81 protein-coding genes, 3 tRNA genes and 1 rRNA gene (1 of these 85 running past the window's edge) are annotated in these 115,343 nt (G+C 69.3%); 51 read left to right on the forward strand and 34 right to left on the reverse strand.

Annotated features, from left to right (window positions below):
• Together rrf and ACS5RC_RS21465 are read left to right on the forward strand one after the other, a co-directional pair.
• Positions 1 to 107, forward strand: a 5S ribosomal RNA gene (gene rrf / locus ACS5RC_RS21460); the annotation flags it as partial.
• A 68-nt stretch (positions 108 to 175) separates the two neighbouring features.
• A tRNA-Met gene (locus tag ACS5RC_RS21465) sits at positions 176 to 252 on the forward strand.
• Between the two features lie 260 nt (positions 253 to 512).
• Here ACS5RC_RS21465 and ACS5RC_RS21470 read toward each other — a convergent pair.
• From ACS5RC_RS21470 to ACS5RC_RS21485, 4 genes are all read right to left on the reverse strand, one after another.
• On the reverse strand, positions 513 to 926 hold the full coding sequence (locus ACS5RC_RS21470) for a porin (protein WP_478345954.1): 414 nt from the start codon (positions 924 to 926) through the stop codon (positions 513 to 515).
• 110 nt (positions 927 to 1,036) lie between these two features.
• Positions 1,037 to 2,878, reverse strand: coding sequence for a hypothetical protein (locus tag ACS5RC_RS21475; RefSeq protein ID WP_478345955.1), 1,842 nt, complete (start codon positions 2,876 to 2,878; stop codon positions 1,037 to 1,039).
• Between the two features lie 3 nt (positions 2,879 to 2,881).
• Complete coding sequence (gene flgK / locus ACS5RC_RS21480) at positions 2,882 to 4,768, reverse strand: flagellar hook-associated protein FlgK (RefSeq protein WP_478345956.1); 1,887 nt, start codon at positions 4,766 to 4,768, stop codon at positions 2,882 to 2,884.
• Between the two features lie 76 nt (positions 4,769 to 4,844).
• Entirely contained in the window at positions 4,845 to 6,227 is a 1,383-nt protein-coding gene (locus tag ACS5RC_RS21485; protein ID WP_478345957.1) for a flagellar hook protein FlgE, read from the reverse strand.
• Positions 6,228 to 6,515: 288 nt separating this feature from the next.
• Here ACS5RC_RS21485 and ACS5RC_RS21490 point away from each other — a divergent pair, with 288 nt between their 5' ends.
• Positions 6,516 to 6,983, forward strand: coding sequence for a BLUF domain-containing protein (locus ACS5RC_RS21490; protein ID WP_478345958.1), 468 nt, complete (start codon positions 6,516 to 6,518; stop codon positions 6,981 to 6,983).
• A gap of 152 nt (positions 6,984 to 7,135) precedes the next feature.
• The gene (locus ACS5RC_RS21495) at positions 7,136 to 7,588 is read left to right on the forward strand and encodes a response regulator (RefSeq protein ID WP_478345959.1); all 453 of its coding nucleotides are present in this window, start codon (positions 7,136 to 7,138) and stop codon (positions 7,586 to 7,588) included.
• An 8-nt stretch (positions 7,589 to 7,596) separates the two neighbouring features.
• Here ACS5RC_RS21495 and ACS5RC_RS21500 read toward each other — a convergent pair whose 3' ends face one another.
• Together ACS5RC_RS21500 and ACS5RC_RS21505 are read right to left on the reverse strand one after the other, a co-directional pair.
• The gene (locus ACS5RC_RS21500) at positions 7,597 to 9,216 is read right to left on the reverse strand and encodes a peptide chain release factor 3 (protein ID WP_478346130.1); all 1,620 of its coding nucleotides are present in this window, start codon (positions 9,214 to 9,216) and stop codon (positions 7,597 to 7,599) included.
• Positions 9,217 to 9,370: 154 nt separating this feature from the next.
• The gene (locus ACS5RC_RS21505) at positions 9,371 to 10,114 is read right to left on the reverse strand and encodes an SDR family oxidoreductase (RefSeq protein ID WP_478345960.1); all 744 of its coding nucleotides are present in this window, start codon (positions 10,112 to 10,114) and stop codon (positions 9,371 to 9,373) included.
• A gap of 82 nt (positions 10,115 to 10,196) precedes the next feature.
• Here ACS5RC_RS21505 and ACS5RC_RS21510 point away from each other — a divergent pair.
• A tRNA-Gln gene (locus ACS5RC_RS21510) sits at positions 10,197 to 10,271 on the forward strand.
• Positions 10,272 to 10,402: 131 nt separating this feature from the next.
• Here the strand turns inward: ACS5RC_RS21510 and ACS5RC_RS21515 are convergent.
• Both ACS5RC_RS21515 and ACS5RC_RS21520 read right to left on the reverse strand, forming a co-directional pair.
• Positions 10,403 to 12,199, reverse strand: a complete 1,797-nt coding sequence (locus tag ACS5RC_RS21515) for a gp53-like domain-containing protein (RefSeq protein WP_478345961.1) — start codon at positions 12,197 to 12,199, stop codon at positions 10,403 to 10,405.
• Between the two features lie 11 nt (positions 12,200 to 12,210).
• Positions 12,211 to 12,534, reverse strand: coding sequence for a hypothetical protein (locus ACS5RC_RS21520; protein ID WP_478345962.1), 324 nt, complete (start codon positions 12,532 to 12,534; stop codon positions 12,211 to 12,213).
• 204 nt (positions 12,535 to 12,738) lie between these two features.
• On the opposite strand from ACS5RC_RS21520, the gene ACS5RC_RS21525 reads away from it, so the two are divergent.
• The 3 genes from ACS5RC_RS21525 to ACS5RC_RS21535 all read left to right on the forward strand — a co-directional run bounded on the left by ACS5RC_RS21525 (position 12,739) and on the right by ACS5RC_RS21535 (position 16,869).
• Positions 12,739 to 14,103 carry an FG-GAP-like repeat-containing protein gene (locus ACS5RC_RS21525; RefSeq protein ID WP_478345963.1) on the forward strand — a complete coding sequence of 455 codons (1,365 nt, stop codon included), beginning with the start codon at positions 12,739 to 12,741 and terminating at the stop codon, positions 14,101 to 14,103.
• Positions 14,104 to 14,297: 194 nt separating this feature from the next.
• Complete coding sequence (locus ACS5RC_RS21530; protein ID WP_478345964.1) at positions 14,298 to 14,540, forward strand: DUF2171 domain-containing protein; 243 nt, start codon at positions 14,298 to 14,300, stop codon at positions 14,538 to 14,540.
• 355 nt (positions 14,541 to 14,895) lie between these two features.
• A complete protein-coding gene (locus ACS5RC_RS21535; protein WP_478345965.1) occupies positions 14,896 to 16,869 on the forward strand; it encodes an aconitate hydratase in 1,974 nt (657 codons plus the stop codon).
• Between the two features lie 429 nt (positions 16,870 to 17,298).
• On the opposite strand, the gene ACS5RC_RS21540 is transcribed toward ACS5RC_RS21535, so the two are convergent.
• The gene (locus tag ACS5RC_RS21540; RefSeq protein WP_478345966.1) at positions 17,299 to 17,739 is read right to left on the reverse strand and encodes a MarR family winged helix-turn-helix transcriptional regulator; all 441 of its coding nucleotides are present in this window, start codon (positions 17,737 to 17,739) and stop codon (positions 17,299 to 17,301) included.
• Positions 17,740 to 17,818: 79 nt separating this feature from the next.
• On the opposite strand from ACS5RC_RS21540, the gene ACS5RC_RS21545 reads away from it, so the two are divergent.
• Both ACS5RC_RS21545 and ACS5RC_RS21550 read left to right on the forward strand, forming a co-directional pair.
• A complete protein-coding gene (locus ACS5RC_RS21545; protein ID WP_478345967.1) occupies positions 17,819 to 19,609 on the forward strand; it encodes a chloride channel protein in 1,791 nt (596 codons plus the stop codon).
• A gap of 311 nt (positions 19,610 to 19,920) precedes the next feature.
• On the forward strand, positions 19,921 to 20,823 hold the full coding sequence (locus ACS5RC_RS21550) for a hypothetical protein (protein WP_478345968.1): 903 nt from the start codon (positions 19,921 to 19,923) through the stop codon (positions 20,821 to 20,823).
• A 124-nt stretch (positions 20,824 to 20,947) separates the two neighbouring features.
• Here the strand turns inward: ACS5RC_RS21550 and ACS5RC_RS21555 are convergent, their stop codons facing one another.
• The 3 genes from ACS5RC_RS21555 to ACS5RC_RS21565 are packed head-to-tail and all read right to left on the reverse strand — an operon-like array spanning position 20,948 to position 22,951.
• Positions 20,948 to 21,421 (reverse strand): hypothetical protein, encoded by a 474-nt coding sequence (locus ACS5RC_RS21555; RefSeq protein WP_478345969.1) that lies wholly within the window; start codon positions 21,419 to 21,421, stop codon positions 20,948 to 20,950.
• Complete coding sequence (locus tag ACS5RC_RS21560) at positions 21,414 to 21,788, reverse strand: rod-binding protein (protein WP_478345970.1); 375 nt, start codon at positions 21,786 to 21,788, stop codon at positions 21,414 to 21,416. Before ACS5RC_RS21560 ends, ACS5RC_RS21555 begins: the two co-directional genes overlap by 8 nt.
• Before the next feature lie 32 nt (positions 21,789 to 21,820).
• Positions 21,821 to 22,951 carry a flagellar basal body P-ring protein FlgI gene (locus tag ACS5RC_RS21565; RefSeq protein ID WP_478345971.1) on the reverse strand — a complete coding sequence of 377 codons (1,131 nt, stop codon included), beginning with the start codon at positions 22,949 to 22,951 and terminating at the stop codon, positions 21,821 to 21,823.
• Positions 22,952 to 23,216: 265 nt separating this feature from the next.
• Between ACS5RC_RS21565 and ACS5RC_RS21570 the strand changes: the two genes are divergently transcribed.
• The 9 genes from ACS5RC_RS21570 (at position 23,217) to ACS5RC_RS21610 (ending at position 33,728) form a co-directional block, all read left to right on the forward strand.
• Positions 23,217 to 23,651, forward strand: a complete 435-nt coding sequence (locus ACS5RC_RS21570; RefSeq protein ID WP_478345972.1) for a flagellar assembly protein FliX — start codon at positions 23,217 to 23,219, stop codon at positions 23,649 to 23,651.
• 105 nt (positions 23,652 to 23,756) lie between these two features.
• Positions 23,757 to 25,130: an MBOAT family O-acyltransferase gene (locus ACS5RC_RS21575; protein WP_478345973.1), complete on the forward strand. Its 1,374-nt coding sequence runs from the start codon at positions 23,757 to 23,759 to the stop codon at positions 25,128 to 25,130.
• Positions 25,130 to 26,143 carry a hypothetical protein gene (locus ACS5RC_RS21580; protein ID WP_478345974.1) on the forward strand — a complete coding sequence of 338 codons (1,014 nt, stop codon included), beginning with the start codon at positions 25,130 to 25,132 and terminating at the stop codon, positions 26,141 to 26,143. The genes ACS5RC_RS21575 and ACS5RC_RS21580 overlap by 1 nt, the downstream gene beginning before the upstream one ends.
• A 153-nt stretch (positions 26,144 to 26,296) precedes the next feature.
• Entirely contained in the window at positions 26,297 to 26,716 is a 420-nt protein-coding gene (gene dksA, locus ACS5RC_RS21585) for an RNA polymerase-binding protein DksA (protein WP_478345975.1), read from the forward strand.
• A gap of 74 nt (positions 26,717 to 26,790) precedes the next feature.
• A complete protein-coding gene (locus tag ACS5RC_RS21590; protein WP_478345976.1) occupies positions 26,791 to 26,970 on the forward strand; it encodes a hypothetical protein in 180 nt (59 codons plus the stop codon).
• Between the two features lie 232 nt (positions 26,971 to 27,202).
• Positions 27,203 to 28,204 carry an ArsR/SmtB family transcription factor gene (locus ACS5RC_RS21595; RefSeq protein WP_478345977.1) on the forward strand — a complete coding sequence of 334 codons (1,002 nt, stop codon included), beginning with the start codon at positions 27,203 to 27,205 and terminating at the stop codon, positions 28,202 to 28,204.
• Between the two features lie 56 nt (positions 28,205 to 28,260).
• Positions 28,261 to 29,181, forward strand: a complete 921-nt coding sequence (gene metF, locus ACS5RC_RS21600; RefSeq protein WP_478345978.1) for a methylenetetrahydrofolate reductase [NAD(P)H] — start codon at positions 28,261 to 28,263, stop codon at positions 29,179 to 29,181.
• A gap of 202 nt (positions 29,182 to 29,383) precedes the next feature.
• Positions 29,384 to 33,136, forward strand: a complete 3,753-nt coding sequence (gene metH / locus ACS5RC_RS21605) for a methionine synthase (protein WP_478345979.1) — start codon at positions 29,384 to 29,386, stop codon at positions 33,134 to 33,136.
• A gap of 121 nt (positions 33,137 to 33,257) precedes the next feature.
• Positions 33,258 to 33,728: a hypothetical protein gene (locus ACS5RC_RS21610; RefSeq protein WP_478345980.1), complete on the forward strand. Its 471-nt coding sequence runs from the start codon at positions 33,258 to 33,260 to the stop codon at positions 33,726 to 33,728.
• A gap of 18 nt (positions 33,729 to 33,746) precedes the next feature.
• Here ACS5RC_RS21610 and ACS5RC_RS21615 read toward each other — a convergent pair whose 3' ends face one another.
• Positions 33,747 to 33,971 (reverse strand): hypothetical protein, encoded by a 225-nt coding sequence (locus tag ACS5RC_RS21615; protein ID WP_478345981.1) that lies wholly within the window; start codon positions 33,969 to 33,971, stop codon positions 33,747 to 33,749.
• Between the two features lie 174 nt (positions 33,972 to 34,145).
• Here ACS5RC_RS21615 and fae point away from each other — a divergent pair, with 174 nt between their 5' ends.
• Entirely contained in the window at positions 34,146 to 34,685 is a 540-nt protein-coding gene (gene fae / locus ACS5RC_RS21620) for a formaldehyde-activating enzyme (protein ID WP_478345982.1), read from the forward strand.
• 50 nt (positions 34,686 to 34,735) lie between these two features.
• Here fae and ACS5RC_RS21625 read toward each other — a convergent pair whose 3' ends face one another.
• Positions 34,736 to 35,176: a hypothetical protein gene (locus ACS5RC_RS21625; protein ID WP_478345983.1), complete on the reverse strand. Its 441-nt coding sequence runs from the start codon at positions 35,174 to 35,176 to the stop codon at positions 34,736 to 34,738.
• Positions 35,177 to 35,275: 99 nt separating this feature from the next.
• On the opposite strand from ACS5RC_RS21625, the gene ACS5RC_RS21630 reads away from it, so the two are divergent.
• On the forward strand, positions 35,276 to 35,653 hold the full coding sequence (locus ACS5RC_RS21630; protein ID WP_478345984.1) for a cupin domain-containing protein: 378 nt from the start codon (positions 35,276 to 35,278) through the stop codon (positions 35,651 to 35,653).
• A gap of 7 nt (positions 35,654 to 35,660) precedes the next feature.
• Here ACS5RC_RS21630 and ACS5RC_RS21635 read toward each other — a convergent pair whose 3' ends face one another.
• From ACS5RC_RS21635 to ACS5RC_RS21645, 3 genes are read right to left on the reverse strand one after another with little or no spacing between them, the layout of a single operon-like run.
• The gene (locus ACS5RC_RS21635; RefSeq protein ID WP_478345985.1) at positions 35,661 to 38,981 is read right to left on the reverse strand and encodes an error-prone DNA polymerase; all 3,321 of its coding nucleotides are present in this window, start codon (positions 38,979 to 38,981) and stop codon (positions 35,661 to 35,663) included.
• On the reverse strand, positions 38,978 to 40,540 hold the full coding sequence (locus tag ACS5RC_RS21640; protein WP_478345986.1) for a DUF6504 family protein: 1,563 nt from the start codon (positions 40,538 to 40,540) through the stop codon (positions 38,978 to 38,980). Before ACS5RC_RS21640 ends, ACS5RC_RS21635 begins: the two co-directional genes overlap by 4 nt.
• Positions 40,467 to 41,228: an ImuA protein gene (locus ACS5RC_RS21645; RefSeq protein ID WP_478345987.1), complete on the reverse strand. Its 762-nt coding sequence runs from the start codon at positions 41,226 to 41,228 to the stop codon at positions 40,467 to 40,469. Before ACS5RC_RS21645 ends, ACS5RC_RS21640 begins: the two co-directional genes overlap by 74 nt.
• A gap of 271 nt (positions 41,229 to 41,499) precedes the next feature.
• Here ACS5RC_RS21645 and ACS5RC_RS21650 point away from each other — a divergent pair, with 271 nt between their 5' ends.
• The 8 genes from ACS5RC_RS21650 to ACS5RC_RS21685 all read left to right on the forward strand — a co-directional run bounded on the left by ACS5RC_RS21650 (position 41,500) and on the right by ACS5RC_RS21685 (position 51,759).
• Positions 41,500 to 42,390: a collagen-like protein gene (locus ACS5RC_RS21650; protein ID WP_478345988.1), complete on the forward strand. Its 891-nt coding sequence runs from the start codon at positions 41,500 to 41,502 to the stop codon at positions 42,388 to 42,390.
• Between the two features lie 95 nt (positions 42,391 to 42,485).
• Positions 42,486 to 42,929 carry a response regulator gene (locus tag ACS5RC_RS21655; RefSeq protein WP_478346131.1) on the forward strand — a complete coding sequence of 148 codons (444 nt, stop codon included), beginning with the start codon at positions 42,486 to 42,488 and terminating at the stop codon, positions 42,927 to 42,929.
• A gap of 247 nt (positions 42,930 to 43,176) precedes the next feature.
• Positions 43,177 to 43,782 (forward strand): MarR family winged helix-turn-helix transcriptional regulator, encoded by a 606-nt coding sequence (locus ACS5RC_RS21660; RefSeq protein ID WP_478346132.1) that lies wholly within the window; start codon positions 43,177 to 43,179, stop codon positions 43,780 to 43,782.
• A 101-nt stretch (positions 43,783 to 43,883) separates the two neighbouring features.
• Entirely contained in the window at positions 43,884 to 44,165 is a 282-nt protein-coding gene (locus tag ACS5RC_RS21665) for a DUF6894 family protein (RefSeq protein ID WP_478345989.1), read from the forward strand.
• 142 nt (positions 44,166 to 44,307) lie between these two features.
• Entirely contained in the window at positions 44,308 to 46,455 is a 2,148-nt protein-coding gene (locus ACS5RC_RS21670; RefSeq protein WP_478346133.1) for a TonB-dependent receptor, read from the forward strand.
• Positions 46,456 to 46,552: 97 nt separating this feature from the next.
• Positions 46,553 to 48,835, forward strand: coding sequence for an FdhF/YdeP family oxidoreductase (locus ACS5RC_RS21675; RefSeq protein WP_478345990.1), 2,283 nt, complete (start codon positions 46,553 to 46,555; stop codon positions 48,833 to 48,835).
• A 123-nt stretch (positions 48,836 to 48,958) separates the two neighbouring features.
• Positions 48,959 to 50,353, forward strand: coding sequence for a pentapeptide repeat-containing protein (locus tag ACS5RC_RS21680; protein ID WP_478345991.1), 1,395 nt, complete (start codon positions 48,959 to 48,961; stop codon positions 50,351 to 50,353).
• Between the two features lie 77 nt (positions 50,354 to 50,430).
• Positions 50,431 to 51,759 carry an alpha-amylase family glycosyl hydrolase gene (locus ACS5RC_RS21685; RefSeq protein WP_478345992.1) on the forward strand — a complete coding sequence of 443 codons (1,329 nt, stop codon included), beginning with the start codon at positions 50,431 to 50,433 and terminating at the stop codon, positions 51,757 to 51,759.
• A gap of 70 nt (positions 51,760 to 51,829) precedes the next feature.
• On the opposite strand, the gene ACS5RC_RS21690 is transcribed toward ACS5RC_RS21685, so the two are convergent.
• Complete coding sequence (locus ACS5RC_RS21690) at positions 51,830 to 52,306, reverse strand: MarR family winged helix-turn-helix transcriptional regulator (protein WP_478345993.1); 477 nt, start codon at positions 52,304 to 52,306, stop codon at positions 51,830 to 51,832.
• 134 nt (positions 52,307 to 52,440) lie between these two features.
• Complete coding sequence (selA, locus tag ACS5RC_RS21695) at positions 52,441 to 53,838, reverse strand: L-seryl-tRNA(Sec) selenium transferase (protein WP_478345994.1); 1,398 nt, start codon at positions 53,836 to 53,838, stop codon at positions 52,441 to 52,443.
• Between the two features lie 186 nt (positions 53,839 to 54,024).
• Here selA and ACS5RC_RS21700 point away from each other — a divergent pair.
• Positions 54,025 to 54,101, forward strand: a tRNA-Arg gene (locus ACS5RC_RS21700).
• Positions 54,102 to 55,002: 901 nt separating this feature from the next.
• Here the strand turns inward: ACS5RC_RS21700 and ACS5RC_RS21705 are convergent.
• Positions 55,003 to 56,421 carry a Hint domain-containing protein gene (locus ACS5RC_RS21705; protein ID WP_478345995.1) on the reverse strand — a complete coding sequence of 473 codons (1,419 nt, stop codon included), beginning with the start codon at positions 56,419 to 56,421 and terminating at the stop codon, positions 55,003 to 55,005.
• Positions 56,422 to 56,666: 245 nt separating this feature from the next.
• A complete protein-coding gene (locus tag ACS5RC_RS21710; RefSeq protein ID WP_478345996.1) occupies positions 56,667 to 58,496 on the reverse strand; it encodes a tetratricopeptide repeat-containing sulfotransferase family protein in 1,830 nt (609 codons plus the stop codon).
• 937 nt (positions 58,497 to 59,433) lie between these two features.
• Between ACS5RC_RS21710 and ACS5RC_RS21715 the strand changes: the two genes are divergently transcribed.
• The 3 genes from ACS5RC_RS21715 (at position 59,434) to ACS5RC_RS21725 (ending at position 66,012) form a co-directional block, all read left to right on the forward strand.
• Positions 59,434 to 61,017, forward strand: a complete 1,584-nt coding sequence (locus ACS5RC_RS21715; RefSeq protein ID WP_478345997.1) for an FG-GAP-like repeat-containing protein — start codon at positions 59,434 to 59,436, stop codon at positions 61,015 to 61,017.
• A gap of 495 nt (positions 61,018 to 61,512) precedes the next feature.
• The gene (locus ACS5RC_RS21720; RefSeq protein WP_478345998.1) at positions 61,513 to 63,303 is read left to right on the forward strand and encodes a cellulase family glycosylhydrolase; all 1,791 of its coding nucleotides are present in this window, start codon (positions 61,513 to 61,515) and stop codon (positions 63,301 to 63,303) included.
• Positions 63,304 to 63,870: 567 nt separating this feature from the next.
• On the forward strand, positions 63,871 to 66,012 hold the full coding sequence (locus ACS5RC_RS21725; RefSeq protein WP_478345999.1) for an ELWxxDGT repeat protein: 2,142 nt from the start codon (positions 63,871 to 63,873) through the stop codon (positions 66,010 to 66,012).
• 117 nt (positions 66,013 to 66,129) lie between these two features.
• Here the strand turns inward: ACS5RC_RS21725 and ACS5RC_RS21730 are convergent, their stop codons facing one another.
• On the reverse strand, positions 66,130 to 67,482 hold the full coding sequence (locus tag ACS5RC_RS21730; protein WP_478346000.1) for a class I SAM-dependent methyltransferase: 1,353 nt from the start codon (positions 67,480 to 67,482) through the stop codon (positions 66,130 to 66,132).
• Between the two features lie 310 nt (positions 67,483 to 67,792).
• On the opposite strand from ACS5RC_RS21730, the gene ACS5RC_RS21735 reads away from it, so the two are divergent.
• Both ACS5RC_RS21735 and ACS5RC_RS21740 read left to right on the forward strand, forming a co-directional pair.
• Complete coding sequence (locus tag ACS5RC_RS21735; protein WP_478346001.1) at positions 67,793 to 68,881, forward strand: hypothetical protein; 1,089 nt, start codon at positions 67,793 to 67,795, stop codon at positions 68,879 to 68,881.
• 355 nt (positions 68,882 to 69,236) lie between these two features.
• Positions 69,237 to 70,277, forward strand: coding sequence for an FkbM family methyltransferase (locus ACS5RC_RS21740; protein ID WP_478346002.1), 1,041 nt, complete (start codon positions 69,237 to 69,239; stop codon positions 70,275 to 70,277).
• A gap of 157 nt (positions 70,278 to 70,434) precedes the next feature.
• Here the strand turns inward: ACS5RC_RS21740 and ACS5RC_RS21745 are convergent, their stop codons facing one another.
• On the reverse strand, positions 70,435 to 73,335 hold the full coding sequence (locus ACS5RC_RS21745; protein ID WP_478346003.1) for a glycosyltransferase: 2,901 nt from the start codon (positions 73,333 to 73,335) through the stop codon (positions 70,435 to 70,437).
• A gap of 1,077 nt (positions 73,336 to 74,412) precedes the next feature.
• Between ACS5RC_RS21745 and ACS5RC_RS21750 the strand changes: the two genes are divergently transcribed.
• Entirely contained in the window at positions 74,413 to 76,011 is a 1,599-nt protein-coding gene (locus ACS5RC_RS21750) for an NF038122 family metalloprotease (protein ID WP_478346004.1), read from the forward strand.
• Between the two features lie 727 nt (positions 76,012 to 76,738).
• A complete protein-coding gene (locus tag ACS5RC_RS21755) occupies positions 76,739 to 77,683 on the forward strand; it encodes an adenylate/guanylate cyclase domain-containing protein (protein WP_478346005.1) in 945 nt (314 codons plus the stop codon).
• 154 nt (positions 77,684 to 77,837) lie between these two features.
• On the opposite strand, the gene ACS5RC_RS21760 is transcribed toward ACS5RC_RS21755, so the two are convergent.
• The gene (locus tag ACS5RC_RS21760; RefSeq protein WP_478346006.1) at positions 77,838 to 79,016 is read right to left on the reverse strand and encodes a M23 family metallopeptidase; all 1,179 of its coding nucleotides are present in this window, start codon (positions 79,014 to 79,016) and stop codon (positions 77,838 to 77,840) included.
• Between the two features lie 381 nt (positions 79,017 to 79,397).
• On the opposite strand from ACS5RC_RS21760, the gene ACS5RC_RS21765 reads away from it, so the two are divergent.
• Together ACS5RC_RS21765 and ACS5RC_RS21770 are read left to right on the forward strand one after the other, a co-directional pair.
• Positions 79,398 to 80,729, forward strand: coding sequence for a tetratricopeptide repeat protein (locus tag ACS5RC_RS21765; RefSeq protein WP_478346007.1), 1,332 nt, complete (start codon positions 79,398 to 79,400; stop codon positions 80,727 to 80,729).
• A gap of 34 nt (positions 80,730 to 80,763) precedes the next feature.
• Positions 80,764 to 81,057 carry a PAAR domain-containing protein gene (locus tag ACS5RC_RS21770; protein WP_478346008.1) on the forward strand — a complete coding sequence of 98 codons (294 nt, stop codon included), beginning with the start codon at positions 80,764 to 80,766 and terminating at the stop codon, positions 81,055 to 81,057.
• Positions 81,058 to 81,221: 164 nt separating this feature from the next.
• Here the strand turns inward: ACS5RC_RS21770 and ACS5RC_RS21775 are convergent, their stop codons facing one another.
• The 10 genes from ACS5RC_RS21775 to ACS5RC_RS21820 form a co-directional block, all read right to left on the reverse strand.
• Positions 81,222 to 82,865, reverse strand: a complete 1,644-nt coding sequence (locus tag ACS5RC_RS21775) for a transglycosylase SLT domain-containing protein (protein WP_478346009.1) — start codon at positions 82,863 to 82,865, stop codon at positions 81,222 to 81,224.
• Between the two features lie 3 nt (positions 82,866 to 82,868).
• Complete coding sequence (locus ACS5RC_RS21780; RefSeq protein WP_478346010.1) at positions 82,869 to 85,031, reverse strand: serine/threonine-protein kinase; 2,163 nt, start codon at positions 85,029 to 85,031, stop codon at positions 82,869 to 82,871.
• Positions 85,028 to 85,879, reverse strand: a complete 852-nt coding sequence (locus ACS5RC_RS21785) for a PP2C family protein-serine/threonine phosphatase (protein ID WP_478346011.1) — start codon at positions 85,877 to 85,879, stop codon at positions 85,028 to 85,030. Before ACS5RC_RS21785 ends, ACS5RC_RS21780 begins: the two co-directional genes overlap by 4 nt.
• A complete protein-coding gene (gene tagF / locus ACS5RC_RS21790; protein ID WP_478346012.1) occupies positions 85,863 to 86,552 on the reverse strand; it encodes a type VI secretion system-associated protein TagF in 690 nt (229 codons plus the stop codon). Before tagF ends, ACS5RC_RS21785 begins: the two co-directional genes overlap by 17 nt.
• 1 nt (position 86,553) lies before the next feature.
• Positions 86,554 to 90,177 carry a type VI secretion system membrane subunit TssM gene (gene tssM, locus ACS5RC_RS21795; protein ID WP_478346013.1) on the reverse strand — a complete coding sequence of 1,208 codons (3,624 nt, stop codon included), beginning with the start codon at positions 90,175 to 90,177 and terminating at the stop codon, positions 86,554 to 86,556.
• Between the two features lie 93 nt (positions 90,178 to 90,270).
• On the reverse strand, positions 90,271 to 91,710 hold the full coding sequence (icmH, locus tag ACS5RC_RS21800) for a type IVB secretion system protein IcmH/DotU (protein WP_478346014.1): 1,440 nt from the start codon (positions 91,708 to 91,710) through the stop codon (positions 90,271 to 90,273).
• Positions 91,711 to 91,744: 34 nt separating this feature from the next.
• Entirely contained in the window at positions 91,745 to 93,082 is a 1,338-nt protein-coding gene (tssK, locus tag ACS5RC_RS21805) for a type VI secretion system baseplate subunit TssK (protein ID WP_478346015.1), read from the reverse strand.
• Positions 93,083 to 93,468: 386 nt separating this feature from the next.
• A complete protein-coding gene (tagH, locus tag ACS5RC_RS21810; RefSeq protein ID WP_478346016.1) occupies positions 93,469 to 94,911 on the reverse strand; it encodes a type VI secretion system-associated FHA domain protein TagH in 1,443 nt (480 codons plus the stop codon).
• Between the two features lie 327 nt (positions 94,912 to 95,238).
• Entirely contained in the window at positions 95,239 to 95,793 is a 555-nt protein-coding gene (locus ACS5RC_RS21815; protein ID WP_478346017.1) for a DUF6931 family protein, read from the reverse strand.
• Positions 95,794 to 95,803: 10 nt separating this feature from the next.
• Positions 95,804 to 97,645, reverse strand: coding sequence for a type VI secretion system Vgr family protein (locus ACS5RC_RS21820; RefSeq protein ID WP_478346018.1), 1,842 nt, complete (start codon positions 97,643 to 97,645; stop codon positions 95,804 to 95,806).
• A 101-nt stretch (positions 97,646 to 97,746) separates the two neighbouring features.
• Here ACS5RC_RS21820 and ACS5RC_RS21825 point away from each other — a divergent pair, with 101 nt between their 5' ends.
• The 12 genes from ACS5RC_RS21825 to ACS5RC_RS21880 all read left to right on the forward strand — a co-directional run.
• Complete coding sequence (locus tag ACS5RC_RS21825) at positions 97,747 to 98,289, forward strand: OmpA family protein (RefSeq protein ID WP_478346019.1); 543 nt, start codon at positions 97,747 to 97,749, stop codon at positions 98,287 to 98,289.
• A gap of 13 nt (positions 98,290 to 98,302) precedes the next feature.
• Positions 98,303 to 99,640, forward strand: coding sequence for a type VI secretion system protein TssA (locus tag ACS5RC_RS21830; RefSeq protein ID WP_478346020.1), 1,338 nt, complete (start codon positions 98,303 to 98,305; stop codon positions 99,638 to 99,640).
• Positions 99,641 to 99,934: 294 nt separating this feature from the next.
• Entirely contained in the window at positions 99,935 to 100,462 is a 528-nt protein-coding gene (tssB, locus tag ACS5RC_RS21835; protein WP_478346021.1) for a type VI secretion system contractile sheath small subunit, read from the forward strand.
• A gap of 49 nt (positions 100,463 to 100,511) precedes the next feature.
• Positions 100,512 to 102,023 (forward strand): type VI secretion system contractile sheath large subunit, encoded by a 1,512-nt coding sequence (gene tssC / locus ACS5RC_RS21840; RefSeq protein ID WP_478346022.1) that lies wholly within the window; start codon positions 100,512 to 100,514, stop codon positions 102,021 to 102,023.
• Positions 102,024 to 102,274: 251 nt separating this feature from the next.
• Positions 102,275 to 102,757, forward strand: a complete 483-nt coding sequence (locus tag ACS5RC_RS21845; RefSeq protein WP_478346023.1) for an Hcp family type VI secretion system effector — start codon at positions 102,275 to 102,277, stop codon at positions 102,755 to 102,757.
• A 104-nt stretch (positions 102,758 to 102,861) separates the two neighbouring features.
• Positions 102,862 to 103,410 (forward strand): type VI secretion system baseplate subunit TssE, encoded by a 549-nt coding sequence (gene tssE, locus ACS5RC_RS21850; RefSeq protein WP_478346024.1) that lies wholly within the window; start codon positions 102,862 to 102,864, stop codon positions 103,408 to 103,410.
• Between the two features lie 34 nt (positions 103,411 to 103,444).
• Positions 103,445 to 105,391 (forward strand): type VI secretion system baseplate subunit TssF, encoded by a 1,947-nt coding sequence (gene tssF / locus ACS5RC_RS21855; protein WP_478346134.1) that lies wholly within the window; start codon positions 103,445 to 103,447, stop codon positions 105,389 to 105,391.
• Positions 105,388 to 106,413 carry a type VI secretion system baseplate subunit TssG gene (gene tssG / locus ACS5RC_RS21860; RefSeq protein ID WP_478346025.1) on the forward strand — a complete coding sequence of 342 codons (1,026 nt, stop codon included), beginning with the start codon at positions 105,388 to 105,390 and terminating at the stop codon, positions 106,411 to 106,413. The genes tssF and tssG overlap by 4 nt, the downstream gene beginning before the upstream one ends.
• Positions 106,410 to 109,148, forward strand: a complete 2,739-nt coding sequence (tssH, locus tag ACS5RC_RS21865; protein WP_478346026.1) for a type VI secretion system ATPase TssH — start codon at positions 106,410 to 106,412, stop codon at positions 109,146 to 109,148. The genes tssG and tssH overlap by 4 nt, the downstream gene beginning before the upstream one ends.
• Positions 109,149 to 109,290: 142 nt before the next feature.
• Positions 109,291 to 109,599: a hypothetical protein gene (locus ACS5RC_RS21870; RefSeq protein WP_478346027.1), complete on the forward strand. Its 309-nt coding sequence runs from the start codon at positions 109,291 to 109,293 to the stop codon at positions 109,597 to 109,599.
• A 604-nt stretch (positions 109,600 to 110,203) separates the two neighbouring features.
• Positions 110,204 to 111,925 carry a ShlB/FhaC/HecB family hemolysin secretion/activation protein gene (locus ACS5RC_RS21875; protein WP_478346028.1) on the forward strand — a complete coding sequence of 574 codons (1,722 nt, stop codon included), beginning with the start codon at positions 110,204 to 110,206 and terminating at the stop codon, positions 111,923 to 111,925.
• 40 nt (positions 111,926 to 111,965) lie between these two features.
• Positions 111,966 to 115,343 carry the 5' portion of a beta strand repeat-containing protein gene (locus ACS5RC_RS21880; protein WP_478346029.1) on the forward strand. The gene runs 1,338 nt beyond the window's last position, so the window shows 3,378 of its 4,716 coding nt (coding positions 1-3,378); the start codon lies at positions 111,966 to 111,968; its stop codon lies off the right edge, out of view.

Here is a 115,343-nt window from a genome sequence, read left to right on the forward strand (position 1 = left end):
CTGAGCGGTGTGCCCAGAACCCGATCCCATCTCGAACTCGGCCGTTAAACGCACCAGCGCCCATGGTACTGTGTCTCAAGACACGGGAGAGTCGGTCGCCGCCAGACCCGCACAGCGCAGGCATGCATCCCCAGGATGCCAATCCATTCCCTCGACACGATGCTCACAACCCTGGCGCGGGGTGGAGCAGCCCGGTAGCTCGTCAGGCTCATAACCTGAAGGTCACAGGTTCAAATCCTGTCCCCGCAACCAACCTTACAAGCCCGCCCCGGATCACACCGGGGCGGGCTTTTGGCTGTCCACACTACGCCCTGCCGGGATAGATCGACCGGCAGGCTCGTCTGATGGCTCTGCCCGCGTCGGGCGCGATCCGAGAGGGGAGGGGGCTCGGTTTGCACGTCGCGTTGCCGATATCCCGTGTCGCGATCGCACGCGGCGCGGTCCCATAGATCACAAGGCCCGAACGGTCTCTCTCGTCCCGTCACGCCGCATCTTCGGCTTGCCCGGCTGCGTCAGCGACGGCCTGCACCGACCCGAACGAACGTACGGACCGGTCCGAGGTCCGTGTCGGTGCGCGCGTCGATCGCGAAGCGTCCGGCGGCTTCGGGCCTCGTTGCGGTCCCGTCCCGTCCGGCGCTCGCGGCTATACCCGCCGCGGCGCGTCCAGACAGCCGCACGCAGGTCGACGCGCCCGGCAGGCGCACGAAGCCCGGTCCATGGCTCGGGCAGGGCTCGGTGCGCCGGTTGACGGCCGTGCGCCTCGCAGCCGCGGGCGAGAGCGTGCTGCCCTCGGGGGAAACAGTGGCGAGGCTCTGCGCTGCCGGATCAAGACGCGGCAGGTCGAGCCCGTCCAGCGCGAGGGCAGGGCCGATGCAGAAGGCGCTGATCAGAGCGATCGCGAGGCGGTTCGAGCTGGTTGCGCGCATCAAGGGGCTCGACCATCGCAGGATTGCCCGGCGGGCCTGAAAGTCAGGACCGCCGGAGACGGCGAGGGTCACGAGTCGCATTCCGGAGCCGATCAGTCCAGAGCGAAACGTCAGCTCATGTAGTTGACTAGGGATAGCTTCGAGAGCGACGCCGTAATCTGGTAGCTCGCTTGCAGCCGGTTCTGGACCGCGAGGAGCTTGGTCGCGACCTCCTCGGTCGAGACAGTCTCGACGCCGTCCACGGTGTCCTGGAGAGCACCGCGAGTCGTCGTGTTCGACGCCTTGGCGTTGCTCAGCGCGTTGGATGCGAGGCTGAGATCGCTGACGATCTCCTGCACGCTCGGACTGGTGTTGCCGGCCGCCTGAAGCAACGTGCCGGAGCGATCGGCCAGAGCCTGGCGCTTGGCCTGCGCGGTCGAATCGGTGCCGGTGGGCGAGCCGATCGCGACCGCGGCCATGCCCGCGAGCACGGATTGCAGCGGTTCCTCGTTGGCCTGTGTGCCGAGTTGCACCGTGTTCGAGGATCCGACACGGGCGGTGAAGGTGCCGCGCGGGTCGCGACCCGAATCGTCTCCTTGGTACCAGATCACCGTGTTGGTCTGCGGACTCTCGGAATAGCCTGTGGCGTTGCCCGTGGCGTCGAACGCGATGCGGCGCGGCGCGAGGCCGGGGGCCGGTGAGCCGGCGAAGAGATCGGAGGCCGCGCGGATGGTGGAACTCGCCGCGAGCGTTGTCGAGGCCGCAGCGCCGATGGCGTTGCCGAGCGCCGCCGACAGGTTGGCGGCCGTCTTGGCCGGGTCGGTCGGGTCGATGGCGAAGGCGGTGGCCGAGCCCGACGCGGCCTGGGCCTGCGCCGTCAGGGTGATCGTCGTGGTCGTGCCGTCGTGCAGGCCGAGCACGAGCGTGACGCTGTCGCCGATCGCTGGCTGCTTCGCGGGGCTGCCGAGGCCGATCGCGAGCGAGGCCGGTGCACCGCCCGAGAAGGCGAGGCCGAGCCCGGGTCCCGGCGGCGTGTCGCCGGGCGATGCGCTCTGTACGCTCGCGAGTGTTCCGGGCGCGATCAGGGTGCCGAGCGCCGCCGCTGCCGCTGCCGGGTCGGCCACGATCGGGAACGTGTTCGTGTCGGAGGCGGAGGGGTTCGCCCGCGCCGTGAAGGCGATGGCGGTCTGGCTTCCGTCCGGCTGGTTCACGACGACGCGGAAGCGCTGGCCCTCCGTCGGCGCCGCCTGGAAGCTTGCCACGGCGCTTGCCGGGCTCGCCGCGGTGTAGGCGACGGTGAGCGCCGAGCCCGTCGCGGTCGGCGCCTTCGGCAGGGTGAAGCCGAAATTCGCCCGCACCTCGGCGTTCGCGTCCTCACTCAGGCCGACCGACGTCGTGCTCGGCAGGCTTGCCAACAACCGGCCCTGCCCGTCGCTGCCCAGGTCCGCTTTGGTCTGCTCGGCCACGAGGGTCTTGAGCCCGTCCTGGCCGCGGACCGGATCCCCGGTCATGATCGTGTCGTAGGTCGCCACCGGCGCCTGCGATCCGTCGCGGCCGCCGAACACATAGGTCTCGCCGGTCGACTGGTTGAGCGCGTCGATCGCGGAGGCGAGGCTGGTCTGCGCAAGGGTGCCGCTGCTGACGATCCCGGTGGGACTGCCCACGAGTCCGCTCCGCAGGTCCTTGCTGACGCTGCCCGCGAGGCTGATGACTTGGCTGAGGCTTGCCGAAGCGAGGTTCACGCGCGTCTGCGCGCCGGTGATCGCGCCGTCATACCCGTCCAGCGCGCTGAGAGCGGCATGGGCCGAGAGGCTCGAGGTCCGCCCGACGCCGAGCCCCGCATAGGTTTCGGCAGTCCGCCCGCTCGCGAGCTGCGTGCCGAGCGTGTCGAGCTGGGATTTCAGGTCGAGGATCTGCCGGGTGCTGCGCGTGGTGGCGTAGCTGCCGGCGGCGAAGGGGCTGATCACGCTCATGGCTTAGATCCGCAGCAGGGTGTCGAGCATGTCGCGAGCCGCCGTCAGCACCCGCGCGTTGGCGCCATAGGCCGATTGCAAAGCGATCAGGTTCGACATCTCCTCGTCGACGCTGACGCCGGCGCTGGTGGCGAACCGGCTCTGCGCGGTCGACAGGGCGACGCTCTGGCCGTCATCGATGCTCTTGGCCTGGGCCGCGGCCGCCCCCTGGGCGGCGATCAGGTCCTGCGCGAAGCCGGTGACGCTCTGTGTGTAGGGCGCTGCGATACCGCCGATGCCGCTCGACGACGAGAAGGTCCGCTGCGCGCTCGTCAACGCATCGTAGATAAAGTTCGCCCGCGTGGCGTCGGCACCGCTCGCCGTGGCGCTCGGTGCGGTCAGGACAGCGGTCTTGGCGGCGACGACCGGGTTGATCGTCAGACGCTGGGCGAGTCCGGTCTGTTGCGAGCCGGAATCGAGGGAGCCGGTGATGAGGCCGCCGGTGCCCCCATCGACGAAGAGGGCGATCTGCGGATAGGCGGTCGAGAGGTCGGTCGCCGAGGTCGGCACGGTGATCGCAGCGCTCGCCCCCGTCACCTTGGTGCCCGCGAGCCCCGTCACGGTGACGGCGGCGCTGCTGCCCGACGCGGTCAGGATCGGGATGCTGCCGGCGGGATACCCGGACGCCGTCGCGCGGGCCGATGCCGCCGCCACCGCTTCCTGGATCTTCGCCGCGTAGGTCGCCGGACCGCCGGAGATGTCGAAGGTCTGCGCGAAGGCGGTCCCGTCGTTCGTCTGGGCGGGGTCGACCGACTTCGTCGCGGCCTTCGAGGCGACGAGGATGACGTTGCGGACCGAGCCGTCCGGCGCGCTAACCGGTACCGTCAGCGCGTTGCCGGCCTGGATGCCCGTGAGATCGATGGTCGCGGAGGTGCCGCTGACGCTGCCGGTGATGGTCGTGTCCGTCAGCGCAGCCGACAGACCCGAGGCGAGGTCGTCGAGCTGGCGCTGGGCCTGCGGCAGGACCGTGTCCCGCAGTTCCAGCTCGGCGGCGATGCTGCCCGAGCGCAGCGTTCCCGGAGCGCCGAGATCGATCGTGCCGCCTCCGGCCAGCGTTGCCGTGATGGTCCCGACGTTGCGCTTGGCCGGATCGGTCGCGTAGGCGGAACTGGGACCGAGCGGCGCGCGGCCGTCGAAGCTGAGCGTTGCCGCCGTGCCGCGCTCGACGAGCGTGACGCCCGAGCCCGTCAGGATCGAGGTGCTGCCGTCGCGCTGGGCCACCGTCTGGATGTCGAAATACCCGGACAGCTGTGTGATCTGCTGATCGCGCTGATCCTCGAGATCCGCCCGGACCGAATCATCGGCGGTATTCTGGATCTTGAGGTTGAGGCCGGCGATCCCCGAGAGCAGGGCGTTCGCGTTGCCGGTCTCCGTCCCGAGCTGCGTCTCGATCCCACTGCGCAGGTTCTGCACGCCCTCCGCAATGCTGCCGATGCCGCTGGCCAGCGTGCTCGCCTGATCGACGACCCCTGTTCGTGCCGCGGCGGAAGCTGGGTTGGCCGCAAGGGTCTGGAGCGACTGGGTGAAGCCGTTGACCAGGCCGTCCAGGGCCGTGGCACTTCCGGGCGTGCCGAACAGCTTGTCGATCTGACTGGCGATGTCGGCGCGGGTGGCGGTATAGGCCGAGCCCGAGGTCTCGAGGCGCAACTGCCTCAGCGCCGCGTCGTCGAAGCTGCGGGTGATCGTTCCGACCGCGACGCCGCTGTTGCCGGGACCGCTCGTGACGTTGTTGAGCGTGCGCCTGACATAGCCCGCGGTGCCCGCGTTGGCGACGTTCTGCGAGACCAGCGCGATCGCCGCCTGGGTCGCCTTCAGGCCGGCTGTCGCCGTCGACAATGCGTTGAGGGACATCCCGTTCTCTCCGGCGCCGCACGCCGAACCCGTTCACGGTCGGGTTCGGCGCGACTCCTCTCCGATCCGCCGAACCTCAGCGGATCACGTTCATCAGGTCGGACATCATCTGCTGGGCCGTCGACATCACGCGGGTGTTGGCCGAGTAGGCCTGCTGCGTGACGATCATCTTCGAGAACTCGTCGGCGATGTCGGTGTTCGATTGCTCGACGTTGCCGCCGACGATCGTCCCGCCGCCGAGCCCGGCGAGCGGCGACCCGGAATCCGCGGTCTGCAGGTAGTTGGCGCCGGAATCGGGCTTGAGCCCGTCGGGGTTGGCGAAGCGCGCGATCCCGACGGTCGCGAGGGTCACCACGGATCCGTTCGAGTAGGTTCCCTGGACCTGTCCGGTATCGGAGACCGAGAGGTCGTTCAGCGATCCCGCGGCGTAACCGTCCTGGCTCAGCGCGTTCGTCGTCGCGGCGCCGGACGAGGTGGCGTACTGGGTCAGCGTCGTCTTGTCGAAGGCGATCCCGATCGTGCCGAGGTCGGTGCCGTTGACGGTGAGGTCGCCGACCGACAGCTTGCCGGTGGCGGGCTGCTGCAACTGGCCGGTGGCATCGAAGGTCACCGCGGTGCCGGCGTTCGTCCAGGCGGTCTGGGTGTTGGAGACCGTGCTGTCCGAGGCGTAGAACAGGTTCCAGACCGCGGGCGTGGTTCCGCTCGCGTCCTGGATCTTGGCCCAGCGTGTGTTCAGGTTCACAGGCGCGCCGCTGTCCGAGTACAGGGTCATCTGCGGACCCGCGATGCTGTTGTCGACGAAGGTCGCGGCGTCCGCCGCGCTGACCGCCTTTCCGCTCACCGACGAGCCGTCCGTCGCCGTCACCAGCGCCGACGGGTCGGTCGGCGTGTAGAGCGAGGATTTCGAGGTGGTCGAGGCGGTCGTCTTCGGGCTGACCGGCAGGTTGGCGCTGTAGCTGATCGTCGTGGTCTTCCGAGCCGGCAGAGCCGTATCGGTGATGCGGATCGGCCCCGTGCCCGTCGACTGACCGGTGGTCGGGTCGACGTTCTGGCCCTGCAGGTAGCTGTTGGCGCCGTTGACGAGGTAACCGTCCTTGTTCATCGCGAAGTCGCCGCGGCGGGTATACAGGTTCGTCCCGGTGAAGGCGGTCTGCCCGTTCGCGTCTCCGGTGCGCTGCTGCACGACGAAGAAGCCGTCGCCGCGGACCGCCATGTTGGTCGGCACGTTCGTGGCGGTGATGTTTCCCTGGAGCGTGTTGGTGAGCTGCGCCGTCGCCGCGACGGTGCCGGCGACCTCGCGGTTCGGCGTCTGCTCGGCGATGAGATCGGTGAAGCTGGTGTCGATCCGCCGGTAACCCACCGTCTGTGAGTTGGCGATGTTCCCGGAGATGTTGCCGATCGCGTAGGATTGCGCCTTCAGGCCCGAGACGGAGGTCTGAAGCGCGGAGAAGATATCCATGGCAGCGCGTTCCCAGTAGGGCGCCGGACCACAGGGCCGACACGCTCTCATCCCGCAACCCGCGTGCCACGGACAAGCCCTTGATCCGGTTCGCATAAATCGGACATGACCGGGCAGAAACGGCCCGGCTCGCCACACAGGCCCGGCAAATCCTGCCGGCTGGCTGTCCCGACGCGGCGGCGTTTACGGGCCGTTATCCGCGCGCGTCTAGGGTCGTCGCCCAGGCCGCGCGCGCCGCAACGGGCGGAACGCGAGAGTGGGCCCCGGGCCGGGGCCGAGGAGGCGGGCATGCGGGCCAAGCGGACGAGCCTCGTCCACCTGATCTACTTCTCGCGGTTGAATCTCTCGTCCGATCCCCAGTTGCGCGCCGGGCAGATCGGCGACATCACGCGCCAGGCCCAGAAGAAGAACGAATTTTCGGTGATCACGAGCTATCTGATCATCGAGCAGAACTTCGCGATGCAGATCGTCGAGGGCGAGCGGACCTCGGTGCACGAGACCTTCAACCGGATCGCGGAGGACCAGCGCCACCGCGACGTCCAGATCTGCGAATGGCGCGAGATCCCAAAACGCGAATTCGTGAATTCGTTCAAGGTCAGTGTCCGGACAAATGCGACGGAATCCCTGTTCGCGAAGGCAAACCTCCTGCCGATGCTGCAACGCGGCACACCCAAGGCGACGTCGATCCATGCTCTCGCCACAGCACTCCAGGCAGAAGCGATGACGAAGCAGGGAATCGATCACCTGTTCATCTGACACCCGACCTCTGTGTGTCCGGTGGGTATCGCCCGTTCGGCGCCGGATTGGTGAAATATTTACGCCGAGCGGTGACCACTTGATCCCTGACTATCCCGGCAGACCCCGGACGTTCCGAAGGTCCGGCCTTTCATCCCCGCGGTGACGCCCCGATGACCGATACGCCCCCGATCCTCGTGGTCGACGACCAGGAAAAGCTCCTGCGTCTCGTCGTCATGCTGATGAACCGCATCGGCTTCCCCGACGTGGAGGGTGTCACCAATGGGGCCGAGGCGCTGGAGCGCATGCGGGAGCGCCGATACGCCTTGGTGATCTCCGATCTCGACATGGAGCCGATGGACGGGATCGCGCTGCTGCGCGAGATCCGGGCGGACGATGCGTTGATGAACACGCCCTTCATCCTGACGGAATCCTCCTTCGACTTCGAGGACATCAACGTGGCGCACCAAGCGGGTGCGGACGCCTTCATCCTGAAACCGTTCGACATGGCCGTGCTCAAGTCGAAGCTGAAGCAGGTTCTCAACGGCAAGCCGCGCAAGCGCGAGGCGCCGGTCGCGCTCGAATCCACGCTGAGCACCGAATTCCCGATGCTCGGCAAGTTCTGAGCCCCCGCTCAGGCCGCCCGCTTCTGGTAATCCTTGATGTCGGTGAAGCGGATCGCCGGATAGCGCTCCTCCTCGTAGCGGAGGGAGAACGCGGTGGTCGCCATGAAGACCGGCGCCCCGTCGAGATCGCGGGCCATGCTCGAGCCGTGGCTGTCGACGAACTTGTCGAGCTCGGCTTCCGAATCGGACGAGACCCAGCGGCAGACGGTGAAGCGGGTGGCGTCATAGTCGATCGGCAGCCCGTACTCGGCGGAGAGGCGTTCCTTCAGAACGTCGAGCTGAAGCGCCCCCACCACGCCGACGATCGCTTGGGACCCGTCCTGCGGGACGAAGACCTGAACCACGCCCTCCTCGCCCATCTGCTGAAGCGCCTCGCGCAGTTTCTTGGCCTTCATCGCGTCCGTCAGCTTGATCCGACGCAGGATCTCGGGCGCGAAGCTCGGAACGCCGCGGAAGAGCAGGTCTTCGCCCTCGGTGAGCGTGTCGCCGATCCGAAGCGTGCCGTGGTTCGGAATGCCGACCACGTCTCCCGCGAAGGCTTCGTCGGCGATCGCCCGATCCTGCGCGAAGAAGAATTGCGGCGCCGAGAGCGAGATCGGCTTGCCGGTGCGCACCAGACGCGCCTTCATCCCGCGGTTCAGCCGTCCCGAGCAGACCCGCATGAAGGCGATGCGGTCCCGGTGGTTCGGATCCATGTTCGCCTGGATCTTGAAGACGAAGCCCGTCATGCGCGGCTCGGTCGGCTCGACCGTGCGCTTGTCCGCATCCTGACCGCGCGGCGGCGGCGCGAATCGGCTGAGCCCGTCGATCAGGTCGCGCACGCCGAAATTGCGCAGCGCCGAGCCGAAGAAAACCGGCGTCAGATGGCCCTCGCGGAAGGCTGCGAGATCGAAGGTCTTGAGGCCGCCCTCGGCGAGTTCCACCTCGTCGCGCCAGGCCTGCGCGGCGCCGTTCTCGGTGAGCAGGCTGTCGAACAGCGGATCGTCCGGGCCGGAGACCGCGATGGTCCCGGCATCGTCCGCCGCGTCGAGACGGCGGACGCGGTTCCCGCCGAGCTCGTAGGTGCCCGCGAAGTTGCGCCCGAGCCCGATCGGCCAGGTGACGGGGGCGACGTCGAGGGCCAGCGTCTTCTCGATCTCGTCGAGAAGGTCGAACGGGTCGCGCGCCTCACGGTCGAGCTTGTTCACGAAGGTGACGATCGGGATGTCGCGCAGTCGGCAGACCTCGAAGAGCTTGCGCGTGCGCGCCTCGATGCCCTTGGCGGCATCGATCACCATCACGGCCGAATCCACCGCCGTCAGCGTCCGGTAGGTGTCCTCCGAGAAGTCCTCGTGGCCCGGCGTATCGAGCAGGTTGAAGACGCAGTCGCCGTATTCGAAGGTCATCACCGAGGTGACGACCGAGATCCCGCGCTCCTTCTCGATGCCCATCCAGTCCGAACGCGTGGAGACGCGGTTGCGCTTGGCCTTGACCTCGCCGGCGAGCTGGATCGCGCCGCCGAACAGCAGCAGCTTCTCGGTGAGCGTCGTCTTGCCGGCGTCGGGGTGGGAGATGATCGCGAAGGTGCGCCGCCGCGCCACCGGATCGGCGCCAGGAGCCTCGGTCTTCGTCTCGGTCTGCATCAGCATGGCGGGTTCACGGGGCACGCGCAGCACCCGGGAACCGGGCGAGGACAGGGCTTGGCGGATCTGCGCGGGGCCCGGGCACGGGCCCCGGGGGCACGCTCGAGCATGTAGGCGGTTCACCGCCTCTTGGCAAAAGGCGGGTCCGTCCGGCTCCCGCTCAGCCGCGCCCGATATAGGGCATCCGTGTCGCCGCCAGCGTCATGAACTGGACATTGGCCGACAGGGGGAGGTTGGCCATGTAGACGACCGCGTCGGCGACGTGGCGCGCCTCCATCACGGGCTCCGCCCGAAGCGAGCCGTCCGCCTGCCGGACAGCCTGCGCGAAGCCGCGGGTCATCTCGGTCTCGGCGTTGCCGATGTCGATCTGCCCGCAGGCGATGTCGTGATCGCGCCCGTCCAGGGCGGTCGCCTTGGTGAGGCCCGTGATGGCGTGCTTGGTGGCGGCGTAGGGCGCCGAATGCGGGCGGGGCACCTGGGCCGACACCGACCCATTGTTGATGATGCGCCCGCCGCGCGGATCCTGCGTCTTCATCTGGCGAAACGCGGCTTGGGTGCAGAGGAAGGCCCCCGTCAGGTTGGTGGCCACGCTGGCGTTCCAGTCCGCGATGGCGATCTCGTCGATTGGTGCGGCCCGCGGGAAGATGCCGGCGTTGTTGAACAGCACGTCGAGCCGGCCGAAGGCCGCGGCAATGCGGGCGAACAGGGCCTCGACGTCGGCCGGTACGGTCACATCCGCCGCGACCGCGAGCGCCCCGCCGCCGATCTCCGCCGCGACCGCGTCGAGCGGCTCGCGGCGCCGACCGGACAGGACCACCCGGTAGCCGGCGCTCGCCAACCCCTGCGCCACCACCCGTCCGATCCCGGACCCCGCCCCAGTCACCAGCGCCACTCGCTCGGCCATGACCGCACCCCGCCTCCGCTATCAGAGGCCGCATAGCTGTTGCCAGCCGGCGGATCCAGAGCTAGACACCCCTCGCCTTCGTTGGGGCGTCGCCAAGTGGTAAGGCAGCGGTTTTTGGTACCGCCATTCCCAGGTTCGAATCCTGGCGCCCCAGCCAAGTTGTTCAAGACAATCAAGGTCTTGACCGGCAGACCGACTCGGACAGAACGGACCGGACGGTGTGGCCGGGCCGTCCAAGGTTCGGCACGCTCACCCGCATGGCCGAAAGGCGCAGTGCAGGAAAGGGCGTCAGCGGCAGAGAGCCTGCCAGTAGAAATTGGCGGTCGAGGGCGACACGCCGCTGGTGGCGATTGAGCGCGAGTAGGCGGAAAAGCCCCGCTTGCTGGCTGCGCCGATCGTCACGGTCTCGGTGTTGCCACCGCCGGGAGGCGACGCGCTGATCGGCGTCGCCGTGACCGAGACGAGCGCGTTCGGGCATGCGAAGGGCAATGCCACCGTCGCATTGGCGGAATTGGTGCCCCATTGGATGAAGATGCCGTTGGTCAACTCGGTCCAGCCGGCATCGAGCGGTACGCCGAAGCCGTGGAGCACGACCTTGCCGACCGGCCCATCGGGATTGCCGAATGCCTGGCTGGGCGAAACGGCTTGGTCGAAGGTCACGTTCGAGCGGTAGACGGTGGTGTACGGCCCGATCACGAAGGCCGGCCGCGGGCCGAGGTTGGTGTTGAAGGTGTGGACCTTGACGTTGCTCAGGTTGACCGAGGCCGGCTTGGTCACGGACCCGGCCTTGAGCCGCATGGTCTCCTGTCCTGAGCCCTCGACAGAGAAGTTGCTGATCTGGACGCGGGGCGCCTCGAAGCCCTCGGTCGAAACCTCGCGGTCGAGGTCCACGCAGATGCTCTTCCGATCACCGGTCGTGGCGAAGCAGTAGCCGTTCGACAGATCGACCGACACGCCGTCCCGCAGGTGGAGACAGGTCTGCACGTTGTCACAGCCGAGATTGGTGATCTCGACCTTGTTGCACTGGCCCGGGTTGTAGCTGTCGGTCCGCTGGGTGCAGCTCAGCGCGCGCCAAGCATTGTAGACAAAGATGTTGGATAGCATCGGATTGTCGACGCGCTTGAACTCGAACGCGGTCAAATGCGCCCGCGCCCATCCAAGAAGATCGGTCCCACCCGACGCGCTGTAGTCGCCGCCCCAATACGTCCAGCCGATGCGGACGTGATCGAAGTGCGGCTCGTCGCCGTTCTGCTCGACATGGAAGCCGACCAGCAGCGGTTGGCCGAGGATGTTGATGAAGGTGCCCCCGGACTGCTCCACGCCTTGGTAGATCCCGCGCGTCACGTTGCGCAGCATGACGTCGGCCACGTAAGGGCGCGTGCCAGCCCCCGCCTGATAGGGCTGGCCGTTGGCATAGATTGTCCATGGCCCATCGAAGGGCACGAATCGCGATGTGGGCGTGGTGCGCGGATCCATCTGCGGATTGCGGAACTCGATGCCGGTGATCCGCGGCGCCGACCCGTTCAGCTTGAACCCGGCGATATCGACGCTCTGGGTGTAGCTGAACTGGACCACCGTGCCGTGGTTCTTGGCGGTCGGCGTGTCGAGGAAGGGCAATTCCGACCAACCTTCGCCCGCGAGCCATGAATTCTGATGGAGGTTGATCCGGCCGCTTTTCACATTCCAGAGACCGCCGTCGACCACGAGCTTCTTCTGCTTGGCGAAGGCATCGTCGGCAGCCGTCTGAAGGCAGTCGTGGGCGTCGAGCGCGCCCGTATAGGAGGTGATGTCCATGCGCTCGGCAGCGGTGCAATAATCCAGTGCGTGTAGCTGCCGACCGAGCAGATCGGACAATGTGCGGGGGCCGCCACGCAGGACTCCGGAGATCTTACCCGTGAATTGCGAAAGATCGCCGCTCGACCCCTGATCGTTGTCCTGCAGGGCGAGGCGGCGCGAGCTGCCGTTGTTCCGACCCGCGCTCGGATCCTCGACAGTCGAGGGCTGCTCGCTGCTGTTGAGCGCGAATGCGGAGGCCGGAAGCAGCACGAGATAGAGAGCGGCAAGGGAGCGAAGGCGAGACAGCATCGCGGATGTCCTCAGCATTGCGGGACGAAGGCGATCATGCCGCCTTTGAGCCGGGGGGTGCCCGAGTCGAGGCCCTCCGGCAAGGCTGACGGCTCGCCCTTGATGAGCCGAAGCATCGTGCGCCGACCCTCCGGGCCGTCGATCGCGAAGGACGGATGGGAGGCGTCGGTCCAGCGGATCAAGTCGTCGTGCCACGGCGTGTTCGGCCCCAACCCGCTCGGATGGATCGATACGGCCTCTGCGGATGTGACGGATTCGGAGTGCCGGCCGGCACGGGGCTCTTCAGATGAAAGGCGCCGGGACCCGGGCACATTGACCCCGGGCGTCGATGTCAAGGGTGCCGTGTCCCTGTCCGTCCGTGCGGCCCAGGCCATCGTCATGCGACCGACGGTGCATTACCGTCGTACTTCGGCCACCGGATGGGGGCACGCCATGCAGCCGCCGTCTCGAGCACCGCTTGGCGCATCCAGAGGCTGTCGCCGCAACGCCGTATTCACTTCGTGCAGATATGCTGACGCAACAAAGCAAAGGGCACACCCATGGTTGACTATGTCCTCGAGGGCCCACGTTGGGGCGCAGGCTCCACGAGCGTCACAGTCTCGTGGTTCGCGGACAGCACCGTCCCAACGAGTTTCCTCTCAGTACTGACGTCGGCCTTTTCGGATTGGAGCGCGCACGCCAATATTGCCTTTGCACAAACCTCATCGGCCGCATCGGCCAAGATCACTTTCAACACCGCCCCGATCGACGGCCTGAACAACGTTTTAGGAAGGACAAATTATTCGTATTCGGGTCAAAGTTTCATCTCTGCGGCTATCGTATTCGACACCGACGAAGGGTGGCATTCTGTCAACGGGCGCATGGTCAGCAACGACGGCATTGCCTTGTTCAATGTCGTGCTACACGAAATCGGTCATGCGATCGGCCTGGGGCATTATGAGGCCACGCTGGCCATCATGAACGCGAACGCCAATCGCACCCTCACGGATCTGACGACTTCGGACATCGATGGCGCGCAAGCGCTCTACGGAAAGCCCACTCAAATCGCGCTGTCGGGATCCCGGAGTCGCGACCTCAACGGCGACGGCACCTCCGACATCCTGCTGCAGTCCGGCGGCTCTGTCGTCGACTGGACGATGCAGAACGGACATCTGGCGGCCGGCGCACTGCTCGGCGGCAGCGGCAGCTACGTCGCCCGAGCCACCGGCGACGTGAACGGCGACGGCACCGCCGACATCCTGTTCCAGGACCCGAGCAACGGCTACGTCGCCAGCTGGCGGATGCAGAACGGACAGGTCGCGGCCGGCGCGCTCATCGGCGCGGCCAACGGCTACAGCCTCGTCGGCGCGGGCGACTTCAACGGCGACGGCACCGCGGACGTCCTGCTGCAGGACGCGTCGGGCAACCTCGTCGACTGGACGATGCAGAACGGCCAACTCGCAGCCGGCGCGCTGATCGGCAACAGCGGCAGCTACAAGGTGGTGGGCACCGGCGACGTCAATGGCGACGGCACCGCCGACATCCTGCTGCAGAGCGGCTCGAGCGTCGTCGCCTGGCTGATGAAGGCGGGCGGCCTGTCCCAGGGCCGGCTGCTGGGCGATGCCGGCGGCTACGGCGTGGCGGGGGTGGGCGACCTCAACGGGGACGGCACGGCTGACCTCGTGCTGCAGAGCGGGTCGAGCGTGGTGGCGTGGGTGCTGGGCTCGGGCGCGGTGACGAGCGGATCGATCCTGGGCGATGCGGGCGGCTACAAGGTGGCGGCGGTGGGCGACTACAACGGCGACGGCACGGCGGATCTGGCGCTGCAGAGCGGGTCGACGCTGGTGGACTGGACGGTCCAGAACGCTCGCGTCACTGCCGGTGCCTTCATCGGCGATGCCGGCAGCTACAGAATCGTCGCCTGAGCGATCCGTCCGAGGGGCGGGCGTATGCAATCGGCGGGGGCTGGCTGCGCGACCCCGCTGAGGCGGTCGGGGCGGATGAGCCGCCTCGGATGGAGCCGGTGAAGTCGTGATGGCGGGCGGTTCTGTCAGCCGGCCGGACCTAGGAACATCGCCTCTTGCGTGCGGTTGAGTCCGTTCACGCAGGGAGGCCCTCTATGGTGGACGTCAGTCAGATCCAAGAGCACGCGACCGTCGTCGGCTCCGATGGGGCCCATGTCGGCACCGTCGACCATGTCGACAAGGGCGAGATCAAGCTCACGAAGACAGATGCCGATGCCGGCGGTCTGCACCACTATATTCCCCTCGACTTCGTGCAATCCGTCGAGGGTGATCAGGTCCGACTCGATCGGCCGGCCGACGAAGTGAAGCGGGAATGGAGCACCTCGGGAGCGGCCTAGATCGGTCTACGCCCGGCAAGCCCCGCCGCTCTCCAGATGGGGCGAGCATCTGCGTGTGAACGCTCCGCAATCAAGATCTGCCGGCCAGTCACCCCGTGATGATGCGCGCGAGGCGATTGTCCGGTGTGGACGGCTCAGTCCGGCAGGATGAGGAGCACTGTCGCGGAACTGTTGATCGGCGGGAGCAAAAGACAGTCCCTCTAAGATTGCGAAACGCCGCGCGCCAGACCACCGATCATCCATCCGGGCGCCTGATTGCGTCCTGCGGCTGCCGGCCAACACTGGTCCCAACGAGAGAGAAGCGCGGTTCGCCCCGGCAGCGACTGGTGTGGCACGCCGACAGGGAGGCGACACGGTGGCGTTGAACCTGACGCAGAAGCTCGTCCAGTCGCACCTCGCGGAGGGTGATCTTACGCCCGGCGGCGAGATCGCGATCCGGATCGATCAGACCCTTCTGCAGGACGTGCTCGGCGGCTTGGTCATGCTGGAGCTGGAGGCGATGGGCGTCGAGCGCGTGAAGGTCGGGCTCGCGGCGCAGTACATCGACCACAACCTCGTCCAGAACGACCAGCTCAACGCCGACGAGCACCTGTTCCTGCGCTCGGCCTGCCGTCGGTTCGGCGTCTGGTACTCGCGGCCCGGCAACGGCATCAGTCATCCCGTCCACATGCAGAGCTTCGGCAAGCCGGGGCAGACCCTGGTGGGCTCCGACAGCCACACGCCCGCGGCCGGATCACTGGGCATGCTCGCGTTCGGGGCGGGCGGCGTCGAGGTGGCGCTCGCCATGGCGGGCGAGCCGCTGCAGCTGCGCATGCCCCGGGTCTGGGGGGTGAGACTGACCGGGACGCTGCCTGATTGGGTGAGCGCCAAGGATGTGATCCTGACGCTGCTCGGCCGCTACGGGGTCGAAGGCGGGTTCGGCCGGATCATCGAGTATTACGGGCCGGGCCTGGAATGCCTGACTGCCATGGATCGGCACGTCATCGCCAATATGGGCGCCGAGATGGGGGCCACGACGAGCGTGTTCCCCTCGGATGCCGCGACGAAGGCCTTCCTCGACGGCGTCGGGCGCGGCGGCGACTGGTCGCCGCTCGGGCCGGACGACGGCTGCACCTACGACGACCACGTGGAGATCGATCTGTCGTCCCTCGTGCCGATGATCGCGAAGCCCTCAAGCCCCGGCAACGTCGTGCCCGTCTCCGAGGTCGCCGGCACCGAAATCTACCAAGCCTATATCGGCTCGTCCGCGAATCCGGGTTTTCGCGACTTCGCCGTGGCCGCGGCCATCGTGAAGGGTCGCACCGCCCACGACCGGGTGTCCTTCGATATCAATCCGTCGACCCGGGTCGTGCTGGAGACCCTGATCCGGGACGGCCAGCTCTCCGACCTGATCCATGCCGGCGCGCGGGTCCATCAGGCCGGGTGCAACGGCTGCATCGGCATGGGCCAAGCTCCGGCCTCGGGGCGGAACTCCCTGCGCACCGTGCCGCGCAACTTTCCCGGGCGCTCCGGAACCCGGGAGGACAGCGTGTTCCTGTGCAGCCCCGAGACGGCCGCAGCCTCGGCCCTCACCGGCGTGATCACGGACCCCCGGACGCTGGACATGCCCTACCCCCGGATCGCGCCGCCCGCGATGGTGCCGGGCAACACCACGATGCTGCTGGCGCCCCTGCCGGAGCAGGAGGCGCGCGCCGTCCGACTCGAGAAATCGGAGAACATCACGACGCTGCCCGACCTCGGCCGACTCGGGGCCGACATCCGCGTGCCGGTCATGCTCAAGACCGGCGACGACATCTCGACCGACGACATCATGCCGGCCGGCGCGCGGGTGATGCCGTACTGGTCGAACATCCCGAAAACGAGTGAGTTCACCTTCGAGCCGATCGACGACACCTACCCGCAGCGGGCGCGGCAGGGCGGCACGGCGCGCGCCGGCCACGCCATCGTCGGAGGCCTGAACTACGGCCAGGGGTCAAGCCGCGAGAACGCAGCGCTAGCGCCGCGCTACCTCGGTCTGGAGACGGTGCTGGCCAAAAGCTTCGCCCGCATCCACTGGCAGAACCTCGTGAACTTCGGCGTCCTGCCGCTGACCTTCCGGGACGCGTCCGATTATGACCGGCTGGAACTCGGCGATTCCATCGCGATCACGGGCGTCGCCCAGGCGCTGGCGGCCGGCCGGGAGATCCTCGCAACGATCCGCGGGGGGAAGGAGACGATTCGGCTGCAGCACGACCTGTCGCCGCGCCAGGTCGAGATCCTGCTCGCGGGCGGAGTCATCAATTGGCTGCGCGCGCGGAGCACAAGCGAGCCCACCCGCACCGTCGCCTGAGCGCGGTGTCACCTGGATCTCAGGGCTGCCAGCAGGAGAGAGCGGTCGCACGCGGGAGCAGGCCGTCATGCTTGGATTGACGGGATTTTCGAGAACCGCGCCGCATCCCTCGGGGCGGACCCTGCCTGAATGGTCGGAGGAGTCGCCGAAGACCGTCGCTGCGGTCGACAAACACCCCATCGGGATCTGCAGCGACAGCCTTCGGATGCCCGGCTTGAAGGTCCGCGGCTCGTCAATCCGGGACGCATTGTCCGCCACCTTCATTCCCGCGCGGTCGTATCGCGGTCCCGCATCCGATCCGCGTCCCGACGATGCTGCGGCCATCGACGCGCCTATTAATGCCCGTGGTGAACGAGGGCGTTGCAAGGACCGAAGAGGCGTTGTCGGATGGCTGCGCGAATGGCCCTCTGCACGCCCGCGTCCATTCCATCAGGCGCGCTGAGCGTCGCGCTTTCGGCGCCGCGCGCGGTCGAGGGCGCGCGTCAGAACCGGCTCGAGCGTTCTGAGCTCGTCGAGATGAGCGGCCGTCAGCTGCTGCAGAAGCGCCTCTGACTTCGGCGTCAGGCCCAGCGACACCCGGCGCCTGTCGTGGGTGTCAGGGGTCTTGGTCAGCAGACCGCTCTCCACCATGCGCGCGACCAGTTCCGCCGCCGTCTGCGGCGCGACCAGAAGCTGCTCGGCCACGAAGCCGACCGACGGCGCCGCCTCCTGCCCGGCAATCGCCAGAAGCGCCTGATGCTGCTGCGTCGGGAGGCCGACCTTGCCGGCCGCTTGCTCGCTGAAGGCGAGGAAACGGCGCAACTCGAGCCGGAAGGCGGCGATCGCCGCATAGGCCTCACGCGTCAGACCAAGACCCGCGTTCGAATCCACGCACCGCCTCCACCAGGGGTTTTTTATATCGGAACCCGATATATATCCATCGCCATTCGGGAGCGGAGACTACCATCAGATGGTCAGCATGAAGCCGGACCGACCCGCCCAGCGACGTGCCCTGGGCGATTTCCGTGCCGACCGTAGGCTCGTGCTGCTCGGGGCCATGTCCGTCGTCGTCGCCCTCGCCGGGACGGTCGCGGCATGGGGCCTCCTCGCGCTCATCGCGCTCGTGACCAACCTCGTCTGGTTCGGGCGGCTCGACGTCGCGGCGACGTCTCTGGCGCGGGCGACCCCGTCGCTCTGGATGGTCTGCGTGCCGCCGGCCGGCGGCCTCGTCATCGGATTGATGGCGCGGTTCGGATCCGAGAAGATCCGCGGCCACGGCATCCCCGAGGCGATCGAGGCCATCCTGATCGGCGGCAGCCGCATGTCGCCGAAGGTCGCCGTGCTCAAGCCCATCTCCTCCGCCGTCTCGATCGGCACGGGCGGTCCCTTCGGTGCGGAGGGCCCGATCATCATGACCGGGGGCGCCCTCGGTTCGCTGTTCGCGCAGTTCTTTCACCTCAGCGCCGCGGAGCGGAAAACCCTGCTGGTCGCGGGCGCGGCGGCGGGCATGACCGCGATCTTCGGGACACCCGTCGCGGCGGTCCTGCTCGCGGTGGAACTGCTCCTGTTCGAGTGGCGGCCGCGCAGTTTCGTGCCCGTGGTGGTGGCGGCCGTGACCGCCACGATGCTGCGACCGGCGCTGTTCGGCTCCGGCCCCCTGTTTCCCTTCACGGGCGATCCCGTGTTGCCTTGGTGGAGCCTCGCCGTCTGCGCCGGCCTTGGCGTGGTGTCGGGCCTCCTCTCCGGCCTGCTGACCACGCTGCTCTACGCGTTCGAGGATGCGTTCGAGCGCCTGCCGATCCACTGGATGTGGTGGCCGGCGCTCGGAGGAGTGGCGGTCGGCCTGGGTGGCCTGATCGAGCCGCGGGCTCTCGGCGTCGGCTACGACGTCATCGGCGACCTCTTAGGCGGCCACATGGCCGTGAAGGCCGTCCTGCTGATTCTGCTGGTGAAGGCCGCGATCTGGCTGCTCGCGCTCTCGTCCGGCACGTCGGGCGGGGTTCTGGCACCGCTGCTGATCCTGGGCGGAACGCTGGGATGGCTGATCGGAATGCTCCTTCCGGGCGAGCCGGGCTTCTGGGCCCTTCTCGGCATGGCGGCGATGCTCGGCGGAACCATGCGGGCACCGCTCACGGGCGCGCTGTTCGCGGTGGAACTGACCGGGGACGTGCATGCGCTTCCCGCGCTTCTGTCCGCCTCCGCCTCGGCCTATGCGGTGACTGTGCTGCTGCTGCGGCGTTCCATCCTGACGGAGAAGATCGCGCGGCGCGGCCAGCACGTCACCCGCGAGTACGGGATCGATCCGCACGAATTCATGCGCGTGTCCGAGGTGATGGTCTCGGCGGTCGACACGCTCGCCGCCACCTTGCGGGTATCCGAGGCCGTGGCGGCCCTCGAAGTCGGCCACCACGACGCTTACCCGGTCGTCGACGCGGCCGGTCGGCCTGTCGGCCTCGTCACACGCGGCGACGCCCTGGGCTGGCGGGCCGAGGGCGGTCACGCGGACGAGGAACTGGGCGACCGGGTCTCGGACGCCTCTTTGGCCGTCCTCCACCCCGACGACGTGACGGGCCAAGCCATCGACCTCATGCTGACGACCGGACAGGGACGTCTGCCGGTCACGGATCCGCACAGCGGCCGGCTGGTCGGTCTCGTCACCCGGAAGGATCTGTTGCAGGTCCGCGCTGCCTTCAACCGCTCCGAGGCGGAGCGCCGGGCCTACTTCTCTCGCCGGCGGCCCGCGCGGGCGCCGGCAGCCTGAGAGACGGGGCCCGGCACCGATTCCGGCGCGGGCCGCTCGACCGGTCGCGCGGCGTGGGGCGACCCAAGCCTCCGGCCGTCTCGCCGTCCTGTCCGACCATCGGTCGAGCGCTGCACCCTCGCCAGGGCCGGAGCATGCGGAGCGGGGCGCCCGGGTCGAGGCCCGGCCATCCGGCCGGTTCCCGGCGCATCGGGGATCATGCTAACCTTTGCTTCGGTCCGACTCGCGCCCGCGGGCTATCGCCGATCGCAGAGGGTTCGATCGGCGGCGGAATCGACCGGACGGCGCGTCCAAGTGCACGGGGTAACCTCATGGCACGCGCGATTCTTCTCCCACCGTCCGCCTTCGCCACCTGGATCTCGAAAATCGGGATGTTCGGTCGCTGGGGCGACGAGCCGATCCGGCTGAACCAGTACGTGAGCGGATCACACGAGAACGGCTTCAACTACACGTCCGACGGGTTGCAGAACCAGATCGTCAGGATGAAGAGCACGGCCGGCCCGACCAAGGGCCAAAGCCCGTCCCAGAGCACGAAGCAATGGGCGAACCTCGGCAAGGGCCAGGGTTACGTCGCCGACTTCATCCTCGTGTGGGAATGGATCTACGATAATTTCGAAGCTGTGCAGAAGCTCAAGGTCGATCTCAAGCACGACGAGAAGGACGGCAAGGGAAAACAGGTCACCGTCATCGAACGTCTCGGTGTTCCGATGTCAGAGTTCCTGACATCGAAAGCGAACTTCGCTGCCGGAATGCAGAGCTTCATCGCCAAGCGCGGCTATGGCTGGGATTGCGTCGGATTCGTCTTTAATTATCTATACCAGATCAAACTCTATTCCGCCTATCCAGGATACTATCCGCATGAGTACCTGAAGGTGGGCAGCGGCTTTTTCCGAACTTGGAACCTGACGGATGTCCAGCCGCTCAGTCTGGTGATCTTCGGCACGCCCGAGCACGGATACCATATCGTCATCGTGGACAGCATTCAGAGCTCCGGTGCGACGGAGCTGAAGCTGACGATCGCTCAGTGCTCCTCCGGCGGTCCGCAGTTCAACCAGAACATCCGGCTGCAAGCGACCACCGATCCCGGCTTCTTCAAACTCTCGGGTCCGAGCCCCGTTCAGGGCCGCGTCTTCGTCGCCACCAATCCGCAACTCCAGGCCGTCTATCCGAACTCCAAGCCGGGCGGCAGCAGTTGGCTCGATCTCGCGGCCTGACAGCGGTCGGGTCTGTCAAGTTCGGTGTTCCGCCTCAGCCAGACAAACCTGCGCGTCGGTCGCTCCCGCCGACGGGCCGCCCCCCATCCTCCCACCCGCTTCACAGCGCGCGAGGGCGGGTGGGCTACAGGCTGCGTGACAGGACGAGGGGACCGGTGCGCGGCCCCCGGCCGTAGGGTGAGGGCGCGTGCGACGGCGTCCCGTAGATCGTGGGCGTCGCCGCCCGTCCCAGGTCCGCGGCGAGCGACTTGATCAGGCCCTCGGTGACCGACCGCGCCGTGCCGAGCACGGCCTGATTCGCTTCGACCGCGGCGGTGAAGCGCTTGTGCTCCTCGCGCAGCCGGACGATGCCCTCGGGCGCGAACCGGGCCAGCGCCACCGCGTTCGCCTTCACGATCTCGAGGCGCTGCATGTAGGTGGCCGCGAGCGCGCCCTTGCGCTCGGGATCGGCCACGCCCTGGCGCAGGCGCCCGGCGCGGACGTGGTCGCTCTCCTCGGCGAGGCACCGCTCGAGCGCGACCATCGCGGCGCCCACCTCGGCGAGCAGCGCTTCGGCGCCCGGCCGGTCGGCGACGCGGGGGGCGGGGGCCTCAGCCACGGGCGGCCCCCATCGTATCGCTGGCGCCCTGCATCTTCATCATCTCGCGGAAGACCTGGTCGCCGATGCCGATGCCGCCGCTCTTCACGATCTGCTGGGCGTATTCCTTGGTCAGCATCGAGCGGTAAACCCCGCCGCCGGTGCCGTTCTCGCCGAGCGGACCGTCCGTCCCCTCCGACTGGGTCATGCGGTCGAGGCTGTGCTCGAGGAACATCGATTCGAAGTCGGTCGCGGTCTTGCGCGCCCGCGTCGCGGCCGGGCTGGCGGCGGCGGCCGAGCCCTGGCTGAGCGATTGCGTGATCGATCCGGCGATGGATTTGCCGACGCCGATGGCGGCGGAGGCGGCGAAGGTCGCGAGCGGCAGCATGGAATATCCCTCCGGTGGCGGTGGAAACAGCGTCACATCAGATCGATGTCGGCCTGCAGCGCGCCGGCGGCCTTGATCGCCTGCAGGATCGAGATCAGGTCGCGCGGGCCGACGCCGAGCGCGTTGAGGCCGTCGACGAGGTCGCGCAGCGTCACGCCCTCCTTGACGAGGGCGAGCTTGTTGCCGTCGCCGGTATCGACCTTCACGCCGGTGCGCGGCACCACGACGGTCTGGCCGCCGGAGAGCGGGGCGGGCTGGCTGACCTGCGGCTGCTCGGTGATCGTCACCGTCAGGTTGCCCTGCGCGATCGCCACCGTGGAGACGCGGACCTCGCGGCCCATCACGATGATGCCCGAGCGCTCGTCGACGATCACGCGCGCGGTCTGGTCCGGCTCGACCTTCAATTGCTCCACCTCGGTGATCAGGCGGATCATGTTGCCGTTGTATTTGCCCGGGATCTGGATCGTGACCGTCGCCGGATCGGTGGGTTCGGCCGTGTCCGATCCCATGAAGTCGTTGATCGCCGCGGCGATGCGCTTCGAGGTGGTGAAGTCCGGATTGCGCAGGGACAGGCGCAGGGAGCGCGCGTCGTTGAGCTTGAACGCGATCTCGCGCTCGATGTTGGCGCCGTTGGAGATGCGGCCGTTGGTGGGCACGCCGCGCGTGATCTTGGCGGCCTCGCCCTCGGCCGCGAAGCCGGCGATCGCCACCGAGCCCTGCGCGAGGGCGTAGACCTCGCCGTCGGCACCCAGGAGCGGCGTGACGAGGAGCGTGCCGCCCTGCAGCGATTTGGCGTCGCCGAGCGAGGAGACCGTCACGTCGATGCGGGTGCCCTGCGCGGCGAAGGGCGGCAGATTCGCCGTCACCATCACCGCGGCGAGGTTCTGCGTCCGCATGGTGGCGCCGCGGGTGTTGACGCCGAGCCGCTCCAGCATGGCCTGGAGCGACTGCTTGGTGAACGGGATATTGTTGAGTGTGTCGCCCGTCCCGTTGAGGCCCACGACGATGCCGTAGCCGACGAGCTGGTTCTGGCGCACCCCCTCGATCGAGGCGAGATCCTTCACGCGCGAGAGGGCGAAGGCCGGGCCGACACCGCCGACGGCGAGCAGCGCGAGCGCCAGCAGGCCGATCAACAGGCGGGACAGGGCAGGGCGATTCTGCATCGGTGTTCCAAGGGTCCAGCGCACGGAACGAGGCTCGAACGTGTCCGTGCCCTGCCAGCGGCGTGCCAGAGTTTGAGATCTGCTATCACTTTGATAGAGAAAGACTTTATCGATCGATGCCCGCTCGCCGACGGCGCTTTGCCTGGCGCCCAACCTGCCGACCCGGCAGGTTCTGCCGGCCCGTTTACTGCGGGTTAACCCCGCGGACGCGAGGCTCGGGCAGGGCGCTCCTCGCGTCCGATGCTTCGCCCTGGATCTTCGCCCCATGCGCATCGACAATCGAGCGCCGCCACTCGGCACGACCACGATCGCCTCCGCGCGGCGGCCGGAGGGTGGCTCGAGCTTCAGCCTCGCGGCCGGACCGGCGTCCGCTCCGGCCGGGCCCGCGGCCGGCGCGCCCGCGCCCGCGACCCTGGCCGGGCTCGATGCGGTGCTCGTCCTGCAGAATCAGGCCGACACCCCCCAGGAGCGCCGCCGCCGCAGCGCGCGACGCGGGTACGACCTCCTCGACGGCCTGGATCAGCTCAAGGCGGCCCTGCTCACAGGCCGGGTCGCGACGCACGACCTGCGGGCCATCGCGGGCCGGCTCGCGGAGCGCGCCGCGCTCTCGGGCGATCCGCGCCTCGACGGGGTGATCGCCGAGATCGAGCTGCGGGCCGCGGTCGAGATCGCCAAGCTCGAGGTCCGGCACGGAGCCTGACGCCGCCCGGGCCACCCCGCGCGATCGCCATTTGACGCTCCGTCCGCGATCCTCGACAAGGCGCGCCAGACAAATCATCCGGCAGCGCGGCCGGGCCCGCGGCCGATGCTGTTCAACTCCTTCGTCTTCCTCCTCGCCTTCCTGCCCGCCGCCTTCGCCCTCCACGGCTTCGTGGAGCGCTACCGGCCGGCTTGGCGGCTGCCACTCCTCGTCCTCGTGTCCTTCGTCTTCTACGGCTGGTGGGACCTGCGCTTCGTGCCGCTCCTCGCCGGCTCGATCCTAGCGAACTGGGGCATCGCCCGCGCGGTGCTGAGGACGGGACGGGACGGGCTCGTGCCGCTCGCCATCGCCGGCAACCTCGCCGTGCTGGCGCTGTTCAAGTACCTCGACTTCCTGACGGATCTGCTCGACGCGATCCCCGGTGTGGATCTCGCCCGGCCGGGATGGATCCTTCCGCTCGGGATCTCCTTCTTCACCTTCCACCACATCATGTACCTGACCGATCTCAGGGCCGGCCGCGCCCCGGGCTTCGGGCTCACCAAATACGCGCTCTACATCGCCTTCTTCCCGCAGGTTCTTGCCGGCCCGCTCGTGCGCTGGAGCGAGATCATGCACCAGTTCGACGAGCGGCCCTATGCCCGGCCGGACGCCGCCGAGCGGATCGGGCGCGGGCTGATGCTGCTCACGGTCGGTCTCGCCAAGAAGGTGTTCCTCGGCGATCCGCTCGCGGCCTACGTCAATCCGGTGTTCCAGGCCGCCGGTGCGGGCCACGCGGTCCCCGCCGCGGAGGCGTGGCAGGCGGCGCTCGGCTTCACCTTCCAGATCTATTTCGACTTCTCCGGCTACACCGACATGGCGCTCGGCATCGCGCTGCTGTTCGGCCTCGTCCTGCCGCAGAACTTCGACGTGCCCTACCGCGCCACCAGCCTGCAGGATTTCTGGCGGCGCTGGCACATGACGCTGTCGCGCTTCCTGCGCGACTATCTCTACATCGCCTTCGGGGGGAACCGGCGCGGCCTTGCGGTGCAGCTCGCGGCGCTCCTCGCCACCATGACGCTCGGTGGCCTCTGGCACGGGGCGGGCCTCACCTTCGTCGCCTGGGGCGCCCTGCACGGGCTCGGCCTCTGCGCCGGCGTGCTCTGGCGCCGGGCTGGCCTGCCGATGCCGGCTCTCCTCGGCTGGGCGCTGACGGCGGCCTTCGTGATCCTGACCTGGGTTCTGTTCCGGGCCACCAGCTTCGGGAGCGCGCTCCTCGTGCTGAAAGGGATGGCCGGCCTCGGGCCCTCAGGCGCGAGCTTCAAGTGGCGGGCCATCGCGACCGCTGCCGCCGTCGCGACCCTCGGACCGACGGCCTGGGCGGCGATCCATCGCCTGCCACCGTCGCGCGCGTTCGCGCTCCTGTTCGCGCTCCTGTTCGTGGTCGTGCTCCTGAAGATCGGGGACGATGCGAACTACGAGTTCATCTACTTCCAGTTCTGATGGCGCTTCCTCCGGATCCCGCGCAGTCCTGGCAGCGTTTCGCCCGCCTCCTGCTCGGAACGGCGATCGGCGTGCTCGCGGGCTATCTCGCGCTCGCCTTCGCGATCGACCCTTACGACAGCGGGCGCTCCCGCCTGTTCTCGGTCGGGGCGGTGCGGCCACAGGGCCCGCGCACCGCCGCGGCGGTGCGCGGCCGCGACCCCGCCTTCACGGGCGCGATCATCGGCAACTCGCACATCCAGCTGATCGACCCGGCGCGCCTCGGGCAGCGCACCGGCATCCCGTTCGTGCAGCTCGCCATCCCGGCGACGCGGCCGGCCGAGCAGCTCACGGTCCTCGACTGGTACCTGCGCCACCATCCGGAGCCGCAGGTGATCGTGCTCGCGCCGGACGATTTCTGGTGCGGCGACGATCCGAGCCTGCCCAACGACAAGCCCTTCCCGTTCTGGCTGTTCGCCTCAGACACGGCGGTCTATCTGCGCGGCCTCATGCGCTACGCCGTGGCGCAGGAAGTCGTCGGACGGATCGGCTGGCTCCTGAGCAAGCGTCGCCCCGTCGCGGCGGCGAACGGCTGGTGGGACTACGAGCCGGACTACCTGCGGCTCGGCTTCCCCGACGATCCGGGGCGGGTCGCCGACCGCGAGCGGCGCGCTCCGGACGCCGCCGACCCGCACAGCGCGGGCCCGTTCCCCGCCGCGGAGCGGTTGCGCGCGGCGCTCGCCCACGTGCCGGACGGGACGCCCGTCGTGCTCGTGCTGCCGCCGGTCTACGCGGCGGCCCTGCCGCGGCCGGGCACGCCGCGCGCCACCGCCGAGGCCGCCTGCCGGGCGGCGATCGTGGCGGCCGCCGCCGCCCATCCGCGCAGCGCCGTGCTGGATTGGCGCACGGAGCGACCGGAATCGCGCGACCCGACGCTGTTCTTCGACCAGACCCACTACCGCCACGCCCTCGCGGACCGGATCGGGGACGACATCGCGGCGGCCCTCGCGCGGCTTCGCCGACAGGCCCGATGAGGCTCCGACCGTGGCTGCGATGTCGCAACCGCGCGTGGCGTGCGCCGCAGGTCCGGACCTTGCCTCCCTGTCCGTTGTGGCAGCAACCCGCCTCGACTATACGGCACGGGTTTATTGCCGTCGGTTGGCCATAGGCAACGTGTGAGGGCGCACATGGCGAAGGTAACGCTGGAGGAGGGCTACGTGCCGTCCGACGACGAGCCCTTCATGAACGATCGGCAGCGCGAGTACTTTCGGCGCAAGCTGCTCGGCTGGAAGAGCGACATCCTGCGGGAAGCGCAGGATACCCTCGTCGCGCTGCAGAGCGAGAACGAAAACCACCCCGACATCGCCGACCGCGCGTCCTCGGAGACGGACCGGGCGATCGAGCTGCGAGCCCGGGACCGCCAGCGCAAGCTGACGGGCAAGATCGATGCGGCTCTGGCCCGCATCGAGGACGGTTCCTACGGCTTCTGCGAGGAAACCGGCGAGCCGATCTCCCTCAAGCGCCTCGATGCAAGGCCGATCGCAACCCTCTCGCTGGAGGCGCAGGAGCGCCACGAGCGTCGCGAACGCGTCTACCGGGACGACTGATCGCCGCGCCCGACGCGGCAACCGGAACGATCGTGCATCGGCCCGCCTTAACGTGCGGGAGCAGAGGCACTGTCATGCATAGCGATTACCTCGTCATCATTCTCGCATTGGCCACGCTCGCGATCGTCATCGCGGCCGCCCTCTGGATGCGCGGCCGCGTCGCGCGGCAGAAGCACGACCCGAGCCGGTCCAGCTTCACCAAGACCCACGGCGAGGCGCCGCGCCCGAATCGGCCCGGCACCGAGCACACCTGAGATCCGACTGCGGAACCTGCCTCAGAGCGTCGAGCGGTCCCGCTCGTCGCCGGACAAGGGTAGCTTTCCGCCCGGACGATCGCGGCGAGCCGTTGTCCAGACTGGGCGCCGCCGTCGCATCAGCTTCTCATAATTGACCCCGTGACGGATAGGCTTCACCCGGCGAGAGCATCGCGCGGGACCGATGCATTTCCCCTTGCGGCCCGATCGAAACGGACATAAAGATATCTTTATGTCTATCACGCGGTCCGGTCCATCACCGACGGTCTCGTTTCCCGAGGCGCTCGCTGCCCTGCGGGCGACCGCAGAGGAAACGCGGCTGCGCATTCTCGCGCTGCTCGCCGACGGCGAACTTTCGGTCTCCGACCTGACGGACATTCTCGGGCAGTCGCAGCCGCGCATCTCCCGCCACCTGAAGCTTCTCGTCGAAGCCGGACTGATCGAGCGGCACCGCGAGGGCGCCTGGGCCTTCTTTCGGCTCGCCGAGAACCGGGCCTTGCTGGTCGATCCGCTGCTCGCCGGGCTGGAGCGGGCCGGTCCGCCGCTCTCCGAGGACCGCGCCCGGCTGGAGGCGGTGCGCCGCCAGCGCGCAGAGGCGGCCCAGACCTTCTTCGCACGCCTCGCGCCCAAATGGGACGAGTTGCGCTCGCTCCACGTTCCCGAGACCGTGGTCGAGACTGCCGTCCTCGAGACGCTCGGGTCACGCCCGATCCGCAGCCTGATCGATCTCGGCACCGGCACCGGCCGGATGCTGAGCCTGCTCGCGCCGCGGGCCGAGCGGGCGACCGGCCTCGATTCGAGCCACGCCATGCTCTCCGTGGCTCGGGCGAACCTGGAGCGGCTCGGCCTCGCCAAGGTCGATTTGCGCCAGGGCGACATCAACGCGCCGCCCTTCGCCCGCGGCAGCTTCGATCTCGTGGTGGTGCATCAGGTGCTGCATTATCTCGACGATCCGGCGCGGGCGTTGCGCGAGGCCGTTCGCCTCGTCGCACCGGGCGGGCGGCTGCTCGTCGTGGATTTCGCGCCGCACGATCTTGAGTTCCTGCGCGAGTCGCAGGCTCATCGCCGTCTCGGCTTCGCCGCCGATCAGGTCTCGGGCTGGCTTGCCGAGGCCGGCCTCGGCGCGGTGGCGACCCGAGATCTCACCCCGACCGCCCAGGCGCAACTCACCGTCACGCTCTGGCTCGCCACGGAGGCCGAGGCCGCCGCCGAGCCCGAGCGCGCCGTCGCCTGAGCCCCGTTCCCGCTTTCCGAGACGTCGTCTGAACCGAACGACATAGAGGACGCACGATGCCCACCGCCTCCCAGCACCGCGCCAGCCGCGACGGCTACCGTCCGATCCGCGTCTCCATCGAGTTCTTCCCCCCGAAGACCGAGGAGATGGAGCGCATCCTGTGGTCCTCGATCGAGCGTCTGGCCCCGCTCCAGCCGAAATTCGTTTCGGTGACCTACGGCGCCGGCGGCTCGACCCGCGAGCGCACGCACAACACCGTCGCCCGCATGGTGCGCGAGACCGAGCTGAAGCCCGCCGCCCATCTCACGTGTGTCGACGCGACGCGCGAGGAGATCGACGAGGTCGTGCAATCCTACTGGGACGCGGGCGTGCGCCACATCGTGGCGTTGCGCGGCGATCCGGCCGAGGGCGTCGGCCATACCTACCGGCCCCATCCCGGCGGCTACGCGCAGACCGCGGACTTGGTCGCTGGCATCAAGCGCATCGGCGACTTCAAGGTCTCGGTCTCGGCCTATCCGGAGAAGCACCCGGAGGCCGCGAGCCTGGATGCCGACATCGACGCCCTGAAGGCCAAGGTCGATGCCGGCGCCGACCAAGCGATCACGCAGTTCTTCTTCGATAACGACATCTACCTGCGCTACCTCGACAAGGTGCGGGCCGCCGGCATCGAGATCCCGATCCTGCCCGGCATCCTGCCTGTGCAGAACTTCAAGCAGGCCGCGAACTTCGCCCGCCGCACCGGCGCCTCGGTGCCCTACTGGCTGGCCGCCCGTTTCGAGGGGCTCGAGCAGGACGTCGAGACGCGCCGGCTCGTCGCCGCCGCGGTGGCCGCAGAGCAGGTGCTCGACCTCGTCGATCAGGGCGTGCAGGACTTCCACTTCTACTCGATGAACCGCTCGGACCTCGTCTACGCGATCTGCCACCTGCTCGGCCTGCGGTCCCAGGCGCCGAAGGTGGCGGCCGCGAAGGCGGCCTGACCGCGCCCGACCCCAGCCTGACCCTCGTTCCCGAGCCGCGACCGCGAACCGGCCGTGTCTCGGGTGTGTTTCGGGCTGTCACCGATCTGTCCGGAGGTCTCCGTAGGCCTCCGCTTCGCTCCGGCATCTCAGGCCGAGATGCCTTGATGGGACCGGCACGTCCGGCCATCGCCTCCCGGCACACCGCTCAGGATCGTCCGACATGACTGCATTCCCTCCCGTCGACGGCACCGAGATCGCGCGCGCCCTGCGCCAGCGCGCTTCGGACAAGATCCTCGTCCTCGACGGGGCGATGGGCACGGTGATCCAGCGGCTCGGCCTGCAGGAGGCCGATTTCCGGGCCGAGCGCTTCCGGGATCACGGCCACGACCAGAAGGGCAACAACGACCTCCTGATCCTGACGCAGCCCGATGCCATCCGGCAGATCCACCTCGACTATTTCCTGGCCGGCGCCGACGTCTGCGAGACCAACACCTTCTCGGGCACCACCATCGCCCAGGCCGATTACGGCATGGAATCGATCATCCACGAGCTGAACGCCGAGGGCGCCCGCCTCGCCCGCGAGGCCGCCCGGCTCGCCGAGCAGCAAGACGGGCGCCGCCGCTTCGTCGCCGGTGCGATCGGTCCGACGAACCGCACCCTGTCGATCTCGCCGGACGTGAACAACCCGGGCTACCGGGCGGTGACCTTCGATCAGGTCAAGCAGGCCTATGTCGAGCAGGTCCGCGGCCTCATCGACGGCGGCGCCGAGCTGATCCTGATCGAGACGATCTTCGACACGCTGAACGCCAAGGCGGCGATCGCGGCGGCCTGGCAGGTCTTCGACGAGACGGGGATCCGGCTGCCGATCCAGATCTCGGGCACCATCACCGACCTCTCCGGCCGCACCCTGTCGGGTCAGACGCCGGCGGCGTTCTGGAACGCGCTGCGCCACTCCGACCCGCTGACCTTCGGCCTCAACTGCGCCCTCGGCGCCCGCGAGATGCGCGGCCACATAGCCGAGCTGTCGCGCCTCTGCGACACCCTGGTCTGCGCCTACCCGAACGCCGGCCTGCCCAACGAGTTCGGCCTCTACGACGAGAGCCCGGAGGCGATGGGCAAGCTCGTGGGCGAGTTCGCCGAGGGCGGCATCGTCAACATGGTGGGCGGCTGCTGCGGCACCACGCCGGACCACATCCGCGCCATCAGCGAGGCGGTATCCGCCCACAAGCCGCGCCAGATCCCCGAGGTCCCGCGTCTGATGCGGCTGTCGGGCCTCGAGCCCTTCGTGCTCACGAAGGAGATCCCCTTCGTGAACGTCGGCGAGCGCACGAACGTCACGGGCTCGGCCAAGTTCCGCAAGCTCGTCACCAACGGCGACTACGCGGCGGCGCTCGACGTCGCCCGCGACCAGGTCGCGGCGGGCGCTCAGATCATCGACGTCAACATGGACGAGGGCCTGCTCGATTCCGAGAAGGCGATGGTGGAGTTCCTCAACCTCGTGGCCGCCGAGCCCGACATCGCCCGCGTGCCGGTGATGGTCGATTCCTCGAAGTTCCACGTCATCGAGGCCGGCCTGAAGTGCATCCAGGGCAAGGCCATCGTGAACTCGATCTCCATGAAGGAGGGCGAGGAGAAGTTCATCCACGACGCCAAGGTGTGCCGCTCCTACGGCGCCGCCGTGGTGGTGATGGCCTTCGACGAGCAGGGACAGGCGGACACGCTGGAGCGCAAGGTCGAGATCTGCACTCGCGCCTACAAGGTCCTCACCGAGCAGATCGGCTTTCCGCCGGAAGACATCATCTTCGATCCGAACATCTTCGCGGTCGCCACCGGCATCGAGGAGCATAACGGCTACGGCGTGGCCTTCATCGAGGCGACCCGCCAGATCCGCGAGACCCTGCCGCACGCCCACATCTCGGGCGGCGTCTCGAATCTGTCCTTCGCCTTCCGCGGCAACGAGCCGGTGCGCGAGGCGATGCACGCGGTGTTCCTCTACCACTGCATCCAGGCCGGGATGGACATGGGTATCGTCAATGCCGGCCAGCTCGCCGTCTACGACGAGATCAAGCCGGAGCTGCGCGAGCTCTGCGAGGACGTGGTCCTCAACCGCCGCGACGATTCCACCGAACGGCTGCTCGAGGCGGCCGAGCGCTTCAAGACCGGTGGCGATGCCAAGGCCAAGACCGCCGACCTCACCTGGCGCGAGGCGCCGGTCGCCAAGCGCATCGAGCACGCGCTGGTCAACGGCATCACCGAGTACATCCTCGTGGACACCGAGGAGGCGCGCCAGGGCGCAGAGCGCCCGCTGCACGTCATCGAGGGCCCGCTGATGGCGGGCATGAACGTGGTCGGCGACCTGTTCGGCGCCGGCAAGATGTTCCTGCCCCAGGTCGTGAAATCGGCCCGGGTGATGAAGCAGGCCGTGGCCTATCTCGAGCCCTTCATGGAGGAGGAGAAGCGCGCCAACGGCGGCGACGGCAAGCGCCAAGCCGCCGGCAAGGTGCTGATGGCGACCGTCAAGGGCGACGTCCACGACATCGGCAAGAACATCGTCGGCGTCGTGCTCGCCTGCAACAATTACGAGATCATTGATCTCGGCGTGATGGTGCCGGCGGCCAAGATCCTCGACGTGGCGCGGCGCGAGAAGGTCGATATCGTCGGGCTCTCGGGTCTCATCACGCCCTCGCTCGACGAGATGGTCCATGTCGCCTCCGAGATGGAGCGCGAGGGCTTCGACGTGCCGCTCCTGATCGGCGGCGCCACCACGAGCCGCGTGCACACGGCGGTGAAGATCCACCCGGCCTACGCGCGGGGCCAAGCGGTCTACGTCACCGATGCGAGCCGCGCGGTGGGCGTGGTCTCCAGCCTGCTCTCGAAGGAGACCCGCGGCGCCACCATCGAGACCGTCCGGACGGAGTACGCCAAGGTCGCGGCGGCCCATGCCCGCTCGGAAACCGACAAGCTGCGCCTGCCGCTGGCCAAGGCGCGGGCCAATGCCTTCAAGATCGACTGGTCGGATTACCGTCCGACCAAGCCGAGCTTCACCGGCACCCGCGTCTACGGCTCCTACGAGGTGGCCGACCTCGTGCCCTACATCGATTGGACGCCGTTCCTGCAGACCTACGAGTTCAAGGGCCGCTACCCGGCGATCTTCGAGGACCCGGAGCAGGGTCCGGCCGCGCGGGCGCTGTTCGACGATGCCCAGGAGATGCTCAAGCAGATCGTGGCGGAGCGCTGGTTCAACCCGAAGGCGGTGATCGGCTTCTGGCCGGCCAACAGTGTCGGCGACGACATCACGCTCTATACCGGCGAGAGCCGCTCGGAGACGCTCGCGACCTTCCACGGCCTGCGCCAGCAGCTCTCGAAGCGCGACGGGCGCTCGAACACCTGCCTGTCCGATTTCGTGGCGCCGGCCCAGACCGGTATCGCCGATTACGTCGGCGGCTTCGTGGTCACGGCGGGCCTGGAGGAAGTCCGCATCGCCGAGCGCTTCGAGCGGGCGAACGACGATTACCGGGCGATCCTGGTGAAGGCGCTCGCCGACCGCATCGCCGAGGCCTTCGCCGAGCGCATGCACGAGCGGGTGCGCCGGGAATTCTGGGGCTACGCCGCCGACGAGGCGATCGCCACCGAGGATCTCGTCCACGAGACCTACGCGGGCATCCGTCCGGCGCCCGGCTATCCGTCCCAGCCCGATCACACCGAGAAGGTCGCCCTGTTCGACCTGCTCAAGGCCGAGAGCCGCATCGGCGTGAAGCTCACCGAATCCTACGCCATGTGGCCGGGCTCCTCGGTCTCCGGGCTCTACATCGCCCATCCGCAAGCGCATTACTTCGGCGTTGCCAAAGTGGAGCGCGACCAGGTCGAGGACTACGCCGCGCGCAAGGGTATGGATCCGCACGCGGTCGAGCGCTGGCTCGGCCCGATCCTGAACTACGATCCGGCCCGCTATCTCGCGGCCGCCGCGGAGTAGCCGTCCAGCTCTGAAGCGGCACGTCGCCGGACACTTGCGGGAGGGTTGTGTCCTGGCTGCGCTTGACCGGGCAAGCGCAGCCGTTTCAATGCGGCGGTTCGGCAAGGTCAGGGTCGAGGGAATGGGGACGACGATGCGACGGCTCGCTGGCGTGCTCGCCCTCACGCTCGGCCCGTGTCTCGCTCTCGCGGGTTGCACCGGCTTCGCCTACATCTCGAAGACCTATGTCAGCCTGACACCGCAGGTGGTGACGATCGGCTGCAAGGACCCCTACGAGGTCTACGACCAGCGTCAGCAGCGCCGGATGCTGATCGTCTCGAACACGCTGCGCGAGGTCACGGGCTGCAGCGTCGGCGACCGCTTCGCCGGGCGCGATCCGGCCGAGACCCGGGTCGAGCGTTTCCGGCTGGCGGCGCGGACCTATCTCGACGAGACGGTGCGCGAGGATTGCCAGATCTCGGGCGAGACCGTGTTCAACGATCTCCAGACTGAGTTCGCCTATCGCTGCGATGCGCCGATCGAGCGGCGCGGCACCAAGGTTCCGCGCCTGCCGGGCCGCGGCAACGTAGGCGTCGGGTCCGTCGCGCGCTGAGGCGGGGCGTCCCGCGGGTCAGTCGTCCTGGGCGGGCGAGAAGGTCCGCTCGGCGGCATCGCCCGCCGCCGCGAGGAGGGCGCGCGCGAAGGCCCGAGCCTCGCTGCGCTCCAGGATCAGGATGGCGGTGGCGGGCGCCCCGTTGAGGTCGGCGAGGCCGAGTTCGAGGCGCACGCCCTCCGCGACGGCCGTCGCGGACAACGTCCAGGCCCCCGTCTCGCTGTCCTTGCCCGGCTGCCGCATCGTCCGCGCCATCCTCGCCGTCCCGTGCCCTCGAAGGGGGCTCGCCCGTCATGGCCCATCGCGTCGCCCGTGACCAGGGCCATGGCCCGGACGGCGGATTGACGCCCGGCCCGGGCGGTGGTGTCTGCGCGGGTGAGCGCCCCGGCGCGACCGACACGCAAGGAAGCAAGAAAAATGTCCGAGATCTGGTTCCGCACCGGCGAGGCGACGGTGCTCGCCGCCGAGGGGCAGTACACCGACGCGATGCCGGAGGTGCTGATCGGCTCGACCCGCGGCCCGGTGGGCCAGGCCTTCGCCTCGATGATGGGTCAGGTCCAGGGCCACACCCGGATGTTCGTGGTGCGCGACCTCAACCAGCTCGTGCGCCCGGCCACGATGATGACGACCAAGGTCACGATCCACACGGCCGAGTATGCCGAGCTTCTCGGCGGCGTCGTCCAGGCAGCCACCGGCGACGCGATCGTCGACTGCATCATCGAGGGCATCCTGCCCAAGGACGGCCTCGACGACCTGTGCATGATCATCATGATTTGGCTCGACGTCCGCTGCTCCGAGGACGAGAACCTCGACCGCAAGGACCTCTACCGGACGAACTACGAGGCGACGAAGCTCGCCATCGCCCGCGCGCTGAAGGGCGAGCCGACGGTCGACGAGCTGATCGCCAACCGCAAGACGGTCAAGCACTACGCTCTGGAAGACGTGATCGATTACTGATCCGGCGGGCTTTTCGATCCGGCCTCCGCTCCGGTCGAGCGGAGTTCGGATCACCCCGGCGGGATGCGTCCGACCGAGCAGAGCGTGCGCAGGGAGCTGCTGCCCGGATCGGTGTAGCAGCTCGCCGACCATCCGTTCTGCTGGATGAAGGACTTGCGCCGCTCGGAGAGCGAGGTGGCGTGCGCCCGGGCGATGATCGGCGCGACGCTCTCGGCGGACTCGCCCACAACGAGCTGCGAGGCGAGGGCGAGGTCGCGGAAGAAGGCCGCCGAGGGCTGTGCCTCGGCGGAGCTCGCCTGGACGATCGGCTCGGCCCGGCAGGTGAGGTCGAGCTTGAGCGCGCCCGGCATCCGGATGTCGATGCTCGGCCCCGAGCGGCGCCCGACCTTGCCGCCGATCGCCTCGGCGATCTGGCGGGCGAGGCCGTCGCACTCGTCGGCGCGGGCGGCGGAGGCCGTGAGGATGAGGCAGGCGAGGGCGAGGCGCAGCATGCCGCCTGGATGCCGCAGCCGGGCCGCCCTGTCGAGCCTGAACGTCCTCTTCCCGGTGTCGCGGAGGCGGGAGACCCGCCGGCCGCCAGGAGCCCCGCGATGTCCGAACGCCCCGCCGATCCCGCCGGCAACCGTCTCGCCGGCAACCTTCTCGCCGGCCTGCCGTCCGCCCTGGCCGAGGAGGCGTTCAGCGAGATCCTGGCGCGGCCCGGCCTGCGGATCGAGCGCATCGTCTCGACGGGTCACGCCAGCCCGCCGGGCTTCTGGTACGACCAGCCCTGGGACGAGTGGGTGCTGGTGCTCGCGGGCGCCGCCCGTCTGCGGATCGACGGCGAGGCGGCCGACCGTGCCCTCTTGCCCGGCGACCATCTGCTCCTGCCGGCCGGGACACGCCACCGCGTCGCCTGGACGAGCCCCAAGGCACCGACGGTCTGGCTCGCGGTGCACTGCTCGCCGTCGAGCGGATCAAGTCCCTGACGGGCCGTCAGTGGAAGTCCCGGCTGCGGAAGACGCGCCGGTCCGCCGGGGCGCCGAAATCGTTGGTCTCGGGCGGAAGGCGCAGATCCCCCTCGCGCAGGCCCCGCAGCTCCGCCGTCAGGTCGCGAAAGCGCTCGGCGACGAGGTGGACCACGCTGCCGGCCCGCTGCACGCGGCCCTGCACGGCGAGGAAGCGGGCGTTCATGGCCGCGCGCCGGTTCGCCTCGAACACCGACTTCCAGACGATGACGTTGGCGATGCCGGTCTCGTCCTCCAGGGTCAGGAACACCACGCCCTTGGCGGTGCCCGGCCGCTGGCGGGTCAGCACGAGGCCCGCCACGCTGACGCGGCTGCCGCCCGCGACGCGGCGCGGATCGGCGTGGTCCCGCGCCGGGATCACCCCGATCCGGGCGAGACGGGCGCGGAAGAAGGCGATCGGGTGGCCCTGCAGCGAGAGGCCGGTGGCGGTGTAGTCCTCGGCCACCGCCTCGGAGGCCGGCATGGCGGGCAGCGCAACCGCGGGCTCGTGCCGGAACAGGCCGTCGTCGGCGTGGAAGGCGAAGAGCGGCAGCGGCGCCTCGAGCAGGTGGCTGCGGCGCTCGGCGGCGATGGCGGGGCCGCCCCGCGCCCGGCCGCCTTCCAGCGTCCGCACCGCCCAGAGCGCGGCGCGGCGGTCGAGGTCGAGGGAGCGGAAGGCATCCGCCTCGGCGAGCCGCTCCAGGGCGGCGCGGGGCAGCGCGAGCGCCGCCTGCAGCCCTTCGATGCTGGCGTAGCCGTTGCCGCGCAGGGCCACGAGGCGCTGCATGGCGGCCCTGGGCAGGCCGCTCACCAGCCGCAGGCCGAGGCGCACCGCGAGGCGGCGCGCGACGCCCGGCGGCGGGTCCTGCGCGGCCGGCTCCAGGGTGCAGTCCCAGGCGCTGGCATTGACGTCGACGCCCCGCACCTCGACCCCGTGGGCGCGGGCGTCGCGCACCAGCTGGGCCGGCTGGTAGAAGCCCATCGGCTGGGCGTTCAGGATCGCGGCCAGGAACACGTCGGGGTGCCGGCACTTCATCCAGGCCGAGGCGTAGACGAGGAGGGCGAAGCTCGCCGCGTGGCTCTCCGGGAAGCCGTAGGTGGAGAAGCCGCGGATCTGGGCGAAGCAGCGCTCGGCGAAATCCCGCGGGTAGCCGCGCCCCGTCATGCCGCCGACGAACTTCTCGGAAAATCCTCCGATGCTTCCGACGTGCCGGAAGGTCGCCATCGCCCGGCGCAGGCCGTCGGCCTCGGCTGGGCTGAAGCCCGCCGCCGTGATGGCGATCTGCATGGCGTGCTCCTGGAAGAGCGGCACGCCGAAGGTCTTGTGCAGCACCTCGTAGAGCTCGTCGGCCGGTCCGTGCGCCGGGTGCGGCGCCGGGTAGACGACCGGCTCCTCGCCGTTCCTGCGGCGCAGGTAGGGATGGACCATGTCACCCTGGATCGGGCCCGGCCGCACGATCGCCACCTGCACCACGAGGTCGTAGAATTCCCGCGGCCTCAGGCGCGGCAGCATCGCCATCTGGGCCCGGCTCTCGACCTGGAACACGCCGACCGAATCCGCCCGGGCCAGCATGGCATAGACGTCCGGTTGCTCCCGCGGCAGGTCGGCCAGGGTCTCGTAGCGCTGGCCGTAATCGCGCTCGAGGAAGGCGAGGCCGCGCTTCAGGCAGGTGAGCATGCCGAGCGCCAGCACGTCGACCTTCATCAGGCCGAGCACGTCGATGTCGTCCTTGTCCCACTCGATGAAGGTGCGCTCGGCCATCGCGCCGTTGCCCACCGGCACGGTCTCGTCGAGGCGTCCCCGGGTCAGCACGAAGCCGCCGACATGCTGCGAGAGGTGGCGCGGGAAGCCGACCAGCGCGACCGCGAGGTCCACCGCCTGCCGGATCACGGGGTTGTCCGGGTCGAGCCCGGCCTGGGCGATGTGGGTGTCCGGCAGGTCCTTGCCCCAGGAGCCCCACACCGTGTCGGCGAGCGCCGCCGCGATGTCCTCGCTCAGGCCCAGAACCTTGCCGACCTCGCGGATGGCCGAGCGCGGCCGGTAGTGGATCACCGTGGCGCAGATCGCGGCGCGCTCCCGGCCGTACTTGCCGTAGAGGTACTGGATCACCTCCTCGCGGCGCTCGTGCTCGAAATCGACGTCGATGTCGGGCGGCTCGTCCCGGTTCTCAGAGATGAAGCGGGCGAAGAGCAGGCGGATCTTCGTGGGATCGACGGCGGTGATGCCGAGGCAGTAGCAAACGGCGGAGTTCGCCGCCGAGCCGCGTCCCTGGCACAGGATGCCCCGCCCGCGGGCGAACTCCACCACGTCGAACAGGGTGAGGAAGTAGCGGGCGTAGTCCATCTGCGCGATGAGCCGCAGCTCCTCCCGCAGCGTCGCCGCGACCGTGTCCGGCACGCCGTCGGGAAAGCGCCACCCGGCGCGCTCGAAGGTCTTCTCCTCAAGGTATTCCTGCGGGCTGCGCCCGGGGGGGACCGGCTCGTCCGGGTACTCGTAGCGAAGTTCGGACAGGGAGAAGCCGCAGCTCTCGGCGATCTCCACCGTGCGGGCGAGGGCCTCGGGATGGTCGGCGAACAGCCTGGCCATCTCGGCCGGCGGCTTCAGGTGGCGCTCGGCATTGGCCTCGAGTCGGTAGCCCGCCCGCTCGAGGGTGCAGCCCTCGCGGATCCCGGTGAGCACGTCCTGGAGCGGTCGCCGGTCCGGGTGGTGGTAGAGCGCGTCCGAGACCGCGACGAGCGGGGTGCCGAGCCGGGCCCCGATCTCGGCGAGGATCCCGAGGCGGGCGCGCTCGTCGCCGCGGCGCGCGTGGCTGCCGCCGAGCCAGGTCCGGCCCGGCGCCGCCGCGCCGAGGGCCTCCAGCCGGGCGAGGAAGCCTTTCGGGGGGTGGAGCGCGCGGCCCGGCGGCATGGCGATCAGGAGCTGCCCCTCGGAGGCGGCGAGGAGCTCGTCGAAGCCGAAGCGGCAGGCGCCCTTGCGGGAGCGCCGGTTGCCGTCCGTGAGCAGGCGGCAGAGCCGCCCGTAGGCCGTTCGGTCCATCGGGTAGGTCACCGCCTCGAAGCCGTCCTCGGTGACGAGGCGCACGCCCGGCAGGAAACGGATCTTCCAGAGGTCGGGATCGCCCGGGCGGGCCGCCTTCATCCGCGCCGCCGCGTAAGCCCGCACCAGCCCCGAGAGGGTGTTGCGGTCGGCGATGCCGATGGCGTGCAGGCCGTAATCGATCGCCTGCGCCACGTATTCCTGCGGATGCGAGGCGCCCCGCAGGAAGGAGAAGTTCGTGGAGACGGCGAGCTCGGCATAGGGCCGGCTCACGCGAACACCCCGTGCACGAACCACCCGGCCGGGCGGTCGGGCGCGTGCGCCCCGCTGCGATAGAGCCAGAGCCGGCTCCCGGCCTCGCACTCGATCACGTAGTAGTCGCGCTCCGGGGCCGGACCGGCGCCCCGCCACCATTCGGGGGCGATCCGCTCCGGGCCCTCGGCATGGGCGACGCGGTGCAGGCGGGCGCGCCAGCGGAAGCGCCGCGGCGGCCCCTCGGGGGCGAGGGCGATCACCTCCTCGGCCGGCTCGCTGCGCGCGAACAGGACCAGCGGGCGCGGCGGCGGCCCGGCACCCGGCTCGGACGATCGCAGGTTCGGCCAATCCGCCGCCGCGGCCCAGGGCATCAGGGCGTCGGCCCGCTCGGGCAGGTGGCTCGCCCGCGCCGAGAGCCGGATCAGCGGCCGGCCGAGGCGCTGGCGCAGGATGTCGGCGAGATCCCCGATGCCACCGGCCTGCCGGCTGGTCTCTCCACGAGCGGTGTCGAGGCTCGCCTGCTCGGCCGCCAGCCTGTCGGCCGCCACCACGTCGAGGCGGAGGGATTCGAAGCCGAACCCCGCGTCCAGGCCGGCGCCGAGCCGGTCCAGGCGCAGGCGCAGCAGGTCGGCGACCCGGTCCGGCGAGCGGCTGGGCTGCGACAGGCCGAGATCGAGCCGCCGCGTCACGCCGTCGACCCGCTCCAGGGTGAGGCTGAGGGCGCAGGCGCCGAGGCCGTCCGCTTCGAGCCGGGGGGCGATGGCCCGCATCAGGTCGCGCACGGCGGCCACGATCGCCTCCTGCTGCCCGATCGGATCGAGGAAGCCGCGGGACGCGCCGTAGGCGACGGGCTCGGCCACGATGGCCAGGGGCTCCGGCCGAAGCCCGAGCGCCGCGTCGAGGCGATGCAGCAGGGCCGCGCCGAAGCGGCGGGCGAGGGGCGCCCGTGCCGCCGCGGCGAGCGCCCCGATCCGCTTCAGGCCGAGCCGGCGCAGGGCGACGGCGGTGGCGGGCTCGCAGCGCAGGGCCTCGACGGGGAGGGGGGCCAGGGCCACCTCCGCCCCGCCCGGCGGCACGATCGCCTGGTCCTCCCGGCCATGGCGGGCGAGGGCGTAGGCTGCGCCCGCGCTGTCGGCGAGGGCGAGCCGCCCGGCGACGCCGCTGGCGTCGAGGCGGCCGGCGAGGTCGGCGAGGAGGCCCGCCTCGCCGCCGTGCAGGTGGGCGGCTCCGGTCACGTCGATGTAGAGGCCGTGCCCCGCCTCGGCCGGTCCGAAGGGGGCGACGCACGGGCTGTAGCGCTGGGCCCAGAGGCAGAGTCGCGCGAGCGCCGCTGCATCGGCTTCCGGGTCCGCCGGCAGGACGCGCAGGGGCACGCCGATCCGGCCCCGGACCCGGCCCAGCGGCTCGCCCACCCGCAGGCCCAGCGCGCGCGCCGCCGCATCGACGGCCGTGAGGCGCAAGCCCCCGGGGCCCGCGGCGGCGAGCGCCAGCGGCAGCCCGTCCTCAGGAACCGCGCCCGCCCGCCGCAGACGCGTGGTCGGCCAATCCGTCAGGCAGAGCGAAACGATGCGCGGCATGATCCCAGTCCATGATCCAGTCGCCGGTGCGGCCGCTGCGGCAGCGGTCGAGGCGGGCGCGCCAGCGGGGGTGCGCGGCGCGGCCGAAACGGTCCCGGGGGGCGGGGGCGGAAGCGATCCGCCAGCGCGTCGCTGCCCCGTTCGGCAGATCGGCGCCGGCCGGGCGCAGGATCAGCAGCAGGGCGCCCCCGTCCGCCAGGAGGAGGCGCCGGCTCGCCACCAGGGGCAGGCCGCCGTCGAGGAGGGCAGCCACCGCCCGCAGCGCCCGCGCGTGCAGGGCCGCCTCCACGGCCCGCAGCACCTCGGCGTCGCTGGCGCCCTCGAGGAAGAGCAGCCGCCCCGGATCGAGGCCCAGCCCGACGAGCCCGTCGCCGTAGGGCAGGAGGTACCCGGGACCGAGGGCGAGGAGCGCCTCGCCCGCCCCGCCCGTGAGGTGGCGGGCGACGAGCGCGAGGGCGAAGCCGAGGGCCGCCACCGCATCCCCCGCGCTCTCCGGCGCGATCTCGTGGGGCGGTCCGAGGCCGAGGCCGCCGCCCGGGAGCGCCGCATCGATCTCCGGCACGCCGATGGGCAGGCACGCGACGGACGTCTCGCGGGCCGGCCCGATCCGGGACCGCAGGGCGTCGATGTCCGCCGCGGCACGGACCACGGCCGCCGCACGATCCGGTTCGTCATGGAGGCGCTCCATGTCCCTCGCTTCCGGTGCGGCCGGACTCGGTGCCGGCACACCTCGTTGGAGCATCGCGGCTCGGAACAAAGCAAGAACAAAGCGGGCTCATTTCGCGCGCTTCCGCAGGCGCTCCGGTTTCTCAAAGGGTTAGCCTGTGGATTGCTGTGGGCGGCTGTGGATTGCGGGGAACGGGCCCGGCCCGGCTCCCGCCCGCGCCGGGTTGACCCCGGCCGCAGCCCGGCGGCAATGTCCCGCCGCCAGCTCGACCGGAGCCTTTGGGGGAACCACCATGCGTCGACGCCGCGCACTCGCCATGCTCGCCGGCCTCCTGCTGACAGGCTCCTACCAGACCGCTTCCGCGCAGGACGCGGGCGCCCAAGCCCCGTCGCCGACGGCCCGCCAGAGGCCGCAGACCCGGGCGCCGAGCCAGCCCATCATGATCTACGACGCCCGGATCGAGGCGGGCGACCTGCGCATCTCCGGCTCCGTGCGCAAGGGCGGCGCCATCGTGGTGATGGACGAGGACATCTCGATCCAGGCCGACCGGCGCGGCCGCTTCGTGTTCCGGCTGCCCTACCGGCCACCCACCTGCGTGGTCACGCTGAAGAGCGACGAGGACGAGCGCGAGGCGGTGGTCGCCAATTGCGCCCCCGAGGGTCAGGCGGGCCCTAAGGGCGAGGCCGGTCCGGTGGGGCCGATGGGTCCCCAGGGCGAGCCGGGTGCCAAGGGCGAGACAGGTGCCAAGGGCGAGGCCGGAGCGAGGGGCGAGGCGGGACCCAAGGGCGAGGCCGGCCCTGCCGGCCCCCGCGGCGAGGCGGGTCTGCCCGGCCCGGCAGGCGCGGCCGGGCCGAAGGGCAACGAAGGACCGAGGGGCGAGACAGGTGCCAGGGGCGAGGCCGGACCGAAGGGTGAGCCGGGACCGAAGGGGAATCCGGGTCCCCAAGGTGCGCCCGGCCCGAGCGGGTCCGCCGGCCCGGCTGGGACGTCGCCTCTGCGGGCGGTGCGCGCCGAATCCTGCGGCACGGGCGGCTGCACGGTTGCCTGCGCGCGCGGGGAGGTCTTCGTCTCCGCCTACTGCCTCAAATCCGGCAGCCCGGCCTTCTCGGAACCGGAGGGGCTGCCGAGCGCCACCTGTCCGGGGGAGGCCGCCGGGATGGTGGGAATCTGCGGCCGGCTCTGAGCCGACCGTCCGACGCGTGCCGGTCCCGCCGTCGAAGACTCGGCCCCAGAGCCGATGGCGGGACGCAACCCGGAGCGGACTTGCCCAGTTGGGACATGGTCCGGTGTCTCGGGCGATGGCTCCGGACGGAAAGTGGGAGGGTGCACATCGTGTCGAGTGAGCAGACGAGCCCTGAGGCCGACCGGCCGGTAATCCTCCTCGTCGAGGACGAGGCGCTCACCATCATGGATCTCGGCGACGTTCTCGAGGACGGCGGGTACGACACGGTGCAGTGCGCCTCGGCCGAGCGCGCGCTGAGCATTCTTCAGGCGCGACCCGACATCTGCGGTCTCGTCACCGACGTCGAGCTGTCGGGCAAGACCAACGGCTTCGAGCTGGCGAACTCGGTCGCCGAGGCGCGGCCGCGACTGCCGATCGTCATCGTCTCGGGACGCGCCGCGCCGGATCCCGAGCGGATGCCACCGGGCGCGCATTTCATCGCCCGCCCCTGCAGCGGGACCGACATCCTCGACCAGCTCAAGCGCCTCATGCCCTGCTGAGCCCCGGATCTCCGGGGACAAGCCCTGCGCTGTCATCGCAGCTTCACACGCAGACGTCACAGGCTCCTGACGCGCCTCGGCCCCCTCGGGGTTCGGGCGCGGGCGCTTGGAGACGGGGCGGGTGAGGTGCACGATGTCGGCGGCGGACGAATCCCAACCGACCCCGCTGGACGGCGACAGGCTGAACGGCCAAGTGGACGCCGAGACTTCGGGCGGCGCAGCCGTGGCCGGCAAGAGTGCGGGCACCATGACATCCGACGGCAAGGCCCCGGCCGGCAAGGGAAAGCGCGGCAAGTCGGCTGACGGTGCGGTCAAGCCGTCCGGCCGCCGCATGCGGCCGCCCGGGCAGAAGAGCGTCGGCTGGGCCCTGGTCCAGGCGGCCCGCCTGCATCGGGGGCGCATCGGCGACCGCTTGGCCGCGCTCAACCTCTTCGCCGGCCAGGAGCAGGTGGTGCAGGCGCTGGCCTCGGCCGGCACCATGACGATGGGCGATCTTGCGGCGACCCTGCGGGTGCGCCCGCCCACCGCCTCCAAGACGATCTCGCGCTTGGCCGCGCTCGGCTTCGTCGAGCGCCGCGCCGAGGCCGGCGACGGTCGCATCGTGCGTGTCCGCCTCACCGAGACCGGGATGGCGCGCGCGGAGGCGATCGAGCGGCTCTGGGACGAGGTCGAGGCCGAATTGCTCGACGGGTTCGACGCGAAGGAACGGCGCCGGCTTCGCAAGCTGCTGCGCAAGGCGGCCCGCAACCTCGCCGATGCGGCCGGCCTCTCCGGGCAGGAGACCGAGGCCGACGCGGAGATCGAGGCCGAGGACGACGAGGGCGATCCGGCGCTCGCGGCGCGCATCCTCTGACGCTGCGGATCGGGCCCGGCGCGGCCGCCGGTTGCCCGGTGTTTCGTCAGAACCGCGCCTGCTCCGAGCGGTTGAGCCAGAGACGACCGCGGGAGCATGGATTGCCGCGCTACTTCTTCGACATCGACGACGGAACCTTCGTACGCGACGATGTCGGGTGCGAGTTCCCGGATTCCGAGAGCATGCGGCTCGAGACGCAGTGCGTCCTGCCCGACCTCGCCCGGGACGCGATCCGGAAGGGCGCCGAGGACTATACCTGCACGATCCTCGTGCGGAACGAGTGCGACACCACGATCTACACCGCCACGCTGACGCTGAACGGCGTTCGCGTGCCCGCGCGGCCATGGCCCGGCATCCACGGTCCGGAGCGCAGCTCGGACTGAGTTCAGTGTTGTAATAACGTTACGCGCTGCTGCCGTCGCTTGGTCAGGGCCGTCTTCGGGTTGCGCGGTCTGTGTCCGTCATGCACCGTTATACCATTACAAATCTGGACTCCCGATGCGCCGCCTCACGCCCTGCCGCCTCATGTCCCGCCGCCACGCCGTCCGGTTCGTCGTGCTCGCGCAGGCGGCGCTGCCGACGAGCGCGCTCGCGCAGGCCGCCGCGGTGACGCTCGGTGAGCTCAGCGTCACCTCGCCGAGCCCGATCGTGCGTGACGGGTCGGGTTCCGGCTCGGGCGCGCTTCCCATGTTGCCCGCCCCAGCCGCCCCCTCGACCGGCATTCTGCCGGTGGCGACCGACACCGTCTCGCCCGTCACGGTGGTGACGCAGGACCAGATCGCGCGCGAACAGCCGCGCACGCTCGGCGAGGCACTCTCCGACCGGCCCGGCATCGCGACCTCGAGCTACGCGCCCAGCGCGGCGTCCCGGCCGATCATCCGGGGCCTCGACCAGGCCCGGGTTCGCATCCAGGAGAACGGCATCGTCAACAACGGCGTCTCGGACCTCGGCGAGGATCACGCCGTGCCGGTCAATCCCCTGGTCTCGGACCGCCTGGAGGTCATCCGCGGGCCCGCCACCCTGCGCTACGGCTCGGGCGCCATCGGCGGCGTCGTCTCGGCCGAGAACAACCGCGTGCCGACCTTCATCCCGGCCAACGGCGTCGCCGGCCAGGTCACCACCGGCTTCACCAGCGTGGACAACGGCCGGCTCGGCGCGGCCACCGTCGATGCCGGCGGCAACGGCATCGCGGTCCATGCCGACGGCTTCCGCACGGCCACGGACAGCTACGCGATCCCGGGAGGAATCCAGCGCAATTCCTACACCGAGTCGCAAGGGGGCGCCGTCGGCATCTCGGCCATCGGCGACCGCGGCTTCGCCGGCGTCGCGTTCAGCCATTACGATGCGCTCTACGCGATCCCCGGCGGCGTGGCCGAGCAGGACCGCACCCGCCTGACCCCGAATCAGGACCGGATCACCACGCGCGGCGAGTACCGGCCCCTCGACGGGCCGATCGCGGTCATCCGCTACTGGGCGGGCTACTCGGTCTACCGCCACGACGAGATCGGCATCGGCGGCAACGGCGTCGAGGGCGTCCAGGCCACCTTCAAGAACCGCGAGGCCGAGGGCCGGGTCGAGCTGCAGCACGTGCCGGTCTTCACCGGCCTCGGCACGCTCACCGGCGCGCTCGGCTTCCAGTCCGACCGTCGGGTGATCAACACCCAGCTCGAATCGTTCCTGCCGCGGACCGAGTCCCGCGCCAACGCCGTCTACCTGTTCGAGGCCTTGGAGCTGCGCCCGGGCACCCGCCTCGAAGCGGCGGGACGCGTCGAGATCGACCGGCTGAGCAGCACCGCGGCGCAGTTCCCGCAGGGCTACGTCCCGGTCGACGGCCAGGATCCACTTCAATACGCCCTGACCCGCCGCTTCGCGCCCAAGAGCGCCAGCCTCGGCGCATCGCAGGATCTGCCCGGCGGGTTCGTGGCGAGCCTCAACGGCTCCTACGTCGAGCGCGGGCCCACCGGCTACGAGCTGTTCTCGCAAGGCCCCCACGACGCCACCGCCACCTTCGAGATCGGCAACCCGAGCCTCGGGAAGGAGCGCGCCCGCACCGTCGAGGCCGGCATCCGCAAGGCGGACGGTCCTGTCCGCCTCGACGCGACGGGCTTCTACACGCGCTACACGGGGTTCATCTACCGGAACTACACCGGCCTGTTCTGCGACGACGACTTCGCCTCCTGCGGCTCAGGAACCGAGAACCGGCAGATCGTCTACCAGCAGCAGAACGCGACGTTCTACGGGGCCGAGATCATCGGCCAGTACGACCTCGTCCCCGTGGGCGACGGCTTCTTCGGCGTGGAGGGCCAGTTCGACTTCGTGCGGGCCAAGCTCGACGACGGCACCAACGTGCCGCGCATCCCGCCCTATCGCCTGGGCGGCGGCGTCTACGTCCGGGCGGACGGCTGGTTCGCGCGGGTGAACCTGCTGCACGCCTTCGACCACGTCGCCACAGGGATCTTCGAGACCCCGACGGCCGGCTGGGACGACCTGCGTGCCGAGGTCAGCTACACGAAGGCGCTCGACCCGCGCATCTACGGCGCCAGCGCGGTGACCCTCGGCATCCAGGGCCGCAACCTCCTCGACGACGACATCCGCAACGCGGCCTCGTTCAAGAAGGACGAGATCCTGCTGCCGGGCCGGAACGTCCGGCTCTTCCTCACCGCCCGCTTCTGACCGGGGCCGCCCCGCACGCGCGACATCGGATCCGGTGAGCCGACACGCGCCTTCGTGCGTTGAGCCAGAGGTCAGGCTTTCGGCGTAGGAACATCCAATGAGCGACGAGACGATCGAACCCTACGAGGGCCCGGCCGGCGGATGGGGCTCGGCGGGCTCGCTCGCCGAGATCCTGACCCGCGAGCACATCCTCGCCTCCGGCGCGGCCCTGCTCCTCAAGCAGAACAAGCCCGACGGCTTCATGTGCGTGTCCTGCGCCTGGGCGAAGCCCGCCAAGCCGCTGGCCTTCGAGTATTGCGAGAACGGCGCCAAGGCGACCGCCTGGGAGCAGACCCGCCGGCGCGCCACCCCCGAATTCTTCGCCGAGCACAGCGTCACCGAGCTGCTCGGCTGGCCCGATTACGACCTGGAGCAGCAGGGCCGCCTGACGCATCCGCTGCGATACGACGCCGAGAGCGACCGCTACCGCCCGGTGTCGTGGGACTCGGCGCTCGCCGAGATCGGCGCCGAGCTGAAGGCGATCGATCCCAAGGCCACGGTGTTCTACGCCTCCGGCCGGGCCTCCCTCGAGACCAGCTACATGTACGCGCTGCTGGCGCGGCTCTACGGCAGCAACAACCTCCCCGATTCCTCGAACATGTGCCACGAATCGACCTCGGTGGCCCTGCCGAAGTCGATCGGCGTGCCGGTGGGCACGACCCGGCTCGAGGATTTCGAGACCACCGACCTGATCATGTTCTTCGGCCAGAACGTCGGCTCGAACGCGCCCCGGATGCTGCATCCGCTCCAGGAGGCACGCCGCCGCGGCGTCCCGATCATCACCTTCAACCCCTTGCGCGAGCGGGGCCTGGAGCGCTTCACCAACCCGCAATCGCCCGTCGAGATGCTGACCGGCTCGGCCACCCAGATCTCGACGCAGTACCATCAGGTGAAGGCGGGCGGCGACCTCGCCGCGCTGACCGGCCTGTGCAAGGCGGTTCTCGCCGCCGACCGCGACGCCGAGCAGCTCGGCCGGCCGCGGATCCTCGACACCGCCTTCATCGAGGAGCACACCCACGGCCTGCCCGAGTTCGTGCGCTTCTGCGACGGCCAGAACTGGGCCGCCCTCGAGCGGCGCTCCGGCCTGACCCGGGCGGCGATGGAGGCCGCCGCCAGCGTCTACATGCGGGCCCGCAGCGTCATCGGCATCTACGGGATGGGCCTGACCCAGCACCGCAAGGGTACCGAGACGGTGCAGATGCTGTGCAACCTGCTTCTTCTGCGGGGCAATATCGGCCGGCCCGGCGCCGGCATCTGCCCCGTGCGCGGCCACTCGAACGTCCAGGGTCAGCGCACCGTCGGCATCTCGGAGAAGCCGGAGCTCGTCCCCCTCGACCGGCTCGCCGAGCAATACGGCTTCGAGCCGCCGCGGGAGAAGGGCCTCAACACCGTCGAGGCCTGCAAGGGCATCCTGGACGGCAGCGTGAAGGCCTTCATCGGGCTCGGCGGCAATTTCGTCCGGGCCGTGCCCGACACCGCCCCGATGGAGGCGGCGTGGCGGCGCCTGCGCCTCTCCGTCCAGATCTCGACCAAGCTGAACCGGGCCCATCTCGTGCGCGGCGAAATCAGCTACATCCTGCCCTGCCTCGGGCGGATCGAGATCGACCGGCAGGCGAGCGGGCCGCAGGCCGTGTCGATGGAGGATTCCTGCTCGGCCTTCCACGGGTCGCGCGGACAGACCGACCCGGTCGGACCAGAGGTGCGCTCCGAGCCCTGGATCGTGGCCGCCATCGCCAAGGCGACGCTGCCGCCGAACCCGCGCGTCGACTGGGACGCCTGGGTCGCGGATTACGCGACGGTGCGCGACGCCATCGAGGCGACCTATCCCGACACCTTCCGGGACTTCAACAAGCGCCTGTTCGAGCCCGGCGGGTTCTACAAGCCGCTGCCCGCCCGCGAGCGCCGCTGGGAGACGCCGACCGGCAAGGCGACCTTCATCGTGCCCGAGGGCCTCGAGGCCGATCCCGACATGCCGCCCTCGGACGACCGCGTCATCGACCTGATCACCCTCCGCTCGAACGACCAGTTCAACACCACGGTCTACGGCTATCACGACCGCTTCCGCGGCGTGAAAGGCACCCGCCAGATCCTGTTCATGAACCGCGTCGACATCGCCCGGCTCGGCCTCGCGGACGGCGACACCGTCGACGTCGCGACCGACGCCAAGGATGCCGAGCGGGTGGTGCGCGGCCTGCGGGTGGTGGCCTACGACATCCCCGAGGGCAATTGCGGCGGCTACTACCCGGAGATGAACGTGCTGATCCCGCTCTGGCACCACGACGAGCAGGCCCATGTCCCGGCCGCCAAGGCGATCCCCGTCCGGATCACCCGCGCCGCCTGACGCGCGGGCTGGACGCGGCGGCCGCCACCCGGCATGTACGCCGTGTCGCGGCCGCCGGCGGCGCTCGGCCCGGAAGCGGAACCCCATGGCCTCTCTCGCCCTCGCCGCGCGGCCCGCCGCCTGATGGACGCTTCCCAACCGCAGGGCCCGCGTCCCAACTCCGCGCAGGCCCCGGAGACCGGTCTGCACGCCCAGGTCTCCGACGACCTGCGCACCGACCTTCTCGGCCGGCTCGGCGCGGGAGAGGCCTGCCCCGATCTCAGCCGGGCCGAGCTTGGCCGCGCCGCCCTCACGCCCCTGGCGTCGGCGCAGGCGCCGACGCCCGCGTGGTGGGATCCGGACTGGCGCGGCCTGAACCTCGCCGGGCGCGACCTCGGCGGCACGAAGCTCGAGGAGGCCGACCTAGCGGGCGCGAACCTGCGCGGCGCCAGCCTCTCCGGCACGGTCGGGCGCTCCTGCCGGCTCGACGGGGCCAATCTCGAGGCGGCGGATTGCGCCGAGGCCGATCTCAGCGGCGCCAGCTTTGCCGGCATCGTCGCCGGTCAGGCCCGCTTCGTCGGCGCCATGCTGGAGGATGCCCGCTTCACCGACGCGGCGATGCGCTTCGCCTCATTTCGCACCGCGCTCCTCGACGGGGCGGATTTCACCGGGGCCGATCTCTGGGGCGCCGACCTCACCGAGGCGGATGCCGACGACACCAGCTTCCGCCGGGCGCGCCTCGACGAGGCCGATCTCAGCGACGCCAACCTGACGCATGCCGATTTCGACGGGGCGAGCCTCGCCAAGGCCAAGCTCGTCGGCTCGCGCCTGCGCGGGGCGAATTTCAGCGGGGCCAAGCTCGACGGGGCCGACCTCACGCGCGCCGACCTCTCCGATACGAGCCTCGTGCGGATCAACCTCGCCACCTGCCGACTGACCCACGCGCGCTTCGCCGGCGCGTGGCTCAACGGGACGCGCATGCGGGTCGAGCAGCTCGGCGGAGCCGTCGGCGAGGAGGTGGCGGGCGCCTACGAGGCCGCCCAGGCGAGCTACCTCGCCCTGGAGCAGAACTGGAAGAGCATCGGCAGCCAGGACGAGGCGAGCTGGGCCTACAAGCGCGGACGCCGGATGGGCCGCTTCCAGGCCGGGACCCAGGCGCGTGCCGCGTGGCGGGCGCGCGACGCCGGCGCGCTCGCCCGCCACGGCTACCGCTGGGTCGCGGACCGCTTCGTCGAGTGGCTCTGCGATTACGGCGAAAGCCTGTCCCGGATCACCCGGGCGTTCGCCATCGCCATCCTGATCTTCGCGGCGCTCTTCGGCCTCACGGGCGGCCTAATCGTCGAGGGCGGCGGACCGACCTACAACCCGGTCGACCTCCTGAGCTACAGCGCCCTCAACATGATGACGGCCAATCCGCCCGAGATCGGCATCAAGCCGACCGGCCGGGTGACCAATCTGCTGGTGGGTCTCCAGGGCGCGGCCGGGATCATTCTGATGGGGCTCTACGGCTTCGTGCTGGGCAACCGCCTGCGACGCTGAACCCGCTCGCGCGTTGAGGGGTCTTTCCCAATGCCCGCGCGCCTCGCTCGGGGTCCGCAGATCGATGAGGAGGATTCGTGCCCGATTGGATCGCCAGCACCGTGTGGTGGCATGTCTACCCGCTCGGCTTCTGCGGGGCGGAAGCCTCGGCGCCGACCGGCGGGGAACCGGTCCATCGCCTGCGGCGGCTGGAGGCTTGGCTCGACTACGCCGCCGAGATGGGGGCCACGGGCCTCGCGCTCGGGCCGATCTTCGCCGCGTCGACCCACGGCTACGACACGATCGACTACTTCCGGATCGATCCCCGCCTCGGGGACGCGGCCGATTTCGATGCCCTCGTCGCGGCCCTGAAGCGGCGCGGCATGCGCCTCCTGCTAGACGGCGTCTTCAACCATGTCGGGCGCGGCTATCCCGCGTTCCGGGCGGCCCTCACCGGCGGGAAGGGGGCGCCGGAGGCGGCGTGGTTCCATCTCGATTGGTCCTTCGGCGAGGCGGAGGAGCCGGATTACGCCTGCTTCGAGGGCCATCGCCAGCTCGTCACCCTCAATCACGCCGAGCCGGCCGTGGCCGAGCACGTGGTCCGGGTGATGACGCACTGGCTCGACCGCGGCGCCGACGGTTGGCGGCTCGATGCCGCCTACGCGGTGCCCCGAGCCTTCTGGGCGACGGTGCTGCCGCGGGTCAGGGCGATCCATCCGGACGCCTACATCCTGGGTGAGATCATCCATGGCGATTACGCGGAGGCGGTGGCCGCGACCGGCTTGGACGCGCTCACGCAGTACGAGCTGTGGAAGGCGATCTGGAGCAGCCTCAACGACCGCAACCTGTTCGAGCTCGCCCATGCCCTCGAGCGGCACAACGGGTTCCTCGACCGCTTCGTGCCTCTGACCTTCGTGGGCAATCACGACGTGACCCGGATCGCGAGCCGTCTTGCCGATCCCCGCCACCTGCCGCACGCCCTGGCGCTTCTCCTCGCCCTCGGCGGCACGCCCTCGGTCTACGCGGGCGACGAGCAGGGTTTCCGGGCGATCAAGGAGGAGCGCGCGGGCGGCGACGACGCGATCCGTCCCGAATTCCCCGAGATCCCCGCCGGGCTGTCGCCCGACGGCTGGCCGGTCTACCGCCTGCACGCGGCGCTCGCAGCTCTGCGGCGGGCGAGGCCCTGGCTGCATCGCGCCCGCAGTCGCAGCCTCCACCTCGCCAACCGTCAGATCGTTCTCGAGATGGCGGGCGCCGGTGAGGCGCTGGTGCTCGCCCTCAACCTCGACGACGAGCCGGCCGCGCTCCCGGCGGCGCGGGCACACGCGGTGGAGGCCGGCGACGGGCAGATCGGCGATCCGGGCACCGCCGACGCCCGGATCCACCTACCGCCGCACGGCTGGGCCCTTCTGGCGCGGAGCGGCTGACGGGACGCGCGGAGCGGGGAGCCGGATCGAGCGGCGATGAGGCCCCGTACGGCCTCGCGCCCGCGCAGCCTCACTCGTGCGCGCCGAGGCTCTCGATGAGCTGGTGGAGATCGGCCCGCAGGGCGCGGACCTCCGGCTCGCTCAGGGCGAGTTGGCACATCACGGTCTCGCGCACCATTACGGCCTCGGCACGCAGCGCGAGACCCTCGCCGGTGAGGGAGATCTCGACCTCGCGCTCGTCCGACTGGCGCCGGCTGCGCAGCAGCAGACCGGCCCCTTCGAGGCGCTTCAGCACCGGGGTCAGCGTGCCAGAATCGAGCCGGAGCCGCCGTCCGATCTCCGAGACGGTAACGCGATCCTGCTCCCAGAGCACGAGGAGCACGAGGTATTGCGGGTAGGTGAGGCCGATCCGCTCCAGCAGCGGCCTGTAGGCCTTGGTCATGCGATGCGCCGCCGCGTAGAGCGCGTAGCAGAGCTGATTGTCGAGCAGCAGCGGATCCTGTGGCGGACTCCGCTCCTCGTGAATCGCATCCCTGACAACAACCATGACACCCGCCCGCACCGGCCCCGGATCCGCTGGGACCGCACATATCCCCGGGACCCCTACGATACCGCAGGATCCGGAACGCGCCAGAGGCGAAATTCCTCCGCGCCTTTCAGCACATAAGATAACGCGCTGACCTAGAAGTCGAGCGCATCGAGGCTCGCCAGGAAGGCCCCCTCGTCCTCCAGCGTGCGCAGGTCGAGGATCACCGTCCCATCGGCGATCCGGCCCACGACCGGGACGGGCAGGGCGCGCAGGGCCGCCGCGAGGCGGCTGCACCAGCCGCCCGCCTTGCGTCCGGACGAAGCGGGCGGGCCGAGCACCAGAGCGGCGCTCGCCAGCGTCTCCACGGGAAGCGCGCCGGATCCGATCTGGCTGGCGCAGGGCGCGGCCGCGACCTGTGCACGCGCGCCGAGCCGGGCCGCGACCGCAGGGACGAGGCGCGCCGCCAAAGCCGCGATCTCCGCCTGGGAACGGGTGAGGAGCCGCAGCGTCGGCAGGTCGTCGCGCAGGCGCTCGGGATGGAGATAGAGCCGCAGCGTCGCCTCAAGCGCCGCGTAGGTCATCTTGTCGACCCGCAGCGCGCGCTTCAGGGGGCTCTTCCGGATCCGCGCGAGGAGATCGGCGCGTCCCGCGATCACCCCGCACTGGACCGCGCCGAGGAGCTTGTCGCCGCTGAACGTGACGAGATCGGCATGGGCCAGCGAGGCCCGCACGGTCGGCTCGGGCGGAAGGCCGTAATCGGCGAAGTCGATCAGGCTGCCGCTGCCGAGATCGAGCGCCAGGGGCACGCCGCGCGCGCGGCAGAGGGAGTGCAGGGCCGCGGGCTCCGGCTGCGCGGTGAAGCCCTGGATCGCGTAGTTGCTCGGATGCACCCGCATCGCCAGCCCCGTCCGGGGCCCCAGCGCCTCGTCGAAATCGCGCAGGTGGGTCCGGTTCGTGGTGCCGACCTCGCGCAGGCGGCAGCCCGCCCGCGCCATCACGTCCGGCACCCGGAACGAGCCGCCGATCTCGACGAGCTCGCCGCGCGAGACCACCACCTCCTTGCGCATGGCGAGGGCGTTCAGCACCAGGAAGACCGCCGCCGCGTTGTTGTTGACGACGATCGCCGCCTCCGCTCCCGTCAGCCGACGGATGAGCCCCTCGACATGGCTGTCGCGTTCGCCGCGCTCGCCGGTGGCGAGGTCGAATTCCAGGTTGCTCGCTCCGGCCATCACGCCGGCCACGGCCGCGACGGCCTCCGGCGGAAGCAGCGCCCGTCCCAGATTGGTGTGGAGCACGGTGCCGGTAAGATTGAAGACCGGCCGCAGCGAGGGAAGCCGCTCGGCCTCCAAGACCCGGCCGACCTCGGCGAGGATCGCGTCCGGACCGGCGGATTCCCCGTCCCGCCGCATCCGCGCGAGGACGGCACGCACGGCCTCGGTCAGGGCGGAGCGACCGTGCTCCGCGTGGAGGTCGGCGGCACCGGGATCGCTGAGAAGCCGCTCGACGGAGGGCGGTCGCGCGGCCGGGCCATCCGGACGGAGATCGGACAAGGACATCGGCCAGAAGATATGTGGTGCGTCGCTCACATCCAGCCTGGCAGGCGATCGTCGTGGGGCCGGTCGCCGGGAACGCGGCGCGTCGCGGTGAGGCTTGGCAAAACAGGGCTTGCCAAGGCCGGACCGACCCTCTAGACACCCCCTCGCACCGGAGCGGCCCTTCAGCCCCCGGTCAGGCAGGCGCCCGTAGCTCAGCTGGATAGAGCACCAGACTACGAATCTGGGGGTCAGAGGTTCGAATCCTTTCGGGCGCGCCATTCAATTCAAACACCGAGCCGCGCTATCGCTGCGACCGCGTTCGTGGCTGTGAGCCAATCGTGAGCGGCTGTGAGCACGGCCTGTCAGCGATAACGATGGCGTGACGCGGTGACGGTCTCGCGCCTGTCGCAGTCCAGGCGGCCCCTGCCGCGATGCCGGTAAAGGTGACACGTTCGGCATAGCAGTTATCGCACGATCCAGAATGCTTCGGGCCCGAGGCATGATCGAATCGTCGGCGCGACTGCCCGAACGCATCCTTTGGGCGGGCGCGCTTTCGACGCCCATGCCGGGATCGTCCGCTGGATCCATCGCGTATGAGCAATGGAAGACGCAGAGCGAAGGGTACGGCTCGATCTGATCGATCACCGATACGCTATCTACAACGCGGCGCGGGAAGCTTCGCATCCGGTTAGCCGTGAGGCAGCAACCGATGGCCAAGAGTATTCCGCTCAGGAACACGATCGCACCGAGATCTTCCTGCTTAGCCGGGATGTCCAGTAGGAAGTTGACAATTTTGTTGAAGCTCGTGCCAAATTTCGATTGACAATTCACCTACGAAAACAGGGAGGTCATGCCTCCACGAAGATATGTAATTGGATACGGTATGATGTTTAGGATAGAAAACTCTATGAGTACGTGACTTTGAATATTAAAACCTAAATGAAGTACATTTACTAATGAGAATTGTTATTAAAATTTGGCGTTATGGATCAAATCAGCTTTTTAATGCATTAATGACCAAAATTGGCATATCAAAAATTAGAGATAGTTTTGTCGTTGTGCAATGTTGAGCCCTTGGACAGTTGCATCAACACCTCCGCCACGGCAGTGCCGGGCGGAGCGAGCTACGGATGGGGGTTTGCGGGGATCTGCAGGTCTGTCGAGAGCCGGCGCGGGCGCCTATGCCACGTCGACGAGGCGCACGCGGCCGACCGCGCGCGGCGGCTCGGATGCAGCCGTGTGAGCCTCCGGTGCGACCCAGCGCGGCACGGGCGGTCCGCCCAGATCCACGCGCAGGAACACCGCGCCTTCCAGTCCCTCGAGCAGAGCGGCCGGCAGCCGCGCGCGGCCTGCGGTCCAGCGATGGCCCGGCGACAGGGCGTGGAAACCCTCGCCCAGCGACGGATCGTCGAGGGGCACGCTGCGCGCCGCGCCGAAGCCGTCGCTGAGCGACAGGCCCGCCACGCACAGCCCGAGCGCGCGTCGATCCGGGTTGGTGCCGACATGGCAGGGGACGCTGACCGGGCTGACGAGCCAGATGGCCTCGACCTCGGCTGGGAGCACGAAGCAGGCCGTGAGGCCGCGGGCTCTGGGGAGCAGCCGGGCGCCGTCGACCTCCAAATGCACGTCCGCCCAGGGATCGTGCAGAACGAGGCTCCAGCCCAGGGCCTCGGCCCGGAGGCGGGCCTGCGCGCGCAGCACCTCGACAAGGACGCCGCCTTCATGGCGGGGCCGACAGAAGTCGGCATAGCTGCGAGCGACCGCCGCGTCGGGATCCGGCAGCGCCGCAAGGTCGATCGGCGTGCTCTGACCGAAGAAGCCACGGTTGCCCACGTCGAGGTAGCTCTCGGCGGGCTGGCCCTCGGCGAGGAGGATGTCGTGGCTGTCGAGTTCGACGTGCCAGTAGGTGACGCTGTCGACGTCCTCCTGCACGATGGTGGCCCCGTTCACGAGTGCGGCGGCGGGCACCAGCACCTCGCCCACCACGTCGAGGGCGACGGCGTGGCCGGGCGAGACCACCAGGTCGCGGACAGGCCTGTTTTCGCCGAGGGCGTGGGCCCGGATGCGTATGGGCAGGACGGCGGCGGGATCGGGGTGGTCGCGGCAATCGAGGCGGCGCGAGCCGATCCAGCGGATCGGGCGCTGCTCGCCGGATGCGGTGACGGCGCGGTCGCCGACGCGCAGGTTCTCGACGGCCACGTCGCCTTCGCTGGTGCGGATCAGGGTGCCCGAGGCGAAGCAGACCACAAACGGCTGTCGGTCGACCGCGATAATCTGGCCGCCGACATAGGTGTTGTCTGTGAACAGAAGATAACTGTATTTAGGCCCCGTTCCACGGTATTGAAATATTACGCTCTGCTTGTTGGACGTTTCGCCATAGTAGAAGAAATTTTGATGAACGGTGTTATTATTGCCCACGGCTGAAAACCGGTCGCCGCTGATATCTCCGAGTTGGGTCAGTTCGTCGCCAGTTCGATCAGATATATCCTGTACAATATAAGCGTAATTGAGCGCTTTTGACGTAGTAAAAATTCCGTTATTGATATAAACAGTTGCTAGTTTTGCGAATCTCTTGGTCGGGGCAGAGCCGGATGCCATGACGGATCAATCCTTTATCGCAAGCGGCGTCGAGAACCGCTGGAAGAAGCGGTGCTGCTTGATTTGAATGATACGAACTGATTCGAGTCTAGATTATATTCGAACGCCAGTCCTAATCTCCCTGTCGCGCATCGACCAAATTTACCCACTCTCCGCACACGCGTGATTTTTGGATCACTGTCTTGGCGAGACGGGACAGGGCGGAACGATTGAGTTGCGCTCTGAGCGAAACGCGTCCGCACTGATCAATCTGCCGTCGATCCGATGGTGTAGCCCAGTCGCGTGATCAACGGTGCAAGGATCGGCAAGACGGGTTCGAGATGGCGCAGGTAATACCGGTAGCGGTAGCGGGAGCGATCGTAGAGCTTCTCGCTGACCTGCGCATAGCTCGCCGTGCGGGCGTAGCGGACGTTCGTCTCATGGTTGAGCACGCTCGGATCGAACGCCACTCCAATGAAGGCGAACACGGCGCGCACCGTCGTCTCCTGATCGTCGACCACGTCCTCGTAGCGCATGGCTCGGTAGTTCAGATCCATCTCCGCGCGGTAATGCGCGACGAGGTCATGAGCCAGCACGAGGTGCTCGGCCGCGCTCTCCAGGGTCGCGCCGCAGAAGGCGCCGTGGGTGAACAGGTTCGACATCGCCGAGACCATGATGTCGAGCGGATGGCGGATGAGGTGCAGCAACGGCGCCCGCGGGAACAGTAAGCCGATGAGACCAAGATGGACCTCGTTGAGCGGCATCTTGTCGGTGAACAGGCGTGCGCCCTCCCGCAGGACGCCAAGCTGGCGCACCCGTTGCAGGTAGTGATCGCGCAACGTGTCCAATCCCTCGTGCTGGTCGCCCATCCACAACTCGGACAGCGCCCCGGGATAGGCCCATGGCGCGTTGAGCAGCCGCGGGGCGATGTCGGCGATCTCATGGATCAGCGGCAGCTCGTCGCCGGCCACGATGAGCGGGCTCGCCGTCAGCGTCTGCTCCAGCAGTGTCGTGCCCGAGCGCGGAAAGCCGAGGATGAAAACCGGCTGGGCCGTATCGGTGCGGATTCCGGCCCGCGGCAGCAGGGCGAGGCGATCCCGGGTGAAGAACGCCTTGAGCTGAGCTGCCAGCGCCTCGGCCTCCGCCTTCCGATAGGTCTGCCCGGTCAGCTCGACGAACTGCGCCTTGCCGGCCACGAACTCAGCCCAGGCCTCGTCGTAGCGCCCGACCCGGTCGAGCAGCCGTCCGCGCTCGAGCCGCTCCACCGGGCGCAGCGGCCGGCTCTGGCCATCGAGCAGAGACACGGCCTCCTCGTGCCGGTTCTGCCGCCCGAGGATGGCGGCACGGGCCAGCGTCGCGGCCGGGCTCGCGGAACCGAGCTGATCCAGACGATCGAGCAGGGCCGTGGCCGTATCGAGCTGGCGATCGGCCTCCTCCATCTGTGCCCAGCCCAGCAGCGTCTGGCGGTTGCCGGGCTCCAGTGCGTCCGCCTCGCGGTAGAGGGCGCGCGCTTCGTCGATCCGCCCCTGCGCTTTCAGGCAGGTGGCGAGATTGGACAGCACCAGAGGGATGCGCCGGCCCGACAGCTCCAAGGCCTTGCGGCAGTGATACGCACCGATCGCAGGCCGGTGCGCCTGAGTCATCGCCATGCCCATCAGGTTGTGGGCCTGCGCGGATGCGGGAGCGAGGCGCACCGCCTGCCGGGCGTGCCGCTCGGCCGCCTCCAGATTGCCGGCGCCGAGTTCGAGCAGGGCGAGCTTGTTGACCGGCCAGAGATTGCTCGGCTCGACCTCGGCCAAGCGTTCCAAAAGGGCTTTGGCGGCCGAACGCCTGTGTCGGTCGTCGAGCCGGATCTCCGCGAGCGTCGCCAGCGCCGCCGGCTGGCGCGGCGCCTGTGCGAGCACGGCAAGGCTCAGGCGCTCCGCTTCGGCACGGTCCCCTCCGCGCAAGGCCTCGGACGCGAGCTGTGCGTCGACCTCCAGCCGCGGGTCGACCGGCGCGGGCTCAGCACTGCCGGACAGAGGTGGCAATGCGCAGCATTGTGGGGCGGATAGGCCGCTGCCGCACGCGCAGGAGGCCGAAATCGATGCGCTCATCTGCCTCCAGTCCATGGGTGTTCGAATTGGCCCTGCAACCGAGCGGCCTTCGCTCATCGGAAGCCCGCGCGGGCCCCGAAGCGCATCCAGAGCGGAGGCCGGTTCGCCCGCGTGGTCGGCTCAACGCTTTGTACCATATCTGTCGCTTTTGCGACCCAATTCAGCACGCAAGTCGCGGCACACAAATTTTTAGACAATTCGCTCAATTTTTGCTGGAAATGTGAGTGCAATACACCCGCAAATAGGTGCTAGAACGCTCAGACTTGCTTCAATGCGCGGCAGCACTGTTGGCGCCTGTCAGAACGGGCACGAATCGCCCGGATTGCTGGCCGTGCGGCTCCCGTTGCCTGTGCGCGAAAACGGTCTGTTCAGAGGGGGCTTTGTGTTCCGAAGTGCCTTGCAACGTTGATTTGCCTCCGGACGCGTGTCTAAAAAATGACGGCGGGAAAATTCTCTGAGTACTGATCAAAATGGATCGATCTTCTTCTTTCGAAAGACGTCCCTAGAAAACCGTGACGACGATAAGCAACCGCACCTCGCCTGCCGCCGAAGGCTGCCCGGCCAATCCGCCTGACCGAGCCAGCCGTAGCCGCTCTCCTCGTCGCCGAGACAATGCGCCGGACGGTTCTCGTCTGTCGATCGAGAGCGTGGCGCCGAGCGCGGGCGTCGTCCGATCATGGTCAACCACGCGATCCGCGAGGGCAGCGACTTGGTCTTAACCAGTGTTAGGCGCGCTGGATCGGCGGCTACCCAAATCTGACGATTCTTCTCTGGGATGATGACTTGATCTAGACTTCGATCGGCCATAACATGCCAGGCAAGTGACGAGCTACGAACTAGATTGCCTACGGATTGTCCCAAAGTCTCTCTGTATTACGCGCTGCGCATTTAATCCATCGACAGTGGGTTTACAAATAAAAACAACTTGGAGGAATCGATGTCGTTCAAATACACGGTCACAATCAACAACTCGTCCTCGTCGTCCTCATTGAATGGCGCTCTTTTCAACGACGTCAGCGCAGCCGCGGCCCAGTGGGCAAAGTACATATACGGCTCGGGAACATTAGATATTCAGGTCAATGTGGCAACCACGTCCGTTGGGCGGGCGAATGGCGGCGCCGCGACTGTTACTTACGTTGGGACCGACGGCTCTCGGAATGTGTATCAGAATGGAACCGCGTCGGAGCTGAAGACAGGGGTCGATCCGAACGGCGCATCGCCGGACATGATCATCAATGTCGATCCCGCGTACCTGAATAATCTCTGGCTCGATCCGAACAGCATCGCGCCTTCGACAGGGAATTACACCGATGGATTGAGCGTCTTCATGCATGAGATTGGGCATGCGCTCGGCATACAGGGCTATCGTGACCTTACCACGGGAACGCTCCCGAACTACGAAACAACCTGGGATCAGCTTGTCGTCGTCAATGGCGACGGGAGTGCCTCGTTCACAGGGCAAAACGCGGAGAAAATTTACGGCGGTCCGGTTCCGGTGACGACCTTGCAGAACGGACAGCAGTATTTCCATTTGTTCAACAGCGCGACGGAGCGCGGCGGTCAGGACTTGATGAACGGTATCGTATTTTACTACGGTACCCGATACGATATTTCGAACTTAGACATCGCGATCATGAAGGATCTCGGGCTGACGGCGAGATATCAAAATCAGATCCTACCCCCGAGTGATTTCAACGGAAACGGGACATCGGATCTGCTTCTTCAATCCAATGGCTCTGTCGTCGACTGGACGCTCAGCGGTGGTCATCTCGCGGCCGGCGCGCTGCTCGGCGGCAGCGGCAGCTACGTCGCCCGAGCCACCGGCGATTTCAACGGCGACGGCACCGCCGACATCCTGTTCCAGGACCCGACCAACGGTTACGTTGCGACCTGGCGTATGCAGAACGGTCAGGTCGCCGCCGGCGCGCTCATCGGTTCGGCCAACGGCTACAGCATCGTCGGCGCGGGCGACTTCAACGGCGACGGCACCGCGGACGTCCTGCTGCAGGACGCATCCGGCAACCTCGTCGACTGGACGCTGCAGAACGGCCAGCTCCAGGCGGGCGCGCTGATCGGCAACAGCGGCAGCTACAAGGTGGTGGGCACCGGCGACGTCGACGGCGACGGCACCGCCGACATCCTGCTGCAGAGCGGCTCGAGCGTCGTCGCGTGGCTGATGAAGGCGGGCGGCCTGTCGCAGGGGCGGCTGCTGGGCGATGCCGGCAGCTACGGCGTGGCGGGGGTGGGCGACCTCAACGGGGACGGCACGGCCGATCTCGTGCTGCAGAGCGGCTCGAGCGTGGTGGCGTGGGTGCTGGGCTCGGGCGCGGTGACGAGCGGGTCGATCCTGGGCGATGCGGGCAGCTACAAGGTGGCGGCGGTGGGCGACTACAACGGGGACGGCACGGCGGATCTGGCGCTGCAGAGCGGGTCCACGCTGGTGGACTGGACGGTCCAGAACGCTCGCGTCACCGCCGGCGCCTTCATCGGCGATGCCGGCAGCTACAAGATCGTCGCCTGACGACCCAAGGGGGCGAGAGGTCCCGGGGACACACCGGCCGCGCTGTCGCCGTCGGTTGAACGAGGGCTCCTGCGTGCGGCTGCACCTCCTCGACCGCAACCCGGTCCGAGCTTCGACATCGTCCAAGCTCGGACCCGGGCCCGGCGGAGCCTGCCCGACCTGACCCTGATCGACGCGCATAGCGCACCTGCCCGGCGCTGAAGGGAGCGCGGCGCGGCGTCCTCTATGCGGTGATCCGGCCCATCGGCCGGGTCCGGGACGGCTCGGAGGCTGGCGCGGGCCGCGCTTTCGGGAACAGCCAGCCGACGAGCAATCGCGGCCTATTCGCGTGCCGGTGTTGCGCCAGGAGAAAGATTTTCCGGTGTTCGCTAAGTGTTTGGAGATGAAGACACGCTGACAACGGTCCGCCGTTAACTATCGGTTAGGAGCTAACGGTAAACTGAGCTTGGCGTCAGGCTCTCCTGCCATTGCCGTGTTCGGAGCGTGAAGGCGGCAATGGACATCGGCGTGAATCTCGCGGGCGGCGATTTTGCGCCCGAGCGGGGCATCGGCACGGTCGGCACGGACTACACCTACCCGACGCATGCGGAGATCGACTACTACGCCGCCAAGGGGCTGGACGTGATCCGCCTGCCCTTCCTGTGGGAGCGCCTGCAGCACAGCCAGGGCGGCGCGCTGAACGTCAGCGACCTCGCCGCGCTCAAGGACATCGTCGCCTACGCCGGCAGCAAGGGCCTCGACGTCGTGCTCGACATGCACAATTTCGGCTCGGGCTTCGGCAACCTCGTGGGCAGCGCCGGCACGCCCGACAGCAGCTTCGCCGACGTCTGGGGCAAGATCGCCCGGGCCTTTGCGGGGGCCGACAACGTGCTGTTCGGCCTGATGAACGAGCCCCATCAGCAGAGCGCCAGCCAGTGGCTCGGCTCGGCCAACGCGGCCATCGCGGCGATCCGGGCGGCGGGCGCGACGCAGCAGGAGATCCTGGTCTCGGGCAGCTACTGGGACGGGGCCCACAGCTGGGTGAGCAGCGACAACGACACGGTGATCGGGGCCGGCGTGGTCGATCCGGCGCACAACTACGCCTTCGAGGTGCACCAGTATCTCGACGCCGACAGCTCGGGCACCAGCACCGCCGTGGTGTCGCCGACGATCGGGGTGGAGCGCCTGCAGGCGGTGACGCACTGGGCCGAGCAGACGGGCAACCGGCTGTTCCTGGGCGAGTTCGGCGTGGGGCAGGACGCCGCCAGCCTGACGGCGCTGGACGCGATGCTGGGCTACATGGACCAGCATGCGGTCTGGCAGGGGGCGACCTACTGGGCGGGCGGGCCGTGGTGGGGCGACTACATGTTCTCCGTCGAGCCCACAGGCCTCGGCACCGCAACCGTCACCGACAAGCCCCAGATGGGCGTCCTCCAGAGATATGATGACGCCGCCGCAGCCGATCGTGCCCTCGAGCAGGGTCTGGCGCGCACCAGCGATCTCGTGCTGCAAGCGTCGAGTTCCGTCGTGTCCTGGACCATGCGTGACGGGCATGTCGCGGCCGGTGTCCTCGTCGGCGACGCCGGCAGCTACGTCGCCCGAGCCACCGGCGACGTCAACGGCGACGGCACCGCCGACATCCTGTTCCAGGACCCGGCCAACGGCTACGTCGCCACTTGGCGGATGCAGAACGGACAGGTCGCCGCGGGCGCGCTCATCGGTGCGGCCAACGGCTACAGCCTCGTCGGCGCGGGCGACTTCAACGGCGACGGCACCGCGGACGTCCTGCTGCAGGACGCATCCGGCAACCTCGTCGACTGGACGATGCAGAACGGCCAGCTCCAGGCGGGCGCGCTGATCGGCAACAGCGGCAGCTACAAGGTGGTGGGCACCGGCGATGTCGACGGCGACGGCACCACCGACATCCTGCTGCAGAGCGGCTCGAGCGTCGTGGCGTGGCTGATGAAGGCCGGTCGCCTGTCACAAGGCCGGCTGCTGGGCGATGCCGGCAGCTACGGCGTGGCGGGCGTGGGCGATCTCAATGGGGACGGCACGGCCGATCTCGTGCTGCAGAGCGGGTCCACGGTCGTGGACTGGATCCTCGGCTCGGGCGCGGTGACGAGCGGGTCGATCCTGGGCGATGCGGGCGGCTACAAGGTGGCGGCCGTGGGTGACTACAACGGGGACGGCACGGCGGATCTGGCTTTGCAGAGCGGGTCCACGCTGGTGGACTGGACGGTCCAGAACGCCCACGTCACCGCCGGTGCCTTCATCGGCGATGCCGGCAGCTACAGAATCGTCGCCTGAGCGATCCGTCCCAGGGGCGGGCGCCTGCAATCGGCGGGGGCTGGCTGTTCGGCCCCGCCGAGGCCGTTCAGGCGCGCGATGATGCGCAAAAGACCCTGCCGGCAAGGTCCGCGTGGGCATGAACCTCCACGTCCTCGCGCTGTACGCCGCATCCTGGCCTTAGGGTTCGGGCTGTTGGCTGGCGCGTTCTCCTGCGGCGGATCTTGAATTCTCGCCGCCAGCGCCATCGCGACGGCAGCTGCATTCATTCCGTAGGATCTGAGGGGGTGATTTGTGGCGCGGATCGGCAGCGTGCATCCGCACGATGTCCGGCCTTCGACGATGGCTAGACAAGCGGACGGACCGACCTTCCTCGCCCAGCGTCGGCGCGAAGCCCGCCTTTGGAAGCCGGGCTGAAGCAGCCACGACGGACGCCACGGCGATCTCAGCGCAATCCTATGCCACTGGAGATTGATTTAGCCTCGAGCTTAGCCACCCTCTATTGATAAAACTTCTTGATTGTGCGAAATTGTTCCGCACCAAAACTGCTTAATTTTGTCATGGAACATCAAAATCGAGGCTCTACTCATGTTCGACAAAATTTTCTACGCAGCTCGGGCGAGTGCATCAGAAACCTCGCCGGTCGACTTATGGTTTTATGATCGAAACGGCACCACATTTGTGAAAAATATTAATACGGTAAACATAGGTCTTGTTGATTTAAAAGCATATGGAAGCAACTTATATTTTCAAGCGACGGACGGTATCCACGGATACGAGCTCTGGAAATCAGATGGTATCGGTGCCGGAACAAAAATGGTTCGCGACATCAACGAAGGATCGGGAGATTCTTACGCATCGACCGGATTCAATTGGAACGGAAGTTTATATTTCTCAGCCTATACGCCATCCCTAGGATACGAAATCTGGAAGTCGGACGGTACGGCAGCAGGAACCGTGCTGGTCAAGGACATCGATCCGGGCACCACGACAGGCGGTGGCCCTACGATCCCAAACTCGTCAACTCCCACCGACTTCAGCTCAATCGGAAGCAGGTTCCTGCTCAGCGCAAGCGATGGATCTGGCTACAGGCTGTATGTTTCGGATGGCACAACCGCTGGGACTCAGGCGATCACCACGGCAATCAGGCCGTCCGGTATGTCGAATTCGCGCTACGGCGTCTGTTTGTTTTCGGCCGATGATGGTTTGCACGGCGACGAGTTATGGCGCTCCGACGGCACAGCGGCCGGCACTTTCCAGATCGCCGACATCAATCCAGGTGCCGGATCTTCTTTTCCGCGCGCTATCACGCCGATGGGCGGCTACGACTACTTTGCGGCTTTCGATAATATCAACGGTTTCGGGCTGTGGCGCACCGACGGAACGACAGCCGGAACGACCCGGGTCAAAGATATCGATACAGGACCGAGCGGCTTTGCACTCAGCGATTTCCTGGCCGTCGGCTCGACCCTCTACTTCACAGCCCACACCGCCGACACGGGATATGAGCTCTGGGCATCGGACGGCACCGAGGCCGGAACCCGGATGGTCCAGGACCTCAACCTCGGCCCCAACGGATCCGCTCCCCACAACCTGACCGCCGTCGGCAGCACGGTGTACTTCACCGCCACCGACGGAACCGGGGGTGTCGAGTTGTGGAAGACTGACGGGCCCGCTGCCGGAATACAGCTCGTCCTCGACTTGAACCGGGGCGCCGGCGACGCCTTCCCAAACAATCTCACAGCCAGCAACGGCAAGCTCTACTTCGAGGCTACACCGGACGGCACAACCTACAACCTCTACTCCACTGACGGCACCAGCCTCGGCACCAGACTCCTGGCCAATAACATCGACACCCGGGGAGGCATCTCGGCCACCTGGAAGGACGTCGCGGCCGATTTCAACGGAGACGGCACCTCCGACATCCTGCTGCGATCCGGCAGTGGCGTCGTCGCCTGGACGATGCAGGGCGGCCAACGCACGGAGGGCGCGTTGATCGGCAACAGCAGCAGCTACACCGCCCGAGCCACCGGCGACGTGAACGGCGACGGTACCGTCGATGTCCTGTTCCAGGACCCGAGCAACGGCTACGTCGCCAGCTGGCGGATGCAGAACGGACAGGTCGCCGCCGGCGCGCTCATCGGCTCGGCCAACGGCTACAGCCTCGTGGGGGCGGGCGACTTCAACGGCGACGGCACCGCGGACGTCCTCCTGCAGGACGCGTCGGGCAACCTCGTCGACTGGACGATGCAGAACGGCCAGCTCCAAACCGGCGCGCCGATCGGCAACAGCGGCAGCTACAAGGTGGTGGGCACCGGCGACGTCGACGGCGACGGCACCGCCGACTTCCTGCTGCAGAGCGGCTCGAGCGTCGTCGCGTGGCTGATGAAGGCTGGTCGCCTCTCGCAGGGGCGGCTGCTGGGCGATGCCGGCGGCTACGGCGTGGCGGGGGTGGGCGACCTCAACGGGGACGGCACGGCCGACCTCGTGCTGCAGAGCGGGTCGAGCGTGGTGGCGTGGGTGCTGGGCTCGGGCGCGGTGACGAGCGGGTCGATCCTGGGCGATGCGGGCAGCTACAAGGTGGCGGCGGTGGGCGACTACAACGGGGACGGCACGGCGGATCTGGCGCTGCAGAGCGGGTCCACGCTGGTGGACTGGACGGTCCAGAACGCTCGCGTCACCGCCGGCGCCTTCCTCGGCGATGCCGGCAGCTACAAGATCGTCGGCTGAGCCATCCGTCCCGAGCGTTGGGCGATGTGACAGCGCTCGGGAGCAGGATGCCGCCGGCACCGCAGTCTCGGCGCGCTGGCGGCGCTCGTCACGGAGCGTCGACCACGCACGACGCGGTCACGCGAGCGTCACCCGCCGCAGGGCGACACCGAGGTCCCGCGTGTCGCCGTTCGTCCCCTGCGCCTGGGGCGAGAAAAGATCCGACGTGATGGTGACGGGCGCCCTGCTCGCCACGACGACGACCTCGGCGCCGCGATCGGGCTCGACCGTGACGGGGTCGGCCGGCTCATCGCCCTCCACGGTGACCCGAAGCGGTGCCGCGCCGAAATTGTGGAACTCGAGGCGGTAGGCCGCGTAGGGGCTCCCCGCCAGGCTCGGCAGCCGGCTCGTCCCCTTGCAGAAGCGGCCGAGGCCGGTTCCGGGCTCGCTGGTGTGAAAGGTCGCGGAGCTCGCATCGGGAAGCACCCAATCCTCGAACGGGATGCCGCCCGCTCCGAGATGGGCGAGCCAGCCCTCGCCGAGGAAGCCTGGAATGCTGGGAATCCGCGAAACCAGAAAGCCCGACCGCAGCATGAAGTCGACGAAGAAACTCCGTTCGAAGCCGAGTTCCAACCACTGGTTGCGCGTGATCGCCCACAGCGATTCTCCGTCGAACCGCAAACCCCAGGGGAACGGATAGGTCTCGAAGATCGGCTCACTGAGGAAGACGATGCGGCCCTCGGGCGCCAGGACGTGCTCGCGCAGTGCCTGGACGAGGTCGATGAAATTCAGGCAATGATGGAAGCTCGCCTGGAAGACGGCGAAATCGTAGCGCTGCTCGATGCTCCGAGCGACCTCCACGAAGTCGCCCTGCAGGCTTTGGACGGTGACGTTCTCGCGCAGGGCCACGCGCTGAAGCCGGTCGAGGAAGCCGCGGTCGATATCGACGACGGTCACCTCCTGACCGGCCTTGGCCAGCGGAATCGCGAAATTGCCCCAGCCCGAGCCGAACTCGATGATCCGGCTCAGTCCGGGCCGGCAGCGGTGGATCGCGGCCAGTCCCTGAGCGACCTTCAGGTATTCCTCGGCGACAACGCGGAGGTTGCGCGAGATCCAGGGATAGCCGGCCTCGAACTGTTCGGCTGACTGTTTCGTCGACGTCATCTCGTTGGCAACACCGTATTCGCGTGCCGTCATGCTGCGGTACAGCTCCAGGACCTCGGCGCGGTACTGCTCCGAGAGCGGATCCGTCGACTCGTACGTGTAGGGCAGGGTGGTCTCGCGCCACAGTTTCAGCAGCGCGTTGAAGTCGGACGCTTGGTCGAGACGCTCGCCGAACGCCCGAACCTGCTGCAGAAAGGCCTCTCGGTCGGTACTGGATGACATCGCGAACCTGCACGGCAAGAGACGGGCTGACTTGAGGGCGGCACGTCCTACGCTTCCCTGGCGGAAGTCCAGCCCCCCGGCACTTCGATCGCGGCGGCCCGTCATGAGAGCCGCCGGTTTCCCGTCCGCGCCCGGGAGCGCCGCGGGCGCTTCGACGGGATACTAGACAGATCGCGAGCGGTCAGCGACCCGGAAGTCCGCTGCCGTCCACCGCACCGGGTTCGCCTCGTCCGGCGCGCGGGCCCCTTCACAGCCGCGTCGCCCGTATCGCTGTCGGGCGCGCTCACGATCGCCCTAGGAGGCTTCTCGCATGACCCTCACGCGCGGTGACCTATCGCCTTCCGGCCCCGGAGGGCCTTGGATTGCGGGCCTCGTCCTGGTTGCGGCCCTGCTGTCCGCGACGGAAGCGGACTCGGTGCCGCAGGGTGACGGTGGGGGCCGGGGCGGCGAGCCCTCTGGTCGCGTGGTGCCGAACGCCGCCGGCATCCCGGCTCAGACGCGTTTCGAGGTGGGCGGGATCGCGAACGCGCTGCTCGGTTCGGCGACGAACGATGCGCCGCCCTGCGTGGCCTCACGGCCCGGCGGGTCCTGCGCCTTTCCCACCGGCGTCGTCGGCTACGGTGCCCTGCGGTCTCCGGGAAACACCGTCTTCGGCCTGTTCGGCCGGGCCGATTGCTACACGCCTGGCATCTGCACCAACGAAGTCAACAGCTTCAATTTCGTTGCGGATGCTCCGAGCGCCTACCCGTGGTCCCGCGGCTTCGGCGGCCGCGAGGCGGTGCCGGTCGCGCTGACGGTTGCCGCGGGCGGCCGCCATCCGAGTGCGGCCGGGATCGAGATCGCGGCCGAAGGCGGACAGCCCACCTATTTCCACCACGGGATGGTGATGCAGGCGGGCAGCGTGGCCGGGACCGGCATCCTGATGGATGCCGCCCGTGATCAGGGCCCGCGCACGAACCTGATCCTGCGCAACAGCGGCGCGGAGGGCCATCACTTCCTCGACCTCCAGACCGTCGGCCCGGCCCGGCCGGCCGGCCCGATCCTGGAGCATCGCGACGCCGGCGGGCGCTCGACCCTGACCCTGACGCAGGGCGGGGCCATCACCGGCCTCGGTGCATTCCAGGGCGCGCGCGTGATCGCCCGCTCGGACAGCAATCCGGTGCTCGCCACCCACAACATTGCCGCCGGCCCGGACGCGCAGATCTGGGAATGGCTGGCGCGGGGCAGCACCCTCGTCCTGCGCGCCGTGAACGATGCCTACGATGCGGCCACGACCGCCTTGACCGTGACGCGCAAGGGGGCGGTCGTCACCGGGCTCAGCATCGGCGCGCCGCTGACCGTGGAGGCGCCCCTGCAGGGGCAGTTCCTGGGTGTCGCGGGACCGCCGACGGCGCGCGACATCCCGGCCGGCCGCTGGACGGTGGTGAAGCGGAGCGACGACGGCTCGGTGCGCCTGTGCGCGAACGATGGCTCGGCGGTTCTCTGCACGCGTCTGGAGCGCTGAGCGCCGCGACGGCGCTCCGTCCCGCGCCCAGGATCGGCGATGGCGGCCGTCACGACGTGCGGCCGCACCACACTGGCACGCGGCAGCCATGTCCCGTGGATGCGAAGAAGGAGCAGACTGCGCGCATCACCGCGGCGCGCTTCCGGTCCGCGTCGCAACGCGGTCGGCGAGAAGGCTCGTGCTCGCCCGTGCCCTTCTCCGATCCGGCCCGTCGGGTACCCAGGGTCTGCGCCGTTCGATACCCTTGATGCCCCGCTCCGGCCGCGCGGATCCGCGTCACGCCTCCGACCTGCACTACGACGTCGCGGATCCGGGCGCGCTCGATCGGCCCGACGGCACTGAAAGATCTCCACGCATGGCTGGCACGCCGATCGTCTCCTACGCGCAGCACTACGAGGATGTGCGGCTCGCCCGCTGCTTCGAGGGCGTGGCGCAGGGCTTCTACATCGATGTCGGGGCTTGGCACCCGATGGTCGATTCCGTGACCTGTCATTTCTACCGGAGCGGCTGGACCGGCATCAACGTCGAGCCGACGCCGACCGCCTTCGACCTTCTCGAGCGCTACAGGACGCGCGACATCAACCTCGCTTGCCTCGTGGGCGACAGGGCCGGCACGCAGATCCTGCATGCGAGCCCGGCCTCCGGTCTCTCGACCACCTCCGACGCCTACGCCGCCCGTGCCGCCGCTGCGGGTATCGCGGTCACCCCTCTCTCGGTGCCCCGGCGCACGCTTGCCGAGATCTGCGCCGTCCACGCGCCCGAGGCCGTCCATTTCCTCAAGGTCGATGTCGAGGGGGACGAGCCCGCCGTGCTGCGTGGGCACGACTGGGCCCGCTGGCGGCCCTGGGTCGTCGTCGTCGAGGGCACCGAGCCGAATGCGCCGGCCCGCACGGACGCGGCCTGTCGGCCCATCCTGGCGCAGGCCGGTTACCGCCATGCGACCTTCGACGGTCTGAACGACTATTACGTGGCCGAGGAGCACGCCGCGCTCGCCCCACGCCTGCACGATCCCGTCACGCCCTTCGAATGCGCAGGCCGGATGCGCGAGCACAGCCTCTCCGACGCCCAGCGGGGCGGCCGGCTCCAGCGCTGGTACCAAGCCTATCGCCGGGCCGCGGTGGCCGAGCAACTCGCGCGCGGCATCGCCGTCGACGTCTCCGCCTATCTCCGCGCTCTGGCGCTGCCGGCCGATGCCCCCGCAGGCGCCCCCGAGATCGCCCGCATCTATGCCCTCGTCCTGGGCCGAAGCGCCGACGCATCGAGTCTGGCGCTGTGGTTGGCCATCTGCACTGACGAGGGGCTGACCGTCGCGGATCTCCTGTCCCGCCTGTGCCAGTCCGACGAATACATGGCGCTGCGTTTGGCCGCCGAGGCCTATCTCGGCGACACCGTGTAGCGGGGTTCGATCTGTCCCCTCCGGGCAGCGGGCCGTTACACCGCTGCGCGATCGCGACCGGAACCTGTCCACCGTTCCGGCGCCCGGCCGGGCCGGGAGCGAGGCGGCGATCCGCATCCGACCCTGAGACCCGCGGCGGAGCGGGTCATCGGCCCGGTCACGCCCGCGGGCGATCGGGCGCCGCGATGATCGCCCGCAGGTGCCTCTCCAGAGCCTCCATCGAGAAGTCGGCCGCGCGCGCACGGGCGGCCGCGCGCATCGCCGCAGCGTCGCGCACGCCGCCTTCGATCAGGCTGAGCGTCCGGTCCCGCAGCTCGGCCGCGTTCCCCACGAGGAACCCGTTCACGCCGTCGCTGACGATCTCGCCGGGCCCGCCGTGCCGCAGGGTGATCGGGATCACCCCCGCGCTCATGGCCTCCCCGATGGTGATGCCGAAATGCTCGAAGCGCTCCGGCTTGTGCCGGATGTCGTCGTTGGCGCCCGTCATGTGCCAATAGGCCGAGGCCTCGCGGTAGAGATCGTGGATCTGCTCGGACGCGACGTTGATATGGAAGGAGACCGGCAATCCCTGCGCGGCCCGCTGGAGGGAGGCGAGGTATTCGCGCTCGAACGTCTGGCCACCGAGGGCGCCGGCCAGATGCAGCTCAACGGGCCGGCGGGTGCGGCCCACGATCTCGCGGAAAGCATCGATCATGACGTCCTGCCGCTTGCAATGGCCGGCGGGCGTGAAGCGGCCGACGTTGACGATGCGGAAGGGCTCGTCGGCCCTCGGTGACGGTCGAACCCCCGTCACCTGCGGGACGGGCGGCGCAAGGATATGGCAGGGCGGCAACCGCAGGCCGAGTTCGCGGGCGGCCGCGACGGCGTGCGCGACGACGAACCGGGAATAGACGATCATGGCGTCGTAGCCGCCCAGATTGCCCCAATCCCGGGCGTAGACGCCCGACGACATCGGGAACGGGAATTGGCAGAGGAACACGCTCAGCCGACCGAACGCAGGCACCCCGGGGAGGATCTCGTTCGACATGCAGATGAAGACATCGGCCTTTTCGTCCTCTCCGCGCGACGTCCAGGGTTTGATCGTGACGTGATCGAGCGGAAGGTCGAGTTCGCGGGCGAGTGTCGCAAGACGTGTCTGGCTGTAGCGATCGTAGGTGTAGAGCGTGCAGGCATGGTCTGCGCTCAGGACGACGGCTAGGGAGAGGAGATAGCGCTCGCCTCCGCCCGGGGTCAGCGGATACGGAGAGTAGAGCGCGAGCCGCTTCGTGCGGACCGGCGCCGGGGCCTCGTTGCGCGGCGCCGGCGCGATCAGCGCCGGTGCGGCCGCGGGATCCGCGCGGTCGGCCAGGAACCGGCCCCATCGCGCGACGAACTTGATCCGGTTCGTCTGGCTGACGCCGTCGATGCGCAGATCCAGGCTCCGGTCGGCCGCCGTGGCGTGCTCGAGGTGGATTACCCGAGAGGCGGCCACGTAAAGCACCGTCTGCCCGATCAGGCGGAGCTTCAGGCAGAGGTCGGCATCTTCGTAGTACGCAGGATCGAAGCACAGATCGTAGCCGAGGACGCGCTTGAAGCTCGCAGTCCTTATCATGAGGGTCGCCGCAGAGCAGTAATCGACGACGCGGTTCTGGTTGAACAGGGCGTTGTCGGCGTCGAGCCCCTTGCCGTGCTGGACGGGCGTTCCGCAGGAGCTCAGCGTTCCGCCCGCTTCCTGCAAGGTCCCGTCGGCGAACAGGAATTTCGGGCCCGCCGCGCCGACGCTCGGATCGCTCTCCAGTGCGGCCACGAGAGGCTCGAACCAGCCCGGGGTGACGAAGGCGTCGTTGTTGAGGAAGACGAGGAACTCGCCCCGGGCCGCGTCGACGCCGACATTGTTGCCCTCACCGAAGCCGAGGTTGCGGTCGAGCCGGATGATGTTGACTCCGCTGCCGCATTGGCAAAGGCGTTTGAACTCGTCCCAGTTGCTTCCGTTGTCGACGACGATGATCTCGAAATCATGACCCTGGGTGAAATGCCGCAGGAAGACGATGCACTGTAATGTCAGCATCGTCTTGTTGAGATTGAGGATGATGAAGGAAAAACGCACCGGTGCGACGCTGGTCGGCATCTGCCTCTGGGCCGCGCGGTTCCGCTTCAGGAAATCTGTATAGGGCTCGGTATTCGCGTCGAGCCCCATGAGGCGGTGATAGAGCACCGGATCGAAATTCGCATAGGGCTGAAGGCCTTCGCGCCAGCCGAACTTGAGGTAGTGCAGGATCAGCGCGTATCGGACCACATTGCGGTCGACCTTCTCGCGATAGGCGATCTCGTCGAAGAAGGGTGATGCGGGCGAGCTCTCGTGACCGGATTGCAGGATGTGCAGCAGGGGGTGCAGACCCGCCTCGCGGACATCCGGGCGAGCGTCGTAGTAATAGGTGACGTCGCAGAGGGGATGGGGGCTGAGGAGGCGCTTCTCGCCCTCCTGCAGGAAATGCGTGATCGGATCGACGTGAAGCGGCTCGCCGACCTCGGCGAGATAGTAGGCCGTGTCGAACAGAGGATGCGGATTGAGTCCGAGCTTCCAGCCGCGCGTCCTGAAGTGGCTCGCGAGATCGGGTTGGGCTTTCTGCGCCTCCGCGACCGGCACCTGCAGCGCGTAATAATCCGGGTCGAACAGGATGTTCCAGGCCGGCGGGACTTGAGGATCGCTCGGCTTCCGGGTCCGGTTGGTAAGCCTGGCAAATCCGGCCGCGATCGATTCCGGACCCGGAACCGAGTATTTGGCGAATTCTGTCCCGGTTTCCATCTCGAAGACCTGGATCGCTCGGCACGCGGCGCTGTCGAGCCCGGGCGGGAGATCGATGCAGAAACCGTAGGATCCGTCGCCGATCTGATTGGCCAGAAGATCGGCGCGGAATTGCCCAGCCCGCCCGGCAGCGATCACGCGCCCATGCAACCGCACCTCGACCCCGAGGCGCTTCGCCGGATCTGCCCTCAGCATCACCCAGCCGGCGGCGACGTTGGGAGAGATGAGGTCGATATGGCCCCGGATCTTGGCGGGCTTCTTCCGTCTGAACATGCTGGATCGGTCTCTAGCCGGACGCTGCGGCGCCGCTTCTATCGGCAGAGCAGTGGGTTGGCTACGCGAGGGGTGCCGTCCCGGATCGGAATAATTTCAGCGCCAAGCAGATTGGAGTATGTGCAAAACAATGGATTTCAATACTGAGATCCTGATATATGGAAAACCGAATTTATACCGGATTTAATCCTGTAATAAAATTACGAGAGCAGCCAGTATTACTGATAGAATGCAATTTCAAAGAATAAATACTCTGGTGCTCAAATCATGCCGTCGAACGCGATTGTTATGCGGCAAACTAAGGATAAGATCGACGCCTCGAAAAGATCCAGAGCTGACATTTTGCGGCCAAAAAACGAGCCCTTGTCGTTCCTTTGGACACTGCCCTTCGATCCGGTGCGCCGAGCCTGGGATTTATAGCATCAGACAAATCAGTGTGATCGGGCCGACAGCGCGGACGTTCTTGCTCCTCCGACAACCGTTCGCCGGTTCGGCTCAGCAAAGGCAACCAGCGCCTGGATCTCCTGGCTTGTTCGATGCCGGAGCGGCGTCCGGGCACCGGCGCCCTCCACAGCGCCAGCCTGCCGGCGAAGACCGGTGCACCGCGCAGGATCCGACCCAGACGGATCGGTGCGAGCCGGACCGGAGCGCCATCGTGTCGTGGATGTGGACGGCGCGCCTTTCGGCCTGACCGGACCGCGTGCGTGCCGAGCAGGCGGTTCGATCACGGCCTGCCGGGCGGTCGACGAACGGAGCTGCGAAGGCCGGGACGATCCAGGCGGGCGGGTCGGTCCGCACGGCAGCGGGATGCCTCGGTCGCGATGGGCAGACGCCTGCCGATCACGCGCTCTGCGTTGCCTCGATCGCCCCGTCCTGCCGCGAGGACAAAGACGCGTCGAACTGTGAAAGCTTCTTAACCATCGTCCGAATGAGACAAGCAAAAGACAGCAACGCCCTTCCAGGACCGCCGCCAGCATCGCCTTCTGTTTACGGTTGAGGCTGGACTGTTGCCGGACATGCAATCGTCCTGACGCGTTTGTGGGATCGATCGGCCTTCGATACACAAGGGTTTGCAAAGTGTTAATCAAATTACAGTTTGACAGCTTAGCCCAAGCCGCACCGCAAGCCTTCAGAAACGCCATCCAGAAGGCTGCTGATATCCTAGACGCAACGTTCAAGGACAATATTACGATCAACCTCTCCGTCGGGTATGGCGAAATCAACGGCACGAAGGAGAGTGCCGGGAGCGCCTCGGCCGGGCCCACGAGCGGAATATATCAGAGCTACGCCTCGCTTCGGACTTGGCTCACCCAGAATGCGGCGGCGGACGTTCAGGGCGGCGTGACGGCCCTGCCGATAGGATCCTCGATCCAGGGACAGTCGCAGGTCGTGGTCTGGCGGGCCCAGGAAAAGCTTATGGGCCTGATCTCGGCCACCGACACAGGCCTCGATGGATCGGCCGGATTCGCGACCGACATCCCGACGAACGAATTGACCGGTGTGGCGCTCCACGAGCTCACGCACGCGATGGGCCGTGTGACCACCGGCCCCCAACCGGGCATCCTCGATCTGTTTCGGTTCAGCAGCCAGGATACGCGCTATTTCTCCGATAGCATCCCGGCGAACGCGTCTTACTTCTCGCTCGACGGCGGCAAGACCGACCTGGCCGATTTCGGCAAGGGCTCCGATCCCAGCGATTTTCTGACCGACAGCGGGCGTACGCCGAACGATGCCTTCAATGAATACTATAATGCCAGCACGACGCAGACGCTGACGCGGATCGACCGCAAGCTTATCGAGACGCTGGGCTTTCACGCTTACGTCTCCGGTGCTTCGCATGGCGACGTCGATGGGGACGGCGTTTCGGACATCGTGCTGAAAGGCGGCTCGACGGTTGTCGATTGGAACATCAAGAACGGGGCCCGGCAATCGGGGTCGGTCGTGGCCAGTAGCGGACCGTCTTACGGCGTCGTCGGGACGGGCGACGTCAACGGCGATGGCACCGCCGATATCCTGCTGCAGGACAGCAGCGGTGCGGTGGTCGAGTGGTTGATGGTGGGCGGCCAAGTCAGCCAGGGCCGCGCCCTCGGCCAAGCCGGCGCCTACAAGGTCGTCGGCGCGGGCGACTTCAACGGCGATGGCACCGCGGACGTCCTCCTGCAGGACGCGTCCGGCAACCTCGTCGACTGGACCCTGCAGAACGGTCAGCTCCAGGCAGGCACGCTGATCGGCAACAGCGGCAGCTACAAGGTGGTGGGCACCGGCGACGTCGACGGCGATGGAACCGCCGACATCCTGCTGCAGAGCGGCTCGAGCGTCGTGGCGTGGCTGATGAAGGCCGGTCGCCTCTCCCAGGGGCGGCTTTTGGGCGATGCCGGCGGCTACGGCGTGGCGGGCGTGGGCGATCTCAATGGGGACGGCACGGCCGATCTCGTGCTGCAGAGCGGGTCCACGGTCGTGGACTGGATCCTCGGCTCGGGTGCGGTGACGAGCGGGTCGATCCTGGGCGATGCGGGCAGCTACAAGGTGGCGGCGGTGGGCGACTACAACGGCGACGGCACGGCGGATCTGGCCTTGCAGAGCGGGTCGACGCTGGTGGACTGGACGATCCAGAACGCCCACGTCACGGCCGGCGCCATCCTCGGCGACGCCGGCAGCTACAGAATCGTCGCCTGAGGTCTGAGGAGAAGGCCCGAGGTTCCGACCGGCTCGTCGGTCCTTCGGGGGCCTCGAGGCTGAGGCAGACGAAGGCGACGTCGTGGAAACCGGCACTGTGCGGCCGGAGCGTTCGGCATCGTCGACCAAGCGTCGGCAACTCCTGAGGGTTGCTGCCTGCGCGCATGCGCCCGCCGAACCCGGAGAGGGCGCTCGTCCCGCCGATCACAGCCTCCCTGATGGTCGACCGCGTGAGCACTGCCGGGCCAGCAGGTTTCAGGCAGGCAGAAGGCCCATATCGGAAGACTTGCGAGCGCTCTGCGCTGGCAAGAGAACGATCGTGATCGCCCTTTCAAGGCACACATCGCACGACTGATGCCAAAGATCGCTCGCTCGTCTCCAAGGCCTGCTTTGTTCTGAGGGGTCGAACGCGCGGCAGGGCTGGATGATGTCGGCCCGGATGCGCCCTCCCGAACCTCGCTCGCCCGGACGTGGGACGGGCTGGGGCTCGAAGACCCGCGCTCCGCGAGGCCGGAATAAGCCGGAAGCCCCTGTCGGGCCGGGGGACATGCGATGCCGGGCATCCGCCGAAAAACTGGGCGCGTCCGGGCTCGGAAGGAAATTCGGTAGGGTATCCACCCCGTCCGGACCGATTCTGCATAGATCGGTCCTTGACAGAGGGCTTAGTTGCAATGCCATCCGGATGGGTGTCAGCTAGACTGCGGTGTCCCTAGCAGGAGGGAGCGGAATGAGTATAGCCATCCCGGCTTCGCCTGGCATTCTGTTCTGCGACGTCGTGGGGAGCATGCAGCTGTATCGCGACCTCGGCGACAGCGAGGCGCACGCGGTCGTGAGTCGGTGCCTCGCCGGGATCGGCACCTTGATCGCCGAGACCGGCGGGCGCGTCGTCAAGACGATCGGCGACGAGATCATGGCGATCTTTCCGGATGCCGCCGCCACCTGCGACGCCGCCGTCGCCATCCAGATGGACCGCAGCAGTCAGGCGGCTCTCCAGACGAAAGGCGCGAGCGGGTTGCGCTTCCGGATCGGCTTCCACAGCGGTCCGGTGGTGCTCTGCAACGGCGACGTGTTCGGCAACACGGTCAACACGGCGGCGCGCGTCGCGTCGCTGGCCAAGGCCGATCAGATCATCACCACCGCATCGACCGTCGAACAGCTCGACAAGCCCCGGCGCGCGGCGACGCGCTTGATCCCCGCCAATGCGCGCGGCCTGGGCGAGGACGTCAAGGTGGCCGAGGTCGTTTGGCGCATCAATACGATCAGCCAGACCATGATCTTTCCCGCACCGAGCGGCACGCCGCTCGCCGCGACGGCCGGCGTCCTGAAGGTCATCCACAACGGTCGGCGCTGGATGTTCGAGCGGGACCGCGCGGTGATCACCCTCGGCCGGGCCGAGGAGAACACCATCGTCATCGCGAGCGGTTTCGCCTCGCGCCAGCACGCCACCATCGAGCGGCGTCGCGAGAAGTGGCTGTTGATCGATCACAGCACCAACGGAACCTTCGTGCGGCCTGTCGGCGTCGCCGAGTTCCGCCTCTGCCGGGAGGAAGCCTTCCTGCACGCGGCCGGAAGTCTCGGGCTCGGGCGCTCCACGCAGGACGGCGGCGCGGACGTGGATTTCGTGCTGACGCTGGAAGAGCACCACCTGCCCTGCGATGCCGAGGCCGGGTGAGCCGTAGCCCGGGCGTTCCGCACTCGCCCGCCCCCCTGCCTCGGAGTCTAACGCCAGGGCGATCGGGCCGGCGTCGAGCCCACCCGCGCCCGATCCGCCTCGAGATCCTCCATCTCCGCTCGCGAGGATCGCACCGGACGACCTTCGCGACCGCTCAATCCGCCGTCTCCGACGCGTCCGGCGGCGATGGAGAAGCCGGGCGCTCCGCTCCGCCCAGGAGTTTCGAGCCGGCTGTGAGAAACCGGGCCGGATCGACGGGATTGCCGGACAGGCGCGTCTCGTAATGCAGGTGCGGCCCGGTCGAGCGTCCGGTCGAGCCGACCGCCCCGATCACCGTGCCCGTGGGAACGATCTGGCCGACGCCGACCGCGATGGTCGAGAGATGGGCGTAGCGCGTGACGATGTCGTGGCCGTGGTCGATCTCGACGAGATTGCCGTAGCCGCTGCTCTGGGCGGCGCTGACGACGCGGCCCTGTCCCGCCGTCCGGACCGGGGTGCCGACCGGGCTGCGGAAATCCATCCCCGCATGCATCCTGCGCTCTCCGGTGAACGGATCCTTGCGGAACCCGAAATTGCTCGAGAGGCTGGACTCGGTGTCGATCGGCACGTGCAGGGGAATCGTCTCGCTGAGGCGCTGCCAGCGTCCCGCCTCGGCGAGAGCCCCCTCGGTCCCGGCCAACGCGCGCAGGAAGGCGTCGCGCGCCACAGGTTCCGCTTGCGGGGGCGTCGGCGGCGGCACCAGGGCGAGCTGCAACTCGGCGAGCACCGCCTTGACCCGTCCGATCCGGTCCTGGGCGAGGGCGGCCAGGCGCTCGACCAGACGGAACTGGCGCGTCTCGACCCGACCGAGGCGGTCCTCGATCCGCGCGAACTGATCGCGCAGGGGCTTCCCGGCGAAGGTCGGCTCCGCAGCCGCACCCTTCCGGCCGGGCTGCGGGGAGGATGGTGTCTCGGTCTGGCCGGGCGCCTCGCTCCGGGGAGCGGCGCCCGTCGCGAGCGCGCGCTCCAGCGTCGCGGCAAGGGCTGTCTCGCGGCTCTCCAGCCCGTCCTGGCGCACGATGATGTCCGCCAGCCGCTCCGCCAAGCCGTCCTGCTCGAGCATCTGGTGGCTCGCGACGCCGACGAGCCGGCGCGTGAGCGCACGGATCCGGGCCTCGTGATCCGCCTCCCGGATCGTGCTCTCCTCCGCCAGCCGCATGGCCTCCCGATGCTGCGAGACGGCGAAATAGGTGGCCGGGATCGCCCAGGCCGCGCAGAGGCCGAGGAGGATCCAGGGCAGGCGGCTCGAGCGGCGGGCGACGGGCCTCGGTCCGCTCTCCGCAGCCGTGCGCACGGCCGTACGCCTCCGGCTTCTTCTCAACGTCACGGAACGCCCCTCCGGTCCGGTGCTTCTCGCCCGCCACCGGCCGGGACGACCGGTGCTGTGCGGCCCGCGACGCGCGGGTTATAGATAGTCTCTGACCGTATCGTACCGCGGTCTTACAGCATGTCCCACGTGCGAAGACACTCACGCGGCGCGCATCCACATCTGCCGCGCCGTCCTCCTACGGGGAGGAGCCAGACGGGCTCGCGACGGATAGCCGAATCCAGTCCGGCTTCAGACCGAAACTGCTTTTCGTCGACGCCTGCTGTATTGACCCTGTCCGAAAGCCGGAAGACTATTCGGCCCGCGATCGTGTACCGGCACAGGTGCGGCGGCCCGGCGGAGACTGTCATGGACATGGCTGACGACGGCGGCCAGCAGGCCGGAGCGGCGGATTCCCTGAGTCTCGACGAGGCGCTGGAGGTCGCTGCACGCGCCCATCAGGCGGGCGACACGCCGGTGGCCGAGGCGCTCTACAGCCGGATTCTCGCCGTCGTTCCCGACCATCCCACCGCGCTGCATTTCTACGGGGTGCTCCATCACCAGACGAATCGTCCGCGGGATGCGGTCCGCCTGATCCGCCGCGCGATCGAGATCGAGCCGGAGGATCCGAGCGCCCACATCAACCTCGGCAACGTGTTCTTCGAGCTCGACCGGCCCGATCTCGCGATCAAAGCCTACAATACGGCGCTCCTGCTCGAGCCCGACGAGATCGACGCGCGCAACAATCTCGGCGTCGCCCTGCGGGTGATGCGCCGGCCGGAGGAGGCGGAGGCGGTCTACCGGGAGGCGCTCGCGCTCGATCCGCGCCACCGCGACGCCTGGAACAATCTCGGGCGCCTCCTGGCGAGCCGGGGGCGCATCGACGAGGCGATCAGCTGCCATACCCGCGCGCTCGAACTCGAGCCCGCCGATGCCGGAACCCGCCGGTTCCTCGTCGCCGCCTACGCGGCGACGCGCGAGCACGACCGCGCCCTCGCGATCCTGCGGGAGTGGTTGCGCGAGGAGCCGGACAATCCGTCCGCGCAGCACCTCGTGGCCGCGATCTCGGGCGAGAATGTTCCCGAGCGCGCCAGCGACCGTTACGTGACGGCCCTGTTCGACGGCTTCGCCTCGAGCTTCGATCACAAGCTGGCGCGCCTCGATTACCGCGCGCCCGCGCTCGTCGCCGCCGCGGTCGACGCCCTGCACGAGGCGCGGGGCGACCTCGTCGTGCTGGATGCCGGCTGCGGCACAGGCCTGTGCGGCCCGGCGCTCAAGGCGCATGCCCGCATCCTCGTCGGCGTCGACCTGTCCGAGCGCATGCTGGACAAGGCGCGGCAGCGCGATTGCTACGACCGGCTCGATGCGGGCGAGCTGACGCAGCACCTGCTCGACCGGCCGGGCACCTACGATCTCATCGTCTCCGCCGACACCCTCTGCTATTTTGGACCCCTCGAGGCCTTCGGACGCGCCGCGGCCGCCGCGCTCCGGCCCGGCGGCCATCTGGTATTCAGCGTCGAGGAGGAGGAGGGCGACACTTTCACGCTCCATCCTCATGGCCGCTACAGCCATGCCGGCGGCTATGTCGGGCAGACCCTCGCCGCGGCCGGGTTCACCGACGTTTCGATCCGCCGCGAGGATCTCCGGATGGAGCGCGGGGAGCCGGTTCGCGGCCTGATCGTCACCGCCCGGAAGGCCTGACACCCTCTCTCCCACCTTCTCGACAGGCCGCCCGATGGGAAAGCCCGCCGCCCGCATCACGGACATGCACACCTGCCCCATGGTGACGGGCGTGGTGCCCCATGTGGGCGGCCCGATCTCGGCGCCCTGCTGCCCGACCGTGCTGATCGGAAAGCTGCCGGCGGCGCGGGTCGGCGACATGGCGATCTGCGTCGGGCCCCCCGACACGATCGTGCTGGGCTCGGCCACCGTCCTGATCGGCGGCCAGATGGCGGCGCGCATCGGCGATATGACCGCGCATGGCGGCGTGATCGTGGTCGGGCTGCCGACCGTGCTGATCGGCGGATAGGCCGGCAGGAGTGCCGCCCGCCGCAGCGGACCGGTTCGGCTGACACGCATCTCGACACGGGGGCCGTTCCAAGCCGGTGGCAGAGGCTCGGGGCGGATTCTCGCGAGCCGTGTCCGACCCCGATGAGTTTGGCCCCGGGGATCAGCCCGCGCGACGGTTCGGCATCAATGCTCGTCCGAAACCGACACGATCCTTGGTTCGGGGGTGTTGGGCACGCTCACCGTCTTCACGCTGCGGTAGCGGTCGAGGCGGAGCGAGATCATCGTCTCGAACTTGCTGCGGACCTCGGAGACGGAGAGGCCCTTGGACCCGGCGCTGCCGCCGCCGTAGAAGATCGGCTTGTTCGCGGCCGCGGGCCTCGGCAGCAGGTCGGCCGCGACCGTGTCGGGCCGGCGGGTGATCTCGTCGATCATCCGCTCCGCTCCGTCCGGCCCCAGGAAATGGACGAGGTAGACCTCGCCGCCGGTGAGGTTGCGGCCGATGCGCTTGGCGATCCGCAGGCTGTCGCGCTTCAGCATCTCCGCGGCGAGCACGGCCGAGAGATAGGGATCGCGCCGCATGTCGAGGATCCGCGTCCGGTTCGCGCCGCTGAGCTCGCCGCTCGCCACCAGGGCGGCTTCCTTCTCGAGCCCGTAGCGGCCCCCGAATTCCCGCACCACGCCGAGCCAGGTCTTCTCGATGAACTGGTACAGGCCCGAGGCCGACGAGGTCTGGGCCTGGACCTCCGTCTTGAAGCTCGATTCCTTGTCGGCGATCGCCATCAGCAGCACCGGATCGACGGTCGTCACCCGCGAGGCGCGCACGATCTTCTCGACGAGGTAGCGCCGGATGCGCATGGGCCCGAAGGTGAGGAGTTCGTCGGGATTGCGCGGACCCTTGCCCTCGAGCTCGCGCGCGAGCGCCGTGTAGGCGGCGAGCTCCGGCCGCTGGGCCGCCCGGGCCTGCACGGCACCGGTATCGCCCTCGACCAGCGACCGGCCGGCGTCGGCCGAGAGCTTCACGGCGGGCGGCGCCACGGGCTGCGCGCCGGACAGCACGACCGAGTCTCCCGAGGCCGGCCGCTGCGCGACCCGGATCGACGAGGCGAGGGGTGAGTCCGGTTGCGCATCGACGTCGGTGACGTCGTAGAGCTGGGCGGCGACGTCGGGGCTGACCAGGATGACGGGCTTGTCCTCGCCGAGCGTCAGGATGGCGGTCGCCTGCGCCACCTCCTCGTCGGGCTCCGGCGTCTGCGGGACGATCAGCCAGCCGATCCCGGCGCCGACCAGCATCAGAAGCGCGATCGCTCCCAGGCCGAGGAACGGCCGGTGCTCGACCTGCGCGAAGACCGCGCTGGCGCGGAGCGACTCCCACAGGGTCTCGCGCTCGGCCGTCGCCTGGATCGTCGGCCGGAGATGCGTGGCCGCCCGGTGCGAGGCGACGAAGGCGGCGATCTCGGGGAACCAGCGCGCATCCGTCGCCGGATCCGTCGCGGCCTTCAGCCGGCGGATCCCGGCCTCCATCTCGGTCGCCACGCGGCGATCGAGGCCGAGGCGCCGCCGCAGCGTGCGTGCGTCCGGCTTGTCGCGGGCGGCGACGTCGATGGCCTGGAACCACTCCAGCAGGGAAGGACGGGCCTTCACGAATGGCGTGCCCTGGCAGGGAAAGACCGCCATGCCGCAGGAGCGGCAGGAGAACGCCCGGTTGCGGCTCTCGCGCTGGAAGCCCTGGCGACCGCCGCAGGCCGCGCAGGGCGCGTCGCCGAAGCGCAGGCGCATCACCTCGTCGAGACAACTCTCCTCGGTCAGGTGCGGGGCGGCGCTGCGCATGGCTCAGTTCCCGACCTTGATCAGGCGCACCGCCAAGCCGAGCCCGGAGCCGGCGCGCTCCACCTCCTGTGCCAGCGCGGCGAAGAGTGCCGCGCCGCTCGGCTGGGTGCCCGCCGGCAGGATGGGGGCCTGGCTGCCCACCGCGAGGACGAGCTGGGCCCGGCCCTGCGAGGCCGGCGGAACCTCCAGCCGGACCGAGAAGCTCGCCTGCCGTCCCGAGCGCTTCAGGTAGCGGGCGAGATCATGCACCGATCCGTCGCGCTCGACGAGGAGCAGCATGACGTTCTGCGCGTCCCCGAGGTCGACGAGGCCGCGCAGTTCCTCCCCGCTCCGCAGGCGGTCGCCGTCGAGCCGGAGCTTCGGCACGTTCGCGGGTTTGAGCTGGGCCTGACGGGCGAGCAGGTCGACGACCGGGCATTGGCCGCGCTCGATCTGCCGCAGCTGGATCTTCGCCTCGAAACCGAACGTCCTCCGGAAGGCCTCGTCGAAGTCCTGGAACGGCTTCGACGCGGTCCCGTAGGCCTCGACGATCGCCTCCTGGGCACTGACCGTCGTGGGATTGAGAAAGAAGCAATCCCCGCCCCGGTAGCCGCGGATATAGGCGACCACCTGCTCCATGGTGGGACCGCTGGGGGCCGGCGCGGGCGCGGGAATGGGCGCGCTCTCCGGCACCGGATCGCGGCGGGGCGGTGTCGGGTCGGAGCGGGGGGGCGGCGGAGCCGTCGGGGCGGGTGTCTGCGGGAACGTCGACGGGGGAGCGGGCGGCTCGACCCGCGGGGTCTCGCCTTGAGGGGGCGTCCGCGACGGCCTCGTCTGCGCAGGTGGGGCCTGGATGGGCCTCGGCGGCTCGGCGGGCTTCGGCTGCTCCGCAGGCTTGGTCGACTCGACGGGCTTGGACTGCTCGGTCGGTCGTTGCGGCGGCTCGGGGCTCGAGGGCGGGCTCGATGGCGGCTCGGCGGCCGGCGGCCTGGTCCGATCCGGCGTCGGCGTTGCGGGTGGGTTCGCCGCCTTCGGCTCGGTCCGCGGCGGTTCCGACCGCGGCGGCTCGGCAAGCGGCGCCTCGGCAGGCGGCCGGTCGGGTGAGGGGCTCTGGGCCGGGCTCGGAATCGGGCCTGGCGTCGGGCTCGGCGGCGTCCGGTCGACCGGCCGCTCCTTCAGGGGTTCGCCCGTATCCGGGGCCGGGGTATTCCCGGTCGGCATCAGGACGAGGGCGGCGGTGACGCCGCCGGCGAGCGCGAGGGCCGCCCCGGCGAGGACGATGCCTTTCCGGCCCCGTTTCGTGTCGCTGCGCGGGGCGGGAGGCGGAGCGGCCCGGGCGGCCGGCACCTGCCAGGCCTCGATCTCCGCCATGCTGTCCGGACGCATGCGCGGATCCGGCCGCAGCATCGATTCGAGCAGCGGGACCAGCCGGTCGTCCACCCCGGTGAGGTCCGGAACCGTGGACCGCTTGGCGACGAAGGACGCGGGCTGGTCGCCCATGTCGAGCGCGCGCCCGAGGCTCGCCTGCGCCAGGACGAGCCCGAGACTGTAGATATCGGACCGCGGGGTGATCTCGCCGCCCTGCAGGCCGAGCTGTTCCGGCGAGCAATAGGCGTACTTGCCGGCGAAGCCGTCACCGATCACCGTCTGCGTCGCGGCGAGCCGCGCGATCCCGAAATCGATGATCTTCGCGCGCGCCGGGTCGGCATCGGGGAGGATGATGTTGTCCGGCGTGACGTCCCGGTGGACGATGCCGGCCGCGTGCGCCGCCGCGAGGCCGCTGGCGACGCGGCGGCGCAGGGTCTCGACGGCGTCGTAGGGGAGGGGGCCGTGCCGGAGGCGGTCGGCGAGCGATTCGCCGACGACGTATTCCATCGCGAGGTAGGGCAGGCCGAGGCGGCGATCGACCGAGAAGACGTAGTAGCGCACCACCGCGCCGTGATGGACGTTGTGGAGCGCCGATGCCTCCTTCCGGAATAGCGCCAAGGCCTGGGCGTTCTCGGCGAATTCCTCGCGCATGACCTTGATCGCGACCGCGTCGCCCGTCTCGATGACGTGGCCGCGGAACACCTCGCCCATGCCGCCGACCGCGATCAGGGCGTCGATCTGGTAGAGGTCGTTGAGCACCGTGCCGGGCCCGGCCCGGGTGCCGGTGCGCATCTGCACGACCGTGCGGTCGCTGCTCATCGGACCTCTCCTCCGGCCGCCGGACGAATCGGCAGCGTCACCGTCGCCTGGCCGCTCACGGGCACGCGTTCCCGGGAATCGCCGTGATAGCCGCAGCGGATGACGACGACCGTGACGTTGTCCGAGGCGCCGCGCTCCAGGGTGAGATCGAGCAGGGCGTCGCAGGCCCATTGCGGCGCCGAGGTGCCGGCCGCCAGCAGGATGTCGCGATCCTCCACATGGCCGGTGAGCCCGTCGGAGCAGATCACGAAGACGTCGCCGGCCAGGACCACGCCCTGCTCCAGGTCCATCTCCGGGCGGTCGCGCACGCCCACCGCCCGGGTGAGCACGTGGCGGCGCGGCCAGGCCGCCATCTCGGCGGCCGTCAGGATGCCCCGCTCGAACAGGTCGCGCCCTTCGGTGTGGTCGCAGGTCAGCTGCTCGATGGCCCCGCCGCGGATCCGGTAGACGCGGCTGTCGCCCGACCACAGGCAGGCGAAGTCGCGCCCGAAGATCAGGAGCACGGCCGCGGTCGAGCCGATCACCCCGCCCCGCGCTTGGCCCGCGGCCCGGAGCGTCGCGTTGGCGCGCAGGATCCGGTCCTCGAAGCGCGCCATCAGGTCGGCCGCCGAGACGGCCGCGCCGATCGAGGCCAGCGCGCCGATCACGGTGGAGCTGGCCAGCGCCCCATCCTCGTGGCCGCCCATGCCGTCCGCGACGGCGAACACCCCGATCTCGGGCGCGACGAGGCAGCAATCCTCGTTCTCCGCCCGGACCTTGCCGGGATGGCTGACGCTGCCCCATTCGAGGCGCAGCAGGTCGATGGGCAGCGCGCCGGTGGACGGGGCGGGATCAGAGGGCGACGGCATCGAATTGCCCCGTGAGAAAGCCCGCGAACAGGTAGGGGTCGGGCAGTCCCCGGCAGGTCAGGGCGAGGGCCGGAAAATCCGTGCCGCCGACCGTCCACCAGTAGCTCATGCCGGCATGCAACCCCGCATGGGCGAGGGGCCGCTGCCGGCTCAGCGCCGCCGAGAACCCGGCCGCGTCGGCCGATCCGAGCAGCGCGCCCCCGCGCAGCCGAGTCGTCCCGGCCGTCGGCGCCGGCAGCGTCGACGGCCGCGCGTCGGGCATGCCGGCGAGATCGGCGGTCACCGTCTCGAAGGAGGCATCGTCGGAGAGAGCGGACAGGAGCAGCGATTCCGCTTGGCCGAACCAGCCGTCGAAGGATTCATGTTCCGGCGGCGGCAAGTCTTCGGGGCTCGCGGCGCGGTAGAGCAGGGTCAGCGGGAAATAGCGGCCGATCCCGTCGGCGGAGGGCATGAAGGCGCCCAGCACGGGCTCGCCCGCGATCCCGGCCCCCAGCCAGAATCGCCAGATCGGCGCCCTCAGGTAGGCCGCGATCCACGCCTCGCCGAGATGCTGGCGGCTCGCCGATAGGCCGCCCTGGATCCAGGGCTCCCAGGCGTTGAGGACCGGGCGCGGCACGGCCAGGGCGATGAAATCGCGCTTGGCCGGGAGCTTGCCGTAGAGGCCGCAGGGCATGTCAGATCCCGTTGGGGCAGCGGAATTCGCGGAGCGCGGGCAGCGCGAGCGGGTTCTGCAGGGTGTTGACCCCGAACTTGTAGGTGATCTGCCGCGATCCCGCGGTCAGCGTCGCCACGACCGCGTCGCCCTGGGTCAGCACGGATCCGGAATCGAGCAGGCGGAACAGCGACCACGCCCCCGTCTTCTCGATCAGGACGCCCGGCCCGCCCGACGTGCCGAAGAAGCCCGGCGTTCCCTCGACCTGAAGCGCGGTCCGGCCCGGCACGGCCGGCCCCGGCCACTGCACGGCGGCCGGCGTCGAGACGCCGCCCTGCATGGTGACGACGCTGCCGTTCACGTCGAGCTTGGCCTGTCCGGCGTCGCCCGTCATCGAGACCGGCGTCACCGAGAAGGTGATCGCCGGCATGGTACCGCCCGTCGAGAAGAAGGCCTCCCGGATCTCCGAGGCCCGCTGGAACTCGCGCAGGGTCGCGGCCGAGAAGCTGCGCGCGACCTGATCGTCGACCCGCCACGCCCATTGCGGCCGCGAGCGGTCCGCCCGGGCCGCGAGATTCTGGGTGAAGAAGCGGTCGAAGCTGCCGTTCGGCCCGAAGAGCTTGGCGAAATCGGCGAGCGGCACCTCGCGCTCGCTGGCGCGGTTGAAGGGGTAGCGGTTCGTCGCGATCGCCTGGCAATCGCGGATCACCTCGTCGGCGAGCGCCTTGCCGAGCTGCGAGACGGCGGCGCCGGCGGCGCTGCCCTCGAACTCGGCCGCCACCTGGCGGATCATCGGCTCGAACGGAGCGGGGAAGCGGGCGGCCAGGGCGCGCAGGGCCGCGGTCTGGGTCACCAGGGTGTTGTTGGCCACGGCCGCCTGGTTCGGGTTGGTCGCTTCCAGCGCCGCGTTCTTGATCTCGTTGAGGATCGCGATCAGCGCGTCGGTGGTGCGCCGGCCGGCATCCCCCTCGGAGAGGACGTGGAAGGGGCGGAAGGCCGCCTCGATATTGGCGCCGGGCGCTTGGTTCGACGGCCCCGAGAACCGGTCGACCGGGGCTATTCCGGTCGCCGAGATCGCGTTGCCGGCCGCCATCCGCCCGAGCGCCGCCCCCGCCTCTCCGGTGGCGGAGGGCATCGCCGCACCGGCACGCTGCTCGACGGCCTTCACGGCTCCGGCGAGCACGGCCTTGGCCTGATCGCCCGCACGCGCCGGACGCTCGCGGGTGAGCCGCGTCTCGTCGCGGATCGATTCGAGGATCTGCCGCAGCGGCGAGGTCGGCGCCGCGATCGCCTGTAGGGCGAGGTAGCGCGGCTTGTCGGCGGCGAGCGGGCGCAGCTTCAGCTTGCGCAGCGCGGCGGTCCAGCTCTGCTGGAATTCGCGGGCGTAGAGCTTGAGCAGATCGGCGAACAGGGAGCCGTACTGAGCGCGGTAGGCCTGCTGGTCGCCCGCGGCGCCGAGCACCCAGCGGTCGCGCTCGACGATGTCGGCGGCGTCGCCGAACCGGTCGATGAAGGCGTCGAGGAAGCCGTCGTAGGTGAAGAAGAAGGGTACCCGGACGCTGTCGAGGTCGGCTCCCCCGGCCGCCTCGAAAACGAGGCCGGCATCGGGGCCCGCGGCTTTCGGGACGGTCCAGTCCCGCCCGATGGCGGGGCGCGCCTCGGATTTCAGGAGCTCGTAGGTCCGCTCCGCGATGCTGAGCCGGGCGAGGGTGCGCTGGCAATCCTCCACCAGCGACTGGTTGACCGAAACGAGGGCCGGGCTGCCGTCGTCGAGGTCCAGCATCGCCTGGAGATGGTCCTCGAGGAGCTGGCGTCCCCGGGCGAAGCCGGCGCCGGGATAGAGGTTCTCGGCCCAGTCGCGCCGGAACCACGCGACGACGAGGCCGCGATCCAGCGGCGCCTCGGTCCGGCCGCCGAGCATCAGGTAGACCTTCAGCGCCTCGTAGACGAAGCCGGGATTGGCGCGGTTGGCCTCAAGCTGCTCCTCCAGGCGGTAGATCAGGCGCGGCCGGAACAGGCGCTCGAGCCCGGCCCGGTAGCTCGTCTCCGAGGCCGAGCGGAGCCGCGGCCGCTGGCTCAGACCGAAGGTCGCCAGGATCGGCTCGCCCTCGCCGCGGCTGGCATAGCCTGTCGGCAGGTAGCGCAGGGCGTTGAGCAGCGGCAGCACCTTCGAGAAGTTGCGGTCGGCGACGACGGGCTCGCGCAGGAGTTCGGTGGCATCCGCCCGGTACTTGCCGGTCAGGCCGTTGGTGAGGGCGATGAGCTGGCTGTTGCGCAGGAAGCTCGTCCACCACAGGCCGGCGAGGATCGCCGAGCCGAGCGCCAGCCCGACATAGGCGGCCAGCCGCAGCAGGTTCGTCCGCCGCATCGCCGCGCGGTTGGTGGAGACCCAGCCGGCCTCGCCGATCACCACCTTCCGCAGCAGGTCGGTGAGGAAGTAGCTCTTGCCCCGTCCGGAATAGGCCGAGGCGCTCACGTCCTGCGAGCCGAAGCTTCGGGACAGGGCGCCGATGAGCTGGTCGATCGGCGTGCCTTCCTGGGTGCCGGAGGTGAAGTAGAAACCCCGCAGGGTCGCGTTGATGTTGAAGCGGCTCGGCTCGAACACCCGGCCGAGGAAGTCGACCACCCGCCCGCGGATCGCCGAGACCTGGCTGGGGAAGCCGAACAGCACGACGCGGGCGGTCGGCGCCACCTCGTCCTGGAGCCGGTCCGGCATCCAGGCGTTGAGCCGCTCGACCAGGGCGTCGAACTCGCCCGGCACCTCGCCGATCATGTTGCGGGTCTTCTCGGTGGTCTGGAACGTGTGGCCCCAGACCATCTGCCGCTCGGATTCCGAGAGTTGGCCGAAGAACTCCCGGAAGCCCGCGATCAGGTCGGATTTCGTGAAGATGACGTAGACCGGGAAGTCGACCTTCAGGCGCTCGTGCAGCTCCATCAGGCGGGCGCGCACCGCCGATGCGTGCGCCTCGACGCCCTCCTCGCCGCCCGTGAGCAGGTCCTCCAGACTGATCGCCACGAGGACGCCGTTGATCGGCTGGCGCGGCCGGGTCCGGTGCAGGAGGTCGAGGAAGGCGAGCCAGCTCGCCCGGTCGCCCTTGGGCGAGGAATCCTGCGTGGTGTAGCGGCCGGCCGTGTCGATCAGCACGGCGTCCTCGGTGAACCACCAGTCGCAGTAGCGGGTGCCGCCGAGCCCGGCCACAGCCTCCGGCGTGCGGCCCTTGGCCAGGGGAAACTTGAGGCCGGAGCGCACGAGGGCCGTGGTCTTGCCCGCGCCCGGAGGGCCGATGATGATGTACCAGGGCAGGTCGTAGAGGTAGCCGCCCTTGCCGCCCCGCGCCTTCTTCAGGGTGGCGAGCGCGTCGCTCATCCGCTCCCGTAGCGTCTCCCCGTCGCCCGCCTCGGTCTCGCTGCCCGCGATCTCGGCCTGAAGCTCCTTCGTTGCGCGGTGGCGCTTGTACAGGTCCCAGCCGATCACGCCCGCGACCGCGAGGAGGATGCAGGCGCAGAGCAGCGCGCGCGACCAGGCGGCGTCCAGGGGGCGGATGTCGGCCACCGCCAGGAGCGGGCCCGCCCACCAGATCAGGATGCACAGGCAGAGGCCGCCGAGGACGAGCGCCGTGCGCCGCAGCCAGATCTGGAGGGTCATGACGCCGTGCTCTCCGGGCGGCCCGCTCCGGTGCCGTCGCCCCGGGTCCGGCCCGCGCGCCTCTCTCCCGCCCCTCTCCGCATCGCCGCCTCCTCAGCGCTCCCGCGGCACGATGATGTCGACGCGCCGGTTCCGGGCCCGGCCCTCCGGCGTCTTGTTGCTGGCGATCGGCACGTCCGCGCCCTTGCCCTCGATCGCGACGCGCTCGGGTTTCGAGAGGCCGGCCTTCAGGATGTCCGCCACCGCCTTCGCCCGTGCCTCGGACAGCGCGAAATTCGAGGGGAAGCGCACCGTCTTGATCGGGATCACGTCGGTGTGCCCGACCACCTTGATCGGTCCGGACTGTTTCTCGAGCAGGCCGCCGAGGCGCTGCAGCAAGCCGGTGAAGGCGGGCTTCACCCGGGCGTCGGCGGGCGGGAACAGCGCCGCGGCGACGCGCAGCACGACCTGGTTGCTCGATTCGATCACCGCGATCGAGCCGTCGCCGATCTCCGCCTTCAGCGTGTCCTGGAACTTCCCGGCCTGGCTCTCGGGCGGGGGCGGCGGCGGCGGGGGCGGCGGAGCGTAGACCCGGCGCTGGATCCCGATCTCGGTGCTCGGGTGGAGCAGCGCGAGCTCCGAGGCCGTCGCCTCGGCATTGCCGGTGAGCAGGGTGCGCAGGAGCAGGAACAGGCCGAGCAGCACGACGCCGACCACGGCGACCGATGCCCAGAGCGGCACCTGGAAGCGCATCGCCTCCGGGGCGATCGTCTGGCCCTGCCAGCGCGGCGAGATCTCGCGGTTCTGGCCCTGGATGCGGCGGAGGATCTCGTAGAGGTTGCGCTGGATCTGCTGCAGGGCCGCCGCACCGCCGCCGCTCGCCCGGTGCATGCCCTGGAAGCCGATGCCGAGGCAGGCGTGGATCAGCTCCAGCAGGTGATAGTTGCCGCTGGGGTCGAGCTTCGCCTTCTCCAGTTCGTCGAAGAAGCGAACCCCGCCGACCCGTTCGCCGAAGAAGCGGCTCAGCATGCTGTACTGGGTCCAGACATGGCGCTCGTCGGTGGGGATGTTCTGCACGATGTCGTCGGCGGTGGCGCAGACGATGTACTTGGCGGCGCGGACCTGCTCCGCCGGGGCGCCGGCCCCGCGGGTCTCCGTCTCGAATTCCTCGATGCTCGCGGCCACCTGCTCCATCAGGTTCGAGAACGAGGCGGTGGCGAGCTGCACCCGCAGGCGTCCGAGCAGGAGGAGGAGCGGCGCGGCGGCGCGCAGGAAGGGATTGGCGTTGGGCGCCACCACCACGTCGCGCTTCATCACCAGCGCGCGCGGACGCTCCGTCGGCTCCGGCGCGGGGCGGCGCGCGGAGAGGTCCGAGGTCGCCCAATCGTCCTGCGTGTCGGCGGGCGGCGCGGGGGCCGGGCGCGGCGCCTGATAGGGCATGGGCTGGAACGCCTGCGGGGCCGGCGCGGGCGCCGCCGGCTCGGCCGGCCGCCGCCGCCCGCCGGGATCGGGCAGGATGATCGTCCGGTCGTTGCGGCCGAAGGGGTCGCTCACGGCGCCCGCCCCGCGGCGTGTCGGCGCTCACCGCTCACCGCCGGCCCTCCAGCACCGCCCACAATTCCAGTTCGAGCTGCGGCCAGTCGCCCGCGAAGTGCATGCCGATCGAGCTCGCCACCGAGAATTCGGGCCAGAGCGGCGATTGCCGATCGAGCAGGAAGTAGACGTGATCGGTGATCGCCCGGATCTGGGGGGGCGGGGTCGGCAGATGCACGAGGGGCACGCCCGGCAGGTGGGCGTGCACGATCTCGTTCATCTTGGTGTTCGGGCCGACCTTGAACAGGTTCGGGAACTGCGCCTGGATCTCGGTGAGCGGCCGCCGCGCCGCGACCTCGAGGACGAGGCTGGCGTTGCGGAACAGGTTGCGGTCGCGGATCATCGCCACGAAGGCGTTGGGCGCCCGCTCGATGATCTCCAGGCGGATGGCCCGGCGCCCGAGCTGCGCCGAGAGGAAGTCCTGGATGTCCCGCAGGACCGGCGCGAAGGTCTTCTCGAGGTCGTCGTGGTCGTAGGGCGGATAGGTGCGGGCGCGCCGCTCGGCCGTGGTGAAGGTCGCGAGTTCGCCGGCCAGCCGCAGGAGTTCCTCGAACAGCCGCTCCGGGTGGACGAAGCGGGATTGCTCCAGATGCTGCAGGACCGGGATGTGCCGGTTGAGGAGCTGCAGGATGAAGTAATCCGCAGATTGCAGGCCGCCGCCCGCGGTGGGGTCGGCGGCGTAGCGGGCGAGCTCCTCCAGCTTGTTCTCGACCCAGCCGATGACGCGCTCGATCCAGCCGCGCACCACGGGGTGGCTCGAACTGGTGAGCACGGGCGGCGCGAAGGTCTCGTCGAAGACGATCGCCCGATCGCGGACCTCGACGATGCGGGCGATCGGCAGGCCGACATAGCCGGGCTTGGCCGTCTTGCGCAGCTCGTAGGCAAGCCGGGGCTGGGCCACGTCGATCTCCTCCTCGATGCGCAGGGCCGAGGTGGTGTCGATCAGGCGCACGCTGGCGGGCACGAAGCGGCTCGCGCTCTCGGCCTCGGCCGCCTCGACCTCGCGGGTGTTCGGCGCACCGATCGGCAGGGTCAGCCAGACGATGTACTTGCCGGCGGTCTCGGGCACGTCGATCGGCGGCGGCGGGGGCGATTCCGCCGGGATGTCGAAGGGCGTCCCGTCCGGCATGATGCCGACGGCCCGGCGCAGGGAAAACTTGCTCTGCTGGGCGAGATCGCGGTCGATCTCCAGCGTCGAGAAGCCCCACGGATAGGGGGTGACGTGGCGGGTCCTGCTCTCGACCAAGCCCTCGACGTAGCGATCGTTCTGCTGAAGATGATGGGGCCGAAGGAACAGACCTTCGCTCCAGACCACCTTGCTGCGCCAAGACATGCCTGTCAGCTCTCCCAGTACAGGGAAGCGCCGACGCGCCCGAAGGACGGCGCGCGAGATTGCTCCGGATCCATGCGGCGCCCCAACCTGCGATCCAGGCATAGCGGCTTTTTCGGGCAGGGCCAATACTCACGCACCGAGACCAAAGCCAAAACTCGCGGACACGAGCCTGTGTTTAAGTTCTGTGTCCACAGGCCTGTTCTGGATCCGTCCGCAGTCTCACCCCGTTCACGCCTGCGCGGCCCGGGCGGACGCGTCCGCAGCGGTCGCGCCGTCCGGCACCGAGGTGCAGGACCGGACCGCGCTCCCTCCTCGCCGCCGGTCCTCGATCGTCCGCAACCGCCCGAGGCTTCTCCCTCCGGGCCCGGATCGCCGAGGCCGGCCGGCTACCGGCCCTTGTCGTAGCAATCCGAGAAGAACATCATGAAGGCCTCAACCATGCCCTCGTCGTGGGGCGAGGCGAGGGCGTCCCACCGGGCGGTGTAGATGTCCCACAGCCGCGCCTTGCGCGAGCCGAGGAGGCCGCTGAGGCCGCGGTCCTTCTCGTCGGAACCCTCGATGCCCTCCGGGCTCAGATCCTCCATCAGGAGGCGCAGGGCGTTCTGCATCGCCGCGTAGGTCTTGACCTGATGGGTCTTCAGGTCGCGAAAGCTCGATTCCATCGCCCGCCGGGCCTCGAGGAAGCCGCTCGAGGGACGCCCGAGCATGATGCGCAGGGCGTCGTCGACCGTCGGCGAGAATTTCAGCGGGTTGTTGTCGAGCGCCTGGATCGTGGTCTGGCTCGCGGCCTTGGCCACGCGCTTCGACTCGGTGCGGGCGGCGAGCAATTGTTTCACGTTGTCGGCGCTCAGGCGCAGGAGCGCGCCCGCTTCCTCGGCGAGGTCGCCGGGATCCTGCCAGGAGAGGATCTCGGGCGGGATGCCGAGGCCCGCCGCGAAGCGCGCAACGAACTCGTCGGCGCCCTGGGCCGGCGCGGGCGGGCGCGGTGCGCTGTCCGGTGCGCGCGGGGCGCTGTCGGCTGCGCGGGGGGCGCTCTCGGCTCCGCGCGACACCCGGCCGCTTTCGGGCACGGCCCAGGGATTGTCCGCCGCGGCGGCAGCCGGAACCTCGTAGGCCCGGGGCTCGAAGGCGGGAGGCTCGAAGGCAGGGGGGGCGAAGGCGGGGGGAGCGAAGGCCGGGGGCGGCTCGTAGCCGCGCGGGGGCTCGAAACTGGGCGGCGCCTCGGGTGGCCGTCGCGGCGTGGGCATCGGCGGCGGGGGCGGGATCGGCGCCGGCGGGGTCTGACGGGCCCAGTCCATCTCCGCCGGCGGCTCGGACTGGGACGCCCTGGCCGGTGCGGCGACGCCCGGCAGGTCCACGGCCCAGTCGATGAAGTCCGGCCGCACCGGGCGAAGCGATGCGGGCGACCGAAGGCTGCGCCCCGAGATCGGCGGCGCCTCGCCGGGCAGATCCCAGTAGTCGCCCGGCTCACGCGCGGGCGCGGCGGGCACGTCCTCCACCGGCTGCGGGGCTCCTTCGATGCGGGCGAGGATGACGTATTGGCCGATCTGGATGCGATCGCCGTCCTTCAGCCGATAGGCTTCCTGCAGCCGCTGCGGGTTCCGGTTCACGTAGGTCCCGTTGCGGGAGACGTCCTGCAGCCAGTAGCCGCCGTCGCGGTGGCGGATCTCGGCGTGCTTGCCCGAGATGACGCGGTCCGGGTCGGGCAGCGACCAGTCGAGATACTGGTCGCGGCCGATATCGATGCCGCGCCGGCCCGCCAGGCTGATGCTGAGGGGACCGGCATCGGGCAGGACGGTGAAGTTCTCGATCGTCAGAGTGAGGGTCATCGTCCGTCTCTCTCGGCAGAACCCGGCCGCGCGCCCCGGTGTGAGAGCGGCCGGCGACGCGGCCCGCTGAGGTCGGGTGCCCGCGCGACGGCGGTCATCCGTCGGCTGCACCGGCCCCGAGGCGGGATCGGCGCAGCGTCGTATCGGTCTGCGCCGCCCGGGCCGGGGGCCGGCTCCGTTCCTTCGTCCGACGGGGTCCTGATCCTACGCGGTCCTGCGCGCGGGCGCCCGCGCGGATCCCCGGCACACTGCCATCTCGGGGCGGACGCCGTAAGGGGTGGGGTCCGCGGATGCCGGCTCCGGATGCGGAGGAGAGACCGTCCGCGATCATCCGGCTGCGTTGCGCATCAGCGGTACGCCGATGTCGATGCAGGCCTGGAGCCGGCTCGACCGGTCGCGGGCGCCGACCGTGGCGAGCGCCACGAGAATCGCCGTGCGCACGGCCTTGGGTGTCATCTCCGGCGTCGCCTGCACCACCGCATGGGCGCTCGGCCCGACATTGCCGCCGGACCAGCCCGCCGCGAGGGCCACCCAGGGCGTGGCGAGCCGGTGATTGCCGGTCATGCCCAAGCGCAGGGCCTCGCGCCGGATCAGGTCGTCCGGGTCGCGCACCCAGGATTCGGCGGCCTGCAGCGGCGCATCCTCCTGCCCGGCAGCGATCCGGCACAGGAGCCGCACGCTCTGGGCCGCCCACCAGACCGCCTCGCGCCGGCCGAGGGCGTAGGCCAGGAAGCTGACCCCGTCCTCCGGCGTCTCGCTCTGTCGCAGCCGCTGCAGGAAGGCGAGCGGCGGCTCGTCGGTGGGTTCCGCGTTGATGTCGCGCTCGGTGCTCGGGAAGGCCGCGTAGAGATCCCGGGCGGTGCTGAAGCGGGTTCCGGTCACGGGCGGACCGTCAATTCAGGGTGATGAGGGGCGCCTTTTCCTCGATCAGCGCCGTCCCCTGCAGCGTGATCTTCCCCGACTCGATGGTGATCGAGGCCGGATCCATGGTGATCTTGCTCGTGCCGCACTCGATCACGACCTTCGTTCCGGCCTTGATATGAACCTCCTGCGCGACGACGGATTTCCAGTTGCCGCTCTCGACCTTGAAGCTCTCGTCGCCGTTCTTGATCACGGTCGAGCGCGAAGGCCTGCCGCTCGGCGTGTCGAACGCCACACCGACTTCCCGGGTCTCGGTATTGCGGATGACCGATTCGAGGTCCTTCTCCGCCCGGAGATTGACCTTCTCCGAGGACTTCTTGTCGTCGAACGTGAGCTGGTTGTAGCCACCGTGCCCTTTTGTCGAATCCGATTTCATGCCCGAGACGGTCTTCTCATCGGGTAGCTTGAAGGGATAGGGGTAATCCTTGTTGTAGACCGTGCCGACCACGAGCGGTTGATCCGGGTCGCCTTCCAGGAACTGAACCACGACCTCCTGGCCGACGCGCGGGATCACCTGGAAGCCCCACGACTTGCCGGACCACATCTGCGCCACGCGCACCGGGCGCGAGATCTTGTCCTTGTCGCGGTTCCAGTGGAACTGCACGAAGATCCGGCCCTCCTCGTCGACATCGATCTCCTCGCTCTCCTTGCCCTTGCGGGTGGTGACGATGGCGGTCTGCGGACCGTGCACCTGCGGGCGCGGCGTCAGCAGCGGCGCCCGGTAAGGCCGGTCCGCGGGCTGGAACTCGTAGAAGCCGCTGTAGAGATCGCCGCCGGACGCTCCCGTGCCGCTGCGGTAGCCCTCGGTGCTGATGACGTGGCGGGCGGACACGACGAGGTACTGCCCGTCATCGGCGGGGTGCTTCTGGATCGTCACCAGCCCGCCCGGATAGAGGCTCGCCGCGTCGCCCGTGGCGCTGCGGCGGTGGTCGCGCGCCTGCTCGGCCTCGAGGCGGACCTTGGTGCGCTTCTTGCCGAGATCCTGTTCGGTGTAGCGGCCGGGGTAATCGTAGGCCTCGAAGCTCGCCTTCTCGTAGCGTTCCGAGCCGCGGGCGTCGGCCTTGAGGTTCGCGGCGGGCTTCATGTAGTCGAAATCGTTGGCCGCGAAGGTGCCGGTGCGGAAGTTCCGGGCCGAATGCCAGGCCGACACGTGCTCGCGCTCGCGCCTGTCCAGGCCGCCCAGCGGGATGAACGGGATGGAACCGCCGCCGCCCTTGACCGGACGATGGCATGAGCGCGAATCGGCCAGGACGAGCTGATGCTTGCTCTCGCTGTGCTCGTAGAAGACGTAGATGCCCCATTCCTCCAGCAGTCGGCTGACGAATTGCAGGTCGCTCTCGCGATACTGCACGCAATACTCGATCTTGGCGTAGTCGCCGCGATTGGCCTTGATCTCGAAGTCGCTGAAGCCCGCGGTCTTGAACACGTCCTCGACGATGTCGACGACGGTCTTGTCCTTGAAGATCCGGCAATCGGCCCGGCGGCCGAGCAGCCACAGCCACGGGCGCAGCGTGAGGCGGTAGGCGTAGGAATCCTGGTGGACGCCGGTCCATTGGGCGTCCGCCACGATGCCGTGGAAGTACCGGTCGACGTTGTCGTACGACCGGAACCGGACATGGGCGCCCTTGCCCAGCAGACTGTCGAAATTAAAATTCCGATCGTCGCAGAGCGTGTCGACCCGGTATTCGAACAGCGAGCTCAGCCCTTCCTCGCCCTCGAAATGTACGAGGACGAACTTGTCGCGTCCCGCAGGGGTGACGAGTTCCGCCACGCGGCCTTGCTGTGCGGAGCCGGTGTAATCTCCGTGGTTCACAATCTGATCCGCGCTAGCTTTCCGACCGTGTTCGGGTTAGATGATTTCTCGCACGATCCGAGAATCGTCAACCTGCCATTTTAATTGTCAAGACTTATCCTATGAGCGTGATGGTCCGCATCCTCGCATCCGCCATTCTTCTCGTGGCAGCGGTCGGCACAGCGACCGCCGATCCCGCCTACAAGGCGTCGGATATCGTGTCGCATTTCGCGCCCGCGAAGCGCGCGGCCCTCGGCGGGACCCGGGCCCTCTGCATCGGCACCGAGAGCGAGTGCGCCAAGCAAGTCCAGGACCGCTCGAAGCCCGTCGAGGGCTTCGATCTGCGCGTCAATTTCGATTACAACTCGGCCAACCTCACCTCGGCCGCGCGCTCGAACCTCGATGAGTTCGCCCACGCCCTCAACGATCCGGCCCTGGCCGACGCGCTCTTCGTGGTCGAGGGGCATACGGACGGCATGGGCAGCGACGCGTTCAATCTCGATCTCTCGATGCGCCGTGCCCGCTCGGTGGTGGAGTTTCTCCGGTCGCGCGGCGTCTCCGACGCCCGGCTCGAAGCGAAGGGCTACGGCAAGCAGAAGCCGCTGGTCGCCGACCCGCTCTCGAGCCAGAACCGGCGCGTCGAGACGCGCCTGAAGGCGGAATAGGCGTCCGCGCCCGGTGGCGCTCGATCTCGATCCCGCGAGGCTACTCGCGCCCGTCGCGGCGGACCGCCCGTGCGGCGAGGATCTCGACGAGGAGGCGGACCTCGACTTCCTGAACGGCCTCGCGCGCGTCGAGGACCAGCTGCCGCTGTCCTTCTTCAGCCGGGACGACGAGGGCAACCAGCAGGTCTTCGACCGCTCGACGATCGATTTCAACCGCGAGTCGAAGGTCCTACTCGGTCTCCTCGACCGGACGCGCGACCTGCGCCTCCTGACCCTGCTCGCGCGGCTGGCGATGCTGAACCGGGACCTGCGCGGGTTCGGGCAGGTGCTCACCATCATCGCGGGCCTGCTGGAGACGCGGTGGGACACGGTGCATCCGGCCGGTGAGAATGGGAGCTACGACCTCAGGGCGGCCGTGCTCCAATCGCTGGACGACGTGCCCACCGTCATCCTGCCCCTGCAGCACACCCCGCTGCTCCAGAGCCGGCGCTACGGGGCGATCAGCTTTCGCACGGCGATGATCGCCGACGGCGAGGTGGAGGCGCGGAACGGAGAGGCCGGGCCGGACCGCGCCGCCGTCGAGCGCGCCCTGGCGGAGGCCGATCCGGATGCGCTGATTCCGGCCCGGGTCGCGCTCGCGGCGATCGCCGAGGGCGTCGGCCGGATCGCCGCCGTCACGCTCAGTCAGGGCGGCCACGGCCATGCGGTGGGCCTCGAGCGGCTCGGCGGCCTCGTCGCGCGGATGCAGACCTTCCTCGGCGGGGCGGCGGCCCCGGCGGCGCCCGCGGACGGCGTCGAGCCGGAGGGGGCGACCGACGCGCCAGCGGCCGCGCCGGCCGCGGCCGCCGCCAGCATCGCCGGCATCGCCAGCACGGCCCAGGCCTCCGCGGCGCTCGCCGCCGCCGCGGCCTATCTGCGCCTGCACGAGCCGTCGAGCCCGGCCGAGGTCCTGGTACGGCAGGCGCAGATGCTCGTCGGCAAGTCGTTCCTCGACGTGATGCGCATCCTGATGCCCGACCAGGCCCCGTCGGCCGCCATCGTGCTGGGGGCGAGCCGCGGGCTGCGCCTGACCTTCGACCAGCTGGCCGCCGTCCCGGACGCCGGCGACGGGGACGAGGCCTGGGGCTCCGCGACCGAATCGGACGAGGACGGCGAGGCGGTCGCCGTGCCCGCCTACAGCGCGGCGACGCGGGCGGACGCGATCGCGCTCCTGCGCGAGGTCGGCGCCCACTTCCGGCGGGCCGAGCCCGCCAGCCCTATCCCGCTCCTTCTCGAGAAGGCCGCGAGCTTCAGCGATCGCGATTTTCTCTCGATCCTGAAGGACGTGCTGGCCGAGACCGGCAGCGACTGATCGCGACGGGTCGGTCTCCGGCCGGTCGCCGCGTGCGGTGGGGCACGGAATGATACGCGATGCAATCGGACGATCGACAATTCGCCTGCCACGATTCTCTGAAGTTGCGGCTATCCACGAAGGTGTCATCTACTGAACATGGGATGGGAATGATCGAAATTGCCTCTTGCGTCCACTGAGAAAATTTGTTGGGTTGCTGGCGACGGACGTGAGGGTTCGCTGTTTAGAGATCCCGCAAGCGGGGTCGGCAAACCAACCTGATTTCCGTGTTGGTTCTACTGGAGGGCCGGCGAAATGGCCGATTCGAGCCACAAGTTCATCAAGCGCAACCGGCCACCCCGCGTTCACATCACCTACGAGGATCCCTACGACGCCGAGCGCAAGGTCGAGCTGCCCTTCGTGATGGGCGTGCTCTCGGACCTGTCCGGCAATGCCTCGACGGTGGAGAAGCCCGACGTGGCGGAGCGGAAGTTCCTCGAGTTCGACATGGACAATTTCGAGCAGCGCATGGCGGCGGTCGATCCGGGCGTTCGCTTCCACGTCAAGGACCAGCTCTCCGACAGCGAGTCCAAGATGCCGGTCGAGCTGCACTTCAAGAAGATGGAGGATTTCGGCCCTGCGGCCGTGGCCCGTCAGGTCCCGGCGCTCGCCAGCCTGCTGGAGGCGCGCGAGCAGCTCTCCAACCTCCTCCGCTACATGGACGGCAAGGTCGCGGCGAGCGACCAGATCAAGGCGCTCCTGAAGGACCCTGCGCTGATGGAGGCGCTGAAGGCGCGCCTGGCCGCCCAGCCGTCCGCAACCCCCGACACGACCGAGCCGTAAGGTCCGGTCGCGCGAACCATTCCCGTCCCCACTCGGAAGAGGCGCATTGATGGCCGCCGAAAGTACAGAGCTCGCGCAAGGTTCCGCGTCCGCCGCCCCTCAGACGGCGGATGCGAACGAGTTCGCGGACCTGCTGAAGCAGAGTTTCAAGCCGCGCACCGAACGCGCCGCGACCGAGGTGGAGAACGCCGTCGGAACGCTGGTGCGCGAGGCGCTCTCGGACACGTCGCTGATCAAGGACGACGTCCTCGACACCATCGAGGAGATGATCGCCCGCATCGACGAGAAGCTGTCCTCCCAGGTCAACGAGATCATCCACGCACCCGAGTTCCAGAAGATCGAGAGCGCGTGGCGCGGACTGAACTACCTGGTCTTCAACTCGGAGACCGACACGACGCTCAAGATCAAGGTCATGAACGTCTCCAAGCAGGAGCTGTTCAAGAACCTGCGCCTCTTCCCGGGCGCCCGCTGGGACCAGAGCCCGCTGTTCAAGAAGGTCTACGAGGCGGAGTTCGGCCAGCTCGGCGGCGAGCCCTACGGCTGCCTGATCGCCGACTACTACTTCAGCCACCTGCCGCAGGACGTGCAACTGCTGCGCGAGCTCGGCAAGGTCGCGAGCGCCGCCCATGCCCCCTTCTTCGCCGCGGCGGAGCCGACGCTGCTGGGCATGGATTCCTTCACCGAACTCGCCAATCCCCGCGATCTCGGCAAGATCTTCGACACGCCCGACTACGCGCCCTGGAAGAGCCTGCGCGACCTGCCGGATTCCCGCTATGTCGGCCTGTGCATGCCGCGGGTCCTCTCGCGGGTGCCCTACGGCGCCAAGACCGAGCCGGTCGAGGAATTCGCCTTCGAGGAGGATACGGACGGGCACGGGGGGGCGAAGTACGCCTGGATGAACGCGGCCTACGCGATGGCCGTGAACATCAACCGGGCCTACAAGGATTGCGGCTGGACCGTGCGGATCCGCGGCGTCCAGTCGGGCGGCGAGGTCACCAACCTGCCCTGCCACACCTTCCCGACCGACGACGGCGGCGTCGACCTGAAATGCCCGACCGAGATCGCCATCAGCGACCGGCGCGAGGCGGAGCTGGCCAAGTCCGGCCTGATCCCGCTGATCCATCGCAAGAACACCGACAAGGCGGCCTTCATCGGAGCCCAGTCGCTGTACAAGCCGAAGCAGTTCTACGGCGAGAAGGGCGTCGAGGCGACGGCGTCCGACAACCTCTCGTCGCGCCTGCCCTACATGTTCGCCGTGTCGCGCTTCGCGCATTACCTCAAATGCATGGTCCGCGATAAGATCGGCGCCACCAAGGAGAAAGACCAGCTCACGCGCTGGCTCCAAGAGTGGATCAACGAGTACGTCGACGGCGACCCGACCAACTCGAGCGAGCAGACCAAGGCTCGCAAGCCGCTCTCGGCCGCCCGGGTGGACATCTTCGCGGACGAGGAAAATCCCGGCTACTACTCTGCGAAATTCTATCTCCGCCCCCATTACCAGCTCGAGGGCATGGATATCGGCATGAGCCTCGTCTCACGCCTGCCGGCCCCGAAGCAGTAAGCCTTCGACCAGGGATCCGGCACGACTGACGCCGAGAAGGCGTGCCGGCAAGAAGGACTGTGGCTCCGGACCGCATCGCGCGTCCGGGGCGCAAGTCACGATCGAGGTCTCGCATCTTCATCGGCCACGCGACCGGTCCGGGCGGACTGCCCGAGGACATCCTCGGCGCTTATTCCTGAGCCCAGCCCGTGTGTTTCACGTCTGTTGTGTTGGTGTGACCCGTAGAACAAGACTTCATAAAGGACGCAGCCATGGCCGTTGACATCTTCCTCAAGCTCGATGGGATCAAGGGCGAAGCGCAGGACCACAAGTACAAGGACGAGATCGACGTCCTGGCATGGTCGTGGGGCGCCGCGCAATCCGGCACCACCCACACCGGCGGGGGCTCCGGCTCCGGCAAGGTCAGTGTGCAGGATCTGAGCGTGACAAAGTACATCGACAAGTCGAGCCCGACGCTGTTCCAGCATTGCTGCAGCGGCAAGCATATCAAGAAGGGCAAGCTCATCATCCGCAAGGCCGGCGACAAGCCGCTCGAGTACCTCACCGTCGATCTCGAGGACATCATCGTCGCGCACGTCTCCATGGGCGGCTCGCACGGCGAGGACAAGCTCACCGAGAACATCACGCTGAACTTCGGCACCTTCCACGTGAAGTACGCCGTGCAGAACGCCGACGGCAGCAAGGGTGCCGAGACCGAGCACAAGTGGCACATCGCCAAGAACGTGGCCGGCTGATCCAAGGGCCGCCGCCAAGACCCGCCGCGCGGTCCCACGGGATCGCGCGGCCCGGCTCGACGGCTCGGCTCGACGCCGGACACGGCTTGTTCAGGAGTTAGGACATGGCCGCCAGGGCCGATGCAGGTCGGGTCCGCAATCCCCTGATCGAGACCTTCCGGGCCGCGAACCGAGACCGGGATGCGCGGCTGCGCGTCGACGTCCGGGACGAGGACGGCGCACGGGTGATCGCTGGACGCCGGACCAGCCCGCGCACCGCGGTCGGCACGGCCGACCTCCAGCGCAGCGTCGCCCGCGATCTCGAGCGGCTGATGAACGCCGTCCATCTCGCCGCCGATCTCGACCTCGACGCCTTCCCGAACGTCCGCAGCTCGATCCTGAACCACGGCTTCGTCAACATCTCGCGGATGACCATCGACGAGGGGGGAGTGAACGGCATCGCGGCCGAGATCGAATCCGCCCTGCGCGTCTTCGAGCCGCGCCTCGCGCCGGGGTCGATCACGGCCCGCCGCGACGACACCGTGGACCCGGCCGAGCTGAAGCTGCGCTTCCTCGTCAGGGCCGAGATCCGGGCCGACCCGCTCAACGTCCCGGTCGAGTTCGTCGCCGACCTCGAGCGCGACACCGGGCGCATCAAGGTGGCGCAGCGATGAGCGCGCGGTGCATGGCAGGATCGAGGCACGCCCGGTGAACCGCGAGTTTCTCGACCTTTACAACCGGGAACTCGGCTTCCTGCGCGAGCACGCGCGCGAGTTCGCGGAGGAATATCCCGGCATCGCCGAGCGCCTCGGCGGCCTGCTCGACGGCCAGGGCGATCCGCTCATCGCCGGCCTCCTCGAGGGCGCCGCGTTCATGGCGGCCCGGGTCCAGCTCAAGATCAAGCACGAATTCCCGGAATTCACCCAGAACCTCCTGGAACAGCTCGTCCCGAACTACCTGGCGCCGACGCCGTCCATGCTGCTCGCCCGGGTGAAGCCCGCCTTCGGCGATCCGGCGCTCCGCGACGGCCCCCGCATCCCGCGCGGCGCCTCCCTCGACGCGACCTATCGGGAGCGGGAGCGTCAGGTCGCCTGCCGCTTCCGCACCACGGACGAGTTGCGGATCTGGCCCTTCGACATCGCCGCGGCCGATTACTTCCCGCATCCCGGTCCGCTCCAGGCGCTCGGGATCGGCGGCGGCGAGATCGTCGCGGGCCTTCGTCTGACGCTGGTGCACCGCACGGGGCGCGAGGAGGACGGGGTCGCGGCCCGTGCGCCGGATCCCGAGAGCTGGTTTGCCGGCTGCGCCCTCGACTCGCTGCCGGTCCATCTCGTCGGCCCCGAGGCGGACGCCGTCGCGATCTACGAGCAGATCTTCGCCGACTGCACCGGCATCTACCTGCGCTACCTCGATTCGTTCGGCGACCCGGTGCTGGTGGCGCTGCCGCCGGACGCCGTCGAGCCGATCGGCTTCGGTCCGGGCGAGGCCCTGATCCCGAAGGACAACCGCCTGTTCGACGGGTTCGATCTGCTGCGCGAGTATTTCGCCTTCCCGCGCAAGTTCCTGGGCTTCCGGCTCAACCGGCTCAACAAGCTGATCCAGGCCGTGCAGGCGCGCACCCTCGACATCATCTTCGCTTTCGACGAGGCGAGCCAGCGGCTCGGCTCCACCGTGCGGCCTGACGCCTTCGCCCTCTACGCGGTTCCCGCGGTCAACCTGTTCGAGATGAGCCTCGACCGCGTCCCGGTGCGGGCGAACCAGCACGAGTACCCGCTCGTGGCCGATCGCAGCCGGCCGCTCGATTTCGAGCCGCACCGGATCCTGCAGGTCTACGCCCACCAGCCCGGGCGCCCGGGGAAGATCCCGGTCCAGCCCCTCTACGCGCCGTTGGACGCCTCCGGGGATACCGGGCTGTTCCACACGGTGCGGCGCATGCCCCGGCGCCGCACCAGCAAGGAGCGGCATTTCGGGGCGGCCTCGGATTACACGGGCACCGACCTGTTCCTGTCCCTGATCGAGCCGGCGGGGATCGACGACGAGAGCACGGTCGCCGAACTCAGCGTGCGCGCGCTCTGCTCGAACCGGCATCTGCCCGAATTGCTGCCGATCGGCGAGAGCGGCGCGGATTTCCGCCTCGCCGACGATCAGACCCTCGACGTGGTCTGCGTCGCCGGTCCGACCCGTCCGCGCGAGCCCGTCGTGGCCCAGCATCGCGGTCGCTCCGAGACCCTGTTCACCGGCACGGTCGCGTGGCGCCTGATCAGCCTCCTCAGCCTGAACCGGCTCGGCCTCGTCGGCGCTGGGTCCGGTCGCAGCGCGGCGGCGCTTCGCGAGGCGCTGATGCTGTTCGCCGATCTTTCGGACAGCGCCGTCGAGCGCCGCATCCGGGGCGTGCGCAGCATCGACAGCCGCCCGGTCGTCCGGCGCCTGCGCCAGCGCATCGGCACCGGCACGGCGCGCGGCACGGAGGTGACCGTCACCCTCGACGACAAGGCCTTCGAGGGAACGGGCCCTTATCTGCTCGGCGCGATCCTCGATCGCTTCTTCGCCGAGTACGCCTCGCTCAACCACTTCACCCAGACGGTCATCCGCACGGTCGAGCGGGGCGAGATCCTGCGCGGACCGCCGCGGGCGGGCGGGCGGAGGTTGCTGTGAGCGTCGCCGATCGCCTGCTCGCCGAGCCCTGGGCCCACGACCTGCTGGCCATCCTCCGCCGGATCGAGCGCAGCTTCCCGGATCGTCCCCGGATCGGGGACAGCGCGAGCCGGCGCGAGGACGGGGTCACGCTCGGGCAGAACCCGTATCTCGACTTTCCCGCCTCGACCATCGCCGCGGCGGATCGGGACGGCGGGGACCGGCTGCGCCTCTTCGTCCGGTTCCTCGGGATGTTCGGGCCGCAGGGCGCCCTGCCGCTCGCCACCAGCGACGAGGCCCATGGCTGGCTGCTGGAGCGCGACGACGCGTTCCCGCGCTTCCTCGACGTGATCCATCACCGCTTCCTGCAACTGTTCTACCGCGCCTGGGCCGAGGCCCGCCCGATCGCCCACCACGAGCACCCGCAGGCCGATCGCTTCGAGAGCTATGTCGGCGCCGCGATCGGCCTCGGCTCCCCGACCCTGCGCGGGCTCGACACCGTCCCGGACATCGGCAAAATCGCGTTCGCGGGCGTGCTCGCCCCGGCCGCCCGGTCCGGCTCGCGCCTGCGCAACGCCGTGGCGGGCCTCCTCGGCGTCGAGGTGGCGGTCGAGGAATTCGTCGGCACCTTCCTCGAGTTCGAGCCGAGCGACCGCTCCCGCCTCGGCGGCGCCAACGCCCGGCTCGGCCAGGATCTCCTCATCGGCAAGAGCGTGTTCTCCGTCGAGGACCGCATCCGCCTGTGCATCTTCGCGGCCGATCTCGCCGCCTACGAGCGGCTCCTCCCGGGCGGCGAGCGCTGCCGGATGCTCGCCGACATCGTGTTCTTCTATCTCGGCGACGAACTCGACTGGGACGTCGAGCTGGCCCTGCCGGTCGCCGCCGTCGAGCCGGTGCGCCTCGGGGCCTGCGGACGCCTCGGCTACACCAGCTGGATCGCCAGCGGCGCCGACGGGTCGGGCGGACCCTATCGGCGTGACGCCCGCTTCCATCCCGCCGAGCGCGCCGGCCGTGCGGACCATCGCGCAGGGAGTGCATCGTGAGCGACATCAGCCTCGAGACCGTCACGGGCAAGCTCAACCGGGTCGGCTACGACGCCTTCATCCAGGCGCTGCGCCAGGCCCGGTCGGCGGGCCACCGCCACGTCGAGCTGGCCCATTGGCTGGCCTGCCTGCATGCGCAAGACAGCTCGGACCTCGCGCTCACCGCCGACGCCTACAAGCTCGACCGCGGGCGCCTCGCCGCCGATCTCGCCAAGGCGATCGACGCCCTGCGCCGCAACGAGACCGAGATGCCGGCCGTCTCGAACCACATCGTGGATCTGCTCGATCGCGGCTGGCACTACGCCACCCTGCTGTTCGGCGAGACGCAGATCCGCTCCGGCCACCTCGTCATCGGCGCCCTCAAGACGAACGAGCTGCGGCGCGCGCTCCTCGCCCTGTCGCCCGAGTTCGGCCGCATCCCGGTCGACACCCTGATGAGCGAGCACCGGTCGGTCTGGGCGCGCTCCGACGAGGAGAACCTGCGGCCGATGGACGGGGCCGGCCCCGTCGCGGCGGGGACGCCGGGCGCGCAGGCGTCGCAGAAGGGCCAGACCGCTCTCGACCGCTATTCCCAGGACCTGACCGCCAAGGCCCAATCCGGCGAGATGGATCCGGTCCGCGGGCGCGACGAGGAGATCCGCCAGCTCATCGACGTGCTGATGCGCCGCCGCCAGAACAACCCGATCCTCACCGGCGAGGCCGGCGTCGGCAAGACCGCGGTGGTCGAGGGCTTCGCGCAGGCCATCGCCTCGGGGGCCGTGCCGCCGGCCCTGCGCGAGGTGCGCCTCCACGCCCTCGATATCGGCCTGATGCAGGCCGGGGCGTCGATGAAGGGCGAGTTCGAGCAGCGCCTGCGCTCGGTCATCGACCAGGTGCAATCCTCCCCGAAGCCGATCATCCTGTTCATCGACGAGGCGCACACCCTGATCGGGGCGGGCGGCCAGGCCGGGACGGGCGATGCCGCCAACCTGCTCAAGCCGGCGCTCGCGCGCGGCACCCTGAAGACCATCGCGGCGACGACCTGGGCCGAGTATCGCCAGTACATCGAGAAGGACCCGGCGCTGACCCGGCGGTTCCAGCCGATCCAGGTCGGCGAACCCGGCGCGGCCCAGGCCGCCGACATGCTGCGCGGGCTGCTGGCGCCGATGGAGAAGCACCACGGCGTGCGCATCTCGGACGCGGCGGTGGTCGCGGCCGTCAACCTCTCGCACCGCTACATCCCGGCGCGCCAGCTCCCCGACAAGGCGGTGAGCCTGCTCGACACCGCGAGCGCCCGCGTGGCCATCAGCCAGACCGCCGTGCCGGCCGCCATCGGCGACACCCGGGCGGCGATCCGCGCCAAGGAGAGCGAGCGCGCCGGTCTGGCGGCCGACAGCGACCTCGGCATCGACGATCCGGAGCGGATCGCGGCCCTCGACGGCGAGATCGCCGGGCTCGAGGAGACGCTCCGCCGGCTGGAGGCCGCCTGGGCCGAGGAGACCGGCCTCGTCACGGAGATTCGCGCCCTGCGCGCGGCTTTGGCGCAGCCGGAGGGTGGTGCCGCCGCGGCCCCGCCGGCCGGGCCCGTCGGTGCCGACCGGGAGGGCGAGGCGGCCCCGCGCTCCGAGGTTCCGGAGAGCGCCGAGGATCGCCGGGCCGCGCTGCGGGCCCGGGCGGCCACGCTCGAGGCGATCGAGCCGGAGGCCCGGATGATCTACGACCACGTCGACGAGCAGGCGGTGGCCTCCGTCGTCTCCGACTGGACCGGGATTCCCGTCGGCCGGATGGTGCGCGACGAGATCGCGACGGTGCTGCGCCTGCCCGAGATCCTGAACCGGCGCGTGGTCGGCCAGTCGCACGGGCTGGCGATGATCGCCAAGCGCATCGAGACGAATCGGGCGAAGCTCGACAACCCGAACAAGCCGATCGGCGTGTTCATGCTCTGCGGCCCCTCCGGCGTCGGCAAGACCGAGACGGCGCTGGCGCTGGCCGAGGCCCTCTACGGGGGCGAGCAGAACATGATCACCATCAACATGAGCGAGTTCCAGGAGGCGCACACCGTCTCGACCCTCAAGGGCGCGCCGCCCGGCTATGTCGGCTACGGCGAGGGCGGGCGCCTCACCGAGGCGGTGCGGCGCAAGCCCTACAGCGTCATCCTGCTGGACGAGGTCGAGAAGGCGCACGGCGACGTGCACGAGATCTTCTTCCAGGTCTTCGACAAGGGCGTGATGGAGGACGGCACCGGGCGCCGGATCGACTTCAAGAACACCCTGATCATCCTGACGTCCAATGTCGGCACCGACGTCATCATGCAGCTCTCGCAGGATCCCGCCTACGCGAGCGACCCGGAGGCGCTCGCCGTCGCCCTCCGGCCGCAGCTCCTCAAGGTGTTCCCGGCCGCTCTCCTCGGCCGCATCGTGACGATCCCCTACTTCCCGCTCTCGCCCGAGATGCTGGGAGGCATCGTGCGGCTTCAGCTCGACCGGATCGGCCGCCGCATCCGCGAGAACCACGACGCGGCCTTCTCCTACGACGCCGCGGTGGTCGATCACATCGTCTCGCTCTGCAACGACCCGGATTCGGGCGGCCGGATGGTCGACAACATCGTCACGAACACGCTGCTGCCCGAACTCTCACGCGAGATCCTGAACCGGGCGCTCATCCAGGAGAAGGTCGCGGCGGTGCATGTGGGCCTGGAGGGAACGGCCTTCGCCTACCGGTTCGACGGCGCGCCGGGCACCGGCGAGCCGGCCTAGGCCGGGGCGCTCCGCGCCGGTTCGCGCCCGGCGGGCCTCGCCCGGGATCGGGCCGGATCGCGAGGCGCTCCCCTCCGGCCAGGACCCCGGGAGCGGGGCGCCGGCCGATCGACCGCACAGACCACGAGCGGAGACGTGAGCGATGACCAAGAACAGCTTCGAACAGGTCGACGAGGCGCCGGCGGATGCCATGACCCTCAGTCTCGCGCGAGACGGGGACAAGCTCAGCGGCACCATCACCTGCCCCGCCGCGGCGACCGGCGGCAGCCTGCCGAAGGGCTTCCGCAGCGCGGAGATGCCCCTCAAGGAAGCCTTCCGGGCCGCGATCAAGTTCGCCAACGACTTCAAGGTCCCGATGGTCGTCCACGATCCCGACGGCCTGTGGCAGGCCGAATGGGGCACCCTGTACCGGGACGACGAGACCGAGGACGGCCCGAGCCCGGCCGCCTGAGGGCGGCGCCGGCCGCCATCGCGTTCCCAGCCACCCCATTGCGCGCGCCGGTCGCGGGCGCAGCGGGGCCGATCCGGCTCGCGGGTCAGCCATGGGGCGTGCGCGTCGCCCAAGCCGGCCTTTAAGACAAACGGTGTGTCAGGACGGCGGATGCCGCGAGACTCTTCGGATCTCGGCGCGGCGATGACTTCCCCCGACGCCACGAGACTTGCTCACACGCTGTCAAGTCTGTGGCGGATTGGGCACAGAGTCCGGATTAGATCCGTATCGGTCCGGATGGGCCCGGAAACGTGTCGGAAATGCGGTATCCTTCGGTCGAGCCGTGGTTACAGTTCAGTGCTCGCGCCTGACAGTGAGGCGGGATCATCATGAGCTGTGTCCTGGGTAGATCAGGCAGGCGCAGGGCCCCGAACGATTGCGGTGACACGGCCGTCGTTTGGGATCGGGATGCCGTGTTGACGCGACGTTAACCACGTTTCACCCAAGTCGGGCCGACGTGAACTTGGAATTCTCAATGTCTCCTCCCGTGAAAACGAGTCGAGCGGCGGCGACGCATCGGGCGCGGCTTCGGATCCGTCTCGGACGGGCGGACGGGACATTGCTGGTGCGGGCGGCCCTGGCCTGTCTGGCCGTCAGCGCCGGCGGGGTTGGCGGGGCGCTCGCCCAGACGGCGAGCCAGATCACGCCGCCGAGCTTCCGGCCCGGTCCGCCGAGCGCGGGGGGCGGCCTCGCCTTCTCCGGCCAGCCCGGCCTCGCCACGCCCGCCGGGGCCGAACGCCTGAGCGTGCGCCTGTCGGGCGTCGCCGTGGAGAATGCGCCCCCGGCCTTCTCCGCCGAGGTCCAGGCGCTCCAGGCACGCCTGGTCGGGCGCCAGATCGCGGCGGCCGAGATCTTCAGCGCGGCCCGGGACCTCGAGGCCGCCATCATCCGCTCCGGCGCGGTGCTCACGCGCGTCGTCCTGCCGGCGCAGACCCTGCGCAACGGCGGGCGCCTCCGGCTCGTCGTCGTGGCCGGCTACATCGATCGCGTCGATTTCCGGAACGTCCCGGATCCCGTGCGCGGTCGCGTCGCCCTCCTGCTCGAGCCCCTCGTCGGCCGGCGCGACCTGCAGATCGGCGAGATCGAGCGCCGCCTCCTGCTCGCCGGCGACACGCCGGGCACCGCTTTGCGCTCCACCCTCGCGCCGAGCTCGGCGCAGGGCGCCACCAACCTCGTCATCGAGGCGGTGTACAAGCCGGTCACCGGCTTCTTCGGCGGCGACAACACCGTCGGCCGCCCCCTCGGCGGCTTCACCCTCGGCGGCGGCTTCGACGTCAACACCGCCTTCGGATACGGCGAGACCCTCTATTTCCGCAGCTTCGGCAACCCGAACGGGGGCGACGCGAACGGCGTCGGCGATTCGTTCGGCGATTACCCGCGCCTGCGCACCTTCGCGGGCGGCTTCATCCTGCCGCTCGGCACCGACGGGCTGACCTTCAACTTCGAGGCCACGAAGAGCCAGACCGCGCCGCGCATCGCCAACATCCAGACGGCGAGCGATTACGAGCGCCTGTCCTTCCGCCTGCGCTATCCCTGGCTGCGCAGCCGCACGGCCAATTTCTATTCCGAGGCCGCCTTCGACGCGACGCGCGAGGAACTCGGCCTGATCCTGGCGCCGGGCGTCGTCCCGCTCAGCCTCGACCGGCTGCGGATCGTCCGCCTGAGTGGCCTCGGCGACCTGCGCTTCGAGAATGGCGGCCTGCTGGCGGGCAGCGCGACGCTCTCCCTCGGCGTCGACGGGCTCGGTGCGCGCAGCGCCGCCGACGCGACGCCGATCCTGCCGCTCTCCCGGCTCGGGGCGGATGCCGAGTTCCAGAAGTTCGACGCCGTCCTCAGCTACACCCAGCCTCTGTTCGATCCCCTGATCCTGGGTCTCTACGCCCGCGGCCAGACCTCGTTCGGGCAGGCTCTGCCGCGCAGCGAACAGATCGGCTTCGCCTCGTTCCAGGAACTCTCGACCTTCGATGCCGGCAGCCTCGGCGGCGACAGCGGCTGGGTGGTGCGCAGCGAGCTCTCGGCGCCGATCCCGGTGAACCCGCCGGGCCTGCCGCTCACGGTGGCGCCCTACGTGTTCGGCGCGACCGGCGCGCTCTACCTGGAGCGGCCGACGATCGTCGAGCGGGCCACCCTGCGGGTCTCCTCGGTCGGCATCGGCGTGCGCCTGATCAGCCAGGCCGAGCCCACCGGCACGCTGACCTCCCTGACGCTCGAATTCGGCCGCCGCTTCCGCGACGACGCGCTGCCGGACGCCAACCGCTTCACGGTGCTCGGCTCGATTCGCTTCTGAGCCGGCCTCGCCGCCACACCGCCTCGCCCGAGATCGCCCGATGAACTGCACCTGCAAACCTCTGATCCAGGCGCTTCTGGCCGGCACCGCCCTGACGCTGCCGGCCATGGCGGTCGCCGGCGAGCTGCCGCGCGGAGGCAACGCGGTCTATGGCGGCGTCGGGATCGCGACGCCCTCGGCCACCCAGATGACGATCCAGCAGACGACGCCGACCGCGATCGTCAACTGGCAGAGCTTCTCCGTGGGCGCGGGCAACCGCGTCGACATCAGCCAGCCCTCCGCGTCCTCGGCGCTGCTCAACCGCGTCACCGGCGCGACGACCTCGACCATCGCGGGCCAGATCAACGCCAACGGTCAGGTCTACCTCGTCAACCCGAACGGCATCGCCATCACGTCGAGCGGCAGCGTGAACGCGGGCGGCTTCGTCGCCTCGACACTGGACATCTCGGACCAGGACTTCGCCGCGGGACGGCGCACCTTCCGCGGCAACGGCCAGTCGGCCGCCGTGTCGAACGCGGGTACGATCGCGATCCAGCAGGGCGGCTACGCGGCGCTGCTCGGCGGCCGGGTCGAGAATTCGGGCGTCATCAGCGTGCCGATGGGCCGGGTCGGGCTGGGAGCGGGCGAGCAGGCGACCCTCGACCTCTCCGGCGACGGCTTCCTGCAGGTCGCGATCCCCTCGAAGACGGACGGGTCGGACGCCGCGCTGATCCGGCACAGCGGACGGATCAGCGCCGCGGGAGGGCGCGTCGAGATGCAGGCGGCGACCGCGCGCGAGGCGGCGCGCAACGCCATCAACCTCTCGGGGCTCGTGGAGGCGCGCAGCGTCAGCGGGCGCAACGGCGCGATCGTCCTCGGCGGCGGGGAGGGCGGGACCGTCACGGTCTCGGGCCGGCTCAACGCCTCGGCCCGCACCGGCACATCCCGCTCGGCCACGCGGCAGGCGGCCGCGCGGCCGGTCCGCGGCGGCGACATCACGGTGACGGGCCACGACATCCGTCTCACGGGCGCGGCGCTGCTCGCCGATGGCACGGCCGGGGGTGGCCGCATTCGCGTGGGTGGCGACCTCCAGGGCAAGGGCTCGCTGCAGCGGTCGAGCACGACGACGGTGGATGCGGCGACCACGATCAGCGCCAATGCCGGCTCGTCGGGCAAGGGCGGCGACGTGGTGGTGTGGTCGGACCAGCGCACCACCTTCGCGGGCCGGATCAGCGCGACCGGCGGCAGCCAGGGGGGCGACGGCGGACAGGCCGAGGTCTCCGGCAAGGCGCAGCTCGCCTATTCGGGCACCGCGATCCTGACCGCCGACAAGGGCAGCTTCGGCACCCTGCTGCTCGATCCCTTCAACGTGACGATCTCGGGCGGGGCCGACGCGAACCAGACCGGATTTGCCGCCACGGGCAACGATTCGGTCATCAACGCGACGACGCTCCAGAACGCGCTGCGGACCGCGAACGTCACCGTGACCACCGGCGGGGCCGGCAGCCCCGGCACCCAGGCCGGCGACATCACCGTGGCGGCGCCCCTCACCTGGGGCACCGGAGCGGGCGGCTCGGCGACCACGCTGACGCTCGGCGCCTTCCGCTCGATCGCGGTCAACGCGAACCTCACGGTGAACGGGGCCGGCGGCTTGGTGCTGAACACCAACCAGGGCGGCACGGGCGGCGCGCTGAGCTTCGGCCCGGGCGCGAGCGCCTCGTTCACCGGAACCGTGACGCGGCCGACCGACCGGACGCTCGCCATCAACGGCCAGGCCTACACGATCCTGACCGGCGCGCTGCAGCTCGCCGGGATCCTCTCGGACGCCGCCTCCGCCTCGGGCCGCTTCGCCCTGGCGACGGATGTCGACGTCACCGGCAGGACCTTCGTGGCGCCCCTGAACACGACCACGGCCGGCCTGCCCTACGACTTCGCCGGCACGTTGAACGGGCTCGGACACACGATCAACGGCCTGACCATCGCGTCGCCGAGCCCGTTCGTGGGCCTCTTCGGCCGCACCATCGGAGCGAGCATCGAGAGCCTGAACCTCACCAACGTCAACATCCAGAGCACCTATACCGGGACCGGCCAGAGTTTCGTCGGCGGCCTCGTCGGCGAGGCGGTCAACACCAGCATCGCGGGCGTCACCGTGAGCGGGACCGTGAGCGGGAATGTCGGGGCCACCGCCGCGGCCGTGGCGACCTATACCGGCGGCCTGGTGGGCGCGAACGGCGTTCCGGGCACGCCCGAGATCGGCGGCACCATCGCCCGCTCGTCCTCGTCGGCGACCGTGATCGGCGGCAACGCGACGGCGACGAGCGGGCTCGCCACGACCACGACGGGCGGCCTCGTCGGCGTCAGCAATGGCGGCGCGATCCTGCAATCCGCGGCGAGCGGGGCGGTGACGGGCGGGTCCAGCACGATCGCCGGAACGTCCGAGACGGCGACGGTGACGACCGGCACCTCTACCGGCGGCCTGATCGGCACCATCGTCGCGTCGGTGGTCGCCGACGTCACGGCGTCCGGGACCGTGACGGGCGGGTCGGCCACATCGCAGAACGGCGGTGGATCCAGCGTCGCCGGCGCCACCACGGGCGGCCTCATCGGAACCAGCACGAGCAGTTCGGTCACCCGGTCCGTCGCCACCGGCGACGTCAACGGCGGCGGGGCCTTCTCGTCGGGCAGCACCGGCTCCAACCTCGGCACCGTCGCCGCCGCCACCGGCGGCCTCATCGGCAGCACGAACGTCATCGGCGCGAGCAGCAGCGCCGGCGAGGTCGTCCAATCCTCGGCGACCGGCACCGTCACCGGCGGCGGCTTCAGCGTCCTGGCCGACCTCTATGCCTTCAGCGGCTCGGTCGGCGGCCTCGTCGGCTTCAACCGAGCCGCTGTGTCGCGGTCCTTCGCGACCGGCTCCGCCTCCTTCGGCAGCGAGGTCGGCGGCCTGATCGGCACGAACACCGGCACCGTCACGCAGGCCTACGCCACCGGATCGGCCAGCGCGACCACCGTGAACTCGACCGCCGGGAACTCGATCCCGTTCGCGGTCCTCGCCGGGGGCCTGATCGGGCGCAACGCCGGCAGCGTCACCGAGGCGTTCGCGTCGGGTCCCGTGTCCGGCGGCGTCGCGCAGGCCAGCGACGCCTCCGCCGCACAGACGGCGACGGGCGGCCTGATCGGCGCCAATGCCGGCACCCTGCTCCGGACCTACGCGACCGGCACCGTGGCCGGCGGGTCGGCGACCTCGGCCACGGGGGCGACGACGAGCCTGACCGGCGGTCTCGTCGGCCTCAACAGCGGCGCCGTGCAGGAGAGCTACGCCGCGGGTGCCGTCACGGCCGGGACCGCCACGACCGCTCTGTCCGGAGGCCTGTTCGGCTTCAATCAGCCGGCGACGCCGGTGAGCCCGGCCGCCACCACGGCGGCCTCCTTCTGGGAC

This window comes from Methylobacterium sp. HJ2 (assembly GCF_056431005.1).

Bases quoted from the DNA above. Each gene is read 5' to 3' on its own strand.
- ACS5RC_RS21780 (WP_478346010.1), bottom strand. From the start codon at position 85,031: ATGAGCAGCGACCGCACGGTCGTGCAGATGCGCACCGGCACCCGGGCC.
- ACS5RC_RS21680 (WP_478345991.1), top strand. From the start codon at position 48,959: ATGGACGCTTCCCAACCGCAGGGCCCGCGTCCCAACTCCGCGCAGGCC.
- ACS5RC_RS21595 (WP_478345977.1), top strand. From the start codon at position 27,203: ATGTCTATCACGCGGTCCGGTCCATCACCGACGGTCTCGTTTCCCGAG.
- ACS5RC_RS21845 (WP_478346023.1), top strand. From the start codon at position 102,275: ATGGCCGTTGACATCTTCCTCAAGCTCGATGGGATCAAGGGCGAAGCG.
- ACS5RC_RS21505 (WP_478345960.1), bottom strand. From the start codon at position 10,114: ATGGCCGAGCGAGTGGCGCTGGTGACTGGGGCGGGGTCCGGGATCGGA.
- ACS5RC_RS21710 (WP_478345996.1), bottom strand. From the start codon at position 58,496: ATGAGCGCATCGATTTCGGCCTCCTGCGCGTGCGGCAGCGGCCTATCC.
- tagH (WP_478346016.1), bottom strand. From the start codon at position 94,911: ATGACCCTCACTCTGACGATCGAGAACTTCACCGTCCTGCCCGATGCC.
- ACS5RC_RS21755 (WP_478346005.1), top strand. From the start codon at position 76,739: ATGAGTATAGCCATCCCGGCTTCGCCTGGCATTCTGTTCTGCGACGTC.
- ACS5RC_RS21625 (WP_478345983.1), bottom strand. From the start codon at position 35,176: ATGCTGCGCCTCGCCCTCGCCTGCCTCATCCTCACGGCCTCCGCCGCC.
- ACS5RC_RS21475 (WP_478345955.1), bottom strand. From the start codon at position 2,878: ATGAGCGTGATCAGCCCCTTCGCCGCCGGCAGCTACGCCACCACGCGC.
- ACS5RC_RS21745 (WP_478346003.1), bottom strand. From the start codon at position 73,335: ATGTTCAGACGGAAGAAGCCCGCCAAGATCCGGGGCCATATCGACCTC.
- fae (WP_478345982.1), top strand. From the start codon at position 34,146: ATGTCCGAGATCTGGTTCCGCACCGGCGAGGCGACGGTGCTCGCCGCC.
- metH (WP_478345979.1), top strand. From the start codon at position 29,384: ATGACTGCATTCCCTCCCGTCGACGGCACCGAGATCGCGCGCGCCCTG.
- ACS5RC_RS21675 (WP_478345990.1), top strand. From the start codon at position 46,553: ATGAGCGACGAGACGATCGAACCCTACGAGGGCCCGGCCGGCGGATGG.
- ACS5RC_RS21725 (WP_478345999.1), top strand. From the start codon at position 63,871: ATGTTCGACAAAATTTTCTACGCAGCTCGGGCGAGTGCATCAGAAACC.
- dksA (WP_478345975.1), top strand. From the start codon at position 26,297: ATGGCGAAGGTAACGCTGGAGGAGGGCTACGTGCCGTCCGACGACGAG.
- ACS5RC_RS21580 (WP_478345974.1), top strand. From the start codon at position 25,130: ATGGCGCTTCCTCCGGATCCCGCGCAGTCCTGGCAGCGTTTCGCCCGC.
- ACS5RC_RS21470 (WP_478345954.1), bottom strand. From the start codon at position 926: ATGCGCGCAACCAGCTCGAACCGCCTCGCGATCGCTCTGATCAGCGCC.
- ACS5RC_RS21650 (WP_478345988.1), top strand. From the start codon at position 41,500: ATGCGTCGACGCCGCGCACTCGCCATGCTCGCCGGCCTCCTGCTGACA.
- ACS5RC_RS21870 (WP_478346027.1), top strand. From the start codon at position 109,291: ATGACCAAGAACAGCTTCGAACAGGTCGACGAGGCGCCGGCGGATGCC.
- ACS5RC_RS21515 (WP_478345961.1), bottom strand. From the start codon at position 12,199: ATGCTGTCTCGCCTTCGCTCCCTTGCCGCTCTCTATCTCGTGCTGCTT.
- ACS5RC_RS21630 (WP_478345984.1), top strand. From the start codon at position 35,276: ATGTCCGAACGCCCCGCCGATCCCGCCGGCAACCGTCTCGCCGGCAAC.
- ACS5RC_RS21500 (WP_478346130.1), bottom strand. From the start codon at position 9,216: ATGCTGATGCAGACCGAGACGAAGACCGAGGCTCCTGGCGCCGATCCG.
- ACS5RC_RS21705 (WP_478345995.1), bottom strand. From the start codon at position 56,421: ATGGCATCCGGCTCTGCCCCGACCAAGAGATTCGCAAAACTAGCAACT.
- ACS5RC_RS21775 (WP_478346009.1), bottom strand. From the start codon at position 82,865: ATGCGCAGCGCCGCCCCGCACCTGACCGAGGAGAGTTGTCTCGACGAG.
- tssE (WP_478346024.1), top strand. From the start codon at position 102,862: ATGGCCGCCAGGGCCGATGCAGGTCGGGTCCGCAATCCCCTGATCGAG.
- ACS5RC_RS21590 (WP_478345976.1), top strand. From the start codon at position 26,791: ATGCATAGCGATTACCTCGTCATCATTCTCGCATTGGCCACGCTCGCG.
- ACS5RC_RS21720 (WP_478345998.1), top strand. From the start codon at position 61,513: ATGGACATCGGCGTGAATCTCGCGGGCGGCGATTTTGCGCCCGAGCGG.
- ACS5RC_RS21610 (WP_478345980.1), top strand. From the start codon at position 33,258: ATGGGGACGACGATGCGACGGCTCGCTGGCGTGCTCGCCCTCACGCTC.
- ACS5RC_RS21495 (WP_478345959.1), top strand. From the start codon at position 7,136: ATGACCGATACGCCCCCGATCCTCGTGGTCGACGACCAGGAAAAGCTC.
- ACS5RC_RS21525 (WP_478345963.1), top strand. From the start codon at position 12,739: ATGGTTGACTATGTCCTCGAGGGCCCACGTTGGGGCGCAGGCTCCACG.
- ACS5RC_RS21550 (WP_478345968.1), top strand. From the start codon at position 19,921: ATGGCACGCGCGATTCTTCTCCCACCGTCCGCCTTCGCCACCTGGATC.
- ACS5RC_RS21765 (WP_478346007.1), top strand. From the start codon at position 79,398: ATGGACATGGCTGACGACGGCGGCCAGCAGGCCGGAGCGGCGGATTCC.
- ACS5RC_RS21715 (WP_478345997.1), top strand. From the start codon at position 59,434: ATGTCGTTCAAATACACGGTCACAATCAACAACTCGTCCTCGTCGTCC.
- ACS5RC_RS21645 (WP_478345987.1), bottom strand. From the start codon at position 41,228: ATGGAGCGCCTCCATGACGAACCGGATCGTGCGGCGGCCGTGGTCCGT.
- ACS5RC_RS21575 (WP_478345973.1), top strand. From the start codon at position 23,757: ATGCTGTTCAACTCCTTCGTCTTCCTCCTCGCCTTCCTGCCCGCCGCC.
- ACS5RC_RS21660 (WP_478346132.1), top strand. From the start codon at position 43,177: ATGACATCCGACGGCAAGGCCCCGGCCGGCAAGGGAAAGCGCGGCAAG.
- tssM (WP_478346013.1), bottom strand. From the start codon at position 90,177: ATGACCCTCCAGATCTGGCTGCGGCGCACGGCGCTCGTCCTCGGCGGC.
- metF (WP_478345978.1), top strand. From the start codon at position 28,261: ATGCCCACCGCCTCCCAGCACCGCGCCAGCCGCGACGGCTACCGTCCG.
- ACS5RC_RS21730 (WP_478346000.1), bottom strand. From the start codon at position 67,482: ATGACGGGCCGCCGCGATCGAAGTGCCGGGGGGCTGGACTTCCGCCAG.
- tssC (WP_478346022.1), top strand. From the start codon at position 100,512: ATGGCCGCCGAAAGTACAGAGCTCGCGCAAGGTTCCGCGTCCGCCGCC.
- ACS5RC_RS21485 (WP_478345957.1), bottom strand. From the start codon at position 6,227: ATGGATATCTTCTCCGCGCTTCAGACCTCCGTCTCGGGCCTGAAGGCG.
- ACS5RC_RS21670 (WP_478346133.1), top strand. From the start codon at position 44,308: ATGTCCCGCCGCCACGCCGTCCGGTTCGTCGTGCTCGCGCAGGCGGCG.
- ACS5RC_RS21565 (WP_478345971.1), bottom strand. From the start codon at position 22,951: ATGCAGAATCGCCCTGCCCTGTCCCGCCTGTTGATCGGCCTGCTGGCG.
- ACS5RC_RS21785 (WP_478346011.1), bottom strand. From the start codon at position 85,879: ATGCCGTCGCCCTCTGATCCCGCCCCGTCCACCGGCGCGCTGCCCATC.
- ACS5RC_RS21740 (WP_478346002.1), top strand. From the start codon at position 69,237: ATGGCTGGCACGCCGATCGTCTCCTACGCGCAGCACTACGAGGATGTG.
- ACS5RC_RS21690 (WP_478345993.1), bottom strand. From the start codon at position 52,306: ATGGTTGTTGTCAGGGATGCGATTCACGAGGAGCGGAGTCCGCCACAG.
- ACS5RC_RS21560 (WP_478345970.1), bottom strand. From the start codon at position 21,788: ATGCTGCCGCTCGCGACCTTCGCCGCCTCCGCCGCCATCGGCGTCGGC.
- flgK (WP_478345956.1), bottom strand. From the start codon at position 4,768: ATGTCCCTCAACGCATTGTCGACGGCGACAGCCGGCCTGAAGGCGACC.
- ACS5RC_RS21615 (WP_478345981.1), bottom strand. From the start codon at position 33,971: ATGCGGCAGCCGGGCAAGGACAGCGAGACGGGGGCCTGGACGTTGTCC.
- ACS5RC_RS21490 (WP_478345958.1), top strand. From the start codon at position 6,516: ATGCGGGCCAAGCGGACGAGCCTCGTCCACCTGATCTACTTCTCGCGG.
- ACS5RC_RS21545 (WP_478345967.1), top strand. From the start codon at position 17,819: ATGGTCAGCATGAAGCCGGACCGACCCGCCCAGCGACGTGCCCTGGGC.
- ACS5RC_RS21640 (WP_478345986.1), bottom strand. From the start codon at position 40,540: ATGCCGCGCATCGTTTCGCTCTGCCTGACGGATTGGCCGACCACGCGT.
- ACS5RC_RS21825 (WP_478346019.1), top strand. From the start codon at position 97,747: ATGAGCGTGATGGTCCGCATCCTCGCATCCGCCATTCTTCTCGTGGCA.
- tssK (WP_478346015.1), bottom strand. From the start codon at position 93,082: ATGTCTTGGCGCAGCAAGGTGGTCTGGAGCGAAGGTCTGTTCCTTCGG.
- tssB (WP_478346021.1), top strand. From the start codon at position 99,935: ATGGCCGATTCGAGCCACAAGTTCATCAAGCGCAACCGGCCACCCCGC.
- ACS5RC_RS21570 (WP_478345972.1), top strand. From the start codon at position 23,217: ATGCGCATCGACAATCGAGCGCCGCCACTCGGCACGACCACGATCGCC.
- ACS5RC_RS21530 (WP_478345964.1), top strand. From the start codon at position 14,298: ATGGTGGACGTCAGTCAGATCCAAGAGCACGCGACCGTCGTCGGCTCC.
- tagF (WP_478346012.1), bottom strand. From the start codon at position 86,552: ATGCCCTGCGGCCTCTACGGCAAGCTCCCGGCCAAGCGCGATTTCATC.
- ACS5RC_RS21655 (WP_478346131.1), top strand. From the start codon at position 42,486: ATGGTCCGGTGTCTCGGGCGATGGCTCCGGACGGAAAGTGGGAGGGTG.
- ACS5RC_RS21770 (WP_478346008.1), top strand. From the start codon at position 80,764: ATGGGAAAGCCCGCCGCCCGCATCACGGACATGCACACCTGCCCCATG.